The 115343-nt window shown below is 57.5% G+C and carries 100 protein-coding genes, 1 tRNA gene and 1 pseudogene (2 of these 102 cut by a window edge); 63 read left to right on the top strand and 39 right to left on the bottom strand.

Annotated elements, in window-relative coordinates; translation table 11 throughout:
• From HMPREF1627_RS05960 to guaA, 6 genes are all read left to right on the top strand, one after another.
• On the top strand, positions 1-876 hold the 3' portion of the coding sequence (locus HMPREF1627_RS05960; RefSeq protein WP_034501952.1) for a DUF1846 domain-containing protein. Its footprint begins 615 nt before the window's first position; the window shows 876 of its 1491 coding nt (coding positions 616-1491); its start codon lies beyond the left edge, outside the window; the stop codon is at positions 874-876.
• A gap of 2 nt (positions 877-878) precedes the next feature.
• Positions 879-3584, top strand: a complete 2706-nt coding sequence (locus tag HMPREF1627_RS05955) for an ATP-dependent helicase (RefSeq protein ID WP_034501950.1) — start codon at positions 879-881, stop codon at positions 3582-3584.
• 82 nt (positions 3585-3666) lie between these two features.
• Complete coding sequence (sucC, locus tag HMPREF1627_RS05950; RefSeq protein ID WP_034501949.1) at positions 3667-4839, top strand: ADP-forming succinate--CoA ligase subunit beta; 1173 nt, start codon at positions 3667-3669, stop codon at positions 4837-4839.
• A gap of 18 nt (positions 4840-4857) precedes the next feature.
• On the top strand, positions 4858-5781 hold the full coding sequence (sucD, locus tag HMPREF1627_RS05945; protein ID WP_034501947.1) for a succinate--CoA ligase subunit alpha: 924 nt from the start codon (positions 4858-4860) through the stop codon (positions 5779-5781).
• Positions 5778-7190, top strand: coding sequence for a DUF6350 family protein (locus tag HMPREF1627_RS05940; protein WP_034501945.1), 1413 nt, complete (start codon positions 5778-5780; stop codon positions 7188-7190). Before sucD ends, HMPREF1627_RS05940 begins: the two co-directional genes overlap by 4 nt.
• Positions 7191-7263: 73 nt before the next feature.
• Positions 7264-8835, top strand: coding sequence for a glutamine-hydrolyzing GMP synthase (gene guaA, locus HMPREF1627_RS05935; RefSeq protein ID WP_019127317.1), 1572 nt, complete (start codon positions 7264-7266; stop codon positions 8833-8835).
• A gap of 205 nt (positions 8836-9040) precedes the next feature.
• Here the strand turns inward: guaA and abc-f are convergent, their stop codons facing one another.
• The 3 genes from abc-f to HMPREF1627_RS10500 form a co-directional block, all read right to left on the bottom strand.
• A complete protein-coding gene (gene abc-f, locus HMPREF1627_RS05930) occupies positions 9041-10510 on the bottom strand; it encodes a ribosomal protection-like ABC-F family protein (RefSeq protein ID WP_034501943.1) in 1470 nt (489 codons plus the stop codon).
• A gap of 261 nt (positions 10511-10771) precedes the next feature.
• Positions 10772-12058, bottom strand: a complete 1287-nt coding sequence (locus HMPREF1627_RS05925; RefSeq protein WP_051479427.1) for an MFS transporter — start codon at positions 12056-12058, stop codon at positions 10772-10774.
• A gap of 253 nt (positions 12059-12311) precedes the next feature.
• Positions 12312-12476 carry a hypothetical protein gene (locus HMPREF1627_RS10500; RefSeq protein ID WP_156334367.1) on the bottom strand — a complete coding sequence of 55 codons (165 nt, stop codon included), beginning with the start codon at positions 12474-12476 and terminating at the stop codon, positions 12312-12314.
• Positions 12477-12895: 419 nt separating this feature from the next.
• Here HMPREF1627_RS10500 and HMPREF1627_RS10400 point away from each other — a divergent pair, with 419 nt between their 5' ends.
• The 5 genes from HMPREF1627_RS10400 (at position 12896) to HMPREF1627_RS05905 (ending at position 18590) form a co-directional block, all read left to right on the top strand.
• Entirely contained in the window at positions 12896-13063 is a 168-nt protein-coding gene (locus HMPREF1627_RS10400) for a hypothetical protein (protein ID WP_157966984.1), read from the top strand.
• Positions 13064-13769: 706 nt separating this feature from the next.
• Positions 13770-14351, top strand: coding sequence for a type IV toxin-antitoxin system AbiEi family antitoxin domain-containing protein (locus HMPREF1627_RS05920; RefSeq protein ID WP_034501942.1), 582 nt, complete (start codon positions 13770-13772; stop codon positions 14349-14351).
• Positions 14348-15202 carry a nucleotidyl transferase AbiEii/AbiGii toxin family protein gene (locus HMPREF1627_RS05915; protein ID WP_034501941.1) on the top strand — a complete coding sequence of 285 codons (855 nt, stop codon included), beginning with the start codon at positions 14348-14350 and terminating at the stop codon, positions 15200-15202. The genes HMPREF1627_RS05920 and HMPREF1627_RS05915 overlap by 4 nt, the downstream gene beginning before the upstream one ends.
• A gap of 38 nt (positions 15203-15240) precedes the next feature.
• The gene (locus HMPREF1627_RS05910) at positions 15241-17547 is read left to right on the top strand and encodes a YecA family protein (RefSeq protein WP_034501939.1); all 2307 of its coding nucleotides are present in this window, start codon (positions 15241-15243) and stop codon (positions 17545-17547) included.
• A 173-nt stretch (positions 17548-17720) separates the two neighbouring features.
• Positions 17721-18590: a DUF2262 domain-containing protein gene (locus HMPREF1627_RS05905; protein ID WP_034501936.1), complete on the top strand. Its 870-nt coding sequence runs from the start codon at positions 17721-17723 to the stop codon at positions 18588-18590.
• Between the two features lie 17 nt (positions 18591-18607).
• Here the strand turns inward: HMPREF1627_RS05905 and HMPREF1627_RS05900 are convergent, their stop codons facing one another.
• From HMPREF1627_RS05900 to HMPREF1627_RS05875, 6 genes are all read right to left on the bottom strand, one after another.
• A complete protein-coding gene (locus HMPREF1627_RS05900; RefSeq protein WP_034501934.1) occupies positions 18608-19453 on the bottom strand; it encodes a class I SAM-dependent methyltransferase in 846 nt (281 codons plus the stop codon).
• A 4-nt stretch (positions 19454-19457) separates the two neighbouring features.
• Positions 19458-20036, bottom strand: a complete 579-nt coding sequence (locus HMPREF1627_RS05895; RefSeq protein ID WP_034501931.1) for a hypothetical protein — start codon at positions 20034-20036, stop codon at positions 19458-19460.
• A gap of 45 nt (positions 20037-20081) precedes the next feature.
• Entirely contained in the window at positions 20082-21116 is a 1035-nt protein-coding gene (gene mcrC / locus HMPREF1627_RS05890; protein ID WP_034501927.1) for a 5-methylcytosine-specific restriction endonuclease system specificity protein McrC, read from the bottom strand.
• Positions 21113-22537, bottom strand: a complete 1425-nt coding sequence (locus HMPREF1627_RS05885; RefSeq protein ID WP_234305263.1) for an AAA family ATPase — start codon at positions 22535-22537, stop codon at positions 21113-21115. Before HMPREF1627_RS05885 ends, mcrC begins: the two co-directional genes overlap by 4 nt.
• Positions 22538-22596: 59 nt before the next feature.
• Complete coding sequence (locus HMPREF1627_RS10780; protein WP_034501924.1) at positions 22597-23064, bottom strand: HsmA family protein; 468 nt, start codon at positions 23062-23064, stop codon at positions 22597-22599.
• Positions 23065-23153: 89 nt separating this feature from the next.
• On the bottom strand, positions 23154-23720 hold the full coding sequence (locus tag HMPREF1627_RS05875) for a TetR/AcrR family transcriptional regulator (RefSeq protein WP_034501921.1): 567 nt from the start codon (positions 23718-23720) through the stop codon (positions 23154-23156).
• 92 nt (positions 23721-23812) lie between these two features.
• On the opposite strand from HMPREF1627_RS05875, the gene HMPREF1627_RS05870 reads away from it, so the two are divergent.
• Both HMPREF1627_RS05870 and HMPREF1627_RS05865 read left to right on the top strand, forming a co-directional pair.
• Complete coding sequence (locus tag HMPREF1627_RS05870; RefSeq protein WP_034501919.1) at positions 23813-24436, top strand: TetR/AcrR family transcriptional regulator; 624 nt, start codon at positions 23813-23815, stop codon at positions 24434-24436.
• On the top strand, positions 24436-24930 hold the full coding sequence (locus tag HMPREF1627_RS05865) for a hypothetical protein (RefSeq protein ID WP_052040861.1): 495 nt from the start codon (positions 24436-24438) through the stop codon (positions 24928-24930). Before HMPREF1627_RS05870 ends, HMPREF1627_RS05865 begins: the two co-directional genes overlap by 1 nt.
• Positions 24931-25182: 252 nt before the next feature.
• Here HMPREF1627_RS05865 and HMPREF1627_RS10190 read toward each other — a convergent pair.
• A pseudogene (locus HMPREF1627_RS10190) lies at positions 25183-25685 on the bottom strand (P27 family phage terminase small subunit); the annotation flags it as partial.
• A 61-nt stretch (positions 25686-25746) separates the two neighbouring features.
• Here HMPREF1627_RS10190 and HMPREF1627_RS05850 point away from each other — a divergent pair.
• Positions 25747-26559, top strand: a complete 813-nt coding sequence (locus tag HMPREF1627_RS05850) for a hypothetical protein (protein WP_034501913.1) — start codon at positions 25747-25749, stop codon at positions 26557-26559.
• Here the strand turns inward: HMPREF1627_RS05850 and HMPREF1627_RS05845 are convergent.
• Complete coding sequence (locus tag HMPREF1627_RS05845) at positions 26549-27367, bottom strand: hypothetical protein (RefSeq protein WP_234305262.1); 819 nt, start codon at positions 27365-27367, stop codon at positions 26549-26551. The two genes, HMPREF1627_RS05850 and HMPREF1627_RS05845, sit on opposite strands and share 11 nt — an antisense overlap.
• Before the next feature lie 38 nt (positions 27368-27405).
• Positions 27406-28179: a protein-ADP-ribose hydrolase gene (locus HMPREF1627_RS05840; protein ID WP_234305261.1), complete on the bottom strand. Its 774-nt coding sequence runs from the start codon at positions 28177-28179 to the stop codon at positions 27406-27408.
• Between the two features lie 309 nt (positions 28180-28488).
• Here HMPREF1627_RS05840 and HMPREF1627_RS05835 point away from each other — a divergent pair, with 309 nt between their 5' ends.
• Together HMPREF1627_RS05835 and HMPREF1627_RS05830 are read left to right on the top strand one after the other, a co-directional pair.
• The gene (locus tag HMPREF1627_RS05835) at positions 28489-29034 is read left to right on the top strand and encodes a GNAT family N-acetyltransferase (RefSeq protein WP_034501910.1); all 546 of its coding nucleotides are present in this window, start codon (positions 28489-28491) and stop codon (positions 29032-29034) included.
• Between the two features lie 227 nt (positions 29035-29261).
• Positions 29262-29840, top strand: a complete 579-nt coding sequence (locus HMPREF1627_RS05830) for a GNAT family N-acetyltransferase (RefSeq protein WP_034501908.1) — start codon at positions 29262-29264, stop codon at positions 29838-29840.
• 31 nt (positions 29841-29871) lie between these two features.
• On the opposite strand, the gene HMPREF1627_RS05825 is transcribed toward HMPREF1627_RS05830, so the two are convergent.
• Positions 29872-30777 (bottom strand): SIR2 family NAD-dependent protein deacylase, encoded by a 906-nt coding sequence (locus HMPREF1627_RS05825; protein ID WP_234305260.1) that lies wholly within the window; start codon positions 30775-30777, stop codon positions 29872-29874.
• 84 nt (positions 30778-30861) lie between these two features.
• Entirely contained in the window at positions 30862-31497 is a 636-nt protein-coding gene (locus HMPREF1627_RS05820) for an NAD(P)-dependent oxidoreductase (protein ID WP_034501906.1), read from the bottom strand.
• A 159-nt stretch (positions 31498-31656) separates the two neighbouring features.
• Between HMPREF1627_RS05820 and HMPREF1627_RS05815 the strand changes: the two genes are divergently transcribed.
• Complete coding sequence (locus HMPREF1627_RS05815) at positions 31657-32007, top strand: winged helix-turn-helix transcriptional regulator (RefSeq protein ID WP_034501903.1); 351 nt, start codon at positions 31657-31659, stop codon at positions 32005-32007.
• Positions 32008-32037: 30 nt separating this feature from the next.
• Entirely contained in the window at positions 32038-33180 is a 1143-nt protein-coding gene (locus HMPREF1627_RS05810; RefSeq protein ID WP_034502004.1) for a glycosyltransferase, read from the top strand.
• Positions 33181-33442: 262 nt separating this feature from the next.
• Here HMPREF1627_RS05810 and HMPREF1627_RS05805 read toward each other — a convergent pair whose 3' ends face one another.
• From HMPREF1627_RS05805 to HMPREF1627_RS05790, 4 genes are all read right to left on the bottom strand, one after another.
• Entirely contained in the window at positions 33443-34183 is a 741-nt protein-coding gene (locus HMPREF1627_RS05805; RefSeq protein ID WP_034501902.1) for a TetR/AcrR family transcriptional regulator, read from the bottom strand.
• A gap of 20 nt (positions 34184-34203) precedes the next feature.
• The gene (locus tag HMPREF1627_RS05800) at positions 34204-34965 is read right to left on the bottom strand and encodes an ABC transporter permease (protein WP_034501901.1); all 762 of its coding nucleotides are present in this window, start codon (positions 34963-34965) and stop codon (positions 34204-34206) included.
• A complete protein-coding gene (locus HMPREF1627_RS05795) occupies positions 34952-35875 on the bottom strand; it encodes an ABC transporter ATP-binding protein (protein ID WP_081940774.1) in 924 nt (307 codons plus the stop codon). Before HMPREF1627_RS05795 ends, HMPREF1627_RS05800 begins: the two co-directional genes overlap by 14 nt.
• 223 nt (positions 35876-36098) lie before the next feature.
• The gene (locus HMPREF1627_RS05790; protein ID WP_034501899.1) at positions 36099-37145 is read right to left on the bottom strand and encodes an alpha/beta hydrolase; all 1047 of its coding nucleotides are present in this window, start codon (positions 37143-37145) and stop codon (positions 36099-36101) included.
• A 131-nt stretch (positions 37146-37276) separates the two neighbouring features.
• On the opposite strand from HMPREF1627_RS05790, the gene HMPREF1627_RS05785 reads away from it, so the two are divergent.
• Together HMPREF1627_RS05785 and HMPREF1627_RS10185 are read left to right on the top strand one after the other, a co-directional pair.
• Positions 37277-37594, top strand: a complete 318-nt coding sequence (locus HMPREF1627_RS05785; RefSeq protein WP_034501898.1) for a heavy metal-binding domain-containing protein — start codon at positions 37277-37279, stop codon at positions 37592-37594.
• A gap of 155 nt (positions 37595-37749) precedes the next feature.
• Positions 37750-38394: a DUF4230 domain-containing protein gene (locus tag HMPREF1627_RS10185; protein WP_081940770.1), complete on the top strand. Its 645-nt coding sequence runs from the start codon at positions 37750-37752 to the stop codon at positions 38392-38394.
• A 141-nt stretch (positions 38395-38535) separates the two neighbouring features.
• Here the strand turns inward: HMPREF1627_RS10185 and HMPREF1627_RS05775 are convergent, their stop codons facing one another.
• The gene (locus HMPREF1627_RS05775; RefSeq protein WP_034501897.1) at positions 38536-39678 is read right to left on the bottom strand and encodes an ADP-ribosylglycohydrolase family protein; all 1143 of its coding nucleotides are present in this window, start codon (positions 39676-39678) and stop codon (positions 38536-38538) included.
• A 155-nt stretch (positions 39679-39833) separates the two neighbouring features.
• Between HMPREF1627_RS05775 and hemQ the strand changes: the two genes are divergently transcribed.
• Genes hemQ through HMPREF1627_RS05760 form a run of 3 tightly spaced genes read left to right on the top strand, consistent with a single transcriptional unit; the run spans position 39834 to position 43403 of the window.
• Positions 39834-42044: a hydrogen peroxide-dependent heme synthase gene (hemQ, locus tag HMPREF1627_RS05770; protein ID WP_034501896.1), complete on the top strand. Its 2211-nt coding sequence runs from the start codon at positions 39834-39836 to the stop codon at positions 42042-42044.
• A gap of 18 nt (positions 42045-42062) precedes the next feature.
• Positions 42063-42743 (top strand): DNA-3-methyladenine glycosylase I, encoded by a 681-nt coding sequence (locus tag HMPREF1627_RS05765; protein ID WP_034501895.1) that lies wholly within the window; start codon positions 42063-42065, stop codon positions 42741-42743.
• Positions 42744-42803: 60 nt separating this feature from the next.
• Positions 42804-43403: a uracil-DNA glycosylase family protein gene (locus tag HMPREF1627_RS05760; RefSeq protein ID WP_034501892.1), complete on the top strand. Its 600-nt coding sequence runs from the start codon at positions 42804-42806 to the stop codon at positions 43401-43403.
• Between the two features lie 66 nt (positions 43404-43469).
• On the opposite strand, the gene HMPREF1627_RS05755 is transcribed toward HMPREF1627_RS05760, so the two are convergent.
• Entirely contained in the window at positions 43470-44342 is an 873-nt protein-coding gene (locus HMPREF1627_RS05755) for a class I SAM-dependent methyltransferase (RefSeq protein WP_034501890.1), read from the bottom strand.
• 109 nt (positions 44343-44451) lie between these two features.
• Between HMPREF1627_RS05755 and HMPREF1627_RS05750 the strand changes: the two genes are divergently transcribed.
• The 4 genes from HMPREF1627_RS05750 to HMPREF1627_RS05735 all read left to right on the top strand — a co-directional run bounded on the left by HMPREF1627_RS05750 (position 44452) and on the right by HMPREF1627_RS05735 (position 49497).
• Positions 44452-45498, top strand: a complete 1047-nt coding sequence (locus HMPREF1627_RS05750) for a threonine aldolase family protein (protein ID WP_034501888.1) — start codon at positions 44452-44454, stop codon at positions 45496-45498.
• Between the two features lie 449 nt (positions 45499-45947).
• Entirely contained in the window at positions 45948-46688 is a 741-nt protein-coding gene (locus HMPREF1627_RS05745; RefSeq protein WP_034501886.1) for a nitroreductase, read from the top strand.
• Positions 46685-48025 (top strand): membrane protein, encoded by a 1341-nt coding sequence (locus HMPREF1627_RS05740; RefSeq protein ID WP_034501883.1) that lies wholly within the window; start codon positions 46685-46687, stop codon positions 48023-48025. Before HMPREF1627_RS05745 ends, HMPREF1627_RS05740 begins: the two co-directional genes overlap by 4 nt.
• 137 nt (positions 48026-48162) lie before the next feature.
• Positions 48163-49497 (top strand): membrane protein, encoded by a 1335-nt coding sequence (locus tag HMPREF1627_RS05735; RefSeq protein ID WP_034501881.1) that lies wholly within the window; start codon positions 48163-48165, stop codon positions 49495-49497.
• A gap of 27 nt (positions 49498-49524) precedes the next feature.
• Here HMPREF1627_RS05735 and HMPREF1627_RS05730 read toward each other — a convergent pair whose 3' ends face one another.
• The 3 genes from HMPREF1627_RS05730 to HMPREF1627_RS05720 are packed head-to-tail and all read right to left on the bottom strand — an operon-like array spanning position 49525 to position 52902.
• Complete coding sequence (locus tag HMPREF1627_RS05730) at positions 49525-51090, bottom strand: AAA family ATPase (RefSeq protein ID WP_158705814.1); 1566 nt, start codon at positions 51088-51090, stop codon at positions 49525-49527.
• On the bottom strand, positions 51087-52238 hold the full coding sequence (locus HMPREF1627_RS05725; protein WP_034501877.1) for a hypothetical protein: 1152 nt from the start codon (positions 52236-52238) through the stop codon (positions 51087-51089). Before HMPREF1627_RS05725 ends, HMPREF1627_RS05730 begins: the two co-directional genes overlap by 4 nt.
• 58 nt (positions 52239-52296) lie before the next feature.
• Positions 52297-52902, bottom strand: a complete 606-nt coding sequence (locus HMPREF1627_RS05720; RefSeq protein ID WP_052040860.1) for a methylated-DNA--[protein]-cysteine S-methyltransferase — start codon at positions 52900-52902, stop codon at positions 52297-52299.
• A gap of 74 nt (positions 52903-52976) precedes the next feature.
• Here HMPREF1627_RS05720 and HMPREF1627_RS05715 point away from each other — a divergent pair, with 74 nt between their 5' ends.
• The 4 genes from HMPREF1627_RS05715 to HMPREF1627_RS05700 all read left to right on the top strand — a co-directional run bounded on the left by HMPREF1627_RS05715 (position 52977) and on the right by HMPREF1627_RS05700 (position 59947).
• Entirely contained in the window at positions 52977-54845 is a 1869-nt protein-coding gene (locus HMPREF1627_RS05715; RefSeq protein ID WP_034501875.1) for a cation:proton antiporter, read from the top strand.
• 104 nt (positions 54846-54949) lie between these two features.
• Positions 54950-58354 (top strand): ATP-binding cassette domain-containing protein, encoded by a 3405-nt coding sequence (locus HMPREF1627_RS05710; protein ID WP_034501874.1) that lies wholly within the window; start codon positions 54950-54952, stop codon positions 58352-58354.
• An 87-nt stretch (positions 58355-58441) separates the two neighbouring features.
• A complete protein-coding gene (locus tag HMPREF1627_RS05705) occupies positions 58442-59026 on the top strand; it encodes a DJ-1 family glyoxalase III (RefSeq protein ID WP_034501872.1) in 585 nt (194 codons plus the stop codon).
• Positions 59027-59035: 9 nt separating this feature from the next.
• Complete coding sequence (locus HMPREF1627_RS05700; protein WP_034501869.1) at positions 59036-59947, top strand: TatD family hydrolase; 912 nt, start codon at positions 59036-59038, stop codon at positions 59945-59947.
• Positions 59948-60078: 131 nt separating this feature from the next.
• Here the strand turns inward: HMPREF1627_RS05700 and HMPREF1627_RS05695 are convergent, their stop codons facing one another.
• Positions 60079-62214 (bottom strand): transglutaminase domain-containing protein, encoded by a 2136-nt coding sequence (locus tag HMPREF1627_RS05695; protein WP_034501867.1) that lies wholly within the window; start codon positions 62212-62214, stop codon positions 60079-60081.
• Positions 62211-63017 (bottom strand): hypothetical protein, encoded by an 807-nt coding sequence (locus HMPREF1627_RS05690; RefSeq protein ID WP_234305259.1) that lies wholly within the window; start codon positions 63015-63017, stop codon positions 62211-62213. Before HMPREF1627_RS05690 ends, HMPREF1627_RS05695 begins: the two co-directional genes overlap by 4 nt.
• Positions 63018-63295: 278 nt before the next feature.
• Between HMPREF1627_RS05690 and HMPREF1627_RS05685 the strand changes: the two genes are divergently transcribed.
• The 6 genes from HMPREF1627_RS05685 (at position 63296) to HMPREF1627_RS05660 (ending at position 70187) form a co-directional block, all read left to right on the top strand.
• Complete coding sequence (locus tag HMPREF1627_RS05685) at positions 63296-64420, top strand: resuscitation-promoting factor (protein ID WP_034501866.1); 1125 nt, start codon at positions 63296-63298, stop codon at positions 64418-64420.
• Positions 64417-65790, top strand: a complete 1374-nt coding sequence (locus tag HMPREF1627_RS05680; protein ID WP_234305258.1) for a ubiquitin-like domain-containing protein — start codon at positions 64417-64419, stop codon at positions 65788-65790. The genes HMPREF1627_RS05685 and HMPREF1627_RS05680 overlap by 4 nt, the downstream gene beginning before the upstream one ends.
• Positions 65791-65807: 17 nt before the next feature.
• The gene (gene rsmA / locus HMPREF1627_RS05675; protein WP_052040858.1) at positions 65808-66806 is read left to right on the top strand and encodes a 16S rRNA (adenine(1518)-N(6)/adenine(1519)-N(6))-dimethyltransferase RsmA; all 999 of its coding nucleotides are present in this window, start codon (positions 65808-65810) and stop codon (positions 66804-66806) included.
• Positions 66799-67788 carry a 4-(cytidine 5'-diphospho)-2-C-methyl-D-erythritol kinase gene (locus tag HMPREF1627_RS05670; protein WP_034501865.1) on the top strand — a complete coding sequence of 330 codons (990 nt, stop codon included), beginning with the start codon at positions 66799-66801 and terminating at the stop codon, positions 67786-67788. The genes rsmA and HMPREF1627_RS05670 overlap by 8 nt, the downstream gene beginning before the upstream one ends.
• Positions 67789-69699 carry an ABC-F family ATP-binding cassette domain-containing protein gene (locus HMPREF1627_RS05665; RefSeq protein WP_034501864.1) on the top strand — a complete coding sequence of 637 codons (1911 nt, stop codon included), beginning with the start codon at positions 67789-67791 and terminating at the stop codon, positions 69697-69699. It begins immediately after the preceding gene.
• 209 nt (positions 69700-69908) lie between these two features.
• The gene (locus HMPREF1627_RS05660) at positions 69909-70187 is read left to right on the top strand and encodes a DUF1540 domain-containing protein (RefSeq protein WP_034501862.1); all 279 of its coding nucleotides are present in this window, start codon (positions 69909-69911) and stop codon (positions 70185-70187) included.
• Positions 70188-70267: 80 nt separating this feature from the next.
• Here HMPREF1627_RS05660 and HMPREF1627_RS05655 read toward each other — a convergent pair whose 3' ends face one another.
• Together HMPREF1627_RS05655 and HMPREF1627_RS05650 are read right to left on the bottom strand one after the other, a co-directional pair.
• A complete protein-coding gene (locus HMPREF1627_RS05655; RefSeq protein WP_034501860.1) occupies positions 70268-71962 on the bottom strand; it encodes a hypothetical protein in 1695 nt (564 codons plus the stop codon).
• Positions 71947-72726 carry an ABC transporter ATP-binding protein gene (locus HMPREF1627_RS05650; protein ID WP_034501992.1) on the bottom strand — a complete coding sequence of 260 codons (780 nt, stop codon included), beginning with the start codon at positions 72724-72726 and terminating at the stop codon, positions 71947-71949. The genes HMPREF1627_RS05655 and HMPREF1627_RS05650 overlap by 16 nt, the downstream gene beginning before the upstream one ends.
• A gap of 641 nt (positions 72727-73367) precedes the next feature.
• Here HMPREF1627_RS05650 and HMPREF1627_RS05645 point away from each other — a divergent pair.
• The 12 genes from HMPREF1627_RS05645 (at position 73368) to HMPREF1627_RS05585 (ending at position 90227) form a co-directional block, all read left to right on the top strand.
• A complete protein-coding gene (locus HMPREF1627_RS05645; RefSeq protein ID WP_034501859.1) occupies positions 73368-75641 on the top strand; it encodes an ExeM/NucH family extracellular endonuclease in 2274 nt (757 codons plus the stop codon).
• A 31-nt stretch (positions 75642-75672) separates the two neighbouring features.
• A complete protein-coding gene (locus HMPREF1627_RS05640; RefSeq protein ID WP_034501857.1) occupies positions 75673-77976 on the top strand; it encodes a bifunctional metallophosphatase/5'-nucleotidase in 2304 nt (767 codons plus the stop codon).
• 317 nt (positions 77977-78293) lie between these two features.
• Positions 78294-79397 (top strand): BMP family lipoprotein, encoded by a 1104-nt coding sequence (locus HMPREF1627_RS05630; RefSeq protein ID WP_034501855.1) that lies wholly within the window; start codon positions 78294-78296, stop codon positions 79395-79397.
• Positions 79398-79499: 102 nt separating this feature from the next.
• Positions 79500-81062, top strand: coding sequence for an ABC transporter ATP-binding protein (locus HMPREF1627_RS05625; RefSeq protein WP_034501854.1), 1563 nt, complete (start codon positions 79500-79502; stop codon positions 81060-81062).
• The gene (locus HMPREF1627_RS05620; RefSeq protein WP_034501852.1) at positions 81062-82324 is read left to right on the top strand and encodes an ABC transporter permease; all 1263 of its coding nucleotides are present in this window, start codon (positions 81062-81064) and stop codon (positions 82322-82324) included. The genes HMPREF1627_RS05625 and HMPREF1627_RS05620 overlap by 1 nt, the downstream gene beginning before the upstream one ends.
• Positions 82321-83595, top strand: a complete 1275-nt coding sequence (locus HMPREF1627_RS05615) for an ABC transporter permease (protein WP_034501849.1) — start codon at positions 82321-82323, stop codon at positions 83593-83595. The genes HMPREF1627_RS05620 and HMPREF1627_RS05615 overlap by 4 nt, the downstream gene beginning before the upstream one ends.
• 27 nt (positions 83596-83622) lie before the next feature.
• Positions 83623-84039 (top strand): cytidine deaminase, encoded by a 417-nt coding sequence (locus HMPREF1627_RS05610; RefSeq protein ID WP_034501847.1) that lies wholly within the window; start codon positions 83623-83625, stop codon positions 84037-84039.
• Positions 84040-84120: 81 nt separating this feature from the next.
• Entirely contained in the window at positions 84121-85404 is a 1284-nt protein-coding gene (locus HMPREF1627_RS05605) for a thymidine phosphorylase (protein WP_034501845.1), read from the top strand.
• A 56-nt stretch (positions 85405-85460) separates the two neighbouring features.
• Positions 85461-86168 (top strand): purine-nucleoside phosphorylase, encoded by a 708-nt coding sequence (deoD, locus tag HMPREF1627_RS05600; RefSeq protein WP_034501843.1) that lies wholly within the window; start codon positions 85461-85463, stop codon positions 86166-86168.
• Between the two features lie 20 nt (positions 86169-86188).
• Positions 86189-86842 carry a deoxyribose-phosphate aldolase gene (gene deoC, locus HMPREF1627_RS05595; protein ID WP_034501836.1) on the top strand — a complete coding sequence of 218 codons (654 nt, stop codon included), beginning with the start codon at positions 86189-86191 and terminating at the stop codon, positions 86840-86842.
• A 13-nt stretch (positions 86843-86855) separates the two neighbouring features.
• Positions 86856-88532 carry a phospho-sugar mutase gene (locus HMPREF1627_RS05590; RefSeq protein ID WP_034501832.1) on the top strand — a complete coding sequence of 559 codons (1677 nt, stop codon included), beginning with the start codon at positions 86856-86858 and terminating at the stop codon, positions 88530-88532.
• Between the two features lie 210 nt (positions 88533-88742).
• Complete coding sequence (locus HMPREF1627_RS05585) at positions 88743-90227, top strand: alpha-amylase (RefSeq protein WP_034501829.1); 1485 nt, start codon at positions 88743-88745, stop codon at positions 90225-90227.
• Between the two features lie 41 nt (positions 90228-90268).
• Here the strand turns inward: HMPREF1627_RS05585 and HMPREF1627_RS05580 are convergent, their stop codons facing one another.
• Positions 90269-90901: a TetR/AcrR family transcriptional regulator gene (locus HMPREF1627_RS05580; protein WP_034501825.1), complete on the bottom strand. Its 633-nt coding sequence runs from the start codon at positions 90899-90901 to the stop codon at positions 90269-90271.
• Positions 90902-90980: 79 nt separating this feature from the next.
• Here HMPREF1627_RS05580 and HMPREF1627_RS05575 point away from each other — a divergent pair.
• From HMPREF1627_RS05575 to HMPREF1627_RS10180, 8 genes are all read left to right on the top strand, one after another.
• Positions 90981-91051, top strand: a tRNA-Gln gene (locus tag HMPREF1627_RS05575).
• 29 nt (positions 91052-91080) lie between these two features.
• Positions 91081-92112: a bifunctional N-acetylglucosamine-1-phosphate uridyltransferase/glucosamine-1-phosphate acetyltransferase gene (locus HMPREF1627_RS05570; RefSeq protein WP_034501823.1), complete on the top strand. Its 1032-nt coding sequence runs from the start codon at positions 91081-91083 to the stop codon at positions 92110-92112.
• Between the two features lie 52 nt (positions 92113-92164).
• A complete protein-coding gene (locus tag HMPREF1627_RS05565) occupies positions 92165-93145 on the top strand; it encodes a ribose-phosphate diphosphokinase (protein ID WP_034501819.1) in 981 nt (326 codons plus the stop codon).
• Positions 93146-93283: 138 nt separating this feature from the next.
• The gene (locus HMPREF1627_RS05560; protein ID WP_034501815.1) at positions 93284-93877 is read left to right on the top strand and encodes a 50S ribosomal protein L25/general stress protein Ctc; all 594 of its coding nucleotides are present in this window, start codon (positions 93284-93286) and stop codon (positions 93875-93877) included.
• A 64-nt stretch (positions 93878-93941) separates the two neighbouring features.
• Complete coding sequence (locus HMPREF1627_RS05555; RefSeq protein ID WP_034501812.1) at positions 93942-95006, top strand: mannose-1-phosphate guanylyltransferase; 1065 nt, start codon at positions 93942-93944, stop codon at positions 95004-95006.
• A gap of 10 nt (positions 95007-95016) precedes the next feature.
• Positions 95017-96078: a BMP family lipoprotein gene (locus HMPREF1627_RS05550; protein WP_034501991.1), complete on the top strand. Its 1062-nt coding sequence runs from the start codon at positions 95017-95019 to the stop codon at positions 96076-96078.
• Positions 96079-96086: 8 nt separating this feature from the next.
• Positions 96087-96821: a TIGR00730 family Rossman fold protein gene (locus HMPREF1627_RS05545; protein ID WP_034501810.1), complete on the top strand. Its 735-nt coding sequence runs from the start codon at positions 96087-96089 to the stop codon at positions 96819-96821.
• A 78-nt stretch (positions 96822-96899) separates the two neighbouring features.
• Positions 96900-97064, top strand: a complete 165-nt coding sequence (locus tag HMPREF1627_RS10180; RefSeq protein ID WP_081940769.1) for a DUF3117 domain-containing protein — start codon at positions 96900-96902, stop codon at positions 97062-97064.
• Here the strand turns inward: HMPREF1627_RS10180 and HMPREF1627_RS05540 are convergent.
• The 10 genes from HMPREF1627_RS05540 to HMPREF1627_RS05495 form a co-directional block, all read right to left on the bottom strand.
• Positions 97047-97784: a HisA/HisF-related TIM barrel protein gene (locus HMPREF1627_RS05540; protein WP_034501807.1), complete on the bottom strand. Its 738-nt coding sequence runs from the start codon at positions 97782-97784 to the stop codon at positions 97047-97049. The two genes, HMPREF1627_RS10180 and HMPREF1627_RS05540, sit on opposite strands and share 18 nt — an antisense overlap.
• 2 nt (positions 97785-97786) lie before the next feature.
• Positions 97787-98644 (bottom strand): tryptophan synthase subunit alpha, encoded by an 858-nt coding sequence (trpA, locus tag HMPREF1627_RS05535; RefSeq protein ID WP_034501805.1) that lies wholly within the window; start codon positions 98642-98644, stop codon positions 97787-97789.
• Positions 98641-100932, bottom strand: coding sequence for a tryptophan synthase subunit beta (gene trpB / locus HMPREF1627_RS05530; protein ID WP_034501802.1), 2292 nt, complete (start codon positions 100930-100932; stop codon positions 98641-98643). The genes trpA and trpB overlap by 4 nt, the downstream gene beginning before the upstream one ends.
• Positions 100929-101960, bottom strand: a complete 1032-nt coding sequence (gene trpD, locus HMPREF1627_RS05525) for an anthranilate phosphoribosyltransferase (protein ID WP_034501799.1) — start codon at positions 101958-101960, stop codon at positions 100929-100931. The genes trpB and trpD overlap by 4 nt, the downstream gene beginning before the upstream one ends.
• Positions 101953-102624 (bottom strand): anthranilate synthase component II, encoded by a 672-nt coding sequence (locus HMPREF1627_RS05520; RefSeq protein WP_034501797.1) that lies wholly within the window; start codon positions 102622-102624, stop codon positions 101953-101955. Before HMPREF1627_RS05520 ends, trpD begins: the two co-directional genes overlap by 8 nt.
• Before the next feature lies 1 nt (position 102625).
• Positions 102626-104251 carry an anthranilate synthase component 1 gene (locus tag HMPREF1627_RS05515; RefSeq protein WP_034501794.1) on the bottom strand — a complete coding sequence of 542 codons (1626 nt, stop codon included), beginning with the start codon at positions 104249-104251 and terminating at the stop codon, positions 102626-102628.
• A gap of 221 nt (positions 104252-104472) precedes the next feature.
• Complete coding sequence (locus tag HMPREF1627_RS05510) at positions 104473-105108, bottom strand: O-methyltransferase (RefSeq protein WP_034501792.1); 636 nt, start codon at positions 105106-105108, stop codon at positions 104473-104475.
• A gap of 97 nt (positions 105109-105205) precedes the next feature.
• Entirely contained in the window at positions 105206-106336 is a 1131-nt protein-coding gene (locus HMPREF1627_RS05505) for an Mrp/NBP35 family ATP-binding protein (RefSeq protein WP_034501790.1), read from the bottom strand.
• A 42-nt stretch (positions 106337-106378) separates the two neighbouring features.
• Positions 106379-106933 carry a DUF1003 domain-containing protein gene (locus HMPREF1627_RS05500; protein ID WP_034501789.1) on the bottom strand — a complete coding sequence of 185 codons (555 nt, stop codon included), beginning with the start codon at positions 106931-106933 and terminating at the stop codon, positions 106379-106381.
• Positions 106926-108230: a magnesium transporter MgtE N-terminal domain-containing protein gene (locus tag HMPREF1627_RS05495; protein WP_034501787.1), complete on the bottom strand. Its 1305-nt coding sequence runs from the start codon at positions 108228-108230 to the stop codon at positions 106926-106928. Before HMPREF1627_RS05495 ends, HMPREF1627_RS05500 begins: the two co-directional genes overlap by 8 nt.
• An 87-nt stretch (positions 108231-108317) precedes the next feature.
• Between HMPREF1627_RS05495 and HMPREF1627_RS05490 the strand changes: the two genes are divergently transcribed.
• A complete protein-coding gene (locus HMPREF1627_RS05490) occupies positions 108318-109037 on the top strand; it encodes a general stress protein (protein WP_081940768.1) in 720 nt (239 codons plus the stop codon).
• A gap of 3 nt (positions 109038-109040) precedes the next feature.
• On the opposite strand, the gene HMPREF1627_RS05485 is transcribed toward HMPREF1627_RS05490, so the two are convergent.
• The gene (locus HMPREF1627_RS05485) at positions 109041-110573 is read right to left on the bottom strand and encodes an aminopeptidase P family protein (RefSeq protein WP_034501784.1); all 1533 of its coding nucleotides are present in this window, start codon (positions 110571-110573) and stop codon (positions 109041-109043) included.
• Between the two features lie 57 nt (positions 110574-110630).
• On the opposite strand from HMPREF1627_RS05485, the gene HMPREF1627_RS05480 reads away from it, so the two are divergent.
• The 5 genes from HMPREF1627_RS05480 to HMPREF1627_RS05460 form a co-directional block, all read left to right on the top strand.
• Positions 110631-111476 carry a PHP domain-containing protein gene (locus HMPREF1627_RS05480; RefSeq protein ID WP_034501782.1) on the top strand — a complete coding sequence of 282 codons (846 nt, stop codon included), beginning with the start codon at positions 110631-110633 and terminating at the stop codon, positions 111474-111476.
• Complete coding sequence (locus HMPREF1627_RS05475) at positions 111473-112111, top strand: MarC family protein (RefSeq protein WP_034501780.1); 639 nt, start codon at positions 111473-111475, stop codon at positions 112109-112111. Before HMPREF1627_RS05480 ends, HMPREF1627_RS05475 begins: the two co-directional genes overlap by 4 nt.
• A gap of 110 nt (positions 112112-112221) precedes the next feature.
• Positions 112222-114588 (top strand): glycogen/starch/alpha-glucan phosphorylase, encoded by a 2367-nt coding sequence (locus HMPREF1627_RS05470; protein WP_034501777.1) that lies wholly within the window; start codon positions 112222-112224, stop codon positions 114586-114588.
• Positions 114589-114775: 187 nt separating this feature from the next.
• Positions 114776-115141, top strand: coding sequence for a GntR family transcriptional regulator (locus HMPREF1627_RS05465; RefSeq protein ID WP_034501775.1), 366 nt, complete (start codon positions 114776-114778; stop codon positions 115139-115141).
• Between the two features lie 16 nt (positions 115142-115157).
• Positions 115158-115343, top strand: partial view of an ABC transporter ATP-binding protein gene (locus HMPREF1627_RS05460; protein ID WP_034501773.1) — the start only. Its footprint extends 543 nt past the window's final position; the window shows 186 of its 729 coding nt (coding positions 1-186); it begins with the start codon at positions 115158-115160; its stop codon lies off the right edge, out of view.

The following is a 115343-nucleotide window of genomic DNA, read 5'->3' as shown; positions in this document are numbered from 1 at the left end:
AAGTTTGAAACCTTCCCGATCTGGAACCTCCCCCTGGATCACCCGGTGAACGTTGCATACGAGGCGGCAACCGTGGACCTGGACGACGTCAATATGATCGACCACTTCCACTTGAAGGCTCACGGCGAAACCACGGTCAACTACAACCGCGATATCGAGGCCTTCCCGGTCCTTCGTCGCCTCCTCGAGAAGATCATGGGGACTTCCCCCTACCAGTCGCCCACCGACATGGGCGTCAATATGGCCGGTTTTTGCATTAGCGATGACGAGGCCTGCCGCGAAGCCTCCAAGCAGGAGATCATTCGCCGCTGGTACAAGGCTTTGGCCCTGGAAGCTCGAGAAGATCTGCCTCCCGTCCAGTCCGAGCGCGCAGCTCGCCTGATGACGGCAATGAACCTGACCAGCGAGGACCGCCCCGTCGTCGCGCCCGCCCTGAAGCGCGCGCAAGAGACCGGCTACCCAGCGGCCGCAATGGAACTGGCCGACGGGCGAATTGTCACTGGAAAGACCTCGGACCTGCTGGGTCCTTGCTCTGCGATGCTCTTGAACGCGATGAAGCTCCTTGCAGGCATTGACGATGATGAGAAGTTGCTCGCCCCCGAACAGATTGAGCCCATCCAAAAGCTCAAGACCGAGCACCTGGGCAGCCGCAATCCTCGTCTCCACACTGACGAGGTCCTGATCGCTCTTGCCGGTTCCGCGCGCTCCAATGAACGCGCCGCTCTGGCTCTTAAGCAATTGTCGAAGCTGGCTGGCTGCGATGTTCACTCTTCGGTTCTGCTGGGCAGCGTTGATGAGGGGATTTTGCGCCAACTCGGCATGAATGTCACTGCTGAACCCGTTCACGCGACCAAGGGCGTCTACCACAAGCACTGAAAATGGATCAGGAACACTCACTTCCCAATCTCGGTTCTTTCCTCGATTTCGGTAGCGATTCCCAGGAAGACCTGCCCCTTTACGATCCAACCTCGCATGCGGCGGGAAACTGGGGTTCAGTCGCCGATAGCCGAGGCCTCGGGAGCGATAGCGATCCCCTGAGCACTGGAGCGCCGTGGGCGCAGGCCTCGTCGCCGCAGAAAGACCCCGAAAGCTTGCTTGCGGGACTCAACGATCAACAGCGTGCGGCGGTCGAGCACCGCGGAGTACCGCTGCTGATCATGGCCGGTGCGGGCTCGGGGAAGACTCGCGTCCTCACGCATCGAATCGCTTACCTTTTGGCGACCGGCCAGGCCCGTGCGGGTGAAATTTTGGCGATTACCTTCACCAATAAGGCTGCCGCCGAAATGCGTGAGCGCGTCGAGGCTCTGGTGGGCGGGGGAGCGGCGCGCAGAATGTGGGTGTCGACTTTCCACTCGGCGTGTGTGCGAGTGCTGCGTGCGGAATATCGCGCAGCAGGTTTGCGATCGACCTTCAGTATTTATGATTCGCAGGATTCTCAGCGCCTCATTCAGATGGTATTGAAAGCGGCGGACGTGGATATTAAACGATTCACTCCGAAGCTTGTGGCCGCGCGTATTTCGGACCTCAAGAACGAGCTCGTCACCTGGCAGGAATACCGAGATACTGCGCCGAATGACCCGATTTCGCGGGTCGTCGCCTCGGCCTATGAGGAATACGAAAAGCGCCTTGCGCAGGCCAACGCCCTGGACTTCGACGACCTCATTGCTCGCACGGTTCGACTGCTCAAAGACAATCCGGCGATCGCCGAGCACTACCACCGGCGCTTCCGCCACATCCTGGTCGATGAGTATCAAGACACGAACCATGCACAGTACGTGTTGGTCCGCGAACTGGTAGGCACTGGGGACGATGGAGTAGAGCCCGGTCAACTCACGGTTGTGGGCGATTCGGATCAGTCGATTTACGCCTTCCGCGGCGCGACGATTCGCAATATTGAAGAATTTGAGCGAGATTTTCCGGGTGCACGGACCATTTTGCTGGAACAGAACTACCGCTCCACCCAAAATATTTTGTCCGCCGCCAACGCTGTCATTGCTCGAAATGAAGGCCGCCGCGCAAAGAACCTGTGGACGGCATCGGGAGACGGCGCACTCATCACTGTCGATGCAGCGGATTCGGATCGTGACGAGGCGCGCTTCATCGTCTCCGAAATGGAGAAACTCTCTGCGGCGGGGACTCGGTGGGCTGATATCGCGGTCTTCTACCGGACGAACTCGCAATCGCGAGCAATTGAAGAACTCTTGGTCCGCCAGGGTATTCCCTATCGAGTTGTTGGAGGCACTCGCTTCTACGAGCGCGCGGAAATCAAAGACGCCTTGGCTTACCTTCAAGTGATCTCGAACCCTGATGACACCGTTGCGCTGCGTCGCGTCCTGAACACTCCCCGACGCGGAATCGGCCCGAAAGCTGAAGCCGACCTCATTGCGCACAGTGATCGCTATGGGATTTCTATGGGCGCGGCCGCCAGGGATTGCTGGATTTCTCAGGGCCGAGGCCTCGGGGAAGCAGAAGGAACCGGCCTGACTTTGGCGGAACTTCCCACGGAAGAAACTGAGGACACGCGTGGGGGCGTGGCTGGACTCAGCCCGCGCGCGGCCTCGGCAATCGCAGATTTTTGGGGACTGATCGAGGCCATGCGCCGCGCGGAACAAGCAGGTGCGAATGCTGCGGAGATCCTCGAAGAAGTTCTTGACCGCACGGGGTACTTGGCGACTCTGCGACGCTCCCAAGACCCGCAGGATGCCTCGAGAGTGGAAAACCTTGCCGAATTGCATGCGGTCGCACTTGACTTCGCAACGACCAGCGGGGAGGTTGGGCTCGCGGGATTCCTCGAGCGCGTTGCCTTGGTCGCGGACTCCGACCAGCTTCCTGAAGAAGAAAGTGGGAGCGGACAGGTCACCCTCATGACGGTTCACACCGCGAAGGGCCTGGAATTCCCCGTCGTCTTTGTCAGCGGCATGGAAGATGGAACCTTCCCGCACCAGCGCTCGCTGGGTGAGCCTGAGGAACTCGCGGAAGAACGACGCCTTGCCTACGTCGCCATCACGCGTGCTCGCAAGCAGCTGTACTTGACGCGCGCCGCTGTTCGAAGCGCGTGGGGAGCGCCCCAGGAAATGCCTCCCTCACGATTTTTGGATGATATTCCCGCGGAATTGCTTGACGTGCGTCGCTCGAGTACTTCGATGGAACGCCTGCGCGGCGGCTATGGCGCGGGATCGGGATACGGCTCGGGTTACGGCGGATATTCGGGAGGTTCCGGGTACGGAAGCGACTACGGATACTCGCGACGGCGAGACGATGACGGTGGTTACGTTTTCGGCGGTAGTTCCAGCGGTTCCGGCGCGGGTAGCGACGGCGGTCCGCTTGCGGGCCGAGGCCTCGGCGGATCGCGCGGCACACCAGCCCCGCGCACGACAGTTTCGCGTCCGATGGGTGCAAGTGCCCCCAAGCAGACCCTCAAGCCTGAGGAAACTCGGGTTGGGGATCGCGTGCGTCACGCAACCCTTGGGGAAGGCGTGATTATCGGCTTGGAAGGAGCCGGTGAGCGAACCATCGCGGAAGTTGCCTTCGCGTCAGCTAAAAAACGCCTGTTGTTGCGGATGGCCCCCATGGAAAAGATCTAAGGCACTGTAGGCTTAAGACAGTAGCGCGCGAACGTGTTGCCGCGCGTACAAACGCCCCTCGGGCACAAAGTGAAGGGACACAATGGATCTCTACGAATACCAAGCACGGGAGTTGTTCGCTGCTCACGGCGTCCCCGTGCTCGCGGGAATCGTTGCAAGCACGCCAGACGAGGCTTTCGAAGCTGCACAGAAGCTGCTTGGTGAAAATGACCTCCTTGTCGTCAAGGCGCAGGTCAAGATCGGCGGACGCGGGAAGGCCGGCGGAGTGAAGCTCGCTCGCACCGCTGAAGAAGCGCGCGAGAAGGCCCAGGAAATCCTTGGAATGGACATCAAGGGACACACAGTCCACAAGGTTCTCATCGCTGCGGGCGCCGATATCGCCGAAGAGTATTACTTCTCAATCCTCTTGGACCGCTCGGGACGCCGTGAGCTGGCAATGTGCTCTGCTCAGGGCGGTATGGACATTGAAACCCTTGCCCGCGAACACCCCGAGGCACTTGCCCGCGTGGGTTTGGACCCGAAGGTCGGAATCGACGAGGACGTTGCAGCACAGATCCTGGGGCAGGCTGGTTTCTCGCGCTCCATGATTGACAAGATTTCCCCGGTGCTCATCGGGCTTTGGGATACCTACCGAGGCGAAGACGCCACCCTGGTTGAGGTGAACCCCTTGGTCCTCACCGAGCAAGGTGATGTTTTGGCGCTGGATGGCAAGGTCTCGTTGGATAACAACGCCGCTTTCCGTCACCCCGAACACGCCGCTTTTGCCGATAAATCCGCGCAGGATCCGCGCGAGGCCATGGCAAAGGAAGCCGGACTGAACTACGTGCGCTTGGAGGGCCAAGTGGGCGTCATCGGTAACGGCGCCGGCTTGGTCATGTCGACCCTGGACGTTGTGGCCCTGGCCGGTGAAGAGTGGGGCGTCAAGCCCGCGAACTTCCTCGATATCGGTGGTGGTGCCTCGGCAGAGGTTATGGCCAAGGGCTTGGACGTCATTTTGGGAGACGAGCAGGTTCGCTCCGTGTTCGTCAACGTTTTCGGCGGAATCACCGCATGCGACCAGGTCGCTCGCGGCATCGTCGGCGCACTGGAAACCCTGGGAGATGCAGCCTCTAAGCCGCTGGTCGTGCGCTTGGATGGCAACAAGGTTGAAGAAGGCCGTGCAATCTTGCGCGAGGCCGCACACCCCCTGGTGCACATGGAAGAAACAATGGACGGCGCTGCTCGCCGCGCAGCCGAGCTGGCCGCGAACTCCTGAGACGGGACGGGACTCATCATGACAATTTTTATTGATTCCACTTCGCGCGTCATCGTTCAGGGAATGACCGGTTCCGAGGGGCAGAAGCACACTGCTCGCATGCTCGCTGCCGGCACGAAGATCGTTGGCGGCGTGAACCCACGCAAGGCTGGAACCACCGTGACCTTCAACGTCGAACCCTATGGGCCTGGCGCTGAGGACCGCGCTGCCGGTGAGGTTGAGGTCCCCGTTTTCGGTTCGGTTGCACACGCTCGCGAAGAAACCGGCGCGAATGTCTCGGTCATCTTCGTGCCCCCGGCATACGCCAAGGATGCGGCAATTGAAGCAATAGACGCGGGGATTGAAACCCTGGTCGTCATCACCGAAGGCATTCCCGTTCAGGATTCAACCGCTTTCGTTGATTACGCGCTTGAGCGCGGCGTGCGCCTGATTGGCCCGAATTGCCCCGGAATTATCAGCCCCGGACAGTGCAATGTCGGCATTACTCCTGCCGATATCACTGGTCCTGGCCGCCTGGGCTTAGTGTCTAAGTCGGGCACCCTGACCTACCAGCTCATGTACGAGCTGCGCGACCTGGGTTTCACGACCTGCATCGGTATCGGCGGTGACCCGGTTGTGGGAACCACTCACATCGACGCGTTGGAAGCTTTTGAAAACGACCCCGATACCGACCTGGTTGTGATGATCGGTGAGATCGGCGGCGACGCCGAAGAACGCGCCGCAGCCTGGATCTCCGAGCACATGACGAAGCCCGTTGTCGCCTACATTGCGGGCTTCACCGCCCCCGAAGGCAAGACCATGGGTCACGCGGGTGCGATCGTGTCGGGTAGCTCCGGCACGGCCTCGGCGAAGGCAAAGGCACTGGAAGCGGTCGGCGTGAAGGTCGGTCGCACTCCCTCGCAGACTGCGCTTCTTGCGCGTGAGGCACTGGCTGCTCGATGAGCGAAGACCCCACCGCAGCAGAACGGACCACGGTCACAACGATCTCGGCTCGCCCGACGATCCGCGTTGCCCTCCCGCAGGGGTGGGCGCGGGCAGTGCTCTCGGGAATCGAGGCCGCACTGCTCGGGTGGGCACTGGTCGTTGTCCCCACCTTGATCGCATATGCTGCGGTGGCGTCGAACCAATGGCTGGTGTCGACAACCTGGGAAGACGCCTTCCATTTCGCCTCGGATTTGTGGGGCGCTGCCCTTGGGGCGCAGGTGGTTTCCGGCGAGGTTTCCTACCGCGCAGTGCCTCTGCTGTTTGTTCTTGTCCTGATTGGTCTGACCAAGCTGCTTTTGCTGCAGGGGCGGCGTTTCCCCGCAGCAGCGCAGTGGATGGCGGTCCCCGGTTTTGCCGTGACCGCGCTGCTTTTGGCGGGCGGCATTGGCACGCACGTGCGCGTCTTGGGTGCATTCCCGCTGGCTATCGCGATCCCGCTCATTGCGGCCGCATGGGAAGTTGCCCTGGCTCCTCACAGCCTGGAATTGCGGCTTGAAATGCCACGGTGGTTGAGTTCGGGCGTGCGCATAGGCTGGCGCGCCTCGTGGGTTTTGGCTGCTTACGGCGGACTTTTCCTGTTGATTTCGGTGATCGTGTCCTGGTCGCGGATTCGTGGGATTCACGAGCTTTTGCTGCCGACCTCCACGATTGATTCGACAATGATCACGCTCGCGCAGGTGCTCTTTATTCCCAACGCGATTGTGTGGGCGCTGTCCTGGCTAGCCGGGCCTGGTTTCTTCATGGGAAGCGATGCTCTGCATTCGCCGGCCTCCGCACCGACCATGCCGATCCCCGCGATCCCACTTTTTGGTGCGACTCCCGTGAGCGCTCCCGGAACCTGGGTCATTCTTGCGCTTGTTCTTTTCGGCGTGGGAGTGGGCGTTTTTGTGCGCTTGCGCCGAGGCAGTGAATCACTTCTTGATGACCTCTACCAAGGCGGTATCGCTGCTGTGGTGGTTGCAGCCGTTTACTTGGTGACTTCCTTGGGTTCGGCCGTGGTTTTGGGAAATGGACGCTTGGCCTTCCTTGGGCCCCGAATGTCGCTTTCTGCGCTGTGTCTTTTTGCGGAGGTGACGCTGGGGATCGTGCTGACCGTGGCGCTTTCGCACCCGGTGAGCGTGGCGTGGGCGCGTGAGCTTGTGGGCGCTGGGAAAGCGCGTGTCCATGAGCATCGCCATCACGAGGCCGCAGCTGGGGAAGTAGCGCCCGTGGAACTTGTGCCTGAGGTTCCTAGTGAAGACGTGGCCGATGAGGAAACTGCTGGCGATTCGCTCGAAGTTACCGACGAAACTCAGGTCGCGGAGAACCTAGGAGATGACGCTGAGGCGGCTCAGGCCTCGGAAGAAGAGGACGCAACCAGCAACTAAACCAACCCAGGTGTGGGGGAGCGCTCGCGACTTGGCCTCGTCGAAGAGGCTAGGAAGCAGGTAGCATGGTGGGGTGACTTCAGCTGATCTTCATCCCGTCCTTGTTGTCGATTTTGGCGCGCAGTACGCTCAGCTCATTGCTCGTCGCGTGCGCGAAGCCAGCGTCTATTCGGAAATCGTCCCGCACACCATGCCGGTCGCCGAAATGCTCGCGAAGGAACCCGCAGCAATTATTCTTTCCGGCGGCCCCTCATCTGTGTATGAAGAGGGTGCTCCTTCCATTGATCCCGCGATTTTCGCCGCGGGCGTGCCGGTTCTGGGAATCTGCTACGGCTTCCAGACCATGGCCCACGCGCTGGGCGGAACCGTGGGACGCACGGGAACCCGCGAATACGGACACACCGACGCCTCTGTTTCTGAGCAATCCTGCCTGTTTGACGGGACTCCCGAAGGCCAGGTCGTGTGGATGAGCCACGGCGACGCCGTTCAGGGCGCGCCCGAAGGCTTCACCGTCACCGCATCGACTGCAGAAACCCCGGTCGCAGCTTTCGAATGCAGCGAGCGTCGCCTCTACGGCCTGCAGTGGCACCCCGAGGTTGGGCACTCACAGTTCGGCCAGGATGCTCTGAAGAACTTCCTCTACAAGGGCGCGGGAATTGAGCCCACGTGGACGCCGGGCTCGATTGTTGACGAGCAGGTCGCAAAGATCCGCGAGCAGATCGGTGACGCGCAGGTGATTTGTGCGCTCTCCGGTGGCGTGGATTCCTCCGTGGCCGCGGCGCTTGTTCACAAGGCTGTTGGCGATCAGCTCACCTGCTTCTTCATCGACCATGGCCTGCTGCGTGCGGGCGAGCGCGAGCAGGTCGAAAACGACTATGCACGTGGCATGGGCATCCGCGTCATCACCTGCGATGAGTCCGAGCGATTCTTGTCTGCTTTGGCGGGCGTTACCGATCCTGAAACCAAGCGCAAGATCATTGGTCGCGAATTCATTCGCTCTTTCGAGGCCGCCCAGAAGCAGGTCATTGAAGAGGTTGGCGCCGCCGGCGGCGAAGTGAAGTTCTTGGTCCAGGGCACCTTGTACCCCGACGTCGTTGAGTCCGGCGGCGGCGAGGGCGCTGCGAACATCAAGAGCCACCACAATGTGGGCGGCCTGCCCGAGGACATGACTTTCGAGCTGGTTGAGCCTCTGCGCACCCTGTTCAAGGATGAGGTGCGTGCGGTTGGTCGCGAGCTGGGCTTGCCCGATTACCTGGTGAACCGCCAGCCCTTCCCGGGTCCTGGCCTGGGTATCCGTATCATCGGCGAGGTGACGCGTGAGCGCCTGGATATCCTGCGCGCCGCGGACCTGATTGCTCGCGAGGAATTGACCGCTGCTGGCTTGGATCAAGAGATCTGGCAGTGCCCGGTTGTCCTGCTTGCCGACGTTCGCTCCGTGGGCGTTCAGGGCGATGGCCGCACCTATGGCCACCCGATCGTGCTGCGTCCTGTGTCTTCTGAGGACGCGATGACGGCCGATTGGACGCGCCTGCCGTACGATGTTCTGGCTCGAATCTCTACGCGCATTACGAACTCTGTTGCCGAGGTCAACCGCGTGGTTTTGGATGTGACGTCCAAGCCGCCGGCAACCATTGAGTGGGAGTAGGCTGATAGGGTTCTGACCTGCACTTTTGAGTGCCGCACTGTGCCGCTGAGTTTCGTTTCGTACGAGAGTCATGACAAAGCCACCAGCGACGGAGATGAGTAAAAGCGATTAAAGAGCCTCCGTTCCCTGCGTTGGGACGGAGGCTCTTTCTTTGCCGTTTTACTCCCTTGTCTCCGTTCGGGGATTATTTCTTGCTCATTTAGGGCTATTCGCGCTGAAAGATTTTGACTAGCTTGGTGTCCTTTATTTCGTAGACAATGTCTGCGACGTTCTCGACCAGCCTCTTATCGTGGGAGACGAACACTATCGTTCCGGCATAGGCGCTCATCATCTGCTCGAGGGCTTCGGCGCTCTTGATGTCCAGGTAATTTCCAGGCTCGTCCATGAGCAAGATGTTGTATCTGCCCAGCAGCATCTTCGCGAGTAGCAGCTTGATGACTTCGCCTCCCGAGAGAACGCCAACGTCCTTTGTCAGGTCGCGCGGTCCGATTCCCATAGAGGCGAGGATGCCTCGAATTTCGGTCATGCTGTACTCGCAACCATCCTGCATGAACGAGATCGCAGACTGACGGGCGTCGAACTTGTAGCCTGTTTGCTCGAAGTAACCGATCTCTGCCTTGGGAGAGATGTTGATACCGTCGGCGCGTCGAGCGATTGCCTTCAGCAGGCTGGTCTTTCCTGTACCGTTGCCACCGGTGATGGCCACTTTGGCACCGAGCGGTATCTCGAATTCCGCGTGGTCATAGAGCATGCAGTTGCCGAAGCTCAAGCTGAAATCGTCTGCCGAGATGGGAAATTTACTATGCAGTTCCAGGGCCTTGCTCTGGCGGAACCGCACGGCGCGAATGCTATCTGGGGCCTCAATCCCTTCGAGCGCTTCGAGGCGCCTCTCCATGTCCTTAGCCGCCTGGTACATCCTCTTCTGTTTGGTGCCGGTTGCTTTCTGATGCCCCAATCGACCTGCATACTCGTGGCTTTTTTTCGCAGCCTTCCGCTTGGCGTCGACCTGCCGTGCTTTTTTCCGTTGTTTTTCGATGGCGGCTTCGAGGCGATCGCGCTCGCGCATCGCCTCTTCGTATCGAGTCGCCTGAGCTTTGCGCTCTTCTTCTTTCTGTCGCAGATAGTCGGAGTAGTCACCCCAGAATTCGGAAATACCGCCGTCTTTGAGCTCCCAGATCTTGTCTACCACCTGGTCGAGAAAATGACGGTCATGGCTCACGATGAGCAGAGCCCCATCAAATGCCTTGAGTTGTCCGACGAGAAGGCGGATGCCGTCTTGGTCGAGGTGGCTCGTAGGCTCGTCGGCGAAGATCGCGCTTGCATGCTGGGAGAGTGCAGAGGCAATCTTGGCGCGTGTTTCCTCCCCGCCGCTCATCGTCTCCTGCGCCACTCCGGCGACGTTGAGACGGGAGAGCATCTCACCACTGTCCTGAGCCGCATCAAGGTCGAGTTCATCGAGTTGGCCGATGAGGGCAATGCTGCCGAAGCGCCTGACGTCGGCGTCCGCAATGGTAAGATTGCCGCTCAGAATTTTAAGCAGGCTGGTTTTGCCTGCGCCATTGTCTCCCACCAAGCCGATGCGATCGTAGGAGTAGATTTCCAACTCTTCGATATCCAGGATATCGCGGCCGGCATATTCCAAAAAGATGTCTTTAGCTTTGACTATGAGTTCCATAGGTTGAACCGCCTTTTGTGTATTAGCCTTTTACTGGAAGCGCAGCCATGCCAAAAAAGATTGCTCACGTCGATTTTTCGCCTTTGCCCAATTGCCGGCGCGAGCGTTTTGACCTTGCGCAAGCCGGCAAATCCGAAAATGATAGTTGGCGACGAATAAGGAGCGCGATGTGGGATGTCGGCGCAATACCTCGTCGTCGCAAGGGCTTGAAGGCTGACGCGTGAACCGATGGCTGCCGCCTCTTTTTTTCGAATACTTGGGCTATTGAATCCGCCCGGTATCTCTTTTCCCCACGTTTCGGACGCTCGGAGCAAGCAGCATAGCCATCGCAAGCAGTACCATGGTCGCTCCAGAGCCGACGAACCATAACGGAGCTCCAAGCAGATCCGCAAAAACGGAGGGGGCCGCGAGGCCCATGGGCATGGCCCACGCCATGATGGTTCCGTAGAGGCCGAAAACGCGGCCTAGGTACTCAGGAGGTATCTGCTCCTGCATAAGGGCAGTCTGGGTTCCCGCGTACAACGGGGAGCATGCGCCCATAAGAAAGCTCGCCGGTAGGAAAACGGCGAACAGCGACGGGCCGATCAATCCGGATGCGATTGCGACGACGCCGAAGCCGGCGATCGCGGCGACCATGGTGAGCGACCTATTGCGGAACCCTCCCGTGGCCGCCAAAATGCCGGACCCAGCCAGCATGCCTGCGGAGAAAAGGACCTCCACCAAAGCAGCATCCCCCGTGCTACCGCCAAAATGTCCCAAGGTCATTATTGGGAACAATGCCGCGAGTGGGGAGAACGCGAAAGCGAAGACGAACCCGCACCAAAGAAGGGCGAACAGCCCCCTGTATCCCCTGATCAGCTTGTAGCCGTCCGAAATCTCAGAGAAAAGTTCTCGAACTTTATTGGAAAAGGACGAGCTGCGGTCGGCTTCGTCGAGTCCTCCTGCGTCTATCTGAGCGGCGAGGACAGCTAGAGAAGCGAAAAGCGCCCCCAGCACGTCGAGGGCAATCATGGCGGTAATGCCCGCCACAGGATAAATCACTGCCGCGAGCGCGGCGCCAAGAATGTATCCGGCGGACTGAATCGCCTGCATCACTCCCGATAGGCGAACGAGATGCTCTGGCGGGGCGAGATGGGGCGTGAGGGATTGGGAGGCCGGCGTGTAGAACGAAGTGCCAGCTGCGCGGAGAAACAGGGCGATGAGTATTGACCACGCAGGTAAGCTGCCGGCCAACGAGGCAATCGCCAAGGCGGCGCCCACCGCGGCAACGAAGAGGTCGGCGCCGATGAGAACACGTTTCAAAGGCAGCCTGTCGACAACGGCGCCCGCAAGGACTCCGAACAAAGCAATCGGCAGAAAGCCTGCTAACGATGCCAGGGAGAGGAGGGAAGATGATTCTGTCGTGAGGGCGATATGCCAAATGAGACCCATTTGGAGAATCAAGCTCGTCAATGTCGACACGAGCTCCCCGCCCCATACGAAACAAATCTTAAATTGCCATGAATGGCACAGCGAAACAGACCTGCGCCGAGAGGTTTCAAATATCATGGTTATGTCCAATCGTGAAATGGCGTGCAGAAAAACAACGCGACGCCACAACAGCGCCGCTTTCTAGGCGCTCATCCACGTGCGGAAAAGACCAACCACGACACCCCTCCTTTGTTAATTCGGTCTGGCAAACCATGTAATATTAACGAGGCTTGAGTTTGCCTGTCAAGAATCGACCATCGGAAAGGGCAATCCTCTCTGGCCATTCGATTCCTTTTGTATCTTTGGTTGCATAGGTGACCCGCCAGGGCTATTACGCGTGGAAGAGGCGCCTGCCGAGCTGGCCGATGAGGCGCTGAAGATGGCCCTGGTCAGGCGAAACGATCCCAAGGGATGCGTACATCATTCGGATAGTAAGAATGTTGCCAGCAGGTTTTGCGGCAACCGCAAAGGAGCCGTATCCTGCAGCTGGAATCACGTTGCAGCATCCTGACCCGCATTCCGATTGGCGGACGGCCCGCTTCGGCATCCTGACCAGCACAGCGATCGAGCCTTGTCATTCCTTGGATATGCCGGTTGCTCGGGGCGGTCCCGACGGAGGCCCTCGCCTCCCCGGTCCGTGACCCAAGAAGGGCAAGCATGCTGATCTGCATGGCTGGTTCCTCCTTTATGTAGACGACCATGCAAAGAAGGGACAACCGAGGAGGCAGGTTACTGATGCGGGCTCCCGCACGCCCATGACTACCCGACGGGCTGTTTTTCATCTCCGATGCCCGCATTGCAGCATGAACGAATGTGCCTCGACATCTCTGCTGGCATGGTACGACTGGGATCGCACCTCGACGCATCCTTGCGCATACTGCCTTCCAAGTTTCGAAACCGGGAAGGAAAGTGTATGTGAGCGACGATATCGGCGCCGATTCGACGCTCGAGAGGGAGATTGCGCCGATTCTATCCATCGGGGATGCATTCCCGAAGATTCTCATCACTCGCACGAGGCATGAGCCCCATACCCGGGAGGGCGTGCTCGTGCTGAATTTCGCGAGGTGGCTGCTTGGCGGGTAGGGTTCTGAACGTCGCATTGGGATATCGCGCGACAGGGCACGCAGGGCTGTTTGTGCCCGCACGGGAAACGCCGTCGCCATGCGGGCGGCCTGTCGTGTCCGATTAGCCTTTTGCTAAACAGGCTTACGCCAACTCATGGGCAAGCCACCTGAGACTATTCACTTTGCTTATCGTTGACAAAGACCTGTGGCCTGCGGTTTTGTGAACGGCTCGTAAGCCACCCGCGTCGACTCACTTACTGTTGAAGCTGGTGGTTTGCAGGCTCAAAGGCGGTTGAGTTTCAAAACGGGCGTTTTTCGGCGATATCGAGCCTCCAAAGGCGGCTCTCCGTGCCCCTTGGGACAAAAATAAAAACTCAATACTCTGAGTTTGAAAATGGTTTTTGAAGTTGTCCCAGCTTTTGTCCCCGAAGCCGATGAAACGCGACGTCGCGTCATTCAGCGGCACTCACTTCGAGATGCCGCCGAAAACTGGGTGCAACTGGAGTGACGAGACGGCAAAACTATAACCACCGAGTGGGAGTAATTAATCTTCGACGTTGGCTTAAACGCGTGGGCCCGGGAGCACTCTGGTGAGTACTCCCGGGCCCAATTCTCTTCTTCAAGCTCTTTTGTGCAAGTTTATTGCTCAATCATCGAAAAGTGTACATCTATGCTTAATATGCAGTAATATTCAGCACAGATGTACGAGCAAAGAAGAGGCGATTATGACCTTAATTGAGATTGCGAAAGTGCAGAACGGCTACGTGTCCGCATCGCAGGCAACTGCAGCTGGCATTCCCAGAAGGAAGCTCACCGAGGCAGTTGATAAGGGAGAGCTTGTTCAAGCTGGACGCGGCCTCTACGCTCTTCCGGAGACATGGGAGGACCCATACTTTGTTGCCCAGCACCGATTCTCGCGCGGTGTATTTTCCGATGAAACGGCGCTCTTCCTGCATGGTATGACCGATCGTGCCCCCTTTTCTCTCACCATGACCTTTCCTAGAACCTACAATGCCACACCCGCCAGAGAGTCGGGGATAGTCTGCCGTTCCTGTGCCGATGAGGTACTCGAGCTTGGGTTGGCAGAAGTGACTACCCAGCACGGCAACGTAGTCAGAGCGTATGACCTAGAGAGAACACTTTGTGACCTGGTTAGGGGACAGCGTATGGTCGACGCGCAGATAGTTACCCCGGCGATGCAGACTTATGTCAGAAGCTCAAAGAGAGATTTTGTGAAGCTCATCGAGTATGCACGCAAGCTCGGCGTCGAGAGGAAGATCCGGAACTACTTGGAGGTGCTGCTGTGAAGACAAAGAATACAACGCAGCTTAAGGCGCGCGTGAATAGCATGGCCAAGGAGGCGGGTATCCCTGCGCAAGCGCTCATGCAGAGCTACCTCCTCGAGAGGTTGCTCGAGCGCCTCTCGAGATCGAAGTGGAGGAATAACGTCATCATCAAGGGAGGCGTGCTCATCTCCTCCCTTGTCGGCGTCAGGTCAAGGACCACAATGGACCTGGATACGACGGTCAGAGGGTTCGCCCTTACTCACGAATCCGCAGAAAGAGCATTCCGTGACATTGTGACGGTGCAAGCAGACGATGACTGGAAGTTCGAGTTTGACAGGACAGAGGACATTCGAGAGAGCGATGAGTACACGGGTATTCGTGTGCACCTGAAGGGGATCTACGCGCCCATGGTGGTCCCACTGACAGTGGACGTTACCACTGGTGACCGGATTACACCGGACGCGGTGGAATATAGCTACCCGCTCCTCTTTGATGAGGGTGATATCAGCCTCATGGCCTACCCGATTGAGACGGTGCTTGCTGAGAAACTTGAGACCGTGGTATCCCGTGGCGTTGCCAACACCCGTCCGCGAGACTTCTATGACATCCATGTCCTGCTGGGAGTCAAAAGAAGTGATATCGATATGGGAATGTTGAGAAACGCCTTGGCGTCGACGTGCGAGAAAAGGAATAGTCAAGCCGCCATTGAACGCTGGGCAGAGGTGCTTGACGATGTTGCCGGCGACGCAGTCATGCAAGCGCAGTGGGTGAAGTATGTGAGGAAGAATCCGTTCGCAAAAGGAATTTCGCTTCAAGAGTGCTGCAAGACAGCAAAGGCCGTTCTCGAAGAGTTGACCAATATTGGCAGTTAAGCTCTACGGGCAAATAGTAGAAGAACTGAAATGGCAAGGTGTTTGACTTAGCGTTCGTCTGGGTTATGCTGCGGCGCGTTGTGTTCCAAGGGGCAAATGTGAATGGCAATGAAATTAAGAATGAGGCGTCGGCCGGAATGAAACAGCTGGCTGAAGAAATTAACGAGTGCATCGAATCTATTCGAAGATACATTCAAATTGATCGACAAGAGATATTGCTAATGGCCGTTAGCGATATCGCGACTTTCAGCAATCCTATCCCTGAAGGTGATGTCCTCTTCTACAGGCAAGATGATGTGCCATCCCGCCCCGTCGAATACCTGCAAAGTCTCATCGCTGCAACGGATAACACAATCTGCACCCATGTCTCTGATGAAGATATTGGCCGACTAGCGCATAGGTATGTTTATGACCAAAAGATACTGTTTTTGAAGTCGCTAAAATACTTGTTTTACCGATACCGGGAGCTCGGAGATGACAGTGAAACAAGTCAGCTGGCCTTCGAAGCTCAATTAATGCATATGGTTAGAGGGAATAGATATCGCTTCCTTCAGATCGATTATCTTCGGCCACTTGTGCTCGCTCACGATGATGAATTTCAAAAATTGTTCGATGTGACGGCAAATGAAGTGGTCGCTGGATATGAAAAAATTGAAATAGCGTTGTTAAACGGCCGACTTGAAGGCTTGGATGCTTTGAGGAAGCTTTGTGACAAGGCAAGATTGGCTGACGACTTCGATATTTCGAGTATTCCTGACGAGGATGTGAAAGCAGTTGAAGACGCGTTCTCCGTGAGCCTTTTCAATGTCACTAGGATTACTGGTTGGCCCGAGGCTTTTGTCGATGCCCTGTCGTTTGCTCCGGGTGAGGCTTGTTTCTTCGAAGAAGGAGAAATGCAGTATTGGCCGATAGTTACGCTTCCGATCGTAGAACGGCCATTCATCAAGATAGGCGGAGACAGCTACTGCTTCGACTACTACGCGCTTACCGATAATTTCTATAGGGCAATCCAGAAATTAATTCTGCGTACCGATTTCGACTATTCGGAGCGATGGCAGCAAAGGCAAAAAGAGGCTAGTGAAAGAATGGTCGAATCGGTTTTCAAGGAGATGCTTCCAGGGTGCTCCACACATAGGGATAACTATTACGGAAGTAAGAAGCATCGAAGTGAAAACGACCTTCTGATTAGGTATAGAGATGCGTTGTTGGTGATCGAAGTTAAAGCTGGCAGCTTTACTGATGCTCCGCCGGTGTCAGGTTATGCTTCGCACGTCAATCGCTATAAAGAGCTGATAGGAAAAGCGAATAGTCAATGTGCTCAGATGAGAGACTATATTCGCCGCTCCAACACTAACTTGGTCCTCTACGACGAGCACATGCAGCCGAAGGAAGTACTTGATATCTCGGATATCAAGAGCATCTTCTGCCTCTCGGTAACGGTAGACAACATTAACACTTATGCGGCTTGTGCCGAGAAACTTGGTTTTTTAGACCTTGAAGAAGGCGTGTCTTGTCTCGCAATTGATGACCTCATGACTTACAGGGAATACTTCGATAATCCGCTAGAATTCCTCCACTTCCTCAAACAAAGAGAAATTGCGGCCCTCAATGAGAGGCTCATCCTCAAAGACGAACTCGACCACCTTGGCATGTACATTGCGCATAATTGCTATTCCCTAGAAGTCGACAGCATCGCGAAAGATAAGACCATTTATGTGTCAGGTTACAGAGAGGAATTGGACGAATATTTCGAGCGGCTTGGCACTCCTTCACCCCAGCTTCAGAAGCCTCGGCAAAGTATGCCTAAGCGCTTTCGTGAAATAATTGACGTGTTGCTCAGCTCTGGCAATCCTCAAGCTGTTCACGTTTCCTCATACCTGCTTGATTTCTCCAGCGAAGCACGTGAGCAACTATCTGACGGCATTGAAATGTCTCTGGAGAGACAAGCCGCAACTGGCAGACAGGTCGTTCTTTCGTTCTCAGGCACCGGGAATTCACTTCGTCTGACGTGTTTCGTGTTTCAAGATGAATTGTCTGACGTCATGTCTGATCAAGAAATGTTCGACTATGTTGCAACCATCCTTCTTGCGAACAAAGAAGACGAACGCATGTTGTTGTCGTTTAGATTCGATACGAGCCGAGCCCTCCAAACGGTTGATATGCGAACAATCACCCTTTCTCAGATCCCTTCATCTCGGTTTGATGAACTGAGAAAACGCGGCGAGCGAATGGGTGATTTTCGAGTCGCCAAGTATGTAGAACAGTATGGAAGAATCGCGAGGAATCAGCCCTGTCCATGCGGAAGCGGAATGAAGTACGGGAGATGCCATGGGCGAGGCAAATAGTTAGCGCTCGGAAGCGGGTGCTTCGTTGTCAGAGAATCTACAATTGACTGCCAAGTGCCACAATGAACCAACAGATCTGTGCGTAGATCAAAGCGCGTGTTGAGCTCGCGGATCCTTGAGTAGAGTAGCGTTCGTTGTAATGTACCCGCTTGGCCGTTCAAGGAGGAACCCTCATGAATTTACTTGAGTACATGCGTGCGAAAGACCGCATGACACAGGCGGAATGGGAGTGTACTTTTCAGGACGACGAACGCGAGATTCTTGTTGTCCTTGCTGAGGGACAGGGAGCCAACAAGAGGAACGGATTTTGGGAAGTTTCCGTTGATTTTCTTGCGCACGTAGAGTGCGAGACCGGTACTTTGTTCCCAAATGAAGGGCGCTTGGTCTATCCCGCCACTGATGAGGACCATGATACGGGAGATATATTTTCTCGCTTTAAAGAGCGGACGATTTATCGCGTGAAGGTACGCAAGAAGATCCCCGAAGAAGTACCTGAGATTGTTACTGCTTCCTCGCAGAATCAGTTTCGAGTTGTCGAGGTTTGTGAAGAGAACCCGCCGTGTCCAGAGTTGGAAGAGATTCTGGCTGAATATTGCAGGCCAATCATCTTGAATGACGAGGTCCTAGGAGAGCTAACCCTGGATAAGACCCTGGGGGTCTTTGAGGGGAAAGCTCAGTGGCGCCGCGCGTCAATCGACATTTCGTTGGAGGTTAACCCGGCTCAAAAGGCGAGCTGGACGAAAGCCAGGAAAGCGATGAAGAGCCTGCTCGAAGGTCAAGAACAATGGGACCGCGACATGCGTGCCTGCGCGGCGCGCTCATTGACCGCGAGCGCTCGTGATTGGCAGGAATCTGGGGACGACGAGGCTCCAGAAATTACACAAGAGAGTTTTGCTCAGCGAATTGAGCTCAGCAGCATCTCAGTGAGCGCAGGCGGCTCATTCACCGCCTATTTCGACGATGATCAGATGTTCTTCGGACACTGCATCATGGTGCGAGGAACCCTAAAGAAAGGCGCCGTGTCGGCACATATGGGTGGGTGAGTACCGACTGCGCACTCTCAGTTTTTGTGTGCGGTGATCGCAAACTGAAGGGGCAGGCGCTCGGGGTTTTCACGAAGATGCCAGCCTCCGGTGGAATCTTGTTCCATGAGCTCGGGCCACGGGCACCATGCCGTGCGCGGAGTCTCCTCAAGGGCATCGATTACCAGCCCTGCGTTGATGAGAGCTGTGACGATCTGTCCAAGGGAGTGATTCCACTGGTGGTTTGTTGTGTGAGTAATCCGCGGTGCACCGGGAGAATCCACGTAGCTTGAATCGTCATCCCACGTCATTGGAGCATCCTGCTCGAAGTATGGCTGCTCAATCTTGAGTCCGTCGGAAATGTCCTCCCCGATTGTCATGAACATCGGGTGGTCATCGCGGATGAAGAAGGTGCCGCCGGGTTTGAGTAGGGAAGTGACGACTTGCGCCCACTGGGTGATATCGGGTAGCCAGCACAGGACACCGATCGAGGTGTAGACCAGATCGAAGGTGCCGGACACTGCTTCGCGAGCGTCGTACACGTTTGCGCGAATGAACTCGATGTCAGCGCCCGCGCGCTGGGCGATGCTGCGCGCGTGGGCAAGCGAGGCCTCGGACAGATCGAGGCCAATGACGCGCGAGGCCCCGCGGCGCGCAAACCCGATCGTGTCGGTCCCGACGTGGCACTGCAGGTGGATGACCTCTTTGCCGGCGAGATCGCCGAATCGTTCGATATCTTGGGCCAGTTCGTCACTAATTGCCGTCGGCTCCTCGAGCAGGCGCTGGTAGTCGCAGTAGTTGCCAGCCATGTGCAGCTCGGCGCGGTCGTCCCAGTTGCGTTCGTTATCGGAAAACCATTGCGCTCGTCTGCTTGTTTCAGTCATTTGGTCATTGTACGTCGGTGGGTTGTTGGGGTGGGGCGCCTGCCGAGGCCTCGGCGCTGGCTATGCGCGCTTTGTCCGCTCTGCGCAGCTGCAGGTAGAGGACAGCGGCGGAAAAGAAGTCCGCGACGGCGAAGAAGTGCAGTGCTATGTGGATCGCCGCGAAGGATCCGGGGATTAGCCCGCGTTTTGCCGCGCGAATGGAGGCTGCGAAACCGTAGGAGGACGTCGCGAGCATCAGGAGGTACGACATTGCGAGCAAAGGAACCACGACGAAAGGCGCTGCAAGAAAAAGTCCGGGGATGACAAACATGATCGTCGCAATGCCCGTGGCGTAGAGGAATATCAGTGTGTAGAAGGGGATCATGCAGAGTTTCAGGAGCAGATCCCAAAAAGCCAGTCTGCGCGGGCTGCCTTCTGCTCGATCGAAGCATGCGCAGAGGATATTCGCGATCCCAATGACTAGTAGGAGAACTCCCCACGTGGGCCAGTCTGTTCCCCGGCCGAAGAGGTCATAAAAGGGTCCGCCGCTGTAGACCGCAACGATGAAAAGAAGCGGCAAGGCGGTGCGCACGACTTTGTACACGGCGAGCCTTCTTTCTGGTGAAAACTTGCACTACTGGCGAGGATATCACCGTGAAAAGTGCGTCTCCACAATCCCGTCGAGTTGGGTGCGGATCTCCTCAAAAGGCCTGTTGAGGTCGAGCGTCCTCACAGTTATCGCATTCCCGCTCATCCGATACACGCCATCGGGGTAGACCTCTTCATCGGTCTTCGCATACAAGAGCATTCCTGATACCCTGTGTGCTTCGCCGCTATGCGCGGCCTCCATATTCTTCACATACGTGAAGATCTGATAGAGGTTCCCCGAGTGCAGGCTCCGCGTGCCAAACCGCTCCTGCGTGGCGTGCGCATAGTATTTCGCGTCAATAATGAGCACCGTCTCTCCGCGCCTCAGAGTCACATCGGATCGCATCGTCGGCAGCATGTCATCGAAACCATCATCAAGCGCCCACGCGATATGTGGCGCGCTCGCATGAATCTCAGGATGCTCCTGGCGGTAGTACTCCAAAATAAACTTCTCGTACAAGCGGCACATATTCTGCTCGTCCAGGAACTCGGCGAGCCGAGTTGCTCCGCCTTCATTGGTGTGCAAAAGCTCCGAGTAAATCAGCCAACAGACGTTGATCAGCATGCGATAGGTCTGATTATTGCGATCAAAACGCATATGCCAGTTGGCCGCGCTGAGCTCGATATCCGAAACGTCTGCGAAGAAGGGGAGCAGCCTGCGCAGTTCTTTCTTCCGAGGCCTCGAGATCCTTGAACGTATCAATGCCGCGCATGTCGCCTTGATGATCTGGTTCATTGGCGTGTCGAGCGAAAACTCGTCGTAACTGCACACCAACTGCCGGCGCAGAATTGAGCGCGTCTTGAGAGACTCCGTAACCTCGATTTTTCCGCGCAGAGACGACAGCGGCTCTGTAACGTCGACATAGGAACGCCCGAGGCCTCGCTTGAGCTGGGAGCGCACGCCGCGGATAAGGATCTCAGCCAAGAGCTCCGCAGTGGAGGCAAATTCCTCGGTCGCTATATCGCGGTACCCCTGCTGGCGTAGCACCTGGAAGGCGTACGCAAGCATGTAATAGGTGTTACGAATCGGAATCATTGAATCGAGCGGCGAAGTGCATCGGACCAGAGGCGGACCTTCTCCTGATCATCAAACCAGTATTCGCCAAGCATGGGGATGAGCTCGTATTCAATGATCGCTGAAAGGCTGGCGTGATCGACTGTTCCTCCAACGAATCCACAGAAGTAGCTGTGCCCGATCATGAAGCCTTTACCAAGAGACTCGTCGCTTGCGATCTCGGTGTTCAGCCTGACCACGCACGAGACCAAATTGTCGAAAGCGGGACTGTCGACGGCCTCGCGATAGCGCGTGAAACCGGCGGAAGAAAAGCCCGGGTCGAGGGTGAAAAATGCAAAGCGGCGACGTAGTGCGTAGTCGAGCAAAGCAAGTGAGCGGTCCGCTGTGTTCATCAAGCCAATCAGGTACACATTGCTAGGCACGCAGAAACGCTCGCGCGAATACAACAACTGGAGTTTGTTCTTCTCACCGCGTTTATCATTTTCGATAAGCATGAAGAGCTCGCCAAAAATCTTTGAAAGATTTCCGCGGTTGATCTCGTCGATGATGAAGAAATAATCGCGCTCATCGTCGTCGGCTGCTTCCTTGCAGAAGGTGTAGAACGCGCCTTTGGAAAGCTCGAAACCGTCCGCGCTGGGGCGGTATCCCTCGATGAAGTCTTCGTAGGAGTAGCTTTGGTGGAATTGCACCATCATGACGCGTTTGGCGTCTTTCGTGCCCATCATTGAATACGCGAGTCGCTTCGCTGCGAAGGTCTTGCCGACGCCGGGTGCACCTTGCAAAATGACGTTCTTCTTCGCGCGAAGTAGCCCGGTGAGGGTGTCGTATTGCTGATCGGACATAAAGACTTCCGAGAGGAAATCTTCCCTGTCATATGCGGGGTATTCGATCGCAGGCTGGTCGTCGAGCACCTCATCGGCCTCGACCTCGAAAAGAGTTTCAATGGCTGCGACAAGCGTTGTGTCATCCGTGATGTCAGTCAGCGTTTTCATTGGGAGTATGCGATCAACTGCCCACTCGCCCTTGTGTGTCCACTCAACGCTGCGGAGGTTGGAGAAGTGCCCCTGGGCCTCGTCGTATTCGTAGTCTCCGGTAACGAGGCCGCGCCCGAGGATCTTCCCTCGGCCTCCTTTCACGAAAACGACGTCGCCGGGCTTGAGGTCGTTGGCGAACTGCCAGAGCGCGTAGGCGTCGTTGCGAGGGTTGGTCGTTCCGCTGCTTGAGTCGACCAGCGCGAGGCGGATCGCTTCTTTGCTTGCGTACGCCGAGAGGTCGCCAGCTTCTCCCCAGGCAAGTCCCATCACTCCCTGGCTGTAGAAGTCCTCCCACATGCACGCGGCCTTACCCGGTGCATAGAGCCAGTAGTGAGTCGTTTCAACATCAGCGTCACCGAGTGAGTTTTCGATGGGTGTCATGTTGGAGGTGAATTGACCCATGTCCATAGCGGCCTTCCTTGAACGCGCTTGTAAACCTGGGTCTAATGCTAGTTTGCATTGGGCCTCTATTGGCGCAGGCGCTTGGCTTCGGCCCCAAAGATCAGTAGCCCAGCGACAACAGAAGTGGCGATCGCGCTTGCAAAGGCGACATTCGAGTCGAGCTTGAGCGCCGGAATTCCCATGAGCATCCCGCATACGTAGGGCACGAGCCACACCAGCCACACACCAATGCTCAGGCGGTGGAAGCGTGAAAGCGTTTCGGGGTTCTTCTTCGCGTAGGCGATGGTTGCCCACGCGGCATGGATGATCATGAGGATGATCGCGAGCAGCCCGGTGGTTGCGTGCGCCAGATTCGCCGAGTTGCCTCGGGCGATTACAGACATGACAGCAGTTCCCGCGGTGTCAAAGACCAGGCCCATGTAGAAGAAGATGATGTGTCCGAGCTTGAGCGTGCCCGCTCGACGCTCGGCAAAGACGCCGATCGTGTAGAAAACAAGTGCCAGAGTGATAGCCGTAGAGGCGATTGCGATCATGGTTGTCCCGTTCCGTTGATTGATGGATCTGCAATCCATGCTAGGAACGCGTGCGTGAACAACAATCCCCTTGTGTTCACGCGAGGCTTTTACTTCGCGTTGTAGAGTCCTCGCTCAAGGAAAGTCAGCAAAAGTTCGCAGTCCTCGTCCCCCTTCTCAAGGGAGGTGAGCAGTGATCGCATGGTGAATTCTGCGATTGCCGAGGCTGCAGTTCCTTGGGGGAGTAGCGCCCAGTTAATGCGCGTGTCCTGCTCGAGGACGCTTTCGAGCTGAGCGCGCGCGTGTGCGAGGACGGAACCCATGGCCTCGTGCGCGGCTAAAAAGTCCTGTTTGGGGAGTTCTTCGTGGTCGCGGAGCCACTCGTGGTGAAAGGATACAAATGCTATTTTCGTCTGCTCCCAGAGTCTGCGGCAAAACTCCACGAAGGACTCATTGTCGTCGATTCGGCACAGTTCTTGCGAGAGTGAGAACTCAAAGTAGCGTCGCGCGGCGGCGACCATGATGTCGCTCTTGGAGGGGAAGACTTTGTAGAGGTATCCGATGGAAACTCCCGCGTCCTCGGCGACCGCTCGGGCGGAGATCGCGGCAAGGCCGCCCCTGGCGCCGATTGTGTAGGCGGCTTGGATGATGCGCTCTTTGTGGTCGAGAGTACTCACTTGTGGGTTCCTCGCCTGACGTGTTGGGGATGGGATGTGTCTATACTGAACACTGTTCATTATAGAGCGAAACCGGCGAGAGGAGGATTTCTGTGCCCAAGCAGGTCATTGATAAAGACAAACTCATCGACCAGGCGTATTCGATTGCCGCGCGCGAAGGAATCTCCGCGCTCTCCGTGCGAAAACTGGCCGCGGCATGCGGGATCGCCGTCGGCTCGGTCTACATGTACTTCCCAACAAAAGCGGACCTGACGGCCGCAGTATTCACGCGATTCTTCGGCCAGGCGCTGTTCGAGGAATGCTGCCGGGTTGATGGGAGCGAAACTTTCACGGACTACGTGCGGAAATTGCGCGGCGCTTTGGACGTGGCCTTGGCGGAAATGGACGTCGATTGGTTCGCCGAGATGCGCCGACTTCCCCGCAGTGAGCACGAGGCCTTGGAGGCTGCGCGCGGACCAATGCTGGCCCACATGGAACAGGGACTCCAGCACGTGTTGGAGGCGGATCCCGCGGTCGTGCGCTCACGGTTGGTTGGTGCGCTAAACCCCGAGAAACTGTGTCCTTTTATTCTGGGAACTATTTTTACTTCGCTCATGGAGGGCTCTGATTGTGAGCCCCTTTTCGCCCTTCTTGATACCAGCTTGTACGAGGCCGTGGCTGAGAGTCGTGCTTCAGAAAGCGTTGCCGCGGCCCTGATTGAAAAGAAAGATTGCTGATGACACTGCTCAAAATGAAGAAAGAGAACCTGATTACCGTGGCCGGTATTGTCTGGCTGCTGGCGGGTATGAACGTCGCACTGATCGGTGTGCGTGCTGCCGTTGACATGAGTGGTGCAGCTGTTGGGATTGTCGTTGCACTTGTTGTTGCTGCAGTTGCTGCTTTCTTCGCCTTCCACGCCATGTTCGGCAAGATCGTCCTGAAGAATGCGCAGAGGATTCGAAGCCTGGACGCAGATCGCCTGAACTTCCTGCAATTCTTGGATCTCAAGGGTTACCTGATCATGGCCTTCATGATGTCCTTCGGATTTGGGCTGCGCCTAAGCGGGCTTATTCCCAACTGGTTCTTCGCGTTCTTCTACACGGGTCTGGGATGTGCTTTGACGCTGGCGGGGGCCAGCTTCCTGCTGCACAGGGCGTTTGGTGAAGGCTGGACTTTTCATTCCCCGAAGGTGGACAGGGATGCTGTTTGTCGCGAGGAGAGGATTTCTTAGCGTTGCTAGCCTCGGATGGCTAATGGAGGCTTTAAAGGGGAATATGTTCTTGACCGGTTGCAAGCCGGTGAATTCGTTTGCCGAGCTTGTTACTGGCGTGCGTGGGCGAAGGGAGCCCACGCCATGTCGGGCTGTTCCGATCAGCCCGTGGATATATCTACCGTCAAGAAGAACGCCGAGGTTCATGGCTACACATATCTGAGGCCACTGACGAATCCCAGCTTGAAGGATGATCCTCACGCCACGCGCGAGGGTGGCGCGCACGATCTCGTAAATCTCGTACCAATACACATTCGCCTGCTTCCCGAAACTCTGGGACATGGCGACAAACGGGCTGGCGATGGCGGCACCGGTGGTGGGGTGTTTGCCGAGTAGGCCGAACTTGGAGATCGCCTGCTCGCACTGCACATACCGGGCAAACGCCTGCGCATACACCTCAATCAGGCGAGGCGCCACGAATTGGGAACAGCCACGTTGATCGAGCCGCTGCCACGTCTCCCGATAGACGAGGTCAGCGCCAAGCGGTTTGCCGTCACGCTGAATCTCCGACAGATAGTCCGATGGTTCGGGCATCGTCTCCCCGGCAAGCATCGCACCGTCGCAATTGTCATTACCTGCGAAGTCGAAGGGTTCATTGAGCGGGTCTTCCAGGCGGGTGGCGGGGCGTCCGGCGACGAGTTTCTCGCCCAGCGGGCCGGGCTTCGCGCCTGCACGCACGCGGCGTCCGCCCCCCTGTTGGTGCCGTCTTTGGCCATGGGTCGCCTCCCCGCCGTAGAATCGTCATGGTTTCGGTGCTGAAGTCCATGGGAGGTGTGAGTGGTTGAGTCTTTAAAACTATTCGTTCGGACCTACGTGTATTGGGTAGGGCTCATCCTCGGCTTCGCGATAGTGCCCGGTTCTCTGCTCTTCACTGCTGAAGTCGCCCCGGTGAACACTCCATTGTGGCTTGCACCTTTCGCCGGGCTGCTGCTTTTTGTCATTGATCGGCCATCAACATGGGAGCCGCCGCTCTGGCGAGCATTACTGATCCGAGTATTGGGTGCAGGATTTGCAGCCACCATGCTCATCGCGTTTGATGCAGTTGCTTCCACCCACTATGGATCTCAACACTGGAGTGAGACGCTCCTATCTTTCGGTCTCGGTTGGATTGTCTTCACGGTAGTGGCAGGACACATGCTCATGAGCAGCTCCGCCCGATTTGGCGCACCTGCTCACACGATCAGGGACGCGATCCGTACCTACACGACATGGATAGGAATCTGCTTCGGGATTTTCTATATCCCCGCCGCAGGACTCTCCGCAGCTGACACTCTTTTGATGGTTCTTCCGCTTTATGGAACGTTCCTCACCGGCCTGGTTCTTTTGATAGTTGACCCGCCACGACGATGGCCGCAACCGCGAGTGAAGGCACTGTGGATACGACTTTTGTCAAGCGGGGCAGCAGCATTACTACTTGTTGTCACGAACTCGTTCTATCGCAGTACTCACACACGCGAGATTTTCGTCGGGGACTGGCAGGAAAACCTGGTCTTCTTCGTGGGTGCTTGGGCACTTTATGCCGCAGCGGCTGGGGCCAGGTATCTTACGCCTGGCCACAGCCACGAAGCAGATGACAAACTCAGTAGATGAATTCAGCTAGAGCTTGACATGCTGCCCTCTTGGTTTCTTCGCTAGGCTCAACGCCCGAGTAGCCGTATGCCCCAGCCGCATTCTCCCAATTCACGCCATCAACCCCGTGCCACCAGTTCAGCGGATAGGACAGGCTCTGCCTCAGGTCACCGGTGTCGCGTTCCAGTGGGGGAGTGAATGAATGCAGAAAACCAGGGTGCCCGGGCGCCTCGAGAATCCCGCAGATCCCCAGAGTCTCGACGATTCCAACGGCCTCGGCCTGGTTGCAGGGAAACAACTTCGCGGTGCGGATAGCGGTCGCCAAGGCAGTTCCACTGGCCTTGTCCTCCATGGAATCAGCCAGCTCCAAGATCAACCGCAAAATCTCCACATCGCCATCACTCGCAGCCCTCCGCTCCATCGATACGAACTGCTCCAAGTAAAAGATCGGCTTCCCGATCGTCCCCCAAATACCGCCGCCCTTGTGCTTCACCCAGTTAAAGAAGGTGCCCGTTAGCTTCTCCGGAACCTCCTGAGTCCGGCCTCGATCGAGAGAAAACCAACTGCGCGCATACACATAGGACGCCAAAATATAGCGGTAATCCATGTCGCGCGAGGACAAACTATATAAAAACGCCTGCGCCGCATTCTCTAAAGAGACAGTCTCAAAGCATCGCTCCAACACATCAAGCGCCTGGTCGTGAGTAATTGGCTGGTCCTCAACAACAACGCCCATCTTTCGGGCATAAGCAAGCTCCTCAGCACTCACCGAATGCTTCTTCCGATCGTCCATTAAACGATTCAGAATCTGAACAGCCTTCTTATCCACGCTTGCCCCGCCCTTCGAAGTGCCCGGAGTGCTAAAACCTAGAACCCCAAAAGCCCTCGATAAATCGCCTCGTCCTCATCCGAGAACACATCAAAGACAACGACCATGGGGGACTGGGTCGCGGTGAGCCACTGATTGACCACGTCCACCGCGACCTCGGCAGCGGCCTGCTTCGGGTAGCCAAAAACGCCCGTCGAAATACAACAGAAGGCAAGCGAACCCATGCCGCTCTCCTGCGCCAAATCCAGGCAATTCAGGTACGAGCTCATCAGCTCGAAACGATGCATGTCAGCGTCCTCGCCGGCGGGCACAATCGGCCCGACCGTGTGAATGACGCGCTGCGAAGGCAGGTTATACGCGCCCGTAATCTTCGCCCTGCCCGTTGGCTCCTCGTGTCCCTGCTCCTCCATGAGCTGCGCGCACTCCAAGCGTAACTGGACGCCCGCGAAAGTATGAATCGCATTGTCAATACACGCATGCCCGGGCTCCCAACACCCCAGCATCTGTGAGTTCGCCGCGTTCACAATCGCATCCGCTGCGAGCCTCGTAATGTCACCGCGCCACAAGCGAATGTTCGGGTGCAGGGGCGCGACCTCGGCCTCGTCAATGGAAACAACGCCATCCCCGGCAATCAACTCACTGAGCAACTGATCCTGCAAAGCCAGCCACTGCGGCGAGGCAGGCATGGGCGGGCGCGTATTGACCAGCGCGCGGAACTGCTCCCACATCTCATCGACACTCGTCGGTGCGGGCACGTCGATACCGCGCTCCTCGCACAGTCCCGCAATCAGTGGGGTTAACAACTCAAGCATCCGGCTGGGCCACATAAGCATTCCTTTCCCAAAAGACGAGGGGTGACAACAGTGTAAATCCACGTCGGTGATAGGCTAACGCTGTTTCAGCAGCATGTACATAAACCCGGATAGCGTATGGGTTTTACGCCTTGACAGCCATCAGCATCGTCCGATTACCGCCAGCGGCGGTATAAATTGGCGGTAATCAGTCAGCGGAGGGCGCCCAGCTTCTCACTGACTCGTTCGTGCGTGTTACTTGTGCGTTCCTATTGCTACATTGAGCGATGAGAATTGGGGCTGAATTCCAGGCAGACAAGGAGTCCGACAATGAGGTACGCCAAGACTGTGGTGTTGGAGGGCGGGGAAGAACTCCTGGTGAGGAATGCCGTCGCCTCGGACGCTCGCGCGCTGCGTGAGACCACGCAACGCACGCATGTGGAGACCGACTATCTGCTGTCCTACCCGGATGAGCAGAACATCGACGATGAACAAGAGGCCCGCTCCCTAGAAGAGACAGAGCGCAGTAGCAACGAGGTCGAACTCGTCGCCGTCATCGACGGGCGGATCGTTGGAAGCGCAGGAGTTTCAGCAGTGCGCAGTCGGCGCAAGGTCGCGCACCGGGCGCGTTTTGGGATCAGCATCCTCAAGGAGTACTGGGGGATGGGGATCGGTCGGGTGCTGATGGACGCGAGCATTGACTGTGCTCGGAAGGCGGGCTACACCCAGCTCGAACTCGAAGTGGTGGCGGATAACGAGCGGGCAGTGTCTCTGTATCGGCGCGCGGGATTCGTGGAATTTGGGCGCAACCCCCGGGGCTACAAGTCCGCGTCTGCGGGATACCAGGAGCTCGTGTACATGAGGCTGGAGTTGTAGCGCCCCGGAGTGTAGCTGGCGGTTACGTGTCTAGCTTGAGGAGCCTAAAACCCCAGTTCCTTTAGTCGAAACGAGTGGGGGCACCTTGATGATGTGCATGGCGAACAGGCGTTCCATGTGTACCCCTTTGGCTCTCGGGGGCTCGCGTCGTTGGGTCCATCTCCAGGACGCTGAGGAAAGAGACCCCTGCTGTCAGATTTGCAGCTGTTCACAGATACGATGAGCCCATGACGATTATGCTTGTGCCCCTGACTGTCACCGAGCGTCCTGCGCTGATCTCGGACTTTCAGGAATCTTTCGAGCACTTCCAGGGCAACCCGCAGGGATCCTTCGTGGGGGAGCGTCTCGCCGCGCGTGAGCAGCCTCCGGCTGGTCCCAGCGAGGGCAGTGCAACGGCGCAGCCGATTCTCCCACTGTCCGACATTGAGGAGTCCCTGAATGCGCCGGGAGCGCTCGCCTATCGCATCCTTGAGGACGGCGAAGTCGTGGGCAACGTGATCCTCACCGTCGTCGGGCATCGAGGCGAGGTTCTCCTTTTCGCAATGAAGGCCTCGGTTCATTCCAGGGGAGTGGGGACGCGCGCCTGGTTCGCCATCGAGGCCGCCCACCCGCAGGTGAGGGAATGGACCCTGGTGACGCCCTATTTCGAGGTGCGCAACATCCACTTCTACGTCAACAAGTGCGGCTTCCACATCGTCGAGTTCTTCAACGAACATCACCCCGACACCTCGCATCTCCGCGGAGTGGGTGAGCCGATGGGCGAGGCTGACTACATGTTCCGCTTCGTCAAGCGCCTGGGCCGCTAGTGGTGTAGCCACTCAGTCGACGTCCTCGACGTTATCGGTGTTCGTGGTGGACCATCCCTGGTCGGAGTGTGGGCGCGCAGCAGATCGCCCGCGCTTGCAAGGCCAGGGTGAGCGCCTCGTGGATATCCCCATCGATGAGGATCGAGCGATCGCGGATCTCGACAGGGGCCTGCGCGTAGTCAAAGTTCACGCAAGCGTACGTTGCCGAGGCGTTGGTGTAGGTGTGATTCCAGAACGGGTACTTGATAATTCCCGGGGTATTTGCGCCAACACCAAGCTCAAGGAAGACGATATCGCCGCCCGCGTGGGCCTCGAGAAAATCTTGGTACCGGTGGGCAGCCTGATGCCATCCCGCATCCTCAACGAAAGTCGCATCAGCGCGCAGATTCATGCTCATAGGCTCGCCACACCTCGGACAGTAGGGGACAAGCTCGCTGGGGACTCGCATGTCATGCTGCTCCTTAATCATGCGCGCCACGATCTCAAAATTGTCATAGGTCGAGTCGTGACAAGGAATGCTGCACTGCCACAGGCCGTAGTCGCCCTGGGTGTAGAACAGACGTTCCTTGGGGAATCCTGCGAGCTGGAAGCGGTGGTCAACATTCGTTGTGAGGACGAAGAAATCCTTGCCTGTGAGCAGTTGAAGGAGATTGTCATAGGTGTCTTTAGGAGCCTCAACATAGCGGTTGTACCAGATGTGGCGACTCCAATACGCCCACTGTTCTTCCAAGGTTTTGAATGGATAAAAACCGGCCGAGTACATGTCGGAAAACCCGTAGGTCTCAATGAAATCCGCGAAGTATGCCTGGAAGCGTTTGCCACTGTAGGTGAAACCTGCGGCCGCTGACAGACCTGAGCCCGCGCCGACCATGACGGCATCCGCTGCGCTGATCGCATCTACAAGGCGCGAAATCTCGGCGTTCATTGTCTGGTTCATAGGAACTCCTACGGGTTTTCCGATCGTGTAATGGATTGGGGCTGCTTCAAATGCATGCCCGATTGTGAGTGCTAGGTGCACCCCTTACTTACGGACAACGCTGATGCGCTGGCCCACATGGTTGCCGGACTCGATTTCGTCGAGCATAGCCACGGCAAAGTCAGCGTAGGAAATGATGGATTCTCCGCGGTCGTTCAGCGTGAGTTCCTCGCCGCCAAGAATGTACTCGCCGGTGCGCTCACCATCGGCCTGGAAATTGCAAGCGGGCGAAATGTAGGTCCAGCGGACGTCCTTGCGCTCGCGAAGCTCGGCGAGGGCCTCGGCCATCGCAAGGGCAAGAGGCTTAAAGGCCTCGGGGAAATCAGGGGTCTGAGCGACCGTCAGCGTGTGCGCGGGGTTCACGTACAGGCTGCCAGCTCCGCCGACGACCAAAAGGCGAGTGTTGCTGCCGGAGAGGATATCGCTCAGGTGAGCCAGAGTCGTTGAATGCTGAGGGAGGGTTTCCGGTGTCCAGGCGCCGAAAGCGTCAACAACCGCGTCAAAGCCCTCAAGGTCCTGAGCGCTGAGCTCCATGATGTCCTTGATGACGGCATTCTGGGCGGGACTCCTGTTTTCAGAGCGGACAAAGACGGTCACATCGTGTCCGCGTTCCAGTGCTTCCTTGACGATGAGCTGTCCGGCTTTTCCGTTTGCTGCGACGACTGCGATTGACTGAGCCATGAGTTTTCCTTCGATTATTTGTGCGAGTAAATCACTCTGTTTTTGTACGTGTGACAGCGTAGAATTAATGCAAGCAATTCGGAAGTAGGCACTATTTTATGCTATAGGTACCTAAAAGTGACTATTGTCGCTGACCTGCGAAGATAAAAGGAGAAGATAATGAATTCACGGCTTGAGAACTTGCCGCCATGCCCAGTTGAGACGACTTTGACCCTGATTGGGAACAAATGGCAGGTATTGATCTTGCGAGATCTGAGCGGTAAGGGAACCATGCGTTTCAAAGAACTCCAGCGCTCGATCGGCTCGATTTCACAAAAGGTCTTGACGACGAATCTGCGCACCATGGAGGACGCCGGCATTGTCCACCGTGAGGTTTTTGCCGAGGTCCCGCCTCGCGTCGAGTACTCGCTCACCGAGCTGGGCCACAGCCTGCAGCCCGTCCTCGAGGCCATGCGCGTGTGGGGTGAAAACTATAAGCAGCAGTTGGGTGCTCTTCCGCGTCGAGCGTAGCCTTAAACCGTGAAAATCCTTGTCGTTCCCATGTTGGCCCGCTCGCAGATGGGCGGCCCATGGTCGCGTGCGCAACAGATCGCCCGCGCTTTCCTCAGCCGTGGACACGAGGTCGCGCTCGCATGGGGAGACGACGGAAACTGCGTCGATCCCGTCGCTCCGACATGTGAAATTCCCGTTCCCTCACCCCTTGGTCTTCCCGAGGCCATCGCCCGTCACACCTTTCCGCTGGCCTCGCGCCTGGGACTGATGGGACGCAAGCCCGTTCATAGTTTCGAAGAAGTGCTGTGGTTAACGGGCTCATTGGACTACCGCTACAGCTGCGTGGCCGTTGAGAAGCTGCGCGAATTCATGCGCACTTGGTGCCCTGACGTTGTCTACTCGGAATTCAACTTGGCTGCGGTGATCGCCGCCCGCGCCGAGGGAATCCCATGCGTGGGCAGTGGCTCGCAGCCGACGACCGCCGCCTACGCCTCAAACCCGCGAAAATCAGCGGGAATTCGACGCCTACTGCGCGAGATGGGCATGCCCGCCCCGGCCTCGTCCCTGACCATCCTTAAGGGGATGAAACGGCGTTTCATCCCGAGCTGTCCCGCGCTGGAACCGGAGGCGGGGGAGCGGGCGATCTACTGCGGTTTTCTTGGCGATATGCCGAATCTGGATGCTCGCAGCACCGATCGTGATTGCGCGGTGGTCTACCTCGGTTCGGGCAGTGTCCCCGCGGGAGTTGCCGTGCGAGTGGGCCGGCAGCTCTCGAGCGTGCTTGGCTGCGATGTGTACGTCGCAGGTGTGCCCGAAGCGGTCTACGCCGCAGCTGGCCGCGAGGTGCATTGCGCGCCTCGCCTCAACTTTGCCGAGCTCCTCCCTCGCGCCCGCGTCATGGTCCATCATGGCGGGCAAAACTCGATGATGGACGCGCTGGCTTATGAAGTCCCCCAAGTCGTCGTACCTGGGCGCGTGTTTGAGCGCCAATTCAACGCCGAGGCCGTCGAGCGCACGCGCTGTGGCTTGAGCGTGCGCGCACCCAAGCCCGCTCTCATTGCCGAGGCCGCGCTACGCCTCGTTAATGAAGTGGCCCCGAGTGGTGGGCTTTCGAGGCTGCGCGACGAGCTGTCGGAATTGGGCGGAACTGAGCGGATTGTCCGCGAGGTTGAGGAGATTCCCTACTTGTAGAACCTGCCCTGGTGGCAGATGCTGGGGCCTAGTGGGCCGAGTGGGCCTAGTGGGCCTGAGCAGAAGCTTTCTTACTTGAACTGCGCTATTCCCCAGACTCATTGGCGCCGTTTGGAGGCATTGACACCGGTTGGAGCTTTGGATATGCGGTTTTTGGGGTATGCGATGCCTCCAAGTGGTGTCAATCGCGCCTAATAGTGTCGATCCGGCCTACTGCTGTTAATCGGCGCTGCGACAGGAGCTGCGCCACTCACTGACGCTCTCAGTTCCACCCGCGCAGGATGGCCTCGAGGCCTCGCTCAAACTGGGTGACAAAATCGTAGCGATCCTCAAGGAGATCCTGGATGAGTGGTCGCAGTGCCTGCGCGTCCTCCGGGCTCAATGCGGCGCTCGCGGCCTGCAAATCGACAGGCTGCTCAGTGGTGCCGCCCACGGGCGGGACGACCTCGGCGGCAACGAAAGCCGTCGTATAGATCGACACGGCGTTGACCAGACCGAGCATGTCTGCGTTTGGAGTAAAACCTCGCCGGGCGAGCGCCACGAACACACGCGCCAGCTGAGAGAGCTGCTCGGGAGTCGACATCGGGTGCGTGAGCAGCAACATGACCGTGCCCGGATGCGCGCGAAGTGTGGCGGCCAGGCAGTGTGCGTACTCGCGCATGTAGGCCAGCAGTGGCGAGGCCGAGGTGGCCTGGGGTGCTCCTGGCGCGGCGGGCGTCGCCTCGTGTGAAGCTGTGGACTCAGAGTGCTCCGGCACGTCCACTTTCCCGCCCTCAACGCGAGCCAAAAATGAGTCGAAAGTCAGACGCCAAACCTGTTCCGAAATGCCCTCCAACAGAGCAGCTTTGTCGGGAATATGGCGATAAAACGCGGCCTGGGAGACGCCTAAGCGCTTTCCCAAAGACCGCAGAGATAGGGCGGAGAGCCCCTCCTCATCAACCAATTCGAGCGCAGCAGACAAAATGATGTCTCGCGATAGCGCGCGTGGCTTTGATGATGGCATGGACTCTCCGCTCGGGTGGATTACTCCTTGTGATAACGAAACTTTATCAGTGCAAGCGCGGCGAACGCGGCGAAGAATCCCAACAGTGCGCCGATTTGTGGGGCGATATCAGCGAATCCAAGACCATCCAAACTCACCTTGTTGATTGCGGCGTTGGCCCAGTATGCAGGGGAGAGGCGTGCAGCGTGTTGAGCCCAGTCGGGGAAAGATGAAACTGTGCAGAATGCTCCGCCGATTCCTGCGGCGAGCATGCCCACGATGTTCGACATGGACAGAGCGGCATCGCGACTGTGCGACCACAGGGCAATTGCAACACCCAGGGCCGATAGGACCGCCGAAAAACTCAGCAGTACCGCCATCAATGCAAGTAAAGAGCCCTTCGGGCGATACCCGAAAATCGCTGCACCGAGCACGAGCACGACCGTGATCTGCACGGTCTGCATAATGTAGGCAACCAACGCCTTACCGGTCAGGATGGATGCGCGCGAGGTCGGAGAGGCCTCGAGGCGCTCCCACGTTCCCCAGGAATGCTCGTTGAAAAACGAGCCAATGATGTTCTGGACGGCGAGGAAAGAAAAGAGAATCGCCATCGAGGGAACCGCCTGTTCGGCGCCGGTGGCTCCCGTGTATCCGTCGGCCAGGAGCATTGATTTAAACGCCGGCATCATGAAAGGAATCAAGACGAGCGGGATCACCGTCAGGATGAGCGTCGGTGCCGGGTCGGTGAGTTGGAGGCGGATATTCAAGCGGGTCATCGCCCACAGCTGCTTAAGCTGCGACATGGTCACTCTCCTCGATGATGTGCAGGTATGCGTTGTGCAGGCTCGGTTGGTCGATCTTTACATCGACAAGGCGTGCTCCCGCCAGGGCTGGCGAGGCCAAAACTTCGCCGATACGTGCGCCCGGGTCGGCCTCGTCCCCGCTGTGGCGCAGTACGTTGCCGTCGGCGCTCCAGCCCTCGAGCGGGGTGACGGTGCGGTCGAAGGTAAGCGTGACCTCGGCGCTGCCGTGGGCGGAAATGATCTCCTCAAGGCTTCCGCGGGCAACGATTCGCCCCTCGCTCAGGATTGCGATGTCAGAGCCAAGCTCCTCGAACTCCGCGAGGTAGTGCGAGGTGTAGACGACGGCTGCGCCTTCTTCGGCCAGTTGACGGACCGCGCTCAGGATCTGGCTGCGCGCTTCAACATCTGCCCCAACCGTGGGCTCGTCCATGAAGATCAGTCGAGGCCTGTGCATGATCGCCATTCCCGCGTGGAGCCTGCGCTGCTGGCCACCCGAGAGATGCGAGGCGCGTTGGCCTCGTTTTTCACTCAGGCCAAGCAGGTCCATGACCTCGCCGGCGCGCACGACGGCTTCGCGGCGGCCAAGCCCGTGTAGCTCCCCGAAAGCGGTGAGATTTTGGGCGACGCTCAGGTCGGGGTAGATGCCGAGTTCCTGTGGCGCATATCCGAGCAGCTGGCCAATGTTGTGCGCTGCAGGATTCTTTCCGCAGATGCGAACGCTGCCGGCGTCTGCTCGCTTCAGCCCGCACAAAATGGTGATGAGCGTCGATTTTCCGGCGCCATTTCGTCCGAGCAGTCCAAGGATTTGCCCTGGTTCGACGCGAAGGTCGACTCCGCGCAGAACTTTGTGGGTGCCGTAGCTCTTGTGGATTCCCTGAGCTTCTAGGGCGGGTGAGTGTGGTTGTGACACGGTCATTCTCCCATCGGTTAACAGTGTTAACTTTGTGTCGAGATAGAGGTTAACACTGTTAACTTATGGATGCAATGCGGTCCTGAAAGCCGAAGTGAAAAGCCTACTGGCTCACTGACAGCGTTTGGAGGCATTGACACCAGTTGGAGCTTTGAACGAGCGGTTTTTGGGGTATGCGATGTCGCCAAGTGGTGTCAATCCGGCCTGCTGGTGTCGATCGCGCCTACTGGCGCGGGAAAAGCAGCGGCAGAGCGTGGCTGAGCTGGCGCGAAACCGAGGCTAGAGAGTGCGTCCCGTCCTCATCGATCCATACCTGCAAGCTCTGAGGCGTCATCAGGGTTGGATACTTGCGGTAAAACTCATCGAGCTGCGGATTCATGTCGTCCAAAGCAGGATCATCTGAACCGACACTGGCGATAATGCGGAAATCCTGCGGCCCCATCTCGCGGCTGCGCACCCCCAAGGTTACTTCGTCGGCAATCTGGGGTAGGGGTGCGTCATGATCGCGGCCAATCCATGACTCCCCGGCCATCGGCATATAGCCGTAGAAATAGTCGGGGTTCAGGGCGAAAACATCCCAGGTCGTAATCCCGCCCATGGAAAAACCGCCAAAAGCGCGGTGCGCGCGACTAGCTTTTAAGGATTCATCCGTGGTGTCGCCGCCCGCGTAGGTAGAGTAACGCGACTCGATTGTGTCAATCAAGGTGTTGATCTCACTGGTCGCAAAGAAGCGATTGAGCTGATAATCCGTTTCAAAATCATCGTTCACGAAAGAGCGATCAGGGTAGTACGTTGCAAAAACAACGATTGTTGGAGAGACCGTGCCGCTGCGCTCCAGGTCATCAATGGCCGGCGAGACCTCGTCTGCCATCTCTTCCGCACTACTCATCCACCCGTGAGTCAGGTACGCGATATTGGCAGGTATTCCCTGTACGTATGTTGCCGGAACGTAGACCAAGGCCTGCTTCTTGTAGGTGACGCCCTGGTATTCCTGCTGATAATCCACGGTGTCGATCCGCCCGTGCAAGGGAATCGGATTCTCCGAGGCCGCGGGAATGATCACCGTTGTCCCGTCCGCCTTCTCGTGGTGGGTAACTGCGGGGGAGGGTGCGGAGGCGTGATAGGCCTCGTATCCTGCTGCGCTGACCAGGCCGGTTGCTGCCACTAGAGTGCCCACGGCAAGCGCGATCGTTCCCCTGCGGCCACGAGGCCGTAGCTGTCGCGCCGGGCTCGCTGAGGTTTCGGGGGTGGGTGAGGTCGGAGTGCTCATCGGTGAAGTTCCGTGTAGCTCGTGCGTGTTGACCTCATATGGTCGATTTTAGGTCCGCGAGTGTGGCACTGCGAATGCGCCTTCGCTACCGGTGGATAGGATTGAGACACCAACTGGACAAAGGAGTTGCCATGATTGCTGTTACGACCCCAACCCTTGAAGGAACGCCCATTAAGCGTTACATCGGAATTGTTTCCGGAGAGACGATCTCGGGTGTGAACTTCTTCAAGGACATCGGCGCGGGTTTGTCGAACCTCTTTGGTGGCCGGGCCACGAACTATGAAGAGGAGCTGTCCGAGGCCTCGAAAACTGCGATCGACGAGATGTGCCAGCGCGCGAAGGCAATGGGCGCGAACGCGGTCGTCGGCGTGCATGTCGACTACTTCACCGCCGGAGCTGACAATGGAATGCTCGCAGCAATTGCCACGGGCACCGCTGTTGAGGTCTGAGCGTATTTATTGACTAAGAATCCCCGCACTTCAGGCGCAATCTCGCGGCTCGAGGTGTGGGGATAATTCTTGCTACTTCCTTGATTTCTCCTTGGGGAACTCTGTAAAATCGCACAGTATTCAATCCTGTATCAACAAGCAATGGTGGTTGTGTCATGGCGAAACTTCGCGGTTTAGTTCGAGTGCTGGGTGCTCTTGTCGTTATTGCCCTAGTCTTCCTCGGTGGAATGAAAATGGCTCCCTACCTGGGATTCTTGGGATTCAATTCCAAGAAGGTCACGACCGACACTACGACCATCACCAACTCTTTCTCTGATATCGCGGAGCTTGCGACTGAGTCCTACATCTTCACTGAGGTTGGCAAATACTCCGAACAGGGGACGCAGATTTTTGGCCTGGAGGTTCCCGGAACAGGAGCGTCATTCCTCATCACCTACTCAGGTGAAGTGAAAGCCGGCATTACTGACATCAGCGCGATCAAGGTTGAACGGGATGAGAGCAAGAAGGTCATTAAAGTAACCGTGCCGGCAGCCCAGGTGATCTCGACCAAAATCGATCCCTCGTCGGTCAAGACCTACGACCAGACCTTTAGCTTGGCAAACCGCCTCGAAGTCAATGAAGTCACCGGTTTCCTTGCGAACGAGGAGAAGCGTGCATCCGAGGATGCCGTGAAGCGCGGCCTGCTTGAGAAGGCACAAAAGCGTCTGGACGAAATCGTCACCGGCCACGTCAAGGCAGTCTTGGGCGACGAGGCCAAAGACTACGAGGTGAGCGTAAGCGTCGCCGAGTCGAAGAACTGATTGCCGAGGCCGGGGCTAGCTCTCGAGAGAAGGCTCGCCGTCTGCATTCGCCTCGGGCAGAGTCGGGAGAGCGCCGCTGTCGGCAGGGAGTGCCGCGCAGGTCGTCTTAAGTAGCGAGGCTAGGTCTTGCGCAGCTTGGGTTCAGTATTTGCTTCCCTCGCGCCTCCACTGAACGTAGTCGTGGTGGATGTACTTGTGTGCCCACGCGCGGTCGAGGGGTGCGAACTCGCTGAGGTGGCCGCAGCCGGTCGATAGGTCATCGGCAATTTCAACAATGGCCTCGTGCAGTTCAAGCGGCTCAATGAAGCGATGCGGAATTGCCTCGTAACCAATTTGTGCACCTATGATCGTGCCCGCGAGCGCGGCGGTTGAATCGCTATCGCCGTTGTGGTTCGAGGCCGCGGCGATCGCTCCCGCGAAATCCCCCTGATGGCGCAGCGCACACAAGACCCCGATCGCCAGGGTTTCTTCCGCAACCCAGCCCTCGCCAAGCTCGTGGATCGCGTCCAGGTCGCTGAGCCCAGACGAAGCCAGTGAAAGCGCGCGTTCCATGATTTCTTGCAAAGCGCCAATCATCCGCGCCTTGGGGAATGCCTCGGAAAGGGTTGCGCTCGCGGCGGCGACGGCCTCGGGAAGGGGAGAATCCTCGTGGACGATCATCGACACAATCTGCGCGAAGGCTCCCGCGGGAAGCCACCCCAGCTCATGGCCGTGAGTGAGGGCCGCAATTTCCGCGCCCTGGAGCTGGATATCGGCGTAGGTCATGTGGCGAGTCATGTTTGAAAAACTCTTTGAGTAAAAGAGGCCGACCGGCGCAACGCGCATGATCCCGCCACAACCCTTTGAATCGTTGATTGGGGATTCAAGAGTCCCATTAGCCCCAGTGGCGCATGCCGTCATGCACGTTGTCCCGGGCGCTCGCCGCGCGAAAAGCTCGGGGAACCCGCTGACCCAAGCGCAGCGAGTGCGTTCGCTAAAATCCTCGGTTTGCGTCCGGTACCAGTCCTGATACATGAAGGACATGTAGTAGCTGATCGAGGCCATAATGCCGCGCAAGGCCCCTCGGGTATGCGCAAAAAGCAAGCCTTCCGCGGTGTAGAGGGTCATCTGAGTATCGTCAGAAAAACGCGCAACGCCCTGCTCATCAAGGACGTAATCGGTAATGCCTGCGGGGCCGAAGCGCTGAAAAATTTGTGGTTCGCGGAGGAACTCGACGGTATAGCCCAAGGCGTCTCCGGCGGCCTCGCCAATGAGTGCGCCGCGGTAGCGATCGCGTTTGTCCATGAATCCTCCTTAGAACATGAATATTTTACAGTGCCCGGATTGGCCAGTACACCTGTAAAAACGGCGCAATCTCGCGTTTTTCTGACACTTTGTCGCTGCGAAGGGCGGGCGTGCAGTCCTAAACTTGCCACGTTACCCACGAAGGAGGCCTCACAGTGCCGGGATTGGAACCCTACGACGCAATCATGCTGCTGTCCTACGGTGGCCCCAACGGCATGGACGATGTCCTCCCCTTCATGCGCAACGCAACGCGAGGCCGCGGAATCCCCGACGAACGCCTACTCCAAGTCTCGAAGCACTACGAGCGTTTCGGCGGAGTTTCACCCATTAATGCCTGTAATCAACGCCTGATCGCTGACATATCCGCTGAGCTTTTACGTCGCGGATATGACATCCCCGTCGGCTGGGGAAACCGCAACTGGCATCCCTTCGTCGCCGAGGGCCTAGACGAGCTCGCCCAAGCCGGCGCGCGACGGATCCTTGTGCTGCCAACCTCCGCCTACGCCTCGTATTCGGGGTGCCGTCAGTACCGCGAAGACCTTGCCGAGGCCGCGCAGTCCCTCAGCGAAAAGTGGGGGAGTATCGTCCTTGGCACAGAGGACAGTGCGGACAACCCGAGCGCCGACATCATTGTCGATAAGGTACGCCCCTACTATTCGACGCCCGGCATGGCCAGTGCTGAAATTGCCTCGATCCGGCGCGCATGGTCGGCCCTAGTCGAGGGTGGAGCTGATCCAAACGGGATCCGACTGATTTTCGTCACCCACTCCATCCCCGTGAGCATGGAAGAAGGGTCCTCTCCCTTCCCCTTCCCTTCGACTGTTTCTTCCCCCGCTACCGAGGCCAGTGAAGAGCTTGAAGTTGAAGAAAACTCATCTCTAGGTACTCCCGCTTCCGAAATTAGTTACGTGGCCCAGCACCATGCACTGATTCAAGCGATCATGCCGGAAGTACGTCGGGTCTTGGGACGCGAGGAATTGGGGTACGACCTAGCATTTTGTTCGCGTTCAGGCCCGCCGCAGGCACGCTGGCTGGAGCCCGACATCAACGATTTCCTCCGCGAACTGATCGTCCCGGAAGGCCAGGGAACGCCGGAAGGAAACGAGGCCTCGGGAAGTGGAAAGCCAAGCGGCGTAGTTGTCGTGCCGATCGGCTTTATCTGCGACCACATGGAGGTTGTCTACGATCTGGACACCGAGGCGAAGGAAACCGCTGCGGAGCTTGGGATTGCGTATCAGCGCGCGGAAACCATCTCTACGGACCCCGCGTTTGTCTCATCGCTGGTGGACGTGTTGGAAGAACGCGCGGCTCAAGCGAGGGGAGAAAACCCCTTCCGCATAACCGTGACGGGTACGGGGCCTTTCCATACGGTGTGCCCCCAGGATTGCTGCTTGGCTCCGGCTCGGCCTGCGCATTCTGAGCACTCTGCAGAAGCGGGCACTCAACATGCAAGCCCGCATGCTCCACTTTCTTCCGACGGCCCTGCTCGAGTCGCCGGTCAATCCGCCATACAACAGGAGGAATCAATGGCGTTCTTGAACCGTCGTGCGGCACAGTCCGCTGAAAATGCCGAAAATAGCGCTCACTCTGAGCCTGCGCCCGAACACGTTGCCGAGCATGCTCCGCACCACCATGCCGCGCACTCCTACGTTCCTGACCCGCGCGACCGGACCGATATTGACTTGGACCAGGTCAACGGTAAGCAGCACTACGCGCTGTATTCCGTGTTTGCATTGGGCGAGTTCTTGCCGGCTGATGATAGCGAGCGCGCCAATATTGTTGCTGAATCCCTGGACTACGTGAAGAGCGCGGGCGCAGAAATCCGCGGTTTCTATGACGTGTCCGGCTTCCGCGCCGAGGCGGACCTGATGGTGTGGTGGCTTGATGATGACCCCGAGGTCTTGCAAGACGCCTACCACCGCCTGCGTGCCAGCGCGCTGGGGAAGTTCCTTGAGCCCGTGTGGTCTTGCATGGGTCTGCACACTCCCGCCGAGTTCAACAAGCGCCATATTCCTGCGTGCTTTGGTGGGGTTGCGCCGCGTGATTGGGCGATGGTCTACCCCTTCGTGCGCTCCTACGACTGGTACTTGAAGGCTCCCGAAGAGCGCTCGCGGATCATGGCCGAGCACGGGCGGAACGGCTTCTCGCAGTACCCCGATGTCAAGGGCTCGACCCTGTCGGCCTTCGGATTCTCCGACTACGAGTGGGTTTTGGCTTTCGAGGCCGACAGCCTGGACCGTCTTGAGGGCGTCATGCACGCCCAGCGCTACACCGAGGCTCGTCTATACGTGCGCGAGGACACCCCCTTCTTCACCGGTCCCCGCGTGAGCCTGCAGGAGTGGGCAGAGCGCCAGCCGAGGGCGTAATCTGCACCGCTTGAGGAGATGACCGTGACTCTTCCTGAAGGCCTCGTTGCCTGCGAAGACGGCCGTGTCCGCCCGACCTGGGCGGCTACGGACCCGCTCTTGCGCGAGTACTACGACAACGAGTGGGGAAGTCCGGTCACTTCCGAGCAAGGCGTCTTTGAACGCCTCGTCCTTGAGAGCTTTCAATCCGGCCTTTCGTGGTCAACGATCCTCAAGAAACGCGAAGCCTTCCGCACTGCCTTCGCATCCTTCATTCCCGAGGCCGTTGCTGCCTTCAGCGATCAAGACCGCAAGCGCTTGATGCAGGACGCGGGCATCGTGCGAAATAAGCGGAAGATCGAGGCGGCAATTACCAACGCGCAGGCAGTTATTGCGCTTCGCGGTGCTCTAACCGCCGAAGCTGACGCGCACCGCGCTGGGCGTGTGGGGGAGGCGCCGCTTGCGCACCTGCTACGGCCTCGGCAATCCTATCCGCGACACTTGGGCGAACTCGTCTGGCTCTATCAACCTAGCCAGCATCCTCTGCCCAAAAATGCTGGGGAAGTGCCCGCCCAAACGGAAGAATCTCGTGCTCTCTCAGCCCAGCTCAAACGTCGAGGCTTCGTCTTCATTGGCCCGGTGACCGCACTGGCTTTGATGAGTGCGATCGGGATTGTCAACACTGACATCTTGGGAACGTGGAAGCGGCCGTTGAATTAAAGGGGCCCAGTTTTTATAGAGGCTGCTGCAGGTGAATAGAAACGGGTCTAGAGTGAAAATATGACTCCAGAGATTACTGATCCGAGGTTTAAAGCAATCGCAGAGGAAATTCGGAGGGATCCGGAAAACGCCTCGTTTACAAAGCGCGGTATCGACCCACTCTTCTTCGCTGGACCCGAATGTCGGATCATGATCGTCGGCCAAGCTCCCGGCCGCGTTGCCGAGGAAAGCGGAATCGTCTGGAACGACCGAAGCGGTGATCGTCTTCGCGAATGGATGGGGATCGATCGCGATACCTTCTATAACTCGGGGAAGCTGGCCATTGTCCCCATGGACTTCTACTTCCCGGGCACCGGAAAGAGCGGTGACCTGCCCCCGCGCAAAGGCTTCGCGGACAAGTGGCACCCGCGTCTGCTCGAGCTCATGCCTGACCTGAAGCTCACTATTCTGGTCGGCTCCTACGCGACGAAGCGCTATCTGCAGCTCAAGTCCTCGGTCTCGCTCACGCAGGTCGTCAAGGACTACCGCGACTACCTGCCCGAGTTCTTCCCGCTCGTGCACCCCTCGCCTCGTAACCAAATCTGGATGAAGAAGAACCCGTGGTTTAACGAGACCGTCATTCCGGATCTGCAAGAGCTTGTCGCGCAGATTATGAAGTGACTTTCTTAGCGAGTTCTGTTTCCCCGAAGGCAGTGGTGTCTTTGGGGAAATCTTTATCCACGATTTTTACTCCCACTCGCTTCCGTTCGTGCGCCAGCCAATGAACGTCCAGACAACGGGGAGTGGGTAATTCAAAACCCACTGTGTCTGGGGTGAATGTGTTTGAGGAGAATCGCTGTGATCGTCAGGAAGATCGCTCTTAGTCTGCACTGCTGGAACCTCAATGAAATGATCGCGTGCATAGGCATCGAACAAACGTTGCTCACGCGCAGTGAAAGGCTCAGGGCGTGCCAAACGACGCAGGTCAGCCCTGGCCTCGTCAAAGGAATTGAAGCGCATCGGTCGATAGGTATTCATCGTTGCAGTGACTGGAATGCGGCCGAGGTAACGCAGCGCGCGCAAGACCTCGGGGACGGTACTGGGGCGCTTCGCTTTGCGACCCAGGTAGGTCAAGAGCCTGGGATCCGACGATGGCGGAAGGCTATTCGGGACGACTACGGCGGCTTTGACTCTCGCTGTGGCGTCAAGCTTTGAGATGCGGCTGAGAGTGTGATCGCTCATCAGGGAGCGTGAAGCGAAAGCGCAGTCGACGCTGTTCTCTCCCAAACCGGCCAGACTCCAGTCCTCATCCCAGGCAAGCAGATGCGAGGTAATAGGAAGATTCTCGGCGGTGGCGCGCTGATCGAGGATAGCCAGCATGGCCTCGGCAAAGTCGCAGGCGTGGACGTGGTGGCCGGCCCTCGCAAGGGGAAGCGCAAGTGTGCCCGTCGCGCAGCCCATGTCCAAGATCGTCTCGCCCATCGCGGGGGAGAGTAAGTCCATGAGCCAGAGTTCGTAGTCCTCGGTCGCGTAACGGGTGAAAGTCGCCGCACGTTTGTTCCAGTAGTCTTTGGAATCTCGGTTGATCGAAGCGGGATGCGGACTGTTGTCATGCGGCATGAGTAGTGTCCTTTAGCGGTCTGGCGGCGTCATTACCTTTTCACCATGATAGGTGTGGTGTGTGCTCGGTGCCTTATTCTCAAAGTAAAAAGCGTGCAATAATTGTGCAATGACGAATCCAGCTGTAATCCCGAATTTCTCCAGTGACTATCAAGAAGGCGCGCGTCAAGAGGTCATCGATGCCCTGGTCGCCACCAACATGGAGCAAACAAGTGGTTACGGTACCGACGACCACTGCGAGCGTGCGCGCGACCTGATCCGCACGGCCTGCGACGCGCCCAATGCGGACGTCCACTTCCTCGTCGGCGGAACCCAAACAAACGCCACCGTCATTGACGCGATCTTGCTGCCGTGGCAGGGCGTGATCGCGCCTCACACCGGACACATCAACATGCACGAGGCGGGCATTGTTGAGCGCGGTGGCCACAAGATCCTCGACATTCCCGCGAAAGAAGGCAAGATCACGGCCGCAAACGTCATCCGCGTTTGCGACGCGTGGGAAGGCGATGGCGCGCGCGACCATATGATCGCCCCCGCGCTTGTCTACATTTCCCAGCCCACCGAGTACGGGACCCTGTACTCGCTTCAAGAACTCGAGGACATTTCCGCCGCATGCCGCGAGCGTGGCTTGAAGCTTTTCGTCGACGGCGCCCGTCTGGCCTATTCCCTTGCATCGCCGGCAAATGATGTTTCACTCGCGGACGTCGCGCGCCTGTCGGATGTGTTCTACATCGGCGGTACCAAGTGCGGAACCCTTTTCGGCGAGGCCGTCGTCATCCCCGACGGTGGGTCGATCCGTCAATTCGTTACGCAGATGAAGCAGCATGGTGCGCTGCTTGCGAAGGGCCGCCTCTTGGGTGTCCAGTTCGAGGCCTTGTTTGAGGATGACCTCTACCTGACTTTGGGTGCTCCCGGCGTTGCCGCCACTAAGCGAATCCGTGAGGCTCTGATCCGCGCGGGTTATGTCGTCACGATGGACTCGCCGACGAACCTGACCTTTGTCGCCTTGGATCAGGCCGGACATGAACGGCTCTCGCGCAAGGTGCAATACGGCATTTGGGAGACCCTTCCCGATGGTCGTCTCTTGGCGCGCTTCTGTACCTCGTGGGGAACTCCTGAAGAGGACATCAAAGCTTTCGAGGCCGCGCTGGCCTGATAGCCGCCACGCCTGTTGCGCTCCCTCCACGTGAGGCGCGCTCGGCACCGCACCCGGGATCCGTTCCCTCCACATGATGTCGGTAAATGTCATGCGTTATAGCGTGTGTCTTTTCGTGACTTCGTGTGTTAGGCGGGATGAGGTTGCCCAGCTGAGCTGACTGCCGGCTCGTTTCCACTCCCTCCACATGCAGTTTGGCCCTCCGTTCTTCCCGAGGCAGCATCTGGTCGCTCCCTCCATATGAAGTCGGTAAATGTCATGGCTTATAACGCATGTCTTTTCACGACTTCGTGTGACAAAAAGGGCAGGGAAGGTGCGGGAGCGTCGCGTGGAATGAGCTCCCATCGAGACAGGCAGCAAACGGAACGAGCTCCCATCGAGACAGGCAGCAAACGGAACGAACTCGCATCGAAAGGCTCCAACTGACACAAGCACGCTACGCTTGAACAGTGACAACCGACGCTACCGATTTCGCTGCCCCTGACTTCTCCGCACTCGCGGCCTCGCGCCGCTCAATCCGCGCATACACGGATCAGCAGATTCCACAGGACATCCTGGACGCACTCCTCAAGGACGCGACAACAGCCCCCAGCTGGTCCAACACTCGTGCCTTCCGCGTTGCATTGGCAACAGGGGAGCGCGCCGATCGCCTGCGCAAAGAATATGTGCGACGTTTCAACCAGACCTTGGATATCCAGCACCACAAGCGCTTTGCAACGATCAAAACTGCACTCAAGCGCGAACTTCCCGATGGAGATTTCCCAGTCTGGAAGCCTTACCCGAAGGAGCTTCGAGCCCCTCAGGTCGAGGTCGCGAAACTGGTCTACGGAGCATACGGCGTTGAGCGCCGCGACTACGAGGGGCGTGACAACGCGAACCGCCGCAACGTCTCCGCTTTCAACGCCCCCGTCATGGGCTTCGTTTTTGTTCACGAAGACATGCTCCCGTGGAGCGCAATGGACGCCGGCCTCATGCTCCAAACATTGTTCCTTTCAGCGAAAGCTCACGGCGTCGACTCGTGTGCAATCGGTGTGCTCTCGGCTTGGCGTGGCCCGGTCGAGCAGGAGTTTGAGATTCCCCAGCACTACAAGCTGATCACCGGTTTCTGCTTGGGCTACGCAGATAGCGAGGCCCCAATCAACCATGTGAACGCGCCCCGTCCGCCGATCCAGCTCCTCGAGGGGAAGTGAGCGGGCCCAAACAGTACCTTTCTGTCGCATTCGCTTACGTTGGCGTCGTCATTGGTGCGGGCCTTGCCAGTGGTCAAGACCTTCTGCAGTACTTCCTTTCTTTCGGAGCGAAGGGCCTGATTGGCATTGCCGTCCTGGGTGTCCTCAACATTGTCTTCGGCGTTGTGGCCCTGCAGCTTGGGTCCTACTACCGATCAGGCGATCACGACGAAGTCTTTGAGCGCATAGCCCCGCCACTGGTTCGTCGCGTGATTGACGTCGTTCTGGTCTTTTCGGGCTTCGCGATGGGCGTCGTCATGCTCTCTGGCGCGGGAGCGAACCTGGAACAACAGTTTGGAATCCCGGCATGGGCGGGAAGTGCGATCTGCGCGGTTTTGGTTGTCGTCACTGCCTTCCTTGATTTTGATCGCATCATGAAAGTCATCGGTGTCTTCACCCCGATGATCATTGTTGCCATCAGTATTTTGACGATCTACTCGCTTGCGCGCCCGCATCCAGGCATCACCGAGCTCAACGCTGCCGCGCAGAATGTTACCCCTGCGCTTCCGAACTTGTGGCTCTCGACAATCAACTACTTCGCACTCTGCGTGGTCAACGGTATTGCGATGGCTTTCGTTTTGGGAGGTTCCGTCCTGCGCATCGATGTGGCACGCAAGGCCGGGAGCTTGGGCGGTGCGCTGATTGCTCTCGTTATTGCAGCCGATGCGGTGACGCTTTTCCTCAACATGGATCGCATCTGGGATGTGGGAGTGCCGACGTTGGAGATCGCCCGGCGCATTCATCCGGCTTTCGCGCTCTTGTATACGCTCATCATTTTCGCGCTGATCTACAACACGGTCTTTTCCCTGTTCTACTCAACGGCTCGACGCTTCTCTGGCGGTTCGGATCAGCGCATGCGAGTGATTCTGACAGGGGTGACCGCTGCGGGTTATGCGAACTCCCTGCTGGGATTTAAGAAATTGGTTGGCGGCATGTATCCGATCATCGGCTACCTGGGGATTGCACTCCTCGTGGTCCTTGCGATCGCGTGGCTGCACCGCCGCGCCTCGGTAATCCGCGAAGAAAATCTGCGTCGCAAGCTGATCCGCGTGCAGGTGCGCAAGCATGCCGATGGCCTTGAGTACACAGATGCGGACCGCGCCGAGGTGCAGACACTCGCCCGTGCCTCGGTCGTCGAAGGAACGCAGCTGCGCCGCGACGCCGACTCGATTGCGGAACAGATCGTCGCTTCCCACGATGACGCCGCCGCCTATGCGCGCACTCAACTTCCCGTCGACGAGGACTTGGTTGCGCAGCAGATTGCCGAGGCCTTGCCGGATTCCACGGACAGCAAGTAGTTTCCCCATTCGAACGAACTCGTAGCTTTCTTTCTTCTTTTGTGATTCAATCGACATAATTCTGCGGCCTAGTAGTTCACCCTGTACGGTGAAAATAGGCCTTGGCCGTGATATTTATTGGCAATCGGAAGAAGACAATGACTAAGAAATACCTCTCGGTGGCTTTTGCATATGTGGGAGTGATAGTCGGCGCAGGTTTGGCCAGCGGCCAAGATCTCCTGCAATATTTCCTTGCTTTTGGCGCCAAGGGTTTGATCGGAATCGTAGCCTTGGGTGTGCTGAACGTGATTTTCGGCGTCGTTGCCCTGCAGCTTGGCTCGTACTTTCGCTCAGACAATCACGACGAGGTCTTCGAACGCATCACTCATCCCGTTTTGCGTCGCGTCATTGATGTGGTGCTGATTTTCTCTGCCTTCACTACGGGCTTCGTGATGCTGGCAGGGGCCGGTGCGAACCTCCAGCAGCAATTCGGAGTGCCTACTTGGGCGGGCAGCTTACTGTGTGCCCTGCTTGTCATTCTTACGGCTTTCCTGGACTTCGACCGGATTATGAATGTGATCGGGGTGTTCACGCCCATCATTATGATTGCGATTGCCGTTTTGACCATTTATTCATTGGTGACTCCGCATGCGGGCATTGCTGAACTTGACGCAGCCGCGCGTAATGTCACTCCCGCACTGCCGAATCTGTGGCTGGCGACGATTAACTATTTCGCGCTGTGTGTTGTCTGTGGTATTGCAATGGCCTTCGTCCTCGGTGGCTCAATCTTGCGCATTGGTGAGGCGCGTCGTGCCGGTCGTATCGGTGGCTTGCTGATCGCCCTTGTCCTCGGTGCGGATGCGCTTGCTCTGTATCTGAACGTGGATCGTATCTGGGATGTAAACGTCCCGGCTCTTGAGATAGCACGCTCGATTCATCCGCTATTCGCTTTCGGATATACCCTTGTGATTTTTGCGCTGATCTACAACACCGCTTTTTCCCTGTTCTATTCGACAGCTCGTCGTTTTTCTGGCGGGTCGACCTCACGAATGCGTCTGGTGCTCATCGGAGTAGTAGCAGCGGGCTACGCGGCTTCGTTCATGGGATTCAAGAAGCTGATCGGGGTTATGTATCCGGTCATCGGTTGGTTGGGTGTTGTTCTGCTAATTATTTTGGCAGTCGGCTGGCTGCGTGAGCGTTCTGCAGTCCTGCGCGAGGAAAACCTGCGCCGCAAGCTTATTCGCCTTCTTGTTCGAAAGCATGCTGATGATCTCGAGTTCACGGACGAGGACCGGTTAGAGGCCCGTACGCTTGCGCGTGCTTCCGTCGTTGACGGTGTCGAATTGCGCCGTGATGCCAGTTCGGTTGCTGAGGAAATTGTCGATGCCCAAGATGACGCCGCCGCCTATGCGCGCACTCAGCTTCCCGTCGACGAGGACTTGGTTGCGCAGCAGATTGCCGAGGCCTTACCGAACTCTACCGAGAACAAGTAGTTGCGTCTTGGGCTGGCTTTAGATGTGCTAGTCGCGGGCTTGGTGAGCGTCGCTCAGTGCCCGCGCGCCTTCCTGAGCCTCCTGTGTGGAAGTAATCGTCCCCAAGGCGGCCTCGGCCTCGTCAAAGTTCCCTAAGGCGGCAAGCCAACGTACCAACGTGAGCCGGCTTTGGGGGGATTGGAGTTCCTGGTCAAGACGTTCCGCGCGGGCGACCCATTCGATGATGTCTTTGGAGGGAAGAAGATCGGCCCTTTTCGCGGCTTTCGCAAGGAGATTCAGGCGTGCCGAGGAAATCCCCTCCACATCACACACTTTGAGTTCGATCGCCTCGCGCGCGGTGCTGGGGAGTGCCATCATCGGCTCCGCGTCCCCCTGTGCAGCCGATGCGAGTGCATCTTCGACCGCTCCAAGCAATTCAAACGAGGAAGAGGCGGTCAGTCCTTCGGTGCCAAACCATGTCTCAAGGAAAATCACGATGCGAGGCAATAAAAGCGTGTCCGAATCCTTGAGCTGAAGAATGATCCGGGTAAGAGGGTCTACGAAGTCGTAGTAGCTACGGCGCTGGTCAAGTAGATCCGTGAAAACAGTAGAAACGGGTTTCGTCCACCCTCGTTCGCTGAGGTCGCTCACCGCTTTAGCCACAGAGCGCTGTTCTGCACCCACACGCTCAGCAAGATCTTTAACTGGGAGCGGACGGTTGGCTGCGGCAAGTTCAGAGATCACGAGGCGCTGTAACGGAGAGAGCTGAGCCAGCTGCTCATAGTAATAGGGTGTGAAGCTGTCAAGACATGTAAGAAGTAAAGTTTTCAGATCGGTAAAACCTGCGGTGTTCAGCGCATTTCCCAGCACTGCCCACACTCGAGGCGTGCCGCCCGTGAGGTGTGTGATTGCGTGGATGCTAGCCATCGCTTCAGTGGATGAAAGATGATCGGCTAGTTCCGAATTGTCTGATTCTCGCGCCAAAGAAGTGAGCATTTCGCGCGCGTCTTCAGGGGAGAAGGGCGCGAGCCGAATCGTGTCGAAGAATCCGAAGAAAGGTGAAGCGGACTCAGAAAGACTGCGATCGAGACGAGCGGCGCTTCCAATGATGAGGATTCTCGTCTCGGTTTGAAGAAAGCTTCGCAGTTTTTGCTGTCCATCTTCTCCAAGAGCAACAAAGATATGGTCAACGTTTTCAGCGAAGACCACAATAGGTCCGTAGGTTCGCAGGGCGTCGCGAAGCTGTGCTTCTAGGGTTGACTCATCCGTGTTTCTCGTAGCGGCGGGGGAAACCCGATCGAGAATCGCAGCAAGAAGGCGCCCATATGACGTGATCGTCCATGGGGCCTCGGGAAGGCGAGCGATACGGACAGAAGGATCATTTTGGCTGGCAATGAGCCGTGTGCAGCGGTGATAAGCCAAGGAAATGACGTGCGTTTTGCCCACTCCGTGAGGGCCAACGAGAAGAGTGTGGTTGGGGCTCGGTGTGTGTCCAAGCTTTTTCACGCGCTTCTCGAGGGTCTTGAGAACCGGTTCACGTGCGACACACACGCGCTCGAGAACCTCCTCAGGCATGAGTGAGGGAGTAAAGCAGGCAAGCGGAACGGTACTCATCGGCGGTCCCATACCCCCTTCTTACGCGCCCAAATGTATTGGAGTGCGGGATAACGCCAACGAACTGAGCGGCCTCGGCGCTCCAAATAGTGATCCTTGATGAGATCTTCAATGACGTCGGCTACCTTCTCACCTGGAGTCAAAGAATCGATGGGGACCCACTCATTCGTCTCAGACAGAGTCTCTTGCAGAATCTGATCCGCGATGCGTGCTCGCTCACCGTAATGCGGTGCGACGCGAGTGAGGTAGTGCTCGAACCAACGGAATTCGTCTGGGTCGTCAATGAAATCTTCGAAGCATACGCGGACATCGCTGGGCGTAAATGTGGCATAGCGGCCGTGCGCGAGCGCTCCCACGAGCTTATGTAGGAGGAATGGGATCCCCCCGCTCACGTCGACAAGTGCGCGTGAGACCTCGTCGCTGGGCTCATGTCCAACTCCTAGGAGCAGGCGGCGTGCAAGTTCGTCGGCCTCGTCATGGGTGAGCGGACCCAGTGGTAATGATTCAAGATCGTTCAAGACTCCCTGGGTCATGTTGGCTTTACTGAGGACGTGATGGAAGCCGATCGATCCTGTGACAATCCATCGGACTCGTGTGGTCTTTTGACGAAGTGCGCGCAGGGTTTGGAGGATTTCTTCGGCAGCTCCTACTCCTTCGCGCTCGGCAATGTTATTCACCGCCATGGGGACTTCATCCATCATGACCAGTGGAATAATGTCGTTTTCTTCCCCGTCGAGGGTGCTGAGAATGTCGGTGAGTAGGACGTGTGGAGATGTTTGACGGTGATAGCTCTTAATGGTGATGGGGCTTGAGATCTCGATATCGCAGTTATCGAAGATGGTTTTAAGTTTTTGGAATGCCCGTGAGGGAAGCTTTCCGCCCTGAATGAGTGCATCGGCGGTGCGGATCAGGAAGTCGTTGACCGTGAATACGCCTTCGTAGTCGATGAAGTAGCAGTGGAAGCGTTTTTCTTGTGCCGCGAAAGCGTGCATCCAGAAGGTCTTGCCCATGCGCCTTGGGTCTGTCAGGAGGAGGTTTGCTCCTACTTGGAGGCGTTGGCGCGCTCGGGTACTCACCTCGTGACGGCCGACGAAGTTGGCCGGGTCTCGGTCGCTGCCGGGCTGTGGTTCGATAGGCTTGAGCGCCATAACACCCTCCAAAGTACGTGAAATCTTACGTGTAATTATACGTAGATTCTTACGTACGTCAATGATGGCTGTTTATTATACCTTCGCCCGACTCCAGTGAGAGTAAGTAAAGCTTGCGCGCCGGTCCTCCTCCGTAGTGGACCTGGCCCGAGGCCGAGGCCACGCGGTGACAGGGGACGATGAGCGAGAGTGGGTTGTGCCCAACCGCGCTCCCAACCGCCTGGTACGCGCGCGGTGAGCCGACCTTTCGAGCGAGATCCGAGTAGGTCACGCACTCTCCATAGGGGATATCCAGAAGTGCGTTCCACACCCGCAGCTGGAAGTCCGTTCCATAGGTTGCCAGGGGAATCGCGAAATGATCGGGGTTTGCACCCGCGAGAAAGTCCTGCGTCCACTGGTAGGCCTGTTCCAAGACGGCGGCATTCTGATCGCTGACTGTGCTACCGTCTGGTGTCCACGCGTGCAAGTCACCCCGGATGGAGAGTGGAACGTGGGAGGAGGCCTTGGCCTCGGAAATCCCAAAAGGGTAACCAAAGAAGCGCTGCCCGCTCATCCACAGCGCGCTTAAGGCTCCACCGGAGGCAGCGCAGGTAATAGCGCCAAGTTCAGTGTCGAAGGAACACAGCGCCAGCTCGGAGTCCTTCGCGATGCTCGCAATACGCATGCTCACAGACTGGCACAGCGGCGACGGATATGCACGCCCCAGACATATACATGCGTCCCCCGTAAACTATATGTATGGAACCGTTGATGATCGCGCTGTTGGGGATGCTCATTATTGTGGCCTCGCAGTTTATTGCCCCCAAAGTTGGCGTCGCATCACCACTGATCCTGCTCGGCGTTGGACTTGCGATCGGTTTCCTCCCACAGGTTGGAGCCATCGAAATCGCGCCGCACATCATCTTGGAAATTATTCTTCCACCCCTGCTATTTTCAGCGGCTGTGCGTATGCCAACGATGGATTTCCGCCGAGAAATGCAAGCCGTGGCAATGCTTGCTATTCCGCTGGTGTTTATCTCCTCATTCGCCATTGGTTTCCTCATTAACTGGATGGTTCCGCAGATTTCACTGGCGTGGGGCGTAGCGCTGGGAGCCGTTTTATCTCCCACCGACGCGGTCGCCATCACTATTGCCAAGCGCAGCGGCGTCTCGCACCGCATCATTACAGTGCTTGAAGGCGAAGGCCTTTTCAACGACGCCACTTCACTGGTGCTTCTTGCTGCGGCGATGAACGCGGGTCTTGCCTCCGACAACGACGCTCTCAATCCCGCACTCCTCACGGGGCGCGTCCTCGTTGCTCTTGGCATCGCCATTGTTGTCGGTTTAATCGTCGGCGAAGTGGGCGTTCGGATCCGTTCGATCATCAAAGATCCGTCGACAGATACGGTCTTTTCCTTCGCAATGCCTTTCATTGCTTCGATCCCCGCCGAGCACGTGGGCGGCTCTGGATTGGTTGCCGCAGTCGTTGCTGGGCTTGTCGTTTCCGGTCGTCGCGCAGGCATGATTTCTGCGCAAAATAGGCGTTTTTCGCAGCAAAATTGGTCGACCATGACTCTCATGCTTGAGAGTGGGATCTTCTTGGCTATGGGCCTTCAAGCTTTTGGCATCATCGAAGACGCCGATGGAGACGGCGGTGGATTGGTACGAGCCGCCGTGATCGCCGTCATTGCAGGCAGCCTGATCATGGTGATCCGCGCACTCTTCATCGCACTCATGCTCACTTGGCTCGACCATCGCAGCAAGCACCGAAAGAGGCGCTACGAGGCCCAGGCTGGGCGCCTCGAAGCCTTCGCGCAGCGAATGGCGCAGGCCTGCACCGTGGACAGCGAGGTTCTGGCAAGCCGAAACCTCAGCGAAGAACAGTGGATCAAAACCATGGCCCGCTGGCGACGCCGCCTCAAAATTGCCGAGAGGCAACACGCAGTGCGCCGATCCGACATTGATTACTTTGAAAAAGAGCCGCTTGGGCCGCGTGAAGCCAGCGTCATTATCTGGTCTGGGATGCGCGGAGCCATCACTCTTGCCGCAGCACAAACGATTTCCGCCGCAGCGCCCATGCGGTCCTTCCTTCTGACGATCGCCCTCTTCATCGCATCTGGTGCGCTGGTTATTCAAGGGCTTTCGCTGCCGTGGCTGATCCGCTTGATCAAGCCCAAGATGGCCTCTGCCGATATCAGTGAAGAAGAACGCGAAGAACTTCGACAGGTCATGAGTTCCGCACTCGTGGATACGGCTCTGGCACAAGCAATCAAGGAGGTTGATGCTCAGACACTCTTGTCTGCTGGAGTTTCACGAACCCTGTCACGCCTGGGCAATGTTGTCGACCTGCAATCTTCTCCTTCTTCGGGGGCTGTGAGCGAGCCTCTCCCTGACACCGATGGGGAAAACGAGGCCACTCCCGTGGAAATGAGCGGAGAGGAAGTCGAGCGTTCCTTCACGCGCGATCAGATTCGCGAACTGGCTCTTGAAGCCATTCACGCTCAGCGTGACGCTCTTCTTCAGGCTCGCGATGAGGGAATCTTCTCTTCAGCGGCCCTCGAGGGCGCCCTCGCCCGCCTCGATAATGAAGAAATCCTCTTGGTTTCGGGAAAGTCCAGCGACCACTAGCCCCGAGTTTCACCCAAAGTAAACCAGGGGAATCCCCCATATCGCCCCACCAGTGATTTTGTTAGCCTTAAAAAGGTCAGCAAATAACGGTCGAAGGAATCCTAGTGCTCGAACTGCGAAATATCGTCAAGATCTACGAAACTGCGAATCTGCGTCAAGTTGCGCTCAATGACGTTTCAGTCGCATTCCGGGATAGTGAATTCGTCGCAATTTTAGGTCAGTCGGGTTCAGGTAAAACGACGATGCTCAACGTCGTTGGCGGCCTTGACCATTTCCAAAGCGGTGACCTGGTCATCGATGGAATCTCAACGAAGGATTACAAAGCCCGCGATTGGGACGCCTACCGCAACAACCGCATCGGCTTCGTTTTCCAGTCCTACAACCTGATCCCGCACCAGACCATCTTGTCCAACGTTGAGTTGGCGCTGACCCTCTCCGGTGTCTCCCGAGGCGAACGCCGCAAGCGCGCGATGGAAGCCTTGGAACGCGTCGGGCTGGCCGAGCACGTAGGAAAGAAGCCCTCGCAGCTTTCTGGCGGGCAGATGCAGCGCGTCGCCATTGCACGAGCGCTGATTAACGATCCTGAAATCCTCCTGGCCGATGAACCGACCGGTGCTCTTGACTCCAAGACCAGCGTTCAGGTCATGGACCTCCTGCGCGATGTTGCTCAAGACCGTCTGGTCATCATGGTGACCCACAACCCGGAGCTTGCGCACCAATACGCAACCCGCATTGTCGAGCTCGCGGATGGTGAAGTGGTCGCCGATTCACGTCCTTTCGTTCCGGGTACCGAAGAAGTTCGCGAGGCCAAGCCAGTGCGCCGTACCTCGATGGGCTTCCTGACTGCGCTTTCGCTGTCTTTCAATAACTTGATGACGAAGAAGGGCCGTACCCTGATGACCTCCTTTGCGGGGTCTATTGGAATCATCGGTATCGCCGCGATTTTGGCTCTGGCGAACGGCACGAATGCGTACATCGCCCAAACAGAAGAAGAAACCCTGGGCGCATACCCGCTGACCATTCAAAAGAGCGGGATGGACATGTCCAGCGCCCTGTCTGCGCAAGTCGAAGCCGCTAGCAGTGAGAAGCCAAGCGACGGCAAAGTCGGGGTCTCCAAGCTGAGGACTCTTGCAGACAATATTCGCGATGCGAAGACGAATGACTTGGCCTCCTTGAAGGCATTCCTTGATGGGAACGGCGGGAATGTCAACTCTTTCGTCAACGCCATCGAATACGACTACGACGTCACCCCGCAGATTTTCCAGGCCGATACCTCGAAGGACAATATCCAAGTCAGTCCCGATCAGGCAATGAATCGGATGGAAACGGGCATGCGCGGAAGTCCCATGTCCTCGATGATGGCTACTAACGCCTTCTACCAAATGCCGCAGGAATCCTCTCTTTACACCTCCTCCTACGATGTTCTTGCCGGCCACTGGCCAACTTCAGCGTCCGAAGTCGTCCTTGTTATTGATGAAGACGGCAATATGTCGAACCTGATGGAGTATGTCCTCGGGCTGAAGGATCACAAAGAATTCGACGAACTGATGCGTCAGTACTACTCGGGGACCATCGGCGAAAAGAACTCAGCCACCCCGACTCCGTCCCCCTCGGCAAGCGACGCCCCCGCGGCCTCGTACGATTACGACAAGATTTTGGGGATTAAATACAAGCGCATCAACGCAGCCGCAAAGTACACCTGGGACGAAAACTACAAGGTCTGGTCGGATCATTCTTCCGATAAAGAATTCATGAAGAAGTTGATCGACCAGGGCCAAGAGCTTCGCATTAGCGCAATCGTGAAGCCGAATTCCTCGCATGGGGGAGCGCTGCGTCAGGGCCTCGCCTACACCCCTGAGCTGACCCGCCAGATCATTCGCGAGGCCGAGGATAGTCAGATCGTTAAGGATCAGCGGGCGAACCCGAAGACCGACGTGTTCACGGGTAAGACTTTCCAGGAACTTGCGGATTCCTCGAAGGACCGTTCCAGTGGTTTTGATATGTCCAGCTTGTTTACGGTCGATCAAAACAAGCTTTCTGCGGCTTTCTCTATCGACCCATCGGCCATGCAAATGGACCTCTCGGGCCTAGATTTCAGCGGAATGGACCTGTCTAGCCTTGACTTCTCGAACCTTGATTTGTCGGGAATGGACTTGTCGAATATTGATCTTTCGCAGCTTGTTCCCGCCGACGGTTCAGCGGTGCAGATTGATCCCTCGAAGCTCAATCTGGGAGAGCTCACCAAGAGCGTTCCTCAGCTGCAAAATGTTGATTTCCCTGCGATTATCCGCAAGACGCTGGCAGATGGAGCCGTGAAGGACACGGCAGGAACGTACTTAAGTTCGCAGGCAAGTCAGATCCTTCAGGGATTCCAGGACTACGCGCAAAACCAGATTGCTGCGGGTGGCTCCACGGACTTTTCCACGCTGGTCTCTGAGTACTTCTCTCAGCCCTCGGTCATTCAACAGATCAATACCGCCGTCTCTTCTGACCAAGTTGTTGACCGCGAGAAGCTAATGACGAACTTGCAAGCGGCACTTGGGGATGACCCGGCACTGGCTTCTGTTGCCTCTCAGGTGTCAACGGAACTTGCGAACCAGATTTCGGCGCAGATCGCCGCCCAGCTTGGTGGCAATCTCATGCGCGGGGTCTCCGCGGCGATCGGCCAGGTTCTGCAAGAGACCATGGCGACGGCCATGACCCAGATGATGACTCAGCTTTCGCAGACAATTGGCCAGCAGATCAGCGCAACAATGAGCCAATTCGCTACGAATATGAGCAGCGCCTTCCATTTCGATCCCGAGGCCATGGCGTCGGCCTTCTCGTCGAATCTTGATGAGAAGTCCCTTGCCGCCTTGATGGCGACGATGTTCTCAACGAACGTCCCCACGCTTGAGACCAACCTGCGCGATCTGGGGTGGGCTGACCTGAAGTCCCCCAGCAGCATCTCGATTTACCCGAAGTCCTTCAAGGACAAGGATTCCGTCAAGGCCGTCTTGGACCAGTACAACGCTGACAAGGAGAGTGCGGGCAAGTCCGACCAGGTCATCACCTACACCGATATCATGGGCGTACTCATGAGCTCAGTGACGAGGATCGTCAACGTGATCTCGTGGCTTCTCATCGCCTTCGTATCGATCTCACTGGTCGTGTCCTCGATCATGATTGCGATCATCACCTATATTTCAGTTCTTGAACGCAAGAAAGAAATCGGCATTCTTCGATCGATCGGTGCCTCAAAGCGCAATGTCTCTGCGGTATTCAACGCGGAAACCTTTATCGAGGGCCTGATTGCGGGCATCATCGGTGTTGCTGTGACCTACGGTATCTGCGGCATGGTTAATGCGATCGCGGAGCAGGGCTTCCAGGTGAGCAACATTGCTCAACTTTCTCCGCTCACCGCGGCAATCTTGATTGCGATCTCGGTTGGTTTGACCGTGATCGCGGGCTTGATTCCGGCCTCGAGGGCATCTCGTCAAGATCCTGTCGAAGCCCTGCGCTCAGAGTAGGTCGGACTGCGCCGCTGCGCGTCTGAGTTACCCTGAAGGTATGCAGCGCGCGTGCAGCGCGTCGGGCTGCCCGTTTGAGGAGGACTTATGCCAACGCCTACCACCCTTTCGACCACCGACACTGTCGCCGTCCTACTGGCGACCGGATTCGAGGAAGTCGAAGCCCTTGCGGTTGTTGATACTCTCTATCGTGCGGGGATTCAGTCGGACCTCATTTCGATTGAAAACGAGCGCCACGTCGCAAGCTCTCACGGCATCAAGGTTGTCGCTGATCTTATGCTTGACGACGCAGATTTGGCGTCCTATGCGGTGGTTTTCCTGCCCGGAGGAATGCCGGGAACTTTGAGGCTCAAAGAGAATGCGCAGGTGCGCGCCGAGGTACTCCGCCGCGCCGAGGCCTCGCTCAAGCTTGCCGCGATCTGTGCAGCTCCCTCGATTCTTGCTGAACTTGGGGTGCTTGAGGGGCGCCGCGCGACTGCGAACCCCGGCTTCATGGATGCCCTGAGCGCGGGCGGGGCACAGGCTCAGTCTGAGTGCGTCGTCGTTGACGGGAACATTGTCACCAGCAGGGGAGCGGGAACTGCTCTGGAACTTGGCCTCGAGCTGGTCCATCAGCTTCTGGGCGAGGAGGCGGCGCAGCAGGTCCGTGAATCTATCGTCTGGCAGCACTGAGGAGGTCCCGTGGGTAAGCGAAAGCCTCGTCCCTGGCCGGATACTCCCGAGCCTTTGGCCTCGTCGGTTATCGATAACCACACGCATCTTCCCGTCCACGAGGGAGAGATCCCCCGCGCAGACGGTGTGAAGATGCCTCTTGAGGAGCAATTGGAGCGCGCGCGTCAGGTAGGCGTGACGCGGATGATTTCCAGCGCCTGTGAACTGCCCTATTTCGATCCGATGCTTGAGCTTGCCCGGGCGCATGAGGGAGTGCGCGTTGCCCTTGCGATCCACCCGAACGAGGCCGCGCTGCACGCTGGGTGCGCCGATCCGTCCCCCGATGGTTTAGTTCCGCAGGTGCGTGAGCACCATATTCCCCTTGACGAGGCCTTATCCGCCGTGGAGGAACGCTTGGGTGATCCGATGGTGGTTGCAGTGGGGGAGAGCGGCTTGGATTATTTCCGTACTGCTGATCCCGGTCGCGAGGCCCAGAAGGATTCCTTCCGCGCGCATATCGAAATGGCTGCTCGCCATGATTTGCCGCTGCAGATTCACGATCGTGAGGCACACGAGGACTCGATTGCGCTTTTGCGTGAGTGTGCGAATCCCGATCAGCGCATTGTCTTTCACTGTTTTTCAGGGGATGCGGCAATGGCATCTGTTCTGGCTGAACGTGAGTGGTATGCGTCTTTTGCCGGTCCTATCAGCTATCCAGCGAACAAGGACCTTCGTCAAGCTTTCGCGGTCCTTCCTCCCGAGCTGGTCTTGGTTGAAACAGATGCGCCCTATTTGACTCCGCTGCCGTGGCGGGGCTGCCCGAATGCCTCCTACGTGATGGCGCATACTGTTCGCTTTATCGCTGATCTGTGGGGTGTTTCAGAAGAACGCGCGTGCGTGCAGCTTCGTGAGAACACTGAAAGGGTCTACGGGAGCTGGTAAACAGTCGAGGTAACGGGAGAGTGTGCGTGAATGCTCGCGCACATGCCGTGAATGCTTGCGTTTAGCTTGAAACACAGTGGTGGGGCCTCCCTGTCGGGAGGCCCCACCACTCATATGTAGACCTGATCTTCTTAGAGGATCTTCTTGATCGCGGGATCCTTCCAGGTGCGAGTTCTGGTCACAACCGGATCATTGTTATCGACCATGAGATAGCGTGTTTCAACTGCTTCTTGGCCAGAGTCGCCTCCGTCGTTCCAAGTAACGTCCACGGTCTTCCATTGGCCATTAATCTTGACCTGATTCCAGGCATGGCCACCGCCATTCGTGACTGTTCCCGTGACGACGATCGAAGTCACTCCGGACTTGAGCGCCAAGAGTTGGAAGGCATTCGCATAGCCCTCGCACACGGTTGTTCCCTTGAAGAAAACGCCGCCTGCATCGTGGTCGGGAGTGAGCTCAGGAGGGAGCCTATGCGTCTTTGGATCCGGGTTTGCCCAGATTTCTTGCGTCCTGTGATAACTGTCGTAGTTGTAGGTCGTACGGGCAATAATCCACGAGTTGATTGCTCGTACCTTGGCTGCGTCATCCATACCAGGCTTGATGATGTCGGCAACGACTTTGTCTGCCGCAGAGTTGATCTGGGCGGAGTAATCCTTGGGCGACAGGTGCTGGTCAGTTGCAGCGGTCGTTCCAAGCTCGACGTGAAGAACCTTGTCGCTTCCCGAAATGTTTGCATTAATAATGAAAGGAACTAGGCCATTCTGATCTTTTGCCTCATCGAGTGCATCCCACACGCGCTGTGGAGACGTTGCCTCCTCAAAATCGGCAAGTGAAATGTCTGTGTAACCGCTCATGAGGTTTGCTGCAATGTACTTGGACAGCGCGGACGAACCAAGCACCTGAACAGGGGTATCAGGGAAAGTACGAGCGATCTTATCTTCAGGGGCCTTGGATGTGGACTCCTTGGAATAAGTCAGATTTGTCGAGATGTAACCGCTTCGATTGTTCTTTTCCTGATCGTCCTTCAGCTTGGCCAAGTCGTTGAGATAGGTCGAAGGATCAAAATTGTGGACGATGAAGGTATTCGTGAAACGGCTGTGTCCAATATGATAGGAAACTTGCAGTTTTGCCTGCGGATCTTGCGTAGTACGCGGGTTGCTCGTTTCGACCCAACTGCGCTCCGGGTCGACAATGATCGGAAGAAGGCGGGTGTGTCCGTCTGCCATGACCATAGGAATCTGGGTCGGGATATCGCTCAGACTTTGGAAAACCGAGTTGTTCGGATTGAGTTCTCGCCACGCACTTGATGCAATCTTCATGGGCGTGTTTCCCATCGTATCTGAGATGTCGAGGAAATTGGACATCTTGGAAACCTTCGCGCCCTTCTTGGCGATGACAGCGATCTGAGCGCCTTTGCCATTGAGTATGGCATCGTACTCTTCATCGGTAAAGCCACCATCTGAATGAAGACCCTTGTGGTCTTCTTCGGTGACGAAACCTATGAGCGCAGTATTAAGATACGTATCGAGCTTGCGTTCCCCTTCCTCGCGCTGATCGGAGTTCCACGAAGTGGCTGAAGTTTCCGCCATCAACCTGGGATCTAGACGGGTCACTCCCTTGGTATCTGTGCTATTGAGATGAACCAGGTAGTAGCTCTCTGCACCTTCGACCGGGTCCCACGAGACGGTAAAAGTGCCGTTTTCTTCCTCATTGACCGCTACATTTTGGGGACGCGAGAGAAAACCCTCGTCGCTGACGCGGATACGGCGAACAATCGGGTGCTCCAGGAGTTTGCCCGTATCAAGGTCGTTGTATTGGACCAGGTAGTACATGGGGAGAAGTCCCCAGCCGGAGTTTCCGGTGATATCCGCCAAAGGGCTAGCCTGGGAGCGGGTCATGAGGGTGATCGGGTTAGGAGCAATTGCAAGGCCCTGAGAACCATAGCTCGCTACGCTGAAACCGAGATCAACGGTGAGCGTCGCATCGGAATAAACAGAGAAAGGCGGAGTGTATTGCGCCCCTTGTCCTGAGGGGGCAATATCCTTACGGGCCTCAAAGTTCTTGAGCGACATCTGGGTCGGAACGATCAATCTATCGCCCTGCTTGACCTCTTGAACGCCCTCGGCCCACTCGAAAGCCGAAGGATCGGTCTTCTTGAGCTGGTCAACGCTGTCGTCCGCATGAGCTGCGGCAGGAATGGCAAAAGAAACTACCGTGAAAATGCCAAGCGCAGCAATGGCGCGACTGAATGTGTGTGCGAGTCTCATTGAAGCGATCCTTCCAGCGGTTGCACGACGCGGCAGTAAATGTCTGCGGTCAGGCCCTTCCCATTCGTGCATGCCACAAAGTTCAAACTCACTGAACTGAGGTCACTCGGGGCAAGGAAGAGGGAAGAATAAACGGTGTCTTGTTGTTCTCTCGAGAGTTTTAAGTAGTCCCCGACCGGTTCACCTGCAGCCTTCACCTGAGCGTCATCGGAGGTGAATTGGCTGGTGTCAGGAGCTTTCAGTAGCTGTGATTCGACGTCAGTGAGCTTAAAAATCGTCAACTGATTAGGATCATCGATGGTGTGAGCAGCGTATTGCTTGGCAATGTCAGTGCCCGGAAGTGGAGAAGAAGCCATGTAGAACACCCAACGCAGGGCATTGTCGGGAGTCTCTTTCTTCTGTGAATGGTTCTGCATGGTGTAATCAACCTTGATGATCTTGTGACCATCTTGAGTTGTCTGCGGCAATACCGTTACGCCTTTAAAAGTGAACGAGAAGGAACCGCGATCGGTCGTTGCCAACAGCGTGTGTTTGTCTTTGTTGTAGCCCACCTGGTAGCGGTTGAGGAAGAGCTTTGAATCTTCGGGGCTGAATGTTTCCTTGCCTTCCGGCTGAGGAGAGACAGAACTCAAATCGCTGAGATCTTGGTTGGGTTCTGTTGAGAAGAAGACCGTTTTTTTATAAGCGGGTTCTGAGCCGTCCCCCTGGATATATCCGTTGGACGAGGATCCACATGCCGCCATGGACACTCCCAAGGCAATGCACGTTACAAGTGCGTAGATCCCGCGTTGGCGTGACTTCATTATTCACGGTCCCTTCTTTGCAGCGGTGACAATCTTTCCCCATCCTAGTGTTCGTCCCTGAATAAATGCCAATTTGACTTATCAATCTCTCATTCAGCTGCTGTTACAGGTGTGACAACTGTGATTTATGTGGCTTATGTGTATGTTCCGTATCACTATCGCTCGCTTGGATTTCATTTTCCCCGTAGCGTGTGAAGTGTCCGTTCGCCGCAGGCTCGCATGCGAGCCGCATTTCTTCGTGAAACTGCTAGGGCGAAACCTCCGAAGTTTGGAGCTATATGAACATTCAGCACCCCTCGCGCAAGGCTGTTATCGCTAGCGCTGCAGTTGCTGCCATGACCGTTACCGGAATCGCCGGTACTGCCGTTGCCTCGTCCTTCCGTGATGTCACTCTGGAAGTTGATGGCGTTTCTATCCCCGTTTCAGGGTTTATGGGCAAGGTCTCTGACGTTTTAGCAACCGCGGGTGTTGAAGTTTCTTCGCACGACCTTGTGGCGCCTTCACTCCATGAACGGGTGAGTAACGGACAGACCATCCTTGTCCGCCGCGCTCAGCAGTACATGGTCGATATCGATGGCGTCTCCACTCCCACATGGTCGACTGCAACCGACATTGATGACTTGCTGGGACAAGTCGGCACGAAGGGCGCCATTATCGCCGCTGATCGTTCAACCTCTCGTGCAGAGCTTCCCGCCCTAACGGCGAGCGGTCCTATCCGCGTCGTTGCGGACGGGCAGACCCACACGGTTGATGCTCGTCAAGGTGCAAGTGCCTCCGATCTCCTTTCCCAAGCCGGTGTTGAGGTTTCCTTCCTCGACCGCGTCGTCTTCACCAGCGATGAGCAGGGAAGCTTCCTTCGAGTGATCCGCGTTCAGCGCGGCGTTGAAGAACGTGAAGAAACTTTGACGAAGGAAGTTGAAGAACAAGAAGACTCCACCTTGGCAAAGGGAACCCGCAAGGTTGCTCAAGAGGGCTCCGATGGCTCCATCAAGAGGAGCGTCTACGTTGAGCGCCGCGACGGTCAAGAAATCGTCAGCCAAGTAGTGTCCGAGAACCGCACCGAACCGGTCAAGCAGATCGTCAAGATCGGAACCAAGGAAACGACAACGGCATCGTCATCTTCTGCCGCATCGTCTTCATCAGGCTCGTCGGCGACCGTGACCGGCAACGACGTCTGGGCCGCTCTCGCGCGTTGCGAATCCGGCGGTAACCCGGCAACGAACACCGGTAACGGCTACTACGGTCTCTACCAGTTCTCTGCTTCCACGTGGCGCGCAATGGGCGGTACCGGACTGCCTTCCGAGGCCTCGGCAGCTGAGCAGACCCAGCGCGCCCAGGCTCTCCAGGCCCGCTCCGGATGGGGGCAGTGGCCGGCCTGCGCTCGATCGCTAGGACTTCTGTGACCACATCCGCACGCCACTCCCGTCCCCGCGCCCACTCTTGGGAACCATCGAAGCAAGCTGTCCTCGTCACTGCGAGCGCAGCTAGCTTCGTGCTGTGCGGGATCGCGGGGATTGGCGTCGCCCACGAGCACTCGACGGTCAATATTGAAGTTGACGGAGTGATCCGCCCCGTTTCGACGTGGGCGCACTCGGTTTCCGGCGTCTTGAACGAGGCCGGAGTTGAGGTGGCAGAACACGACCTCGTCCAGCCGTCAATTCACCAACAGGTCAGTGACGGGCAAACCATCGTTGTGCGTACTGCGAAGCCCTACACGCTCAGTATTGACGGCTCGCGCAAAACGCTGTGGTCCACAGCTCCTTCTGCAGAAGGAGTACTGGCAGATATGGGAGTGGATTCCGGGAAAGCAGTTCTTGCAGTTGATCGTTCCCAGTCGCGTTCGAGCCTGACCCCGCTGGTTTCGCAGACCCGACAAGTCAAGGTCATCGTTGACGGAGATACACGAACGATTACCGCACGAGAAGGCATGGATACCCGTTCGATCCTGGAAAAAGAGGGAATCACCCTCAGTCCCCTTGACCGAGTCGAGGTGAAGTCCACTGCTGAGGGACTCTCGATCGATATTCACAAGGTCACGCGCTCACTTGCTCCTCGCAAGGTCGCCATTCCCTTTGAAGAACACCGCCAAGATTCCGACCAGCTTTTCGCCGGCGAAGAACAGGTGACGACCAAGGGTGTTGAAGGCGAAGCCGAAGAGATGACGTGGAGCGAAAACGTTGACGGCGGTGAACGCTTCGAGGCGCCGCTCAACTCAACGGTGGTTCGCGAGCCCAGTGCGCAAATCCGCTCGATCGGAACCAAAGAGGTCACCCCGAAGGCTCTGATCGAGGCCGGACTTGACCCCAAGGCAACTCTTGAAGAGAAGACCGAAGAGGATGGCACCCGCTCCATTCGCTACCGCGCAAAACTCGGCACCCTCTCAAGCGCAGCTGAAATTACGGCTGCTGGTGGGAACTCCGCCGAAGTTGCACAGGCGATGGTTGCGGCCAATATTCCGCTGACCTATTCGGGTGAAGACCCGCGGAGTCTCGCAAAGCCTTTGGTCGCTGCAAGAGGCTGGGGTGACTCCGAGTTCCAGTGCCTCGTTGCCCTGTGGAACCGCGAATCCCATTGGAATCCCTACGCGAAGAACGCCTCTTCCGGCGCCTACGGTATTCCGCAGGCTCTCCCGGGAAGCAAGATGGCCTCGGCAGGGGCGGATTGGCAGACTAACCCCGTTACTCAAATCAACTGGGGTCTGGGATACATTGCGGGTCGCTACGGCAGGCCGTGTTCGGCGCTCGCGCATTCAAACTCCGTCGGTTGGTACTGATCAATTAGGATGGGTGCGTGAGTTCAACCCGTCGTTATTCAACCCCGCGTCTGCCCAGTGACGCAGAGCCCAGCGAGAGTGGGCTCCTTGGCCCTATCGAAGTGCACGCGATCTGCGAAGCGCTGGGAGTTCGCCCCACGAAAACCCTGGGCCAGAACTTCGTTCACGACGCTGGAACCGTCCGCCGTATCGTTCGAGATGCGGGGATCGGCGAGGGAACTCAGGTCGTTGAGGTTGGGCCGGGCCTAGGTTCCCTCACCCTTGGCCTTCTCGAGGCTGGTGCGTGGGTTCGAGCGATCGAAATTGACCCCGTTTTAGCTCGCGCCCTGCCCGTGACCGTTGCTCAACGCATGCCCGATGCAGCCCAGCGTCTCCACGTTGTCAATCGTGACGCCGTGCAAATCGAAGGCTTGGCGGACTTTGGGGTTGACTGGGATGCTCCCACGCACTTGGTCGCAAATCTTCCCTATAACGTCGCAGTACCTTTGCTGCTGTCGATGATGGAGTCTTTCCCTTCGCTTGACTATGCGCTGGTCATGGTTCAAGCCGAGGTCGCAGACCGCTTGGCTGCAGAGCCGGGTTCGCGAACCTATGGCGTTCCCTCCGTCAAGGCCGCCTGGTACGGGAATGCGAACCGCGCCGGAACCATTGGACGTTCCGTGTTTTGGCCCATTCCCAACGTCGATTCGGCGCTGGTATCCCTGCGTCGCTTGGAGACCCCGCGCGGAGATACCGCCTTGCGTCTTGCGACTTTCGAGGCCTGCGACACCGCCTTCTCGCAACGGCGCAAGACCCTGCGCGCCGCCTTGAAGAATTGGGCGGGAGGCGCAGACAATGCCCAAGAGCTGTGCGATCGCGCTCAGGTGGATTCTTCTATTCGAGGCGAAAAGCTCGGGATCGAGGACTATGTGCGGCTCGGACGCGCTTTGCTTGAAATGAGAGCAGAAGGAACAATTCCTCTTCCTGCTCAAGATCGTTACGCGAAGGAACGCCAGGCGGAGTCGCCCAGTGCGTGAGGTACGTGCATCTGCACCGGGGAAAGTGAACCTTATCCTGCGCGTTGGACAGCCGGATACGCAGGGCTACCACGGCCTCGTCACTGTATTCGAATGCTTAAATATCCGCGAGTACGTCAGTGTGCGCACGGCCAAGTCGCCGGGGATTCACATCGAAACCCATGCTTATGCTGCAGACGGAAGCATTGACCAGGGCGCGACGCAGCTCATGAGCGAGCTAGATCCCACATCGCACTTGGCCTACCGTGCGGCAAAAGTCCTCCAGAAGCTCGCAGCTACGGGTCCCTGGGCACAAACCAGCGCGGGAGTGTCGATCCGCGTGGACAAATACATTCCCATCGCTGGAGGAATGGCCGGGGGATCGGCGGATGCGGCAGCAGCGTTGGTAGCGTGCAACCGTTTATGGGAACTAGGGCTGAGTCTCGAGCAACTGTGCCAGATCGGGCGCGGGCTTGGAGCAGACGTTCCCGCCTGCATCATGGGCGGTATGAGCGTGGGGGAGGGCCGCGGAGATGTTCTGACTCCCTTGCTTGGCTCTGACGCATCGACGTGGCCGCACCATCACTGGGTCATGGTCCGCGCGCACCGGGGTCTTTCGACTCCCGAGGTCTTCAAAACACTGGATGCCTTGAGAGAAGCGGAAAATAACGCTACAGGAATAGACCCCGCGCCATTGAGCCAAGAAGATCAGCGTGCCTTGCTGGGGGATGCAACAAGCGTGGCGCCGGCGTTGAGTAATGACTTAACCGCCCCCGCGCTCCATCTGTATCCCGAGCTTGCTGAAACGATTCGCGATGCGCGTGCAGCCGGTGCCTGCGCAGCGATATTATCCGGCTCTGGCCCAACAATTGCAGTGCTCGCCCGCGATAAGGCTCACGCCGACGAGCTTGCGGAGGCCTTGGCACACAGCCCCGAAGTCAGTGCAACCCTGCCCACCTCGGGTCCCGCGCTCGGCGCAATTGTCGAAGAAGAGGAATGCTAGGTGGCACATCTACTAGGCACACAATCTCTGGGAGCACTCGCGGGTTCGCGTCAGCTCTTAGCCGATGTCGATATTAGCGTTGAAGATACGTCGCGAATCGGAATCTTGGGGCCCAACGGTGCCGGAAAATCCACGCTTTTGCGCCTGGTCGCAGGCGTGCAGCAGCCCGACGACGGGCAAGTGATCACTCGCGATGGTTTGCGTGTGGTCATGCTCGAGCAGGCGGATCACCTTGATGACAATGCCCGAGTGATGGATGCTGTTCACCCGGGACTCGAAGAATACGAATGGGCTTCGCAGAGTTCAATCCGCGATATTCACGCCGGTCTCTTGGCAGATATCGACCTGCATGCTCTGGTTGGAACACTCTCTGGTGGGCAACGCCGCCGCGTTGACCTTGCACGGGTGCTCGCACTTCCCTCCGACGTCGTTTGCTTGGATGAACCAACGAACCACCTCGATGTGGAAGGCGTTGCGTGGCTCGCGCGCCACTTGAACGCACGTTTTGCGCGCCCGGGTGCAAGCGGCGCGCTGATCGCTGTCACCCACGACCGTTGGTTCTTGGATGCAGTGTGTGAAACCATCTGGGAAGTCGTTCCCGGGATCGACCCGGGAGGCTCTCGTCCTCAGATCCCCGGTCGGGTAGAAATCTATGATGGCTCCTACGCTGCTTACACTCTGGCGCGAGCCGAGCGCGTCCGCCAAGCCGATGTTGCCGCAAAGAAGCGCGCGAATCTCCTGACGAAAGAGCTCGCGTGGCTTCGTCGCGGGGCTCCGGCGCGCACGTCGAAGCCGAAGTTCCACATTGCTGCGGCCGAGGCCCTGATCGCTGACGTGCCTCCGCCTAGGGATAGCGTTGAATTGGTCAAGATGGCGACCGCTCGTCTGGGTAAAGACGTTGTTGATCTTGAAGACGTGAGCGTTTCTTTCGAGACTCCTCAGGGTGGTCGGCGCACGATCCTTGACCACGTGACCTGGCGCTTGGCTCCGGGGGAGCGAGTGGGGATCGTCGGCGTGAATGGCGCAGGTAAGACGACGATCCTTAATCTTCTTCGTGGTGATCTGGAGCCAACAAGCGGCCGGGTGAAACGCGGAAAGACCGTCCAGATCGCTACCCTTTCGCAGGATACTCACGAGCTTGACGAGCTCAGTGATCTTCGCGTTGTCGAGGCCGTGGACGCGGTCGCCCACAGCGTGATCGTTGACGGCAAGGAAGTTTCCGCCTCGCAAATGACGGAGAGAATGGGCTTTACTCGCGAGCGCGCGTGGACGCGGGTCAGTGAGATCTCTGGTGGTGAGCGGCGTCGGCTTCAGCTCATGCGCCTGCTCATGGCCGAGCCCAATGTTCTTCTTCTCGATGAGCCGACGAACGATCTTGACACGGATACTTTGGCCGCAATGGAAGACCTCCTTGATGCCTTCCCGGGAACCTTGGTCGTTGTCAGCCACGATCGCTATCTTCTTGAGCGCGCGACCGATCACCAGGTTGCACTTTTGGGGGATGGAAGCCTTCGCGCTCTTCCCGGGGGAGTTGAAGAATACTTGAGTATTCGCGAGGCCGGTGGCGCAAAGTCTCCCGATGCTCGCGAAAGTGCGGCAGGGCCTCGTCAATCTGGAAATGCGGCGGGGGAGGAATCTTCCGCAGACGCCACAGGCTCGGGGATGACTGATTCTGCTGCGCGACGAGCGGCAAAGAAAGAAAGCGCACGGCTTGAGCGAAAGATCGATACCTTGCGCACACGCCTTGAAAAGGTCGAAGAACAGCTTGCTGAATGTGCTGCGCGCATTGCTGAGGATCAGAGCGCTCTAGAAGAGATGACGGACTTGTCTGCGCAGTCAACTCAGATTCGCCAGGAAATTGACGAGTTGGAAGAAGCTTGGCTACTGAATGCAGAGCTTCTTGACGAGTAGAACTCGCAGTGCCATACCTTGTGTAGCACAGCCTAACCTGAGGCAAATAGCCGGTTGGACTTTATCGTAATTACGTGAACATTCTTCGGAAGCAACACTCAGTTTTCGTTGATATTCCGCGGAAAAAACAGTGCTATACGTTTTTCGAAATAAAACATGCATTCTTGAGGGGTCTTAACAATTTGTGTCGACTCTTCAAGGAGAACATCATGACGACCATCGACCTTCCCCTGGTCCAGGACTGCTCCGTTTCGGAGTGCTCGTACAACAACAATGGCTGCGCTGCTGGTGCCGTGACCATCGGCTACGGACGTACCTGCGCAACCTTCGTTCCGCTCTCGGTTCGTGGTGGCCTCGAGCGCAAGAGCCCGGTTGTTGGCGCCTGCCAGAAGGCAGATTGCTCCTTCAACACCGGTCTGGAATGCACCGCCTCTGCGATTCGCGTGGGATCCGCCGGCGCTGATTGCCTGACCTACCAGGCTCGCTGAACATATCGCGTATAACGGGTGTGGCCCGCAGGAATTCCTGCGGGCCACAACCATATGTCAATCGGTGGAAAACGAGGCTTCTAGTTTCCCGCCCATGACTTCATTGTTGTCAGCATCTCGACCTTGTAGCGGTCCCACAAGCGTCCACCCCACACCACTGAAACTGCGATGATGGCTGCACTCCAGGCCAAAGACACGACCACAGCGATAATGAAGGGGATTCCTGTGCCGGTGGTGAAGATCAAGGCAAGCCAGCCGGGCAAAGCGACCAACAAACCGCCCAGCATTGCAGCAGAGGTCGCCCACATCGCCACCATTCCAGCCCCTGCGCCTCGCGTCGATAGAGGAGATGCGCCAGGTTGCTGAACGGGGTAGACCCAGCGACTTCCGACAACCGTTGCGATTCCTGATGAAGCAGTCAGGAAGAGAATGCACAAGCACAGTGTGTAGACGATATCAAGCACACTCTTGCCCATAATGACGCATGCCGCTCCCGAGGCCACAAGGATAACCGGGGTAACAATAGCGAGTGACCCCAAGAGGCGGCCTAAACGATCTTCGCGCCCGGTCATTCCGGCAGCAATCGGCACCCATGCGCCTGTGGAGTCATATTGCATATTCGCACCGATGTTTGCGCCGATGACGATCGGAGCAAGGTATAGGAAAAAGCCGAAAGTGAAAGGCATGAATTCACGCACGTCACTGTCAATCATGTAGTCCATGAGAACGGCCATCACCGGGAAGAGGATCGTCGAGCCCAAGGACACTGACAGTCGAGAATCGTGGAGCCAGTAGTAAGCCGTCTTCGTCGCCATCGCAGCCGAGCGGCCTGAAAGCCCGAGCGCCTGCCAGCGTTGAACACGCTTGAGTCCTGCCGAACGCGAATCCGAGCGCTGCTTTGCCAATTCAGCCTCGGCGCGTGCCTCATCAACGTGATAGCGGCCAGCCTCAATGGCCTCACGCGCTTTGGCAGAAACACGGTTTGCGCTGCCGTACATCGACGGCTTTAATACGCGGATCCAGAGGACCCAACCTAGGGCGAGAGTCGCAAGACCGATTGCACAGCGAACTCCCGCAAGGAGGTAGTCCCCTTGCCTCAAGGATTCAAGTACCCCGAAAAAAGCACCAAAAGGTGTCGTGTAGACCTTGGAAGCGAAGGCAAGAACTGCGTCGTAGGAAAAATTGCGAATAAGAAACTGCATCCAGATTCCCATCGGCGCGAAAACTGCAACGAAAATCATCGAACCGATAAAAGACGCAAAATTCTTGCGTTCTGAGTTTTTCAAAACTTGGTTTCCCGCCCACGTCGTCACGGACTTTGCCCAAATGACAGCAGTGAGGAGGGTGAGAACAGCAGCACAGCTTGCGCCAAGCGAGAGCAGTAATTCACCGCGAGTTAAGAAAAACCAGGCGGGTACAAGGAAGAGGAGTAATGAAAAAATCCCGCCAATTCCAAGCGCAGACGCCACAACAAGAGCAAAGCCAAGTTTGGGTGAGGGCGCAATGAAAGGAGAAAGTCGACGTGGTTCCAGGGTGTTATCCATCGTCGAGAACAACAGTGGCAGGATCAGCCACCCGAGGAAAACCAAAGGCCCGATGAGCATGATGAATTCCGGCGGGATAGATTCATGTAAAGCCAGGACGCCAACGTACAGAGCGCCGACCATTGCCAAACCATACAGAAGCGCCATGAGCGACAGGAGCAGCACGACGACTTGTTTGCACATCACGTTCCACATGATGCGCAGCTTCAAACGAATCAGTTGGCCAACCATGACAGCCCTTCGCTCGTGTGCAGGCCGCCCACCAACTGAGCAAAACGCTCATCCAAGGACATATCGCCCGCCACTTCTGCAGTCGTTCCAGAAGCCAACACCTGTCCGTGATTAATCACAGCAACATGAGTGCACAGCTGCTGAACGGTGGCCATGACGTGGCTGGACAAAATGACCGTTCCGCCCCTGTGGGTGAAATCGATGAGGATCTGGCGGATGTTTGCTGCTGAAACCGGGTCGACCGCCTCGAAAGGCTCATCAAGGACCAAGACCGAGGGAGCATGGATGAGTGCCGCAGCAAGGGAGATCTTCTTCGTCATACCCGCCGAGTAGTCGGAGATGAGCTTCTTACCTGCATCCACGAGGTCCAAAGTTGCCAGCAGCTGCTGCGCGCGCTCGCGAGCAGTTTCGCGAGGTAAACCGCGCAGCATTCCGACGTGAACCAAGAAATCAGGGCCGGAAAGACGGTCGAGCAGGCGCATCCCATCGGGCATGACGCCAAGCTGTGCGCGGGCGGCAAGATTATCCGCCCACACATCGATTCCGTTGACGAAAGCGGTTCCAGAATCCGGCGTGAGCAAACCGGTCGCCATATTGAGGGTTGTGGACTTGCCCGCACCGTTGGGGCCGACAAATCCGTAGAAGGATCCCTTGGGGATGTCCAGGTTGAGGTTTGCCACCGCAACCAAGTTTCCGAAAATCTTCACGAGGCCGCGCATCGCGAGCGCGCATTCACCGGGCTCCCCGAGGGACTGCGTGGGCATGAAAGCGGGGAATGCAGCTGCCGGAGGTTGCTGGCCCACTGGAGTTGCTTGGAACTGCTGAGCAGATGCGGAGCCTGGCTGGAATTGTTGAGGATTCACGGGAGCCTGTTGGAAACCGGGGGTTTGCTGCGGGTACTGCTGTGCAACAAAAGCCGCCTGCCCGTATTGCTGTCCAGGTTCGGGTGGGGGAGGAACGATCGAACGCCTCTTTGGCTGAGACTGCTCCGGCTGTGCAGGAGTCACTGCAGGCTGCCCCGGCTGGAACAGTGGCCCGGGAGGCGGAACTGGAGGAGTCGGAGGGAGCGGGGGTTGAGACATCGTCGATATTCCTTCCTGAAATGTCCTAATGAGTCCAGATTAGTCGCTGCGGGCTTGTCGAGTCGAACCTTCTCATGTGATGGGTTGTGAGGGGAGAAAACCACCTATATCGTGCGAAAACCGCAAACGCAGCTGTGGGTTTGCTGACGATTTTCAGGAGTGATTCTGGGATATTCGAAAATCGTACTTTTGTATCCTTTGAGCTTGCTACTCTTTTGAGTGATTGAGGCTACAGCTCGGTAGATCCTCTGAGCTGGCCCCGGGCACTGCGGTTCTCGCAGCGCCCGTGCATTTTGATCGTGCACCTTGAGAGGAAGCTGCGCATGCTGCGTGCGAAGAAGCGAACAGTGATCGGTGCTCTGGCAGCCTTTTCCCTTTTTGGAATGCCGCTAGCTGCCTACGCGGATCCCAGCGAAGACCCGACATCGGGAAGCGAAACTCAGGCCTCGACGCCCACACCCAGCGTCGAGGCCTCGGCACATGTTAGGCAGACGCGCGCGGTGAGTGCGCTGGTCTCGATCCCGGATATTCAGACCCCGGGCGACGGGGACGATTCCCAGCTGATCAATCAGACGGTCGAAACCAAAGGCGTTGTGACCGCGGCCTACCCCAAGGGAGAGAACGCTAACCTCAAGGGCCTTGAGGGCTTCACCATCCAAACCCCCGGAACAGGCGGAACCTGGGACCCCGCACGAACCGCCTCCGACGGCCTATTCGTCTTCATGGGGAAATCCTCTGCGACGATGCCCTCCATTGGTGACTGCGTTGTCGTCAAAGGCAAGGTGGCTGAGTATTCAGGCGTGAAAAATGCGACCGCCGCAACCCAGAGCCTGACCCAATTGCTTCCGCAAAGTATTACCGCTGCTACTGATTGTGATCCTGTCAAGCCAACGGAACTGAGCGGCGTGCCCACTCAAGACCAGATGGAAGCACTGGAGTCCATGCTGGTCCTGCCCAAGGACACGTGGACGATTACCGATAACTACAAGACCAACCGATACGGGACGCTCTCGCTGACCCCTGGAACCGAGGTTTTGCGTACCGCAACCGACGTTGTTGCCCCCGGCGCTGCTGCTCAAGCCTACGAGGCTGAAAACGCCGCCAAGACCATCGACCTGGACGATGCCTCGACCACAGACCTGACGAACTTCAAGCAAAACGGGCACAAAGAACGCTACGCCTACTTGGCCAACGGAGCCCCTGCTCGCGTGGGCTACCACGTGACCTTCACGAAACCCGTTGTCTTGGAATCACGCTTCGGGAGCTTCGTCTTCCAACCTACGCAGATGACCGCTGGAAATCCTGATCGTTCGCCGGTGACCATCACGGGGGAGCGGCCCGCTGCTCCTTCAGTCAGTGGCGATACGAAGGTCGCAACCTTCAACGTCCTCAACTACTTCTCTGATCTGGGTGAAAACGAACCCGGATGTAAGGGATACGAGGACCGCGACCACAAGTACGTGACCGATAAGAACTGCAAACTCCGCGGCGCCTGGTCCTCGCAAGCTTTTGCGAACCAACAGACCAAGATCGTTCAGGCGATTAATACGATCGATGCCGACGTTGTGGCATTGGAAGAAATCGAAAACCCCGTCGCATCGGGTGTGAGCACCGACCGTGACGGTGCGCTCAAGAGCCTCGTCAATGCGCTCAATGCAGCTGCAGGATCCGAGGTCTGGGCCTATGTCCCCAGTCCCTCAACCGTTCCCGCAAACGAAGACGTCATCCGCATTGCTTTCATCTACAAGAAGGCAAAGATCGCCCCGGTCGGGGACTCCGTCATTTACGACGATCCGGCATACACGGGCCTCGCGCGTCAGCCCCTGGCTCAAGAATTCAAGCCGATCACTGATGTAAACCACGAAGGCAAGAACTTCGTTGTCATTGCCAACCACTTCAAGTCCAAGGGTTCTGCACCCAAGAACTTGTCCGGCGCGGAAGCGGCAGCCAACACTGACAACGGTGATGGTCAGGGGAACTCCAATGGAGTTCGCGTCAAGCAGGCCCGCGCACTTGCCACCTTCGCACAGCGTTTCAACGGAACCCCGACACTGCTTGTTGGCGACTTCAACGCCTACACGATGGAAGACCCTCTGAAAGTCCTGACCGATGCGGGCTGGGCCCACGAGTCAGGTCACGGTGATTCCTCCTATGTCTATGGTGGTCGCTCTGGATCGATGGACCACGTCTTCGCGAACTCTGCAGCGCACCCGCTGATCACCGAGGTGAAGTCGTGGGCGGTAAACGCGCAAGAAAGCATCGCCTTCGAATACTCACGCGCCAACTACAACGCATACCTGGCTTTCGAGGCCGACAACCCCTACCGCGCCTCGGACCACAATCCCGAGATCATCGGTTTGAATCTCATCACCCCGATCGCCCAGCCGCCGGTTGGCCCCTCGGCCCAGCCTTCGGATCAGGCCTCGACCAATCCAAGTGCCCCGGCAGGTAACCCCGAGCAGTCTGCATCGGCAACAAAAGCCAAGCAGAAGCGCTCCAAGCTGGCCTCGACCGGCGTGAACGAAACCATTCCACTGGCCCTAGGAGCCCTGGTGCTGGGCGTGATCGCCTGCGCCATGCGCCGCCGGACCCTCTGACCTTCACCCAACCATCATGAGAGGAAACAATATGCTCACTCGAACCCGAAGGGCGGTGATTGCGACCGGCGCAGCCCTCGCGCTCTTCGCAACTCCTCTAGCTGCCTTCGCAGACCCCGCCGGCGAGGCGACTTCGACGACGGAGGCCAGCCCCGAGGCCACCGCGCCGACTTCCGCCGCCGAAGCCACGGCCTCGGCAAACCAGGCCACCCCCGCGACGGCCCCCGGTGCTGGTACGGATCGCGGCGCATCCGATATCGTCACCCTGGACCTGTACAACCTCACCGATGTGCACGGGCACATCGAGATGCAAAAGGATCGCAAGAGCCGCAAGGTCGTCGAGGCCGGTCTTCCTGCGATGAATTGCTATCTCAAGCGTGCAACCGCAGCGAACCCGAACTCAAGCTTCACCCTGCTGGGCGACAACATTGGTGCGTCTCCCTACACCTCGGGTGCGTTGAAGGATAACCCGACCATCGAAGCGCTCAACACGATGCATCCCCTGGGTTCGACCATGGGCAACCACGAGTTGGATATGGGCCAGGCAGTCTTCAAGCAGCGCGTCGATGGCTCAAACCCCTCTGAGTTCGTTCAAACGAACTTCCCCTACCTTGCTGCAAACGTTGAAGGAATGGGAACGTGGGGAGCGGGCACTCCCTACCTGGGAGAGTACAAGCTGTGGACCTCTCCTTCGGGAGTGACGGTCGCGTTCATCGGCGCGATTGCCGAGGATGTTCCCTACAAGCTCAGCCCCGGAACCACGCAGGGCCTGACTTTCAAGGACCCGATCGCCAAGATCAACACCCTGGCGAAGCAGCTCAAGCAGGATGGAACCGCGCAGATCGTCATCGCCATGCTTGATGATGACGTGAAGAACAACTACCCGAAGATGGGTCCTGATGTTGACGGCCTCATGGGTGGCGACACGCACGTTCCTTACGAGTTTGACCACGTCGATTCGGCGGTCGAGCTCACCTCTCAGAACCCCCTTCTGGCGGGTGTCGCCTCCGGTTCCTACACGGATAACCTGGGCCTGATTCAGATCTCTTACGATACGGCGACCGGAAAGGTCGTTAAGGCCGACACCAAGCTGATCCCCGCGGCAACCGTCTACGAGTGCGGTGAAGACCCGCAGACGAAGGCAGTTGTTACCCGCGCGCAGCAGGCCTCGGCCGTCGCCGGCGCTCAGGTCGTAGCACGGGGCTACACCGAGAGCTTCCACCGCGGCATTTTCGAGGCACCCGATGGAAGCATCGAAAAGGGCGGTAACCGCGGTATCGAGTCGACCCTGGGCAACCTGGCTGCTGACGCGATGCGCGAAACGATCCGCACACCCGATGGCAACCCCGTTGATATCGGCATGATCAATGCTGGCGGTCTGCGCGCAGATCTTGAACCCGGTAGCGATGGCAGCATCACCTACAAGCAGAGCTACGACGTCATGCCCTTCTCGAACGAGCTGGGATACGTGACCATCAAGGGTTCCGATGTGAAGGACGCTCTGGAAGAACAGTGGAAGACGAACCTGAACTCTCAGAACTCGCGCCCGCTGCTCAAGCTTGGTCTGTCAAAGAATGTCCAGTACACCTACGATCCTTCCAAGCCTTACGGTGAGCGCATTACCTCGTTGCTCGTCAATGGTGCGCCCATTGATATGAACAAGGAGTACACGGTTGGGTCGGTGACCTTCCTCCTTGCTGGAGGCGATACCTTCCCGGCACTGACCCGTGGAACGAAGACGGTTCTGGGTAACCTCGACCGCGATAAGTTCAACGAGTATCTGGCTGGACACAACGGCATCAAGGCTGCGACTCTCAAGCAGGCAATTGGTGTGACGCTCCCGAGCGATCCGGTGACTCCCGATCAGGAATTCACCGTGCCTTTGCGTGGCCTGTCCTTCTCCGAGGGGCCCGGCAAGACCCAGAATGTCAAGGTCTCCTTCGGATCGGTAGCTGTCAATGCAAGCGTCAACAACTCGCTGCGCGAAGAGCACGCATCCGATGAGGCCTCGATTATCACAACCGACGGCGCTGGCCAGGCAACTCTGAAGGCCTCGCTGCCGATGTCGGTGTGCGCTGCCAAGCCCGAAGGGGGAGTGCTCTCGCTTCCCGTCACCGTTGAGACCGACTTCGGCACCGTCGTTCCCGAGGCCTCGGGACTGACTGTTCAGGTCACCTGCCCGGTTGCGGCACAACAGCCCGGCGCTGCAGCGACGAACGCAAAGGGCGTCGCGGGCAAAAAGCTGGCACGTACCGGTTCCGAGGCCGCGCTGGTCGTTTTGGCTGCTCTCGGTATGGGTGGTCTCGGCTTGGTGATGCGTCGCAAGTTTGCATGATAGGAACTCGGTATTCGCCGGGATATACCGGTGAAAAGCCTGAGTGACCTGCGTTTGTGGGCGGTGGGATGAAGAAATCCTGCCGCCCACAGGCGTATGCATGGACGGAAAATATAACTTTTATCGATTCGTTATCGCGCTGAGGCCGATTCGCCTTGACGCGTCCGAATGCGATGGGAGAAACTCTAAATGGGCGTCAACGCAGCACACGTATGCGTTCTCGCAAGCGGTGGTGCGCGTGTCTTCCAAGCGGTTGATTCGCGCTGTCGCAACCAACCTACTGTGTATCAACACACTCTACTTGGAGGAATAACGGCATGAAGACCCTCACAAGAATCGTTGCAGTCGCTGGCGTTGCTACGCTCGCACTGACCGCGTGCTCGTCCGGTTCGAAGCCCTCTTCGGATTCTGGCTCGACCTCGAGCGCATCTTCCAATGGCGCAAGCTTCAAGGCTTGCGCCGTTTCTGATGCTGGCGGTTGGGACGACAAGTCCTTCAACGAATCCGCATACAACGGCCTGAAGGCCGCACAGTCGAAGCTCGGCATTCAGATCAACACGGCAGAGTCCTCCTCTTCGTCGGACTTCGTACCCAACACTGAATCAATGGTCTCCGACGGCTGCAATCTGATCATCGGCGTTGGCTTCAACCTGGAGAAGGCACTGCACGCCTCTGCAAACGAGAACAAGGACGTCCACTACGCACTTGTTGACTCTTCCTTCTCGGACGACTCCAACAAGACCGTAACCGTTGAGAACGCACGTCCTCTGCTCTTCAACACCGCTGAAGCTGCTTACCTGGCTGGTTACGCCGCAGCGGGAATGAGCAAGACCGGCAAGGTCGCCACCTTCGGTGGCATCCAGATTCCTTCGGTTACCGTCTTCATGGACGGCTTCGCCGATGGTGTCGCAGCCTACAACAAGGCAAAGGGCACGAACGTCCAGGTTCTCGGCTGGGACAAGACAACCCAGAATGGCTCCTTCACCCAGTCCTTCGATGACCAGGCACTGGGCAAGCAGCAGGCACAGCAGTTCATCGACCAGGGCGCTGACATCATCATGCCCGTCGCTGGTCCTGTGGGCCTGGGCGCAGCTGCTGCTGCAAAGGCCGATGGCAAGACCTACATCGTGGGTGTTGACTCCGACTGGTACGAATCTGCCCCCGACTACAAGTCGATCATTCTGACCTCGGTCATGAAGGAAATCGGCGCTTCGGTTGAGCAGGCCATCACGGACTCCGTGAACGGCAAGTTCAGCGCAACTCCTTACGTCGGTACTCTGGAAAACGGTGGCGTCTCCATCGCTCCCTTCCACGAGTTCGATTCCAAGGTTCCTCAGGATCTGAAGGATGAGCTCACCAAACTCACCGATCAGATCAAGAAGGGCGAACTGAAGGTTGAGTCCGCGAACTCCCCGAAGTGATTCGTGAACACTAAGTGAAGGCGCGGTGGTCTCTCCACCGCGCCTTCGCTGTATCAGCTATCCTGAAACCGAAACTCAACCGCGCAGAAGGGCAGAGTTACAGTGAAGTTGGAACTCAAGGGGATCACCAAACGTTTCGGTCCTCTGGTCGCAAATAATGACATCAACCTCACCATCGAAGAAGGGCATATTCACGCGCTTCTTGGTGAAAACGGAGCCGGTAAATCAACGCTGATGAATGTACTTTACGGCCTTCACCAGCCCGATGAAGGAGAAATCCTCATCGATGGGAAGCCGGTCCACTTCAACGGCCCCGGTGATGCGGTTGCCGCGGGGATTGGAATGGTGCACCAGCACTTCATGCTGATCCCGGTCTTTACCGTCGCAGAATCGATCGCTCTGGGTTTCGAGCCGACAAAAGCAAGCGGGTTGATTGATCTTGCGCAGGCCCGACGCACTGTTGAAGAAGTCTCTGCGCGCTTTGGTTTCGATCTTGATCCCGATGCCCTCATTGAAGACCTTTCTGTTGGTGCCCAGCAGAGAGTCGAAATCGTGAAGGCCCTCTCGCGTCAAGCAAAGGTCCTTATTCTTGATGAGCCAACGGCGGTTTTGACTCCCCAGGAAACCGACGAACTCATGGCGATCATGCGTCAGCTTGCCGATGCGGGAACGTCCATCGTCTTCATTACCCACAAACTGCGCGAGGTCCGCGCCGTCGCAGATGAAATCACCGTCATTCGACGCGGAACCGTCGTCGGTGAAGCATCTCCGCAGGACTCCGAATCCGAGCTGGCCAATAAGATGGTCGGCCGCTCGGTCATGATGCGCGTTGACAAAGCTGAGGCACATCCAAGCGGTGGGGGATTGGAGTTCAAGGAGATCTCCATGCTTTCTCCTACGGGCTTGCCCCTCCTCGACCACGTATCTTTCACTGTCGAACGCGGTGAAATTGTTACGGTTGCTGGTGTTCAAGGTAACGGTCAGACCGAACTTGCACAGACCATTTTGGGCCTAGCCACCCCGAATTCCGGTGAGATCCTCCTTGAAGGAATCGACATTACACACGCCAACCCTCGTAAGTCTTTGGACGCGGGAATCGGCTTCATTCCCGAGGACCGTTCGACCGACGGCATTATTTCCTCTTTCTCGATCGCCGAAAATCTGGTCTTGGACCAGTACAAGGACTCGCGTTTCGCGGCCGGTCCCATGCTCAAGCTCGGAATCATCGCTCAAAATGCGCGGGCTAAGGAGGAAGAGTTCGATATTCGTCTGACGTCGATCAGTGATCCGATTTCTTCGCTTTCGGGCGGAAACCAGCAAAAGGTCGTTGTCGCGCGCGAAATGTCGAAGGACCTCAACCTGCTTGTTGCGAATCAGCCAACTCGTGGCGTGGACGTGGGCTCGATCGAGTTCATCCACAAGCGCATCGTCGAGGTTCGCGACCAGAACATTCCCGTCCTGTTGATCTCATCCGAATTGGATGAAGTAGTTTCGCTGGCCGACCGCATCGTCGTGATGTATCGAGGCCGCGTGATGGGTATCGTTCCTGCAGATACCCCGCGTGATGTGCTCGGTTTGATGATGGCCGGCGTTCCCTATGACGAGGCTGTGGCGGGCGAGCAGGAAAACGCTGAGGTTTCGGATTCACACGAGGAGGAGAAGTGATGACCCAGGCAAAACGTCCTTCGAAGGCACTGGTTGTGTGTCGTCACATCTTGGGATCGCGGTGGTTCGTTTCCATCCTCGCGGTTCTCATTGCCTTTGCTCTAGGTGCGATTTTGATCGCGATGACTGGCGCATCGGTACTCGATGCCTATTATGCGATGTTCCGCGGGGCAATCTTTGACCCCGGCGCACGCAGCTTCCAACGCCAGATCAAGCCGCTGACAGATTCCCTGTTCTTCTCAATCCCCTTGGTGCTGGGCGGTTTGGGTCTTGCTCTGGGATTCCGCGCAGGGTTGTTCAATATCGGCGGTAAAGGCCAGATTATTTTCGGTGCTCTTTCTGCTGTGTGGGTTGGCTTCGCAATGAACTTGCCTCCCGTTATTCACACCCTTGTTGCTCTTCTTGCAGCGATGGTCGCCGGTGCTCTTTACGCCGGAATCGCCGGCGTGCTCAAAGCAAAGACCGGTGCTAACGAAGTCATCGTTACCATCATGTTGAACTCGATTGCCACCTTGGCGCTGGGCTACATCCTTTCGAAGCCATCGTGGCAGGTCCCGGGTTCTAATCAGCCTCAAACTCCGAAGGTTGCGGATTCAGCCGCTTTCGCTCGCATTCTCGATGCGCCCTTCAAGATTCACATGGGTGTTTTCGTCGCGCTCCTTGCGGTGATCATTTTCTGGTGGCTCATTGAACGTTCGACCTTGGGCTTTGAAATCCGAGCTGTTGGTGCCAATCCCGAGGCCGCCCGTACCGCCGGAATTTCGGTGGGGAAGATTACCGCAATCACCATGGCCATCTCGGGTGCCTTTCTCGGCCTTGCGGGCGCAAACGAGGCCTTGGGCACCGTTGGTTATGTCTCGCGCGATATCACTGGCACCATCGGCTTTGACGCCATTACGGTTGCTCTTTTGGGTCGGAACAAGCCCCTGGGCACTCTGGGCGCAGGTGTTCTCTTCGGTGCCTTTAAAGCAGGTGGCTACACCATGCAGGCGAAGGGCGTCCCGATCGATATGATCCTGATCCTCCAGTCAGTGATCGTCCTGCTCATTGCAGCCCCCATGTTTGTTCGCTGGCTCTTCCACCTGCCCAAGGAAACCAAGAAGAGCTTGCGCGCTGAGCTCGCTGAGCTCAGCGATGAACATACTGAAGAGGACGGGAAGAGTCCGGCCGCGGCCTCGGCAGTGAAGGAAAATGCAGCGTCTGAAGGCGGCGATGCCGTCGTCGATGGCGCCTCCACCGATTCGGAAGGAGAGGCACGATGAGCCAGATGCAAACAATGAATGACGTTCAACTCAAGCGTTCATGGAAGATGCCAGTTGTCTACGTTCTGGCAGTGCTCCTGCAAATTCTCTTCACGATCAAGGTCAGCGGCGACGTCACCATCCGACTCAATGACAAGTCCCAGAGCCTCAATATTGACGATATTGTCACCCCCGGACGGCCTATCCTTCTGGTGCTGACAGCGTTGACTCTTGTGGTGGCCATGTGGTCGATCTACTCGGTATGGGCACGTCGGCAGAATCCGCGTTGGCTTGATGTCACCATGATGATTGTCGCCGGGATTGCAACGGTCTTCGGATTCCTGATCTATGCAGGTTCGGGTTCTAGCGGTGTCGTGACACTGACCTCGACACTGTATTCGACCGTTGCAATTTCAACGCCTCTGATCTTCGGTTCACTTTCGGGCGTTGTTTCGGAACGTGTTGGCGTTGTCAATATCGCCATTGAAGGTGACCTGCTCTTGGGAGCTTTCGCAGGTGTCATGGCTGCCTCGTACTTCCAGACTTCATGGGCGGGCCTGATCGCAGCGCCGATCGCGGGTGCCTTCCTTGGCTGCCTCTTGGCGCTCTTCTCGGTCAAGTATGGCGTGGATCAGATCATCGTCGGTGTGGTCTTGAACGTCTTGGCAGCGGGTCTGACGACTTTCTTCTACGGAACGTGGATGACGAAGAAGGCCGAACTCTTCAATACGAATAAGTTCTCGCTCTCTGATATCAAGATTCCGATCCTGGGAGAAATCCCGGTTATTGGCCCGATGCTCTTCAACCACAACATCTTGGTCTACTTGATGTACGCCACGGTGATTTTCTTGGCGATCTACCTGTACCGTTCGCGTTGGGGCTTGCGTCTTCGCGCCTGCGGTGAGCACCCGCGAGCAGCCGATACCGTCGGCATTAACGTCAATCGCACGCGAACCCTCAATGCCATCCTTGCTTCCGGTTTTGCGGGATTGGGCGGTGCATTCTTCACCATCGGTTCGGACCTGTCCTTTACCGACAATATTTCCGCCGGCAATGGCTACATTGCCTTGGCTGCAATGATCTTGGGTAAGTGGCACCCGATCGGCGCCATGGGTGCTGCACTGATGTTCGGTTTTGCTCAGGCACTTGCGCGCCTGCTGCCGAACCTGGAGCAGTCCATTCCTTCAGACCTGATCTCGATGATCCCCTACATCGTGACCATCATCGCGGTCGCCGGATTCGTCGGGAAGTCGCGTCCGCCGGCAGCTGAGAACATTCCCTACACGAAGTGATTGACTGCTAGGTAGAAGGAACGACTCATGGACATCAACTGGGAAGATCTTCAGGATCTTGCTATCTCGGCAATGGAACAGGCCTACTGCCCATACAGCGGATTTCCCGTTGGAGCAGCTGGACTGACAACAGACGGGCAGACCTATTCGGGATGCAACGTGGAGAACGCCGGTTACGGTGTCACACTGTGCGCTGAATGCGGAATGGTTTCGCAGATGGTGCGCTCCGGTGGCGGTCGCCTCGTGGCGGTGGTTGCGGTGAACGGGAATTGCGAGCCGGTTGCTCCCTGCGGTCGTTGCCGTCAGCTCATTTTTGAGCACGGCGGTAATGACTGCCTGGTTTTGATGCCCGAGGGCGTCATGACCATGAAACAAGTACTACCGGGAGCTTTTGGCCCCCACGACCTGACCGAAGTGCCATCGGCACGATTCAACGAAGATTAATGACTGCGGCGGGCGTGCACGTCCCTTAATGGTGTGCGCGCCCGCCAAGCATTCTCCGAAATAACACCCAGGAAGGACATCATGAAACAGTTTGATGCCGTCGACGTCATTCGCGTGAAGCGCGATGGCGGGAAACTGTCCACTGAAGAAATTCAATGGACCATTGATGCCTACACGCGCGGGGTCATGAAGGACGAGCAAATGGCCGCCTTGGCCATGGCTGTTTTCCTGCGCGGAATGGACCGTGAAGAAATCGTGACGTGGACTCAGGCCATGATCGATTCGGGCGAGCGCATGGATTTTGCGCGTATTTCTCGCGTAACCGCGGATAAGCACTCGACCGGTGGCGTGGGCGATAAGATCACCCTTCCGCTTGCCCCGCTTGTTGCAGTCTTCGGCGTTGCAGTGCCGCAGCTTTCCGGCCGAGGCCTCGGCCACACGGGTGGAACCCTTGACAAACTCGAGGCCATCCCCGGCTGGCGTGCGTCTTTGTCCAATGACGAGATCTACCACCAATTGGGTGAAGGCTGCGGAGCCGTGATTTGTGCGGCTGGAGCAGGTCTGGCTCCGGCAGATAAGAAGCTCTACGCGCTGCGTGACATCACCTCGACCGTGGATTGCATTCCCCTCATTGCTTCTTCGATCATGTCGAAGAAGATCGCCGAGGGAACCGACTCCCTGGTTCTGGACGTCAAGGTCGGTAGTGGCGCTTTCATGAAGGACATTGATCATGCTCGCGAGCTAGCCCGCACCATGGTGGACCTGGGCCGCGATGCCGGAGTGAAAACACAGGCTCTCTTGACCGATATGTCCACCCCGCTGGGACTCAAGGTCGGTAATGCTCTTGAAGTTGAAGAATCCGTCGAGGTTCTTGCCGGTGGTGGCCCCGCGGATGTCGTCGAATTGACCGTTGAGCTTGCTCGCACCATGCTCACCATGGCGGGACAGCCTGATGCCGATGTTGAAGCAGCGTTGAAGGACGGTCGTGCCATGGATGTGTGGCGTGCAATGATTCGTGAACAGGGCGGAGACCCCGACGCTGCGCTGCCGACTTCCGCGCTGACCCATACGGTCACTGCCGAGGCCGATGGCTTCATTTCCGAAATGGATGCACTCAGCGTGGGCGTGGCCTCGTGGAGGCTGGGCGCGGGCCGCGCGGTCAAGGACGATCCGGTACAGGCGGGAGCGGGAATTGAAATTCACGCCAAGCTTGGGGAGCGCGTGCGCAAGGGAGAGGCGCTCTTCACCCTGCACACAGACGATGAGTGGCGCATTCCCCGAGCTCTTGAGGCACTGGACGGGGGAGTGGTGATCAGCGAAACCGCACCCGCTCCTCGTCACATCATTTTGGACCGCGTGGACTAAGACTCACACCAGACCAAGCAAGCGACACGACCACACACGTATTGGAGTACACGATCATGAAATCGACACCGCACATCAACCCGACGGCCCCCATTGCACCGACCATCTTGCTGCCCGGAGATCCGCTTCGCGCCAAGTTCATTGCCGAGACCTACCTTGAGGACGCGCAGCAATTCAACGCGGTGCGTAACATGCTGGGCTTCACCGGTACCTACCAGGGCACTCCGGTATCGGTTATGGGCTCGGGTATGGGTATCCCTTCGATCTCGCTGTATGCGTGGGAACTCATTCACGTCTTTGGCTGCACAAAGCTCATCCGTGTGGGTACCTGCGGCGCGCTGCAGCCCGGAATCAACCTTTACGATGTCGTCATCGCTCAGGGAGCCTGCACGAACTCGAACTTCATCGATCAGTACAACATCCCTGGAACCTATGCCCCCATCGGTTCCTACCGCCTGATTGAGGCTGTGCGCGAGAATGCAAGGGAAAAGGGCGTAACCACCCACGTGGGTAACGTCCTGTCCTCGGATACTTTCTACAATGCCGATCCGACCTTTAACGAGCGCTGGCAGAAGATGGGCATCATGGCCATCGAAATGGAGACCGCGGGCCTGTACGCCACTGCCGCCGAGGCCGGGGTTGAGGCTTTGGGTATCTTCACCGTCTCTGACTCGCTGGTGACCGGTGAAGAAACGACCGCACACGAACGTCAGACCGCGTTCACCCAGATGATGGAAATCGCACTTCCTCTGGCGCAGATCTGAGGAAAAGACGAGGAATGAGTATGAAGAAAACTGACGTTGCGAGCATCATCGATCACACGATCCTCAAGCCCGAGGCAACTCACCAAGACGTCGAACGAATCGTTGAAGAAGGCGCACATTTTGGTACCTATTCCGTGTGCGTGTCCCCATCGATGCTCCCGCTTGAGGTGCCCGAAGGACTGAAGGTCGCCTGCGTCGTGGGCTTCCCTTCGGGGGCAGTGAAGCCGAATGTCAAGGCCTATGAAGCCAAGCAGGCTATTGCCGATGGTGCTGACGAGATCGATATGGTCATCAATATTGCCCTGGCAAAAGAAGGCAAGTTTGATCAGGTCGAGGAAGAAATCCGTGCTGTTCGCGCGGAGATCCCTGCAGGAAAAGTCCTGAAGGTCATCATCGAATCGGCGGCCTTGACCGACGAAGAAATCGTTGCAGTCTGCCGTGCGGCGGTCGCTGCCGGTGCAGATTTTGTCAAGACCTCAACCGGTTTCCACCCTGCAGGTGGGGCCTCGGTTCACGCCGTTGAACTGATGCGTCAAACCGTGGGTGAAAACGTGGGAGTCAAGGCCTCTGGCGGTATTCGCGATGCCCAAACGGCCATCGCAATGATCGAGGCGGGCGCGAATCGTCTGGGCGTTTCTGCAACCGCTGCGATTCTTGCCGGTCTTGAAGACTAATTCAGGGGGAAAAATGAACGTTATTGAACGAGCTCAACAGTGGGTGGACCACGATCCGGATCCGGCAACCGCGGCTGAACTTGCCTCTGCCGTTGAAGCAGCGCGCGCAGGAGACGAGAGCGCACTTGCCGAACTGAATCGGGCCATGAATGGCCCTCTGCAATTCGGTACTGCCGGATTGCGCGGTGAAATTGGCCCGGGCGAATCGCGAATGAATCTCTCGGTCGTCATCCGTGCAACCGCCGGGTTGTGCGCGGTTCTCCTCAGGCATGCAACGCGCGCTCCGCGCGTCGTCATCGGCTGCGACGCCCGCTACGGATCAGTTGATTTCGCTCACGCAGCTGCACGCGTGGCCTCGGCAGCAGGATGCGAAGTGTTCTTGCTTCCGCTGAAGAACCCCACCCCGCTCACCGCATTCTCCGTGCGCGAGTTGGACGCCGATGCGGGCATCATGGTCACCGCATCGCACAACCCGCCTCGCGACAACGGCTACAAGGTCTACTTGGGCGGAACCGTCGTGACCGGTGCCGGCCAGGGCGTCCAAATTGTTTCTCCCTTCGATGCCGAGATCGCTTCTGCGATTGCTTCGGCTCCTTTCGCCGATCAGATCGCTCAGAATGACGAGCTGATCGTCAATGTGGATCCTCGCGAGGACTACATTGCTCGCGCCGCATCTTTGGCGCAGGGAAGCCCGGAAATCAAGGAAGATCTGGCCATCACCTTGACCGCCATGCACGGTGTGGGCGCAGCCCTGACCCAGCAGGTGCTCAACGAGGCCGGCTTTACCAACGTCAGCCTCGTTGCAGAGCAAGTGGAACCGGACCCCGACTTCCCGACGGTGTCCTTCCCGAACCCCGAGGAGCCCGGTGCTCTGGATCTGGCTATTGCGCATGCGCGCGCACATGCTTCTGACCTCATCATCGCGGTCGACCCAGATGCTGACCGCTGTGCGCTCGCGGTTCCCGACGAGGCCTCGTCGAATGGTTGGCGTCAGCTTTCCGGCGATGAAACGGGATCACTGCTGGGAGAGTTCCTCGCAGGAAGCGCCCCCGAGGATGCAGTCTTCGCAAACTCGATCGTTTCTTCGCGTTTGCTGGGCAAAATTGCTCAAGGGCACGGACTGAAGTACCAGCACACGCTCACCGGCTTCAAGTGGATTGCACGCGTTCCGGGGCTCTACTTCGGCTACGAAGAAGCCATCGGTTTTTGCCCCGATCCCACGCGCGTGCGCGATAAGGATGGCATTGCCACCTCGGTTGTTGCCGCTTCCTTGTTCGCAATGCTCAAGAGCCAGGGACGCACGGCAAAGGACGAACTCGAGCGCATGGCACGGCTCTATGGCCTGCATGTGACCGCGCCGCTGACCTTCCGTGTTGATCGCCTTGAGCTGATCGCAGAGGGCATGCAGCGCCTGCGTTCTCAGCCCCCGACAACTCTTGCCGGCGCTGAGGTCGAAGGAGTTGTGGACCTGTCGAAGGGATGGGATGGTCTTCCGGGTACGGATGCGCTCATGGTCACCACTACTGCCGGCGACCGCGTCATTGCTCGTCCGTCTGGCACGGAACCCAAGCTTAAGTGTTACCTCGAAGTGGTAATCCCCGTAGAAGAAGGAGCAGAGGTTCCGTGGGCACAAGCTCGTGAGCGCCTGGAGACGATTAAATCCGAATTCGGTGCCGCGATTGGGATCTGAGTGATTCCCGAGGCCTCGCTTGCTGTGGAATTCTTGCACTAGTTGCGGCCTTGAAACTTCTGGTGGGTGTCTCCTTCGGAGGCGCCCACCAGCTGTATTCGCCTCCTACGGTGCGTCTGCCCAGTCTGTGACGCGCCATCATATGCTGTTCTATGAGAAGCTGTGCGTGGTTGACTCGCGGCAAACTATCGAGGCTGGCAGGATAAAAGAGTGAGCGAAGAACACACCTCATCAGATACACAGCCTCAAGACTTCCACGATCATTTGCTTTTGCAGGCATTCGCATGGGATTTGCCTGCTGATCAGAGCTTGTGGAGGACGATTGCTGCTACGGCACACGACCTTGCGGAGCTGGGGATTGAAGGAGTTTGGCTTCCCCCCGCGTACAAGGGCTATAAAGGGCGCGAGGACGTTGGATACGGCGTCTACGACATGTATGACCTGGGTGAGTTCGATCAAAAAGGAAGCATCGCCACGAAGTACGGCACGAAGGATGAATACCTCGCAGCCATCGATGCTCTCCACGAGGCGGGGATCCACGTCATTGCCGATATCGTCTTTAACCATCGTCTAGGCGGCGATGAAACTGAGGAAGTTCGAGCGCGCAGGGTTGATCCGGGGAACCGAATTCAGGTGATCTCCGATGAAGAAACGATCCGGGCGTGGACCCGTTTCACCTTCCCAGGCCGGGCAGGAACCTACTCTGATTTCCAGTGGGATTCGCAGTGTTTCAACGGTATCGATTGGGACGAAAACACCAAGACCAATGCCGTGTGGCTTTTTGATGGCAAAGAATGGGATCCAACTGCGGGCGAGGAGCTGGGCAACTACGACTACCTCATGGGTTGCGATGTTGACGTTTCCTCACCGCAGGTCAATGAAGAATTGGACCGTTGGGGCCGCTGGTACGTTGAGACAACGGGAATTGATGCCCTGCGTTTGGATGCCGTCAAACACATCGGTTCAGATTTCTTTGCGCGTTGGCTGCCGGACTTACGCGCAGCGACCGGCAAGATGCTTCCTGCAGTAGGGGAATATTGGAGCTACGACGTGGGACAGTTGTGCGCTTACCTAGACCGAGTCCCCGATGTTGCACTCTTTGACGTCCCCTTGCACTTCCATTTTCACGAGGCCTCCGTCTCAGACGGAAACTTTGATCTTTCGCAGCTCTATTCGAATACTCTGGTTGCTGCGCGCGCCCAAAATGCGGTGACTTTCGTTGAAAACCATGACACTCAACCGGGACAATCACTGGAATCGACCGTTGCCCCCTGGTTCAAGCTCTCTGCTTATGCTTTGATTCTTTTCCGCGATAGCGGGGTTCCCTGCGTTTTCTGGGGAGATCTTTTGGGCAGTGGGGATATGCTCCCCGCAGTGCGCGAGCTTCCCTTCCTCATGCAAGCCCGAAAGACCGCGGCTCAAGGCCCGCAATTTGATGCTTTCGATAATCCCGACGTGGTTGGTTTTGCTCGACAGGGCATTGAAGGGGACCCCTCGACAGGCTGTGCAGTTGTTCTATCGGATCGTCTTGCTGGTGAGAAACGTTTGTTCCTTGGAAAGTGGCGCGCCGGCGAAAACTGGGTGTGCGCGATCGGTGAACACCCCTTCGTTGTTATTGACGAGGACGGGTGGGCGACCTTCCCCGTCTCCGATGGTGGCCTTTCCGTCTACTTCCCCGAGGCCGCGCATCTTTAACCCCGCGCAACTATCGGGGGAGGGAAGGGGGAGGCAAACCCCTACTTGGCCTCGTCAGCGGAGGTGAGGAGGACGGGGGAGGGGCGAAGGTTCCGCATCCCATTCCACACGAGGTTGACGACGTGGGAAGCGACGTCTTCCTTACTCATCCGGCGCTCATCAAGCCACCATTGGCCCACCTGTGCAATCAAACCTACAAGCATCTGCGCGTACAGGGGAGCCCACTTGGGGCTCATATTCGCCTGAGAAAACTGGTTTGCAAGCAGGTGCTCGACCTTGATCGCGATGTCACCCATGAGGGATGAAAACGACCCGGAAGTAGAATTTTGTGGCGCATCGCGCACAAGAATTCGGAAACCATCCGAATTCGATTCAATGTAGCTCAGCAATGCAAGCGCGGAGTCTTCGAGGATCATACGCGGCCGTTTTTGGGAATCGAGGGCGGCTTCAAGGGCGCTCATGAGAGCGTGAACTTCGCGGTCGACGATGACGGCGTACAGGCCTTCTTTTCCGCCAAAATGCTCATAAATGACGGGCTTGGAAATCTTGGCTTGAGAGGCAATTTCTTCGACGCTTGTCCCGTCGAATCCTTTTGAAGCAAAAGTCTTTCGCCCGACAGCAACAAGTTGCTCTCGGCGGGCAAAACCGCTCATGCGCATTCGTTTCTCGGCCATGTCTTAACCGTACACGTTCAAGTCGCCTGGGGTTCTAGATGCCAAGACGGGTGTGTTTATGGCACAATCTATGTGTCCTTCCGCCTTGGTGTAACGGCAGCACAGAGGTTTTTGGTGCCTTTAGTCTAGGTTCGAATCCTAGGGGCGGAGCTCAATGTGAGCGCGCGTGAAAGGGCGACATGACTACTCCCACTGCAGTGATTGTTCTGGCCGCAGGCGCTGGGACACGCATGAAGTCCTCTCTTCCCAAAGTCGTTCATCCTGTCATGGGATTATCGATGATCGGGCACGCCCTCCGCGCTGGAGCCGGTACGGATCCCGATCATTTAGTCGCAGTCGTACGCCACCAGCGTGACCTTGTTGCCGATGAAATCCTTCGCAATAACCCCGACGCCATCATCGCGGATCAAGACGACATCCCTGGAACTGGGCGTGCAGTTCAGTGTGCTTTGGATGAACTTCTGAGGCGTGGCCACAGCCTCAAGGGAACGATTCTTGTCACATACGGCGATGTTCCAATGCTTGATGCAGCCACTCTCAATGACCTCGTTGCCTCTCATGATGAACGTGGTGCAACTGTTTCTGTGCTGACAACGATTGTCGAAGATCCGACCGGCTATGGCCGCATTGTTCGAGACGGCGCAAGTGGCGACGTCTGCCGCATCGTCGAGCAGAAAGATGCCACAGAAGAAGAGCGTGCGATCTGTGAAATCAACGCAGGAATCTACGCTTTCGATGGGGAGTTCTTACGCGATGCCCTCATGCATGTGGGGACAAATAACAAACAGGGCGAGGTCTATCTCACCGATGTTCTTGCGCAGGCCTACCGGGCTGATTGCGTAACAAACGGCGTTGTTCTTGACGACCAATGGATGGCGCAGGGTTGCAATGACCGTGTTCAGCTTGCGGAATTGGCCGCGGAAATGAACCGCCGAATTTGTCGTGAGCACATGCGTGCGGGAGTATCCATCGTGGATCCCGCCTCAACATGGATCGAATGTGATGTCCGCATTGAAGCGGATACAACGATCCACCCACATACTGTTCTTCGCGGTCAGACAACGATCGCGTCGGGTTGTGAAATCGGCCCGGGAACAACACTGACAAATGCGCTGGTCGGCCCGGGTTGTCGGGTCCCTTCGTCGTGGGTCAGTGACACACACCTTGAAGGGGATACCATAGTAACGCCTTTCACTTTGATCGAACGGTGAACAGGAAACTGCTCGACGAGTGAGGTCCGTATAAACGGGGAGGACAAACCGCATGACGGGGCTGGTGACCAGCGGAGAAAAGCGTCTGGTTCTTGTATCAGGTCGAGCACACATGGAGCTCGCTCAACAAGTTGGCGAAGAATTGCACTGCGGAGTTTCTCCGACGACTGCATATGACTTTGCCAGCGGTGAAACCTACGTTCGTTTCAATGAGTCGGTGCGCGGTGCGGATGTTTTCGTCTTGCAGTCACACACCGGTGAAGTGAATAAGTGGCTGATGGAACAGCTTTTGATGATCGATGCAGCCAAGCGAGCATCGGCAAAGCGTATTACCGCAGTTGCTCCCTATTACCCCTACGCGCGCCAGGATAAGAAACACCTGGGGCGCGAACCTATTTCTGCACGCCTCATCGCAGACCTCTTCAAGACCGCTGGTGCAGACCGCGTAATGAGCGTCGACCTGCATGCCTCGCAGGAACAGGGTTTCTTTGATGGCCCGGTTGATCACCTGTGGGCGATGCCTGTGCTGGTTGACTACGTGCGTTCCCGCGTTGATCTGAGCAACGTCTGCATGGTTTCCCCGGATGCTGGTCGAATCCGCGTTGCCGAGAAGTGGTCCGCGAAGCTGGGCGGTTGCCCGCTGGCCTTTGTCCACAAGACTCGTGACACCACGCGCCCCAATGTTGCCGTCGCTAACCGCGTCGTTGGTGATGTTGCGGGTAAGCAGTGCGTGCTGGTCGATGACATGATCGACACCGCTGGCACCATTTCCGAGGCCGTCAAGGTCGTCATGAACGCTGGCGCTTCCTCGGTCATCGTTGCTGCAACGCACGGCATTCTGTCCGATCCGGCTGCACAGCGTCTCTCTGAGTGCGGTGCCAGCGAAGTGATCGTCACCGACACCTTGCCGATTGCTCCGGAAAAGCGTTTCGACAAGTTGACCGTTTTGCCCATTGCACCGCTTCTCGCGCGCGCAATTCGTGAAGTTTTCGACGACGGATCGGTCACATCTTTGTTCGACGGGGTCGCCTGAAACCGTTAAACGCGCTATCCTAGCTAGGTTGCTCCGGCGAGGGCGCGAAAGCGCCGTTATCGACAGGGCTTTCTGTAGGATTCCTCCTTCAGATTCCTAGCGCCGGTGCGTGGAATGAACTATTTGAAGGAGGCTCTCATGAGCAACCCCACGCTGGTCGCACAGACCCGTAGCGAATTTGGTAAGGGTGCAGCACGTCGCGCACGTCGTGCAGGCTTGGTTCCCGGTGTTCTTTACGGACACGGCGATGCCCCCCTTCACGTTGATCTCCCCGGTCACGAGCTCTTCCTGGCCGTCCGTGGCCAGAAGAACGCTCTGGTCGAGCTGGTCATCGAAGGCAAGAAGCACCTTGCTCTGGTGAAGGAAGTTCAGCGTCACCCCGTTTCCCGCAACCTGCTCCACGCAGACTTCCTGGCCGTTAAGGCCGGCGAGCTCGTTGACGTCGAGGTTCCGGTTTCCATCATTGGCGAGCCCGCCCCCGGCACCCAGCACACTCAGGAAGAGTTCGCACTGCTGGTCAAGGCTCCCGCCACCTCCATCCCTGAGTCCATCGAGGTCGACATCACCGGTGTCGAGGCCGGAACCGCAGTTCGCGTTGCCGACGTGACCTTCCCCAAGGGCGTTGTCTCCGAGCTCGATCCCGAGACCGTCGTTGTTACGGTCAGCGAAGAGGTTGTCGAAGAAGAGGAAGAGGCAGCTCCCGCCGAGGAAGCAGCCGAATCTGCCGAGTGATCTCACTGTGTTTTCGGGAGGCTCGCCCCTAGGGGCGAGCCTCCCGTTTATTACACTGAATGGTATGAAGCGCGTGCACGTTATTATTCCCGCGGGTGGAGTGGGCTCTAGGCTGTGGCCCCTCTCGCGTAAAGACCGACCGAAGTTCCTTCTTGACCTTCGAATGAGCGGGAAGAGCCTCCTGCAAGAAACTATTGACCGCCTCGATCCTATGGCGCAGTCTTTTACGATCGTCACTGGTAAAGCGCACGAAGAAGCAGTGCGCGCTCAGATTCCCCAGGGGCGCGATATCACTGTCTTGGTTGAGCCCCAAGGGCGAGATTCCATGCCTGCTATTGGCTTTGCCGCTTACATTATTCGACAGCGTTTTGGCGATGACGCGCCGATTGCTTCCTTCGCAGCCGACCACGCGATCAGTCATCCCGATGTTCTTCTCTCCAGCGTCAGTCGCGCCCTCGATTGTGCTGAGCGTGGTTACGTTGTTACCGTTGGTCTTTCTCCCTCGAACCCATCAACAGCCTACGGTTACATTGCTCCGGGAGATCCTTTCGATCAGAATCAACCAGAAAACGGAGCTATTGTCAGTTCCTTCGTCGAAAAGCCCGATGAGCAAACCGCCCGAAGCTACGTTGAAGCGGGATATCTGTGGAATGCGGGAATGTTCATCATGACTGCGGGGACTCTTGCGCGTCGTCTTGCTCAATTCCATCCGGATATGGCCCTCCACCTCAGCAAGATTGCCGAGGCGTGGGGGAGTGCGGACTTTGACGCGGCTTTGGATGAGCATTGGCCGCTGCTGACGAAGATCGCCATCGATCATGCGATTGCCGAGCCTTTGTCGCTTGAAGGGGGCGTTGCCGTTGTTCCAGCTCGCGACATGGGGTGGACAGATGTCGGTGACTTTGATGCTCTCGCCGATATCAGCCCTAAAGGTGAGGCTCTGCGCATTGATTCTCCCCAAACTTTTGTCCGTTCGATGACCGGACAGAAGATCGTTTTGGTTGGTGCTGAGAATCTTGCGGTGATTGCAACGCAGGACGCAATTCTTGTTGTTGATCGAAATCGTGCCCAGGACGTGAAGAAAGTTGTCGATTCCCTGTCTCAGAATGGGCAAGCCGAGCTCCTTTAAGATGAAAGACATGACCAGACACTCTTCAGCGCGTCTCCTGGCCGCGACCACTGCGGTTCTTCTTCTTGGAGCATGCTCGTCGCAGTCCTCTCCTTCGTCGGCTTCGCCGAAGATCTGTGGGATCTCCGATGCTTCCGGGTGGGACTCTAACGCCTCGCAAACTCCCGCCAAACGGGCAATTGCACAGGCGGCCTCGGAGATTGGAGGAGAAACGACACTGGCGACGGGCGCGGGGGAGCTTAAAGGTCTCCTTGAGGATGGCTGCACGATCATCGTTTCAGAAGGCCAGGGGATTGCCGAGGCCACGACTCAGGCTGCGCACAAGTACTCGAAAGTGCGCTTTATTGCGGTCGATTCAGATTTCGTCGCTGGTGGGAAGCCCAGCGAGGTGAGCAATGGCAAGGTTGTCGCCTCGAAAGCAACACAGGGGGCGTATCTCGCGGGCTACGCAACAGCCGGAATGACGACAACGGGAACGATCGCCGGCTTTGGGGGAGTTGAAACCAGTGAGCGCCAAGCACTGATGGATGCTTTCATGCAGGGAATCGACGCCTACAACCAGGCGTACGGAACCTCAATTCGTTTTCTCGGATGGGATCCGACGCGCCTGAAGGGGACATTCACCGGGAGCGACGATGAATCCAGCATCAAAGATGCGGCCATGAAAGCCTTGAGCGGCGGTGCGGATATTCTTGTTCCTTTTGCCGACGCAGGGAATCAGGGGGCTCTTCGCGCTCTTGAAGAAGCAGGAAATAACTCTGCCCAAAGGCTCGTCTGGATGGGGGATGGGGCTCCGACGAATTCAGCCCAGATCATCACCGCTGTGTCGACGTTGACCAAGGACCACCTGAGCGAGGCAATTACGGCTGCACGCGGAAGCGAATTTTCCTCTCAGGCGGTCATTGATTCTCTTGATAATAACGGGGTTGTTCTGGCGCCATTTGCTGCCCACGAGGCGCTGATGACTCCGGAACTGAAGGATGCGCTTGCTACCATGCGTCAGCAGATGATCACTGGCGAGCTCGTCATTTCCACTCCTTTTGACCCACTGATCTTCGCCCAGAAAAAGTAGAGGACACCATGGATACTCCCAATCCGCAGACTTCCTATCGCCGAGGCCCCGTGATCCTTCGCGGAGGAAAGATCCCTCACGAAACTTCCGATGCTGGGCTCTTGCGGAGCCAATCTTCCGCAGATTGGCTGCACGAAGATCCGTGGCGGGTTTTGCGTATTCAATCCGAGTTCGTCGAGGGTTTTGGTGCGCTGGCTGATTTAGGACCTGCGGTGTCGGTTTTTGGATCGGCTCGTACACCTGCGGGCAGTGGAGATTGGGAGAAGGCACACACCATTGGTTCGCTCCTGGTTAGCTCTGGCTACGCGGTCATTACAGGTGGCGGCCCGGGGATCATGGAGGCCGCAAACCGTGGAGCTTGGGAAGCTGGCGGAAGCTCTGTGGGTCTTGGAATTGAGCTTCCTCATGAACAGGGAATGAACGAATGGGTCAATATCGGCGTGAACTTCCGATATTTCTTCGCCCGCAAGACCATGTTCATGAAGTATTCGTCGGGCTTCATCGTCATGCCCGGAGGCTTTGGAACAATGGATGAGCTTTTCGAAGCCGCGACCCTGGTTCAGACGGGAAAGGTCAAGTCCTTCCCGATTGTGTTGGTCGGTCGAGACTATTGGGGCGGGCTGGTTGAATGGATTAATTCAACGATGCGTGCGTCGGGAATGCTCTCCGATGAAGACCCGGAACTGCTCCACGTCGTAGATAGCGCCGAAGAAGCAGTGGAAAGAGTAGTTGGACACGAGTAGTTCACATCCCTACTAAAATAGGTCGTTCCCGGTAGAATATAAGTGTTTAAATACCGATCTTTCGGAAGGGAAACGGACATGGCAGCTATGAAGCCGCGGACCGGTGACGGTCCTTTAGAGGCAGAAAAAGAAGGTCGTGGGATTGTCATGCGTATTCCCAGCGAAGGCGGCGGACGCCTCGTGATTGAACTCAGTGCAGATGAAGCGAAGGAACTCGCCCAAGCGCTAGCAAACGCTCTGTGAGATCTCCAGGGCCTGCGCCAAATTTAAACTTCCCACATATAGTGCTTTTCCAACGATTGCGCCCTCGACATAGCCCTCGCGTGTGAGGGTACGGATATCGTCTAAGTGGCGGATTCCGCCCGAAGCAACAAGATCAGCGCGTGTTCTCGCCCGTAGATCTCTCAGGAGTTCTACGGGCGGTCCCATAAGCGCTCCATCCCTTTTCTTCTCGGTAACGATGTAGCGCCTTGCTCCGGCGCGCTCAAGGCGGGCGCACACGCTCCACACGTCTCCCACATCGCCTTCGCAAGCGCGCGGACGAATACGCCCCTCTTCGACGTCGATGCAGATGTTGAGACGCTCCCCAAAATGAGCGATGAGCGAGGCAACTTCATCAAGATCGGCCAGGGCCTGAGAGGCCAGATTGACCCGATCAGCTCCTGCGCTTAGCGCACTTTCGATATCCTCCCCGCCTTTAACTCCACCAGACCATTCAATATGGCACGGATTTCGGGCGCTCCACCGCTGAACCTGCGCAATGAGATCGCCCAGTACCTCAGCATTATTTCCGCGCCCGAAAGCCGCATCAATATCAACGAGGTGGATCCAGCGCGCCCCGCAATCGATGAACTCGCGGGCGATACGAATTGGATCTACACCGGCCGCCCCCTCACGTCCATCCGCATTGCGGTGAGTGAGGGCGAGGCCGGATGCAATATCCAGGGCGGGAAGGATATCCATGACTAGCGCACGCCCCCGCGTGCGGTCGCTTCACGCATGGGCGCAAAGAAATCGCGAAGCTCTGAAAGGAGAGCATTCATCGCGGGAGAAGAGTCTTGACCTTCCTGCGCGATGACCTCGGCCGCATGCTGGGCAATAATGCGAACGATCGCGGAACCAGAAATCGCTCCATCGGCTCCCGCTTCAATTGCGGCGCGCACGTGTTCGGGGCGGGAAATCCCAAAGCCCAAGAGCACCGGCGCTGCGGCCTGCTCGCGCAAGGTCGCTACGGCCTCGTGGAGGCCGACGGTCGAGGCCTCATGATCGGCGCCGGTTACTCCCACGCGCGAAACCGCATACACATACCCGCGGGCCGAACGCGCGACATCGCTGAGGGTACGTGGGGAGGCCGAAGGCGGCGCAATGTAGACGCTATCGACGCCGCAGGCAAGGGCCGCCTTGCTGAAAGGATCACCCTCGCGGATTGGCACATCGGGGATGAGGACCGAATCCACTCCGACCTCGGCGCAGCGCGCATAGAAACGCTCAATACCGATGGAGAAAGGAACATTCGCGTAGACGAGCAGGCCGATAGGAAGCTCGGGGTGAGCTGCGCGAATGCGGCCCAAGATCGCGAAAGACTCCTCGAAGCCGATTCCGGCATTGAGAGCACGCAGGTGAGCTTCCTGGATGACGACACCATCAGCGACCGGATCGGAGAAGGGAATACCCAATTCCAAAGCGTCCGCACCATCGGCAATGAGGGCCTCGATAATTGCTTCGCAGGCGCTAGCCGTGGGATCTCCGAGCATCACGAAGGGGACGATCGCCCCGCGCCCCTCAGTCGCGCAGCGCTCGAACATGGATTCGTAGCGGGTCATCGCTCCTCCTTGGGGGTCGAAAGGTCATAGGAATGAGTCCTGTGGGTTCCTGAGCCTGCTCGCGCCTGCGCGACTAATTCAGCTGCGCGTGCAACCGCGCCATCGCGCGAGAAAGAACCACCAAGGCGCTCGCGCACCTGATCGAGGTCCTTATCTCCGCGACCAGATAGGCACACGAGAAGTCGGGGAGTGTGGCCCTGGGGGACATCCAGTCCGGCAGTTGTCCCCTTTGCCTCAAGGTCGGCAGCCATCTTCAAGGCGTAAGCCAGAGCATGCGAGGACTCCATTGCGGGGATAATTCCCTCGTGGCGCGACAAAGCAATGAAAGCTTCGACCGCTTCCTCGTCGGTAATTCCCACATAGTTCGCGCGCCCACTTGCCGACAGATAGGCATGTTGGGGACCGACTCCCGGGTAATCTAGGCCTGCCGAAATTGAGTAGGACTCTTCGACTTGGCCCTCATCGGTACGCATGAGGTAGGAACGCGCACCGTGGAGGACACCGACCTTTCCTTCATGGATTGCTGCGCCGTGGTGGCCGCTATCCAGTCCCTCACCCGCGGGTTCCACACCGTAGAGGGCAACGGAGGGATCATCGATGAAATCGGCGAACATTCCGATCGCATTGGAACCACCGCCGACACAGGCGATGACTGCGTCGGGAAGTCCCCCGGTCATAGCGAGCATCTGTGCGCGCGCCTCGGTGGAAATGATGCGGTGGAATTCACGAACGATCGTTGGGAAGGGGTGCGGGCCGGCTGCAGTTCCCAGGAGATAGTGGGAGGTCGCAAAAGTCGCTGTCCAGTCGCGCAAGGCCTCGTTGACGGCGTCCTTGAGGGTACCGCTGCCCGCAGTCACCGGAACGACGGTGGCGCCCATGAGCTCCATGCGTTCAACATTGGGTGCCTGACGAACAACGTCAACTGCGCCCATGTAGATCGTGCATTCCAAGCCGAGGAGTGCGCAGACCATTGCGGTTGCGGTGCCGTGCTGGCCAGCCCCTGTTTCAGCGATGATGCGCGTCTTTCCCATGCGCTTGGCAAGTAATGCTTGGCCGAGGACCTGGTTACCCTTGTGCGCACCACCGTGGACGAGGTCTTCTCGCTTGAGGAAGATCCGCGCTGCTCCGCCGGACAGGTTACGCAGTTCCGTGACCGGGGTGGGGCGACCTAGGAAGTGGTGCAAAAGCGTGTTGATCTCTTCGATGAAGCTGGGATCATCGATTGCTTCGATGAAGGCTTCTTCGAGTTGGTCAAGAGCTGGGATGAGGAGCTCGGGGACGTACTGTCCGCCGAAATCTCCGAAGTAGGGGGAAAGCTTTGTGGGGTGCTCTCCCGAGGCCATGGCCGCGCCTTCGCTAGCGCCGAGGCGTTCGCTTGAGTACGGTTCCCATGACGTTGAGCGTGCCTGGGCTTCGTAGTATGCCTGACCAGCGCTGGGAACGCCGCCTGTGATCTCCCATGCCGCGTGAGCGGGATCGGCAGAACCAGAAAGGTGAGAACCAACCAGCAGGGCATCAACGTAGGGGGCAAGATCGTCAACGTCGCTGCGAGAGTTCACACCCGATTCGCCGACAATGACCGCCCCAGCAGGAGCCAGGGGAGCAAGCGCGCGAGTATGTGCCTTGTCAATGTTGAGTGTGCGCAGATCCCGGTTGTTGATACCAATAATTCGCGCGCCCAATAGCTGTGCGCGACGCATATCGTCTTCAGTGTCGACCTCGGTGAGCACATCCATTCCCAAACGAAGCGCTGCCAAGGAAAGCTCGCGATAGGCCTCGTCATCAAGAACGCTCAACATGAGCAAGACAGCGTCCGCGCCGTGCACTCGCGCCGCGGTGATCTGGATTGGATCAATGACGAAGTCCTTGCACAAGACCGGCTGAGTGGCTTCGGGGCGCACCTCGTCGATGTCCTCGAAGCGACCGTTGAAACGATCGGGTTCGGTGAGTACACTGATCGCCGCAGCGTAGGGAGCATATGCGCGAGCCAGGAGACGCGGAGAATACGTCCCCTCGATGATTGTCCCCAGAGTCGGGGAAGCTGACTTGCACTCCATGATGATGGCCGGGCCGCTGGGGCGCGCCTCGATGCCGTTTTCGCCCAGGGTACGGGTGCGCAGGGCATCCTCGAGAGAGCACTCGGATCGAGGAAGCGTGAGGGGATCAATGTCCCCGTAGGCCTCGTAGAGTTCGGGAAGGCGCGTGCGGCGCGCTGCAACCAAGGAATCAAGGACTGTTCCGGTGGCGCGCAGGCGCTGTGAGATCGGGGAGAAAGCGTGCTGGCTCATTGTTGCTCCTGCGTCTTCAATTCTTGTGCGGTTGAAGCAATCGTCTTCAGGTGCTCGGCAACTGCACCACTGGTGAGCTGGGCGAGTGCAGCGGCGGTTCCTTCGTTCAAGGAAGGAGCTTTTCCAGCCAAATAGAGCATGGCTCCCGTCGTTGCAGCAATCGCATCGCGTTGAGCAGGAATGCCCGAACCGTTGAAAATATCAGTGATGAGGCGAAGATTATCGCTCGCATCTCCACCAATCAGATCCGACAAGGGCGCGGGAGTGATCCCCAGTTCTTCTGGGGTATAGGTGAAGGAAGAGACCCCCTCACGAGTAATCTCTCGGACTTCCGTCTGTCCATGAACAGCGAACTCGTCGGTTCCACTTCCGTGAACAACCAGAGCATGTTCGAGTCCAAGGGAAGCCAGAGCCTGCGCGACATCGTCGAGGAGCTCGCGCTTGCCAACGCCCAGAACCTGATAGGACAGGTGGGCGGGGTTCACCAAGGGACCGATGAGATTAAAGATCGTCGGGTTCTTGAGCGCGGCACGCACCGGGGCGACGAAACGCATTGCGGGGTGGTACTTCTGTGCGAAGAGGAAGCAAAAGCCAGTGCGCTCAAGGAGCTGCGCCGAAGAAGCGGGGGAGAGATCCAGAGGAATTCCTGCAGCCTCAATGAGGTCGGCTGCTCCCGCCTTTGAGGACACCGCACGGTTTCCGTGCTTGGCGACCTTTAATCCCATGGATGCTGCGACGAAGGCCGAGGCCGTGGAGACGTTGATCGTGCCCACGCCGTCGCCGCCCGTGCCCACCACATCGATAATGCCGGTGGCATCGGTGGAGAAGCTCTGTGCTGCCTGTCGGAAGGCCTCGGCGGCACCCGCGATTTCGCTGGGCTGCTCGCCACGAGCGTGAAGTGCCCCAAGGAAAGCCGCGATTTCAATATCACTGAGCTCGCCGCGCGACATCTGTTCGAATACGCTTCGAGCCTGTTCCTGGTCCAAAACAGCACCATTTAACGCGTGGCGCAGGTAAGACTCACTCATGAGAACTCCTTGAAATCGAGGGTGAAAGTGTCAGATCAGCCAAGAGTCCGCGCAAAAGGAGCGGTCCGGCAGGGGTCAGGATAGATTCGGGATGGAATTGCAGGCCGATGCACGGAGCACTGCGGTGACGCGCGGCCATGACGATTCCATCATGGGTGTGGGCCAGTGAAATCAAAGACTCGGGAAGGCTTCGGGTTCCCAGCGAGTGATAGCGGGCAATCGAGATATAGCCGTGTGTGGCCTCGTCGCCGGGGCGGGGCGCTTCAGCGATAGCAGAAAATGACGGGTCTTCGATCCCGGCCTCGGTGAGTTCTACGCGGTCAGTGCGCCCGTGGGTTGCGCCAACCGGGGCAACGACTCCGCCACAGGCCTCGACCATTGCCTGGAATCCCAAACAAATGCCCAAGGTTGGGATTTTCTCTTGCAGAGCCACGTCAAGGATTTCCATCATGTGCCCGGCCTGGCGCGGGTGTCCCGGGCCGGGGGAGAGAATCAAGAGCGGGCGTTCGCCCGCAGCGCGTTCTTCGGCGGTCGGCTCAAGCGCATCACGCAGCGTAGCTACAGGAGTTGTATTGCGGAAGACCTGTACTCCAGCCTCGCGAGCCGTCAGGTCAACTAGGTTGTAGACGAAAGAATCGCGGTTATCGACGAAAATGACGCGCACTTTAGAATTCACCTTCTTCTGCGCTCGCTGCAATCACCAGCGGACGGTGTGCCGAGGCAGCTAGGGCGCGCAAAACTGCGCTTGCCTTGTGAACGGTTTCTTCGGCCTCGCGAGCAGGGACGGAATCTGCAACAACACCGGCGCCGGCCTGCACGATCGCGTGTCCGTCTTTGACGAAAGCCGAACGGATGACGATGCAGGTATCGAGTTCGCCGTCGCCGCGAAGATACCCGACTGCCCCGCCGTAAGAACCTCGCCTCAGTCCTTCGTAGGTGCGAATAAGCTCAGCAGCGCGAAGCTTGGGGGCACCGGTTAGTGTTCCCATGGTCATGGACGCGCGGAAAGCATCCAGGGGATGAAGATCCTCGGCCAAGGTGCCGCTTACTTCGGAAACCAAATGCATGACGCGCGAGTAACGATCCACGCGCAGAAGCTGTTCGACTCTGCGGGTGCCGCGCTTGGAAACTCGGGCAACGTCATTTCGTGCGAGATCGACCAACATGACGTGCTCTGCGACTTCTTTTGCGTCCGAACGAAGCTCAAGCTCCAGTCGGATATCGAGTTCATGATCGATGCTGCCATCGGGAGCAAAACCACGAGGACGCGTGCCTGCGATTGGACGAATTGCGACGGTGTGGGTCTTTGCCGAATGCAGGAGCGAGGACTCGGGGGAAGCTCCGAAAAGTTCGAAGTCTTCAGTCCCGATGTAGAACATGTAGGGACTGGGGTTCTCATCGCGCAAGAAACGATAGCTGGTCAGCGCATCGGCGCATTCAGCGATGAAACCGCGCGAGGGAACAACCTGATAGATATCGCCTGCGGCAATGTGCTCTTGCATGACGGTGACGAGCTCGGCGAAGTCACTATCGGAGATCGTCGGGCGGGCAATGAGGGGCTGTGCGCCTTCTTGTTTCTCAATTTCCGAGGCCGTGGATTCCATCGCGCTTTCGGGTGCGGCGTCGATCGCCTCGGCAAGCGCGTTCATGCGCTGCTCAAGGGAAATGGGATCGAGGGAAGCGCCAACTAACTGGGCGCTTTGAGAGGGGTGATCAACCACCAAAATGATGCGCGCTAAGTAAAAGAGATAGTCAGGGCAGGAGTTGAAACCGAGGGCGACCTCGGGCAAGGACTCATAGGTTGCCAGGTAATCAAAGGCGACAGCCCCGGCGACCAAAGGAAGGTGCGGATGATCGATGGGAGTGTCGGTCAGGATACGCAAGGGTTCCATGGTTGCGCGCTGCTTGAGGCGGGTCTCCTCATCGGCCTCGTCTTCACGAAGAGAAGGCAAGGTCAACAAAGCGTCGGTCTCGGTGCGTTCGAGAAGCGCGTGGGGGAGAGCCTCGCATACGCTTTGGATTGCAGCGGGGCCGTCGACAGGATGCGTCGATGTCACGCGGACCTGATCGCCATCGCATTGGATAGACGCGCTGGCTTCAAGTAGAGCAATCGTTGTCAAGTGCTGCTTGGAGGCGATGTCAGCACTGTCGAGTAAGACAACCTTCGTCGGGTGCCCCGAGGCTGCGCGAGGAAGCAAGCCCTGGTTGCATAGATCAGCAAGAAGCTTGCCGCCGTCGCTGTGATAGCGCACCTCACGTGTGATCACGTGTGGCGTGTCCGCGTGTGTCATTTCCGTCCTTATCTTTTGCCCCCGGTGGGCCCACAAGACAAAGAAAAAGGCCCGCCGCATGGGCGAGCCTGATGAGTTTTAAGGTACATCAACGGAGGCCCACCCTTAGGAGAGCCACCACCACATCTGGTTTGCTGAAGTACCGAACATGTTTTTCATACTAGCGTCACAACCCGCATATGCGCGAAAGATGTCACCCAATGAGACTTAGCGAGTAAGACTCAGATGCGCTTAACTGCTGCAAGCAGTCCATCGCCGACGGGAAGCATTGCCGGAACAAACTGCTCTGAAGAAGCAAGAACCTTTGCCAGCTCTCGCATCATGACGGTCTGTTCATCGCGCTGGGCAGGATCCGCAACCTGGTCGTGCCACAGAGCATGAATGATCACAATGAGTCCGCCGGGGCGTAGGACCCGAAGTGCATGATCGAGGTAGTCCGGAATTTCATCTGCAGGAGCATCGATCACCATCATGTCGTAGCCGCGTGCGGCCATGCGGGGAAGAACATCCAAAGCCCGACCCGCGATGAGGCGGGTGCGTTGGGAGGGAATGCCCGCTGCTGTGAATGCGCGACGTGCGTACTTGTGGAACTCGACCTCGTGGTCGATCGTGGTCAAGACACCGTCGGCCGACATTCCCTGGAGGAGCCACAGGCCAGATACTCCCGCTCCGGTTCCGATTTCGAGGACGGCTTTTGCTCCGCAGGTTGCGGCAAGGAGACGAAGGGTAGCGCCGACTCCGGTTGAAACGGGCTCAGCACCTAAATCGGTGGCAGTCTCGCGAGCTTGGGCAAGGATGTCGTTTTCCTCGACAAACTCTTCTGCAAATACCCAGCTCAGAGCCTTATCTGATGCCATTATGTCCTCCGCGGTAGTAAACCTTTGCTTCAAGGTTACGCAAAAACCCCGCCACTGGGGCGACTACGCGCCCAATGACGGGGTTTTATTCGTTGAATTAGATGGTCTTATTCAGGGGAGCAACACCCAGGGGACGCCCTGCGAGGCCTCGCGAGGCGTGAGAGAGCGTGCGGGCAAGTTCCTGAAGAACTTGAGCGGCCTCTCCTTCGTGCACGGAAACAGGATCTCCTGCGTCTCCGCCTTCGCGCAGGGCAATATCCAAAGGAACTTGGGCGAGGAGTGGAACATCGTAGCCAAGCTGAGCGCTCAGGCGATCTGAGACAGATTGCCCGCCGCCGCTGCCGAAAATCTCAAGCTTCGAGCCATCCTCCTGAGGCAGGTAGGACATGTTCTCGATGACGCCGATGACCTTCTGGTTGGTCTGCGACGCGATCGAACCTGCACGCTCAGCAACTTCGGCTGCAGCAACCTGCGGGGTCGTAACGACAAGAATCTCAGCATTGGGGAGGAGCTGAGAAATTGAGATTGCAACGTCTCCGGTCCCGGGAGGCATATCGATGAGGAGAAAGTCCAGATCTCCCCAGAACACATCTGCCAAGAACTGCTGAAGTGCACGGTGGAGCATCGGGCCGCGCCAAATCACGGGCTGACCGTCGGGAACGAACATGCCAATGGAGACGACTTTGACGCCTTGGGCGCCAAGCGGGGGAATGATCATTCCGTCGATCACCTGAGGATCGTGGGCGACACCCAGCATGCGGGGAATCGAGAAGCCGTAAATGTCCGCGTCCATGACGCCGACTTTCAGGCCCGAACGTGCCAGTGCGGCTGCAAGATTTGCCGTCATTGAAGATTTACCGACACCGCCCTTACCGGAGGTCACAGCAATGACACGTGTCAGGGAATCGGGGCGTGCGAAGAGAATTTCGCGCTCGGGGCGCCCGCCGTTGAGCTTTTCGCGCAGGGCCTTCTTCTGCTCGTCATTCATGACATCCATAGTCACCTTGACATCGGTGACGCCATCGAGTGCGCGAAGGACCTTGTGAACGTCCTCGGAAATTGTGTTTCGCAGCGGACATCCTGCAGTCGTCAGGAGGATCGTTACCGAGACGGTAGAGCCATCGATCACAACCTCATCAACCATATTGAGATCGGTGATCGGGCGACGAATTTCCGGATCGATAACGGCCGACAGGGCATCAAGAACGTTCTGCGAAGTCAAAGTCATGGTGTCAATCCTATGACCCTAGCCGCTCTTGTGCGCAGCGGTTTAGCTCTCAGTGGTGCGAGGCGTTGAAAGATCTGCGGGATTGTCGTTGTCGATCGACTCTGCTTTTTCATCGCGAGCATCGAGTTCCTCGCGAAGGTCAGCCATCATGTCGCGCAGTTCCGATCGCACAAAGTCGCGGGTCGCCACGTCTTGAAGAGCAATACGCAAAGCTGCAATTTCGCGGGTCAAATACTCGGTGTCAGCGAGATTGCGTTCAGCGCGCTGACGATCTTGTTCTGCTTGCACGCGGTCGCGGTCATCTTGACGATTCTGTGCAAGAAGGATCAGAGGTGCCGAATATGAAGCCTGGGTTGAGAAGGCCAAATTCAGCAAAATGAAAGGATAGGCATCCCAAGCGTACTGCTCAGAAACCCTGTACAGTATGACGTTCGCAGCAATCCATGTCACGACGAAGATCGTCATGTACAAAATGAATTTGGGCGAGCCCATGAAGCGAGCGGTTGCCTCGGCGAACTGGCCGAAACCATCACCGGAGGAACGGCGACGAAAAAGCTTAAACTTCCGCTCGCTCGGGGTATCAAGACGATCAGCCATCAATACTCCTTGCCATTACTCGGTCGGTGACATCGTCATCCCAGTCGCGCCAGTCGCGGGGGAGAAGCTCATCCAAGACGTCGTCAACAGACACGGCGCCCAAGAGGTGCCCATCTTCGTCAACAACGGGAAGAACGGTCAGATTGTACGTTGCGAGCAGACGTGTCACGGTCGCAACGTGCGCATTCGGAGAGAGCTTGTCCAAATCCGTATCCATGATGGTTCCCAAGAGAGTATTGGGAGGTTCGCGAAGAGCGCGTTGGAAATGGACAGCACCAAGATATTGCCCGGTCGGGGTCTCTAAGGGAGGGCGCGCAATGAAGGTTGCTGCAGCCAAAGAAACAGGGAGGTCAGATCGCCGAATCGAGGCCAGCATTTGAGCCACGGTCGCGTCGGGTCCGAGAATCACCGGTTCGGTTGTCATCAGCGACCCCGCCGTTGATTCCTTGTACGCCATCAATCGGCGAACGTCCGCGGCCTCATCCGGTTCCATCAAGGACAGAAGGGATTGAGCTGTTTCAACGGGGAGCTCGGCGACAAGGTCGGCTGCGTCGTCAGGCTGCATGACGTCCAAAACATCGGCGGCTCGACTTGCTTCCAACTGGGACAGGATCGACACTCGGTCGTCATCGCCCAGTTCCTCAAGGACGTCGGCCAGACGCGAGTCGGGGAGCTCGGCGGCGACTGCCAGCTGGCGATCAGCGGGAAGATCATGGATGAAGTCCGCAAGGTCCGCGGGCTTCATGTCTTCGGTCTGCTGAATAAGCGCTGTTGCGGCCTGGTTTGAGTCAGTCTTGAGGAGTGAAGAAACTTCATCCACTCCCACCGTCATGGTGGTTCCGCCGCGCTTAAAGCCCAAAGCGGTCGTACGGATACGTTGGACGTGGAGGGTCGAGATAATCCAGTCACGAGGCCGGCGCTGCTGCATTGCGACATCAAGGATCTTGACAGCGCCACTTCCGTCGTTCATGGTCACTTCGCGGTCGAAGAGCTCTGTAATCACCAGGGTTTCGACGGGGCGCTGGGTGAAGGAACGAATATTGAGCAAGCCGGTGGTGATCACTGAGCCAGCTTCGATTGCAGTGACTCGCGTAAAGGGAAGGAATACGCGCTTTCGGGGACCGACCTCGACAACGAAGCCAATGACATTCGCGGTTGAGTGCAATCGGAAAGTCACCACGACGTCATGAATGACTCCCACTTTTTCGCCCAGGGGGTCAAAGACGCTCGTTCCGGCAAGTTTGCCGATAAAGATACGACGTCCTGCTGTTCCGACGTTTAAAGGTGCACTGCTCACTTGGCCAGTTTATCCCCACAGCGAACTTCTTACCCGCCCATCCATCTTGAGTTCTCGCTACGATGTCAGAACAAGGAAAGGGAAAACATGAGCGTACCTGTCAATGGAGTTGTGCGGAGAAACGGTGGCGGACGGCTGCCCGATGGCACGGAGGTTGCCTCCTACGGCTCCTATGAAGAAGCCCTTGCTGCGCTTGAGGTTCTTGCCAGCAACGATTTCGAAGTCGAACAGGTCAGCGTCGTTGGAACCGACTTGTATTCGGTAGAACGAATCATGGGACGCGTCACCTGGGCGCGTGCAGTCTCCTCTGCAGTGATGAACGGTGCACTCTGGGGCGCAATGATCGGCATCGTGCTCTCAATCAACCAGGGAAACACCATGGTGTGGGTGGGCGCGTGCATGCTTGCAGGTGCTTTCATGACCGCGTGCTTGAGTACTTCCCTTTTCTTCATGCGCAGGCGCCGACGCGATTTTTACTCTCAATCCCAAGTGGTTGCTGGGCGTTACGCAGTGATCATTGCCAAAGCTGCGGGTGTGGATCGCATTCGTGAGGCCTTTGAACTATTGCAAAAGACTCAGGGCAATCAGATGCGTCCGCGTCGGGCGCGCACGCCCCGCGAAAGCAGCGGCCCCACGGAATATGGATCGCGCCCAGATGAACAGCCGCGCTTTGGAGTGCGTCTTTCTCAAGCAGCGGATACTCCGCAAGAGCAGGCACAGCCCACGGCCTCGTCAGACCACAGCAAAGCAGAGGGTGCTCCCTCAGATTCCTCTGAAGAAGCACCCCGGCCGGATTCTCAGGACTGAAAGCTAGGCGCGCTGCTGCGCCTGGCGAATCCACTCCTCAACATCGGCAATCTTTCGAGGAATATCCTCTGACATTCGCGTGACGCTACCATCGGCGTTGACCAGAACATCGTCTTCAATGCGCACGCCGATTCCACGGAATTCCTCGGGGATGGCCATGTCATCGCCACGGAAGTACAGGCCGGGCTCAATCGTGAAGCACATTCCCGGCTGCAAGAACGCATCCTGGTACATTTCGCGGCGCGCCTGAGCGCAGTCGTGAACGTCCAATCCCAGGTGGTGGCTGGTGCCGTGGGGCATCCAGCGACGGTGCTGTTGGCCTTCGGGGGAGAGTGATTCTTCGGCGCTCACAGGCAGAAGTCCCCACTCCTCAAGGCGTCCGGCAATGACCTTCATTGCGGCATCGTGAACATCGCGGAAGCGCGTTCCCGGCTGGTTCGCGCGTTCGAGTGCGGCCTCGCAGGCATCCAGAACCGCCTGATAGACCTTCGCCTGAGTGGGGGAGAAGCTTCCATTGACGGGGAGCGTGCGGGTGATATCTGCGGTGTAAAGAGAATCGACCTCGACGCCAGCATCGACCAGAACCAAGTCGCCTTCGTTCACCGGGCCGTCGTTATCGATCCAGTGGAGTGTATTCGCGTGGTTTCCCGAGGCCGCAATGGTGTCGTAGCCCAGACCGTTGCCTTCTTCGCGTGCGACCGCCCCGAAAGCGCCTTCGATCACGCGCTCGCCACGATGGTGTCCCACGGCGCGGGGGAGGGCCCGCAAGATGTCCTCAAAACCGGCCTTCGTGATCTCGATTGCGCGACGAAGTTCAGAGATTTCAAACTCATCCTTGCACAGACGAATCTCGGAGAGGCGTTCCTCAAGCGCATCATCGCTTTCAGTGGCATCTCCACCGAAGGGGAGGCCTGCCTGGAGGCGCACTTCGTTGACCATCGCCTCGACGGCCTCGTCAACGTTGCGGACCACGCGAAGACGAACGCTTCCCGCGTCCTTAGCCAGTGCATCACGCAGAGTGTCGATGTGCTCGCAGCGCAGCCCGGTTTCTGTTGCGACTTCCTCGAGCGAGGGGCGTGCGCCCACCCAGAACTCGCCGTAGCGCGAATCAGAGTAGAACTCCTGCGAGGAACGCGAGGTTCGGGGCTTAAAGAAAAGCACGGCCTCGTGGCCACCGGAGGGGAGAGGCTCCAAAACGATTACGGAATCAGGTTCGCGTTCTTGGCCCAGACCCGACAGGTGCGCGAAAGCAGAGTACGCGCGGAAACGGTAGGTGCAGTCGTTCGAGCGGACCTTGTAGGTGCCTGCGGGGATGACGAGGCGTTCGCCGGGGAAAGGCTCGCCCGCTGCTACGGCGCGCGCGGGAAGATAATCGGCGACGGGTGCTCGCGTGATCCCTGCTTCGGGACGGGGACCCCAGTTTGAGCCCATGAACTCGCGGAAAGCATCCGATGATGGGCGGCGCGAACGGTTGTTCACGCGCTCGGCCAAGGTGTCGGCCGATTCTTGGTTAGAAGTGGTATCACTCGTATTCATGGTGCCATGGTCTCACTTTCACAGCGGGGCATGCTAGGGGGACCGTATCCTAAAAGCATGAGCAGGATCGATCTTCACACGCATAGTGCGTATTCGGATGGAACCGATACCCCGGAAGAACTGATGCACAAGGCCCGCGAGGCGGGTTTGGACGTTGTCGGTCTGACCGATCACGATACCTACGCGGGGTGGGACGAGGCTGCCGCTTGCGTTGAGTCCACCGGGGTTGCGTTGGTTCGCGGTGTCGAATTGTCGTGTGCGCGCGAGGGAATCACCGTCCACCTCTTGGGTTACCTTCCCGATCCGACGAACGAGGCCTTGCTTTCCGTCCAGCGCCGCGCCACGGAGTCACGCCTGACGCGCGCGCAAAGAATGGTCGAGAGAATTTCGAAAGACTATCCAATCACCTGGGAGCAGGTTCAGGCTTTGGCACCCGATGGGGGACCGGTTGGGCGTCCGCACATTGCTGATGCCCTTGTTGCGATCGGTGCTTTCCCTGATCGCAGTGCGGTTTTTGTTAAGGCTTTGCATCCCTCAAGCCCCTATTTTGTTATGCATTGGGCGCCCGATCCTATTGACGCGGTTGAGCTGGTGCGTGCTGCGGGGGGCGTTCCGGTTTTGGCTCATCCTCGCGCCCGTGCACGTCAGCGGCTCTTGCCTGAAGAAGTCATTGACATGATGAAAGAAGCGGGTCTGTTCGGTATTGAACGTGATCACCGAGATCACGGGGATGAGGACCGTGCGGATGTCGATAGAATTGCCCGTCGTTTGAAGCTGGAAGTCTTTGGTTCATCTGACTACCATGGGCGAGGCAAACCGAATCGGCTTGGAGAAAACCTTACGGATCAGTCGGTTCTGAACAAACTCGAAGAGGAAGCGTTTTTAGAGGTCTTGCGCCCATGAATATTGGCTCTGTTGTGGACGTTACGGTACTACTGACGACTTTTGCGACCCTGATTGTCATTTTGGACCCGATGGGCTTGATGCCCGTGTTCTTGGCATTGACGTCAAAGTTCTCGCCTAAAGCGCAGCGTAAGGCAGCCGTCCAGGCATCCCTGGTGTCTTTCGGCGTGATTTTGGCTTTTGCTTTCTTGGGGCAGCAGATTCTTCGAGCGCTGCAGATCTCGATGGAGTCCTTAAAGCTCTCCGGAGGTGTGCTCCTCTTCTTGGTCGCAATGGAACTGTTGACCTCGAGCGATATGGACCAGCCGGATACGGGCGATGATGCTGTGAACGTGGCTCTTGTTCCCCTGGGTATTCCTCTGCTTGCCGGCCCCGGTGCGATTGTCGCCGTCATGGTGTCGATGGCCCAGGCGCATACGACGGGATCCATTGTTGCGGTGGTTCTGGCAGTGGTTGCGACCCACGTCGTCATCTGGGCATCGATGCGCTTCTCGCTTGAGCTTTCTCGTCTTCTGGGAACAGGCGGAATCCTCTTGCTCACTAAGATCTCCGGTGTGCTTCTTGCCGCAATTGCAACCGAACTGGTCATGGGTGGAGTTTTCGACTTCATTAAGAATGCTGGGATTGTCAAGTAGGGTCGGTTGACAAACAGCAGAGGACTTTAATCTCGCTACCACGCGAAAGCCTGCAGTAGGCTTGACTCAGTGCTACCGGTAGTACTGAGTCAATCGCAAGGAGAGATTTTATGAGCCGGTCCCTAGAGGAACAGCTAAAGTCGCAGGTTCGAGCGGTCTCTGGACGCCCTGAACGCGTCTCAACCGAGATGGAAGCATGGCAGGGACTATCTGCAGCGATCATCGATCGCATCGCTGATCGCTGGCATGCAACAGAGCGCACCTACGCAGTGGGGCGCATGGAACACTACTTTTCAGCAGAATTCCTGATGGGCCGGGCGCTCCTAAACAATCTTTCCAACCTTGGAATGGTTGACGAGGCCCGCGAGGCCTTGGCGGCACTGGGCAAGGACCTGTCCGTGGTCTTGGAAGAAGAGCCCGATGCGGCGCTGGGTAACGGTGGCCTTGGTCGACTGGCTGCGTGCTTCCTGGACTCGTGTGCAACCTTGGACCTGCCGGTTGCTGGTTACGGTATTTTGTACCGTTACGGTCTGTTCAAGCAGCTTTTCGATAATGGCTTCCAGACTGAGCATCCCGACCCTTGGATGGAAGAGGGCTACCCCTTCGTCATTCGCCGTGAGGAAGAACAGCGCATCGTTCGCTACGCGGATCTGACTGTCCGCGCCATTCCTTATGACATGCCGATTACCGGCTATGGCACGAAGAACGTCAATACGCTGCGCCTGTGGAAGGCCGAGCCCATGGAGGACTTCGACTACGACGCCTTCAACTCTCAGCGCTTCACCGATGCGATCGTTGATCGCGAGCGCACTATGGATATTTCCCGTGTGCTGTACCCCAACGATACGACCTTCGAAGGTAAGGTCCTGCGCGTGCGCCAGCAGTACTTCTTCTGCTCGGCCTCTCTGCAGGCAATCGTTGATAACTACGTTGCTGAACATGGCGATGACCTGCGCGGCTTTGCACAGTTCAATGCCGTTCAGCTCAATGACACGCACCCGGTTCTGGCCATCCCCGAGCTCATGCGCATCCTGATGGATGAGCACGGCCTCGGATGGGAAGAAGCATGGGAAGTTGTCTCCCATACTTTCGCGTACACGAACCACACGGTCTTGGCTGAAGCTCTGGAGACTTGGGACATCCACATCTTCGATCGTCTCTTCCCCCGTATTTCTGAAATCGTTCGCGAGATCGATCGTCGTTTCCGTCTGGACATGTCCGAGCGTGGCGTTGATGGCGCGACCATCGACTACATGGCTCCCGTCTCGGGCAACACTGTCCGCATGGCGTGGATTGCCTGCTACGCCTCGTACTCGATCAACGGCGTGGCTGCACTGCACACTGAAATTATCAAGCGTGAGACGCTCAAAGAGTGGTACGCGATTTGGCCCGAGCGCTTTAATAACAAGACCAATGGCGTGACTCCACGTCGTTGGCTCAAGCAGTGCAACCCGCGCCTGGCGGCCCTCCTTGACGAGGTGACCGGATCGGATCGCTGGGTGACCGATCTTGATGAGCTTGCGAAGTTTACTGATGCTGGAAACGCTGATCTGTATGCGCGTTTGTCTCAGATCAAGCATGCGAACAAGGTTGATTTTGCCGCGTGGGTGAAGGCTCGCGAGGGTGTCGAAATTGATCCCGATGCAATCTTTGATGTTCAGATCAAGCGTCTGCACGAATACAAGCGTCAGCTGCTTAATGCCTTCTATGTGCTGGATTTGTACTTCCGTATCAAGGACAATCCTGCTCTGGATGTTCCTAAGCGCGTGTTCGTTTTCGGTGCGAAGGCTGCCCCCGGCTACATTCGCGCGAAGGCGATTATCAAGCTGATTAACACCATTGCTGACCTGGTCAATAACGATCCGGACATCAATGGCCGTATCAAGGTTGTCTTCGTCCACAACTACAATGTCTCGCCCGCCGAGCACATCATTCCTGCTGCGGATGTTTCCGAGCAGATCTCGATGGCCGGTAAGGAAGCCTCGGGCACGTCCAACATGAAGTTCATGATGAACGGCGCGCTGACCTTGGGAACCTTGGACGGTGCGAACGTTGAAATTCTCGAGGCCGTGGGAGAAGAGAACGCATACATTTTCGGTGCAACCGATGATGAGCTTCCCGAGCTTCGTCGCCACTACGATCCTCGCTGGCACTACGAGAACGTGCCTGGCTTGAAGCGCGTGATCGATGCTTTGACCGATGGAACCTTGAATGATTCCAACTCCGGTTGGTTCCATGATCTGCGTTGGTCGCTTCTGGAATCGGGATATGAGCCTGCTGACGTCTACTACGTCTTGGGCGACTTCGCTTCCTACCGTGAAACAAAGGACCGTATGGCACAGGATTACCGTGACCAAGAGGCTTGGGCACGCAAGGCTTGGGTCAATATCACGCGTTCCGGTCGTTTCTCTTCTGACCGCACGATCAGTGATTACGCTCGCGAGGTTTGGCACATCAGCGCCGAGCCGATTGCGTGAATGTGGCATAGGCGGCCTGTTAGAGGCTGAATGCGTGGCTTAATGCCGTAACACCCCGTTGGGATTTTCCCAACGGGGTGTTTGTTGTCCTCCGTTTCCGACCAAACTGTATTACTGTGTTGACACAGTTTCGATAGTGTGGCACTGTATTAGTGTATTAATACAGATAGACAGGAGGGATACATCGATGCGCATCGATGACACCCGTCCAATCTGGATCCAATTAGCTGATTCGTTCCGCGGTCGTATTACCGACGGTACGTGGAAACCAGGCGAAAAGATCCCCTCCGTGCGTGATCTCGCGATCGAGGCAGGCACCAATCCCAATACCGTTCAGCGAGCCCTGAGTGCACTTGACGAAGAAGGGCTGACGGTCCCGAAGCGGACCGCAGGACGCTTTGTCGCAACCGATGAGTGCGCTCTGCATGCTCTGCGGAAGAACGACGCGCATCTCGCGGCAGATGCCTACATTCGCGCGTGCCGTTCACTGGGAATCGATCTGGAAGGTGCCCGGGCTCTGATCGATCAACGTTGGGATGTCACGGAGAAGTAGCCAAGGAGGCATACTCATGACCACACAAACTGAGCGGTCAAGGTGTGCGGGGCACGGCCTCGTCCACGTGGACCACCTCACGAAGCATTACCGGAAAACGCCGGCACTACGGGACTACTCGCTGTCACTGGATGCCGGGCACATCGTCGGTCTTATGGGTCCCAACGGATGTGGGAAAACGACATTGCTGAAAATCCTTGCA

Origin of the sequence: Actinomyces sp. S6-Spd3 (genome assembly GCF_000758755.1) — a bacterium.
Classification (GTDB): domain Bacteria; phylum Actinomycetota; class Actinomycetes; order Actinomycetales; family Actinomycetaceae; genus Pauljensenia.
This window is presented reverse-complemented; position numbering and strand designations above follow the sequence as displayed.

What these genes read in the sequence shown, in the direction of transcription:
- trpD (WP_034501799.1), bottom strand. Translation starts at nt 101,960, where the DNA reads ATGAGTGAGTCTTACCTGCGCCACGCGTTAAATGGTGCTGTTTTGGAC.
- HMPREF1627_RS05750 (WP_034501888.1), top strand. Translation starts at nt 44,452, where the DNA reads ATGACGAATCCAGCTGTAATCCCGAATTTCTCCAGTGACTATCAAGAA.
- HMPREF1627_RS05760 (WP_034501892.1), top strand. Translation starts at nt 42,804, where the DNA reads ATGACTCCAGAGATTACTGATCCGAGGTTTAAAGCAATCGCAGAGGAA.
- HMPREF1627_RS05905 (WP_034501936.1), top strand. Translation starts at nt 17,721, where the DNA reads ATGAATTTACTTGAGTACATGCGTGCGAAAGACCGCATGACACAGGCG.
- HMPREF1627_RS05730 (WP_158705814.1), bottom strand. Translation starts at nt 51,090, where the DNA reads ATGAGTACCGTTCCGCTTGCCTGCTTTACTCCCTCACTCATGCCTGAG.
- HMPREF1627_RS05865 (WP_052040861.1), top strand. Translation starts at nt 24,436, where the DNA reads ATGACACTGCTCAAAATGAAGAAAGAGAACCTGATTACCGTGGCCGGT.
- HMPREF1627_RS05505 (WP_034501790.1), bottom strand. Translation starts at nt 106,336, where the DNA reads ATGACTTTGACTTCGCAGAACGTTCTTGATGCCCTGTCGGCCGTTATC.
- HMPREF1627_RS05515 (WP_034501794.1), bottom strand. Translation starts at nt 104,251, where the DNA reads ATGACACACGCGGACACGCCACACGTGATCACACGTGAGGTGCGCTAT.
- deoC (WP_034501836.1), top strand. Translation starts at nt 86,189, where the DNA reads ATGAAGAAAACTGACGTTGCGAGCATCATCGATCACACGATCCTCAAG.
- HMPREF1627_RS05465 (WP_034501775.1), top strand. Translation starts at nt 114,776, where the DNA reads ATGCGCATCGATGACACCCGTCCAATCTGGATCCAATTAGCTGATTCG.
- HMPREF1627_RS05560 (WP_034501815.1), top strand. Translation starts at nt 93,284, where the DNA reads ATGAGCAACCCCACGCTGGTCGCACAGACCCGTAGCGAATTTGGTAAG.
- HMPREF1627_RS10180 (WP_081940769.1), top strand. Translation starts at nt 96,900, where the DNA reads ATGGCAGCTATGAAGCCGCGGACCGGTGACGGTCCTTTAGAGGCAGAA.
- HMPREF1627_RS05840 (WP_234305261.1), bottom strand. Translation starts at nt 28,179, where the DNA reads ATGCTTGAGTTGTTAACCCCACTGATTGCGGGACTGTGCGAGGAGCGC.
- HMPREF1627_RS05650 (WP_034501992.1), bottom strand. Translation starts at nt 72,726, where the DNA reads ATGCCCACGCAGTCCCTCGGGGAGCCCGGTGAATGCGCGCTCGCGATG.
- HMPREF1627_RS05485 (WP_034501784.1), bottom strand. Translation starts at nt 110,573, where the DNA reads ATGAATACGAGTGATACCACTTCTAACCAAGAATCGGCCGACACCTTG.
- HMPREF1627_RS05815 (WP_034501903.1), top strand. Translation starts at nt 31,657, where the DNA reads ATGAATTCACGGCTTGAGAACTTGCCGCCATGCCCAGTTGAGACGACT.
- HMPREF1627_RS05470 (WP_034501777.1), top strand. Translation starts at nt 112,222, where the DNA reads ATGAGCCGGTCCCTAGAGGAACAGCTAAAGTCGCAGGTTCGAGCGGTC.
- HMPREF1627_RS05690 (WP_234305259.1), bottom strand. Translation starts at nt 63,017, where the DNA reads ATGAAGTCACGCCAACGCGGGATCTACGCACTTGTAACGTGCATTGCC.
- HMPREF1627_RS05605 (WP_034501845.1), top strand. Translation starts at nt 84,121, where the DNA reads ATGAAACAGTTTGATGCCGTCGACGTCATTCGCGTGAAGCGCGATGGC.
- HMPREF1627_RS05735 (WP_034501881.1), top strand. Translation starts at nt 48,163, where the DNA reads ATGACTAAGAAATACCTCTCGGTGGCTTTTGCATATGTGGGAGTGATA.
- HMPREF1627_RS05610 (WP_034501847.1), top strand. Translation starts at nt 83,623, where the DNA reads ATGGACATCAACTGGGAAGATCTTCAGGATCTTGCTATCTCGGCAATG.
- HMPREF1627_RS05570 (WP_034501823.1), top strand. Translation starts at nt 91,081, where the DNA reads ATGACTACTCCCACTGCAGTGATTGTTCTGGCCGCAGGCGCTGGGACA.
- HMPREF1627_RS05590 (WP_034501832.1), top strand. Translation starts at nt 86,856, where the DNA reads ATGAACGTTATTGAACGAGCTCAACAGTGGGTGGACCACGATCCGGAT.
- HMPREF1627_RS05660 (WP_034501862.1), top strand. Translation starts at nt 69,909, where the DNA reads ATGACGACCATCGACCTTCCCCTGGTCCAGGACTGCTCCGTTTCGGAG.
- HMPREF1627_RS05615 (WP_034501849.1), top strand. Translation starts at nt 82,321, where the DNA reads ATGAGCCAGATGCAAACAATGAATGACGTTCAACTCAAGCGTTCATGG.
- HMPREF1627_RS05825 (WP_234305260.1), bottom strand. Translation starts at nt 30,777, where the DNA reads ATGAACCAGACAATGAACGCCGAGATTTCGCGCCTTGTAGATGCGATC.
- HMPREF1627_RS05790 (WP_034501899.1), bottom strand. Translation starts at nt 37,145, where the DNA reads ATGAGCACTCCGACCTCACCCACCCCCGAAACCTCAGCGAGCCCGGCG.
- HMPREF1627_RS05720 (WP_052040860.1), bottom strand. Translation starts at nt 52,902, where the DNA reads ATGCGTATTGCGAGCATCGCGAAGGACTCCGAGCTGGCGCTGTGTTCC.
- HMPREF1627_RS05540 (WP_034501807.1), bottom strand. Translation starts at nt 97,784, where the DNA reads ATGGATATCCTTCCCGCCCTGGATATTGCATCCGGCCTCGCCCTCACT.
- HMPREF1627_RS05480 (WP_034501782.1), top strand. Translation starts at nt 110,631, where the DNA reads ATGAGCAGGATCGATCTTCACACGCATAGTGCGTATTCGGATGGAACC.
- HMPREF1627_RS05940 (WP_034501945.1), top strand. Translation starts at nt 5,778, where the DNA reads ATGAGCGAAGACCCCACCGCAGCAGAACGGACCACGGTCACAACGATC.
- HMPREF1627_RS05645 (WP_034501859.1), top strand. Translation starts at nt 73,368, where the DNA reads ATGCTGCGTGCGAAGAAGCGAACAGTGATCGGTGCTCTGGCAGCCTTT.
- HMPREF1627_RS05490 (WP_081940768.1), top strand. Translation starts at nt 108,318, where the DNA reads ATGAGCGTACCTGTCAATGGAGTTGTGCGGAGAAACGGTGGCGGACGG.
- HMPREF1627_RS05580 (WP_034501825.1), bottom strand. Translation starts at nt 90,901, where the DNA reads ATGGCCGAGAAACGAATGCGCATGAGCGGTTTTGCCCGCCGAGAGCAA.
- mcrC (WP_034501927.1), bottom strand. Translation starts at nt 21,116, where the DNA reads ATGATTCCGATTCGTAACACCTATTACATGCTTGCGTACGCCTTCCAG.
- HMPREF1627_RS05900 (WP_034501934.1), bottom strand. Translation starts at nt 19,453, where the DNA reads ATGACTGAAACAAGCAGACGAGCGCAATGGTTTTCCGATAACGAACGC.
- HMPREF1627_RS05785 (WP_034501898.1), top strand. Translation starts at nt 37,277, where the DNA reads ATGATTGCTGTTACGACCCCAACCCTTGAAGGAACGCCCATTAAGCGT.
- HMPREF1627_RS05550 (WP_034501991.1), top strand. Translation starts at nt 95,017, where the DNA reads ATGACCAGACACTCTTCAGCGCGTCTCCTGGCCGCGACCACTGCGGTT.
- HMPREF1627_RS05715 (WP_034501875.1), top strand. Translation starts at nt 52,977, where the DNA reads ATGGAACCGTTGATGATCGCGCTGTTGGGGATGCTCATTATTGTGGCC.
- HMPREF1627_RS05805 (WP_034501902.1), bottom strand. Translation starts at nt 34,183, where the DNA reads ATGCCATCATCAAAGCCACGCGCGCTATCGCGAGACATCATTTTGTCT.
- sucD (WP_034501947.1), top strand. Translation starts at nt 4,858, where the DNA reads ATGACAATTTTTATTGATTCCACTTCGCGCGTCATCGTTCAGGGAATG.
- HMPREF1627_RS05830 (WP_034501908.1), top strand. Translation starts at nt 29,262, where the DNA reads ATGACGATTATGCTTGTGCCCCTGACTGTCACCGAGCGTCCTGCGCTG.
- trpA (WP_034501805.1), bottom strand. Translation starts at nt 98,644, where the DNA reads ATGACCCGCTACGAATCCATGTTCGAGCGCTGCGCGACTGAGGGGCGC.
- HMPREF1627_RS05685 (WP_034501866.1), top strand. Translation starts at nt 63,296, where the DNA reads ATGAACATTCAGCACCCCTCGCGCAAGGCTGTTATCGCTAGCGCTGCA.
- abc-f (WP_034501943.1), bottom strand. Translation starts at nt 10,510, where the DNA reads ATGGAACTCATAGTCAAAGCTAAAGACATCTTTTTGGAATATGCCGGC.
- HMPREF1627_RS10780 (WP_034501924.1), bottom strand. Translation starts at nt 23,064, where the DNA reads ATGATCGCAATCGCCTCTACGGCTATCACTCTGGCACTTGTTTTCTAC.
- sucC (WP_034501949.1), top strand. Translation starts at nt 3,667, where the DNA reads ATGGATCTCTACGAATACCAAGCACGGGAGTTGTTCGCTGCTCACGGC.
- HMPREF1627_RS05885 (WP_234305263.1), bottom strand. Translation starts at nt 22,537, where the DNA reads ATGGACATGGGTCAATTCACCTCCAACATGACACCCATCGAAAACTCA.
- HMPREF1627_RS05800 (WP_034501901.1), bottom strand. Translation starts at nt 34,965, where the DNA reads ATGTCGCAGCTTAAGCAGCTGTGGGCGATGACCCGCTTGAATATCCGC.
- trpB (WP_034501802.1), bottom strand. Translation starts at nt 100,932, where the DNA reads ATGAGCCAGCACGCTTTCTCCCCGATCTCACAGCGCCTGCGCGCCACC.
- HMPREF1627_RS05775 (WP_034501897.1), bottom strand. Translation starts at nt 39,678, where the DNA reads ATGGACAAACGCGATCGCTACCGCGGCGCACTCATTGGCGAGGCCGCC.
- HMPREF1627_RS05510 (WP_034501792.1), bottom strand. Translation starts at nt 105,108, where the DNA reads ATGGCATCAGATAAGGCTCTGAGCTGGGTATTTGCAGAAGAGTTTGTC.
- HMPREF1627_RS05820 (WP_034501906.1), bottom strand. Translation starts at nt 31,497, where the DNA reads ATGGCTCAGTCAATCGCAGTCGTCGCAGCAAACGGAAAAGCCGGACAG.
- deoD (WP_034501843.1), top strand. Translation starts at nt 85,461, where the DNA reads ATGAAATCGACACCGCACATCAACCCGACGGCCCCCATTGCACCGACC.
- HMPREF1627_RS05955 (WP_034501950.1), top strand. Translation starts at nt 879, where the DNA reads ATGGATCAGGAACACTCACTTCCCAATCTCGGTTCTTTCCTCGATTTC.
- HMPREF1627_RS05630 (WP_034501855.1), top strand. Translation starts at nt 78,294, where the DNA reads ATGAAGACCCTCACAAGAATCGTTGCAGTCGCTGGCGTTGCTACGCTC.
- HMPREF1627_RS05755 (WP_034501890.1), bottom strand. Translation starts at nt 44,342, where the DNA reads ATGCCGCATGACAACAGTCCGCATCCCGCTTCGATCAACCGAGATTCC.
- HMPREF1627_RS05640 (WP_034501857.1), top strand. Translation starts at nt 75,673, where the DNA reads ATGCTCACTCGAACCCGAAGGGCGGTGATTGCGACCGGCGCAGCCCTC.
- HMPREF1627_RS05565 (WP_034501819.1), top strand. Translation starts at nt 92,165, where the DNA reads ATGACGGGGCTGGTGACCAGCGGAGAAAAGCGTCTGGTTCTTGTATCA.
- HMPREF1627_RS05695 (WP_034501867.1), bottom strand. Translation starts at nt 62,214, where the DNA reads ATGAGACTCGCACACACATTCAGTCGCGCCATTGCTGCGCTTGGCATT.
- HMPREF1627_RS05545 (WP_034501810.1), top strand. Translation starts at nt 96,087, where the DNA reads ATGGATACTCCCAATCCGCAGACTTCCTATCGCCGAGGCCCCGTGATC.
- HMPREF1627_RS05655 (WP_034501860.1), bottom strand. Translation starts at nt 71,962, where the DNA reads ATGGTTGGCCAACTGATTCGTTTGAAGCTGCGCATCATGTGGAACGTG.
- HMPREF1627_RS05835 (WP_034501910.1), top strand. Translation starts at nt 28,489, where the DNA reads ATGAGGTACGCCAAGACTGTGGTGTTGGAGGGCGGGGAAGAACTCCTG.
- HMPREF1627_RS05620 (WP_034501852.1), top strand. Translation starts at nt 81,062, where the DNA reads ATGACCCAGGCAAAACGTCCTTCGAAGGCACTGGTTGTGTGTCGTCAC.
- HMPREF1627_RS05765 (WP_034501895.1), top strand. Translation starts at nt 42,063, where the DNA reads ATGACCGTGACTCTTCCTGAAGGCCTCGTTGCCTGCGAAGACGGCCGT.
- HMPREF1627_RS05705 (WP_034501872.1), top strand. Translation starts at nt 58,442, where the DNA reads ATGCCAACGCCTACCACCCTTTCGACCACCGACACTGTCGCCGTCCTA.
- HMPREF1627_RS05500 (WP_034501789.1), bottom strand. Translation starts at nt 106,933, where the DNA reads ATGGCTGATCGTCTTGATACCCCGAGCGAGCGGAAGTTTAAGCTTTTT.
- HMPREF1627_RS05925 (WP_051479427.1), bottom strand. Translation starts at nt 12,058, where the DNA reads ATGATATTTGAAACCTCTCGGCGCAGGTCTGTTTCGCTGTGCCATTCA.
- HMPREF1627_RS05475 (WP_034501780.1), top strand. Translation starts at nt 111,473, where the DNA reads ATGAATATTGGCTCTGTTGTGGACGTTACGGTACTACTGACGACTTTT.
- HMPREF1627_RS05810 (WP_034502004.1), top strand. Translation starts at nt 32,038, where the DNA reads ATGTTGGCCCGCTCGCAGATGGGCGGCCCATGGTCGCGTGCGCAACAG.
- HMPREF1627_RS05725 (WP_034501877.1), bottom strand. Translation starts at nt 52,238, where the DNA reads ATGGCGCTCAAGCCTATCGAACCACAGCCCGGCAGCGACCGAGACCCG.
- HMPREF1627_RS05555 (WP_034501812.1), top strand. Translation starts at nt 93,942, where the DNA reads ATGAAGCGCGTGCACGTTATTATTCCCGCGGGTGGAGTGGGCTCTAGG.
- HMPREF1627_RS10185 (WP_081940770.1), top strand. Translation starts at nt 37,750, where the DNA reads ATGGCGAAACTTCGCGGTTTAGTTCGAGTGCTGGGTGCTCTTGTCGTT.
- HMPREF1627_RS05920 (WP_034501942.1), top strand. Translation starts at nt 13,770, where the DNA reads ATGACCTTAATTGAGATTGCGAAAGTGCAGAACGGCTACGTGTCCGCA.